The organism is Mycobacterium sp. MYCO198283 (assembly GCF_021213805.1).
In the GTDB taxonomy this organism is placed as follows: Bacteria; Actinomycetota; Actinomycetes; order Mycobacteriales; family Mycobacteriaceae; genus Mycobacterium.
Window position 1 is genome coordinate 172,112 of record NZ_JAJQJI010000003.1, and the last position, 112,353, is coordinate 284,464.

Sequence of the window (112,353 nt, forward strand, 5' to 3'; positions counted from 1 at the left end):
CGGCTGCTCAGCCAGTTGCGCTCCCGCGAGACCACGCTGAACGACGACGAGATGGCGTCGCTGCGGCGCATCATCGGCGGGTCGGGCACCGACGCGGCGAGCCGGCTCGGCCTGCAGGGGGAGCTCGCCGACGGCCCGCGCGCCGCGTTCGCCGCCGCGCAGCGCTGGCGCCGCCGGGCCGAGCATCCGCTCAACGACCCGTTCACCACTCGCGCGTGCCGGGCCGCCGCCCGCAGCGCCGAGGCGTTGGTGGCGCAGTTCTCGCGAGCGGGTTAGCCGCTGCCCGGGCCGCCGTTGCCCGCGCCGCCGGGAAGCCCGGGAACCGACGGGACGGTGACCGTCACGGTGCTGGTGCTGGTCGTCACGACGGTGCTGGTGCTCGTGGTGACCGGAGCGGTGGTCGTGGTGGTGGTCGGCTCCGTCGTCGTCGTCTCCGCGGCGGACGACGTGGTGGTGGCGGCTGCGGTGGTGGTCTCGTCGCCGCCGGTGACCTCGCTGGTGGCCGTCGGACCGGAGCTCTGCGTCGTCGACGGCGCGACGGAGGTGGTGGTGGTCGACGGCGTGGTGTCGGAGCCGTCGTCGGACGCCAGCGAGATGATGCCCCACAGCGCCAGCGCCAGCACGATCACGGCGAGCGCGCCGATCGCGATCAGCGCCGCCGGCTTGCGGTACCAGGGCGTCGGCTCCTCCGGCGGGTACTGGTCGTAACCGGTGGGCTGGTCGTAGCCCTGGCCGTATCCCGTCGGCGGGGCCTCGCCGTAGCCGGTCTGCGGGTACTCGCTGTACGCCTCGCCGCCGGTGCCGCCGCCGTAGTTGGCCGCGTACTGCGTCGGGTCCTGGTCGGAGGGATCGTCGGGGTGTCCGTTACGCGCCACGGGCACTGATAGTAACGAGACGGCTGCAGGTGGCGTCGACGGTCTGCGACGGGCCGGCTGCCCGCGCGGATCCCTTGACCGCGACACAACTGCCACATCAACGTTTCCGAATCCTGGGACACACCAGAGCGAGGAGTGCTTGGTGGAGGGTAGAGATGTTTGCGATACGGAGGGGATTGCGAAGATGCTTCACGGCTACGAGCCGATCATTCGACGCTTCATTGCAGGCTTGATGTCGGGCGACGAATTCGAGAGGCACTACACGAGCTACTTTCGATACCAGTGACGTTCCGCTGCCAATTGATGTGTCAATCGAGACTCCCCACGGCCGCAACTACAAGGTGGCCGCGAACGAGGTGTTTGACGCCGACGAGGCGAACGAACTTTTCATGAGCTACTACTTGACGGGAACTATTCCCGACGCGTATGCCCTGCGGCCGATCAGGGCCTGGAAAGCGGACGGCACCGAGGTCTATTTCGACTAGTTTGCTTATATCGGCCGGGGGTCGTGTCGATGAGCTGAGATGGGTCCCGGTGGGCAGATGATTCAGGTTCCTACACCGGGAAACGTCTGCCTACCGGGGAGCCCTGTGTCTGAGATTACGTCTTGTACCTGCTGCCGTTGTCGCCGACACGATCGTGTGGGGTACCCCAGGTTTTGTCTCCGGGGCGCCGCGAGCAAGTGGTTCCTAGGGGCTGCGCCACGATGAACCCTCGCTCACCCGCGACGTCGGAAGCGCTGCAGCGACTCACAGGGAGACGCCTCCTCCGGATTCGTCGAGTCTTCTACGTCTACAAAGGTGAAGTGGACCGGAAGGAGGGTCCGCTCGAAATGTCCTTCGCCGACGGTACGACCGCCCTCCTTGAATCTGGGCCGGACGGTGAAGTCCTCATCATCAGTGATCAGCCTTTACGCGATCCCTTCGGAAGTGAACTGTCGAAAGCCAATCGGGAGTACGTCCGGCAACACGGTAAATGGACGGCGTTCGATGTCTCCGACGAGGCTCCCTACGACGAGCTGTGCGGTCACGTCATCACCGATGTCCACGCGATTCGGCTCGTCGACCAACTGGTGGCCGAGGGACTCGTCAACGCACATGCAGCGACCGGGCCAGGCATTGTCAACCCTGACAAAGTGGTCGGCGCAGTGTTGCAGATCGGCGGTCGCGCAATGAGAGCCGAGTCGGTCATGGACGAATTGCGGGTTACGGTTGAGCTGTCCGCCTGAACATCACGGGGACGTGAGCGTCCGCGTGATGTTGGTGCGCGGGCCGCGCCGGCGCGACGTCGTCGTCTCGTCCTCGGTGGTCGTCGGCGGCGTCACCGGCGCGGTCGCGGTGGTGCGGGGCGTCGTGGTCGGCGCCGCCGGCGGCGGGACGGCCGGACCATCGGGATGACCCCACGAATCGAAAGCATCACCAAAGGCGTCAAACGAGCACACGACCTCGCCGGCGCACGCCGAAAATTGGCTCGGATCAAAATCTCGGGCGTAGGGACTCGCATGAGTCAACACGCTCTCGTGTCGAAGTAACGAGACCGGAGGACGCGCCGTCATCGATAAGCGGATATACCAATCACGCGGAAGAACAGATTGCAGGACGCGACGGTGGGGTCGGGGTTCGCCGGGACGCCCTCGAAGAAGCTTTCCGAAACCCGGTGCGAGACGTAGAGCGACTCGTCGATTCACAGGGCCGGGTGTCTTTCCGTTACACGGGAGCAAATGCAACGGTAATCGTCAATTCGAAAGGTGAAGTCATTACAGGATGGGCAACCAATAGCGGATACACAGGAGGTGGGTGTGGCTGACTTCTACATGATGCTGACTGATGAACAAATGAGACTCCTCGACGAAGTTCTCAAGCGGCGGAACACCGAACTTCGCGGAATGCTTGTGCGCCGCGACGCTCCGTCACGCGCGGATGCGGACGAGATCATTCGTTCGCTCAGTGATGAGCTCGTAGACAATCTCGACGACGAGTGGGAACCTACCGGCTACGGTGTAGAGGTCAGCAGATTATTGAATAGCGTCAATAAGGTGAGACTACGTTTTTGGCCCGACGGAGACACTGGCTACTACGGATAGCGCCAGGTGACGGTTCGCAGCCATGCGTTCGTGGCACGGCTATCCGAACGAGCGGGTTACTGAGTGAACTTAGGTGGGAGCTCGATGTGACGAGGGAACCCTCGCGGAGGTGCTCACGACCGTTCAGCGCGAGCTCCTTGACGACATCCTGGCCCGTCGGCATCCACCGCTGGATGACGACGGGGAGCCGACGAACACGGTCGCATGGTGAGCAGGTTGCTCAACGCGATTGACGACGCCCGATTGCGCGGTGCTTCCGCCTGAACATCACGGCGGCGTGAGCGTCCGCGTGATGTTGGTGCGCGGGCCGCGCCGGCGCGACGTCGTCGTCTCGTCCTCGGTGGTCGTCTCCGCCTCCGAGGTGGTCGGCTCGGTGCTCGTCTCGCTGGAGGTGGGGGACACCTCGCCCGGCGCCGGCGGGTTGATCTCGGTGGTCGACACCGACGGGGTGGTGTAGCTGGTGGTCGTCGGCGGCGTCACCGGTGCGGTCGCGGTGGTGAGGGGCGTCGTGGTCGGCGCCGCCGGCGGCGGGACGACCGGACCATCGGGACGGCCCCACGAATCGGACAGCTGCACGACCGCCAGCACGATGCCGAGCACGACCACCAGTCCGGCGACACCGGCGGCGTAGATCGCGGCTTGCGTGCGGTACCAGGGTTCGGGGTCGGACGGCACGGGCTCGGATACTAGCGGCGGGCCGTCAGGTCAGCTGTCCGACGACGTCGCTCGCGAACAGCTCGACGTGTTCGAGATCGGCCATGTCGAGCACCTGCAGATACGCCCGCTGCACCCCGATCTCGGCCCACGCGCCGATGTTGTCGACGATCTCGTCGGGCGTGCCCACCAGCGGGCTGTTCGACCGCATCTCGTCGAGCTCGCGGCCGATCGCGGCGGCGCGCCGCAGCAGCTCGGCGTCGTTGCGGCCGGCGCAGACGACGAACGCCGCGGAGTAGACCATCGAGTCGGCGTCGCGCCCGGCCGCCTCCACCGCGCCGCGAACCCGGTCGAACTGGGCGCGCACCGCGTCGCGCGGCGAGAACGGCACGTTGAACTCGTCGGCGAAGCGCGCGGCGAGCGCGGGCGTGCGCTTGGGGCCGGTGCCGCCGACGACGATCGGCGGGCGCGGCGACTGCGTCGGCTTCGGCAGCGCGGGCGAGTCGGCGATGGTGTAGTGCTTGCCCCGGAAGTCGTACGTCTGGCCCAGCGGCGTGGTCCACAGCCCGGTGACGATCTCCAGCTGCTCGGCGAGCCGGTCGAACCGCTCGCCCAGCGGCGGGAACGGGATGCCGTAGGCGGTGTGCTCCGCCTCGAACCAGCCCGAGCCCAGGCCGAACTCCACCCGGCCGCGGCTCATCTCGTCGACCTGCGCCACCGCGATCGCCAGCGGCCCCGGGTAGCGGAACGTCGCCGAGGTGACCATGGTGCCCAGCCGGATCGACGACGTCTCGCGCGCCAGCCCCGCCAGCGTCACCCACGAATCGGTGGGCCCGGGCAGCCCGGCCGAGGGATCGGAGGCGCCCATCGCCAGGAAGTGGTCGGACCGGAAGAACGCCGAATAGCCGGCCGCCTCGGCGGCCTGCGCCAGCCGCAGCTGCGTCAGGTAGTCGGCGCCCTGCTGCGGCTCGACCATGATGCGGAAGTCCATGTCCGTCGTCCTCTCCTAAAGGCTCTGCCGGGCGGCCTTGACCTCGCCGACCAACTCGGGATCGCCGCCGAACTCCACGCGCGCGGCGCCGTCGCGGCCGAACAGGAACAGCAGCAGCTCCTCTGGCGCGCCGGTCACCGTCACGTCGGGCCCGCGGCCCACGGTGGCCAGCGTTTCGCCGTCGGGCGTCTGCAACCGCACCCGCGCCGGCGACTTCGACAGGATCATGCGGGTCATGAGCGGCAGCGGCCGCCGCAGCGCGGCCGCCAGCGCCGGATCGAGGTCGCGCGGTTCCCAGGTCGGCTGCGCGCGCCGCAGGTCTTCGTGGTGGATGAACAGCTCGGTGGTGTTGACCAGCGGATCGAGCAGCTTGAACGGCGAGTACACCGGCGGTCCGGACGCCACCTTGTCGACCAGCTCGTTCCAGTCACTGCCCGCCACCCGCCGCTGCACCTTTTTGGTGTAGCCGGACAGCGGCGGCAGCAGGATGCCGGCGGCGGCGTCGAACCGGCGTTCCCGCACCACGAGATGGGCGGCGAGGTCACGCGCGGTCCAGCCCTCACACAGCGTCGGCACGTCCGGCCCCACCTGCTCGAAGGTCTCGACGATGGCGGCGCGTTCGCGTTGCGCAGCGGTCATGGGTTGCGTCCTTTCTCTGCCGTGCGGCGCTCAGCCGAGCGCCCGGTCGAGGTTGATGGCGGCGCTGATCAGCGCCAGGTGCGTGAAGGCCTGCGGGAAGTTGCCCACCTGGTCGCCGGTGGCGCTGACCTGCTCGGCGTAGAGCCCGACGTGGTTGGCATAGGTGAACATCTTCTCCAACGCGAGCTGGGCGTCGTCGAGCCGCCCGACGCGGGTGAGCGCCTCGACGTACCAGAACGAGCACAGCGAGAACGTCCCCTCGGCGTCGTCGAGGCCGTCGGTCCCGGGGTCGTACCGGAACACCAGGCTGTCGGTCACCAGGTGCTTCTCGATGGCGGCGAGCGTCGTCACGAAGCGCGGATCGGCCGGCGAGACGAACTTGACCATCGGCATCAGCAGCACCCCGGCGTCGAGCCGGGTGCCGCCCTCGGTCTGCGTGAACGTCTTCGCGTCCGGATCCCACGATGCGGCCATGATGCGCTCGTAGATCTCGTCGCGCACGGTGGTCCAGCGGGTGAGGTCGGCGGGCAGCCCGCGGGCGCGGGCGATGCGGATCGCCCGCTCGATCGCCACCCAGCACATGAGCCGCGACGTCGTGTAGGCGGCTGTGGTGCCGCGGACCTCCCACATGCCGGCGTCCTTGCGGTCCCAGTTCTCCAGCAGCCACTCGATGACGTAGACCACGTCGTGCCACCCGTCATGGCTGATGCCCGGGCCGTATTTGTTGAACAGGTACACCGAATCGATGAGGTCGCCGTAGATGTCGAGCTGCAGTTGGCTGACCGCGGCGTTGCCCACCCGCACCGGGCGCGAGTCGCGGTAGCCGCTCAGGTGGTCGAGCTCGCGCTCGTCGTCCGGCGCGTTGCCGTCGATGTCGTAGAGCACCCGCAGCGGGCCGAGGTCGGAGCCGGCGGGATCGCGCGCCGCGTCACGTTCGTGACCGAGCCGTTCCGACAGCCATCGGGTGAACTCGCGGGCCTCGTCGGTGTAGCCGAGCCGCAGCAGCGCGTACAGCGTGAACCCGGCGTCGCGCATCCACACGTAGCGGTAATCCCAGTTGCGCTCGCCGCCCACCAGCTCCGGCAGGCTGGTCGTCGGCGCGGCGATGAACGCCCCCGACGGCTCGTGGCTGAGCAGCTTCAGCGTGATCGCCGACCGCTCGACCATCTCGCGCCACCGCCCGGCGTAGGTCGACCTCCCGATCCAGTTCCGCCAGTAGCGGGTGGTCGCGGTGAGCAGCTCGTCGACGTCGTCGCTGCCGGTGGGCGGGGCGTCGTGGTCGCCGAGCACTTCGAGGACGAATACCGCGCTGCCGCCGGTGTCGAGCCGCAGGTCGGCGGTGATCACCCCGTCGTCGACGTCGAGGGGGCACGACGAGGTCAGCCCGAGCCGGATCCCGTCACCGGTGAGCAGCACCCCGTCGTCGGTCGGGGAACAGTCGCAGGCCACCCGGCCGTAGTCGGGCCTGGCCTGCAGCCGCATATTCAGCTCCGTCGTGCCGCGCACCGCGGTGACCCGCCTAACCAGCCGCTGCCGGTGCCCGGCGTCGCGTTCGCGGGTGAGCGGCATGAAGTCGTGGACCTCGGCGACGCCCGAGCCGGTGAGGAAGCGGGTGATGAGCACCGCCGACTGCGGGAAGTAGAACTGGTGCGCCTGCCGGACGTCGGCCCTCGGCGCCAGCCGCCAACTGCCCCCGCGGTCGCGGTCCAGGAGGGCGCCGAACACGCTGGGCGAGTCGAACCGCGGCGCGCAGAACCAGTCGATGGTGCCGTCGAGCCCGACCAGTGCGCAGCTGCGCAGGTCGCCGATGATCCCGTGGTCGGCGATCCCCGGCCACGGGTCAGTCATCGGCGGTCCGCCAGCCGCGCGGACCGGGCAAGCCGATCGCGGCCTGCGGGCCCCACGAACCCGGCTCGTAGGGCTCAACCGGCGGCGGCTCGTCGAGCACCGGCTGGCACACCTGCCACAGCCGGTCGACCTCGTCGGCGCGGGTGAACAGTGTCTGGTCGCCGCGCATCACGTCCAGCAGCAGCCGCTCGTAGGCCGTGAGCGGGATGTCGTCGGGATCCTGCTCGCCGACGTCGAGGTGCACCCGCACCGGGATCAGCGTCAGGTCCGGTCCCGGACGCTTGGCGTAGAGCGTGATCGACGCGGTGGGGGAGTCGCCGAGGTCGAGGGTCAGCTCGTTGGGCGCGTCGTAGTCGCCGAACCGGCGCAGCGGCGGCCGCCGGAAGACCAGCGTCACACTGTGGCGCGTCTGCGCGAGCGCCTTGCCCGTGCGCAGATAGAAGGGCACGTCCTGCCAGCGCTCGGTGTCGACGAACGCCTCGAGTGCCACGAACGTCTCGACCTGCGAGTCGTCGTCGACGTCCTCGGCGTCGCGGTAGCCGTCGTATTGGCCGAACACCACCCGCGACGGGTCGAGCGGCCGCATCGCCTTGAACACCTTCGCCTTCTCGTCGCGCACCGATTCGGTCGCCAGGTCGACGGGCGGTTCCATCGCGACGAAGCCGAGCACCTGGCACAGGTGGGTGGAGATCATGTCGCGGAAGCAGCCGGTCGACTCGTAGAAACTGCCGCGGCCCTCGATGGTGAGCTGCTCGGGCACGTCGATGTGCACGGCCTCGACATTCGTCCGGTTCCAGGCCGGTTCGAGCAGGCCGTTCGCGAAGCGCAGCGCCAGGATGTCCTGCACCGCCTCCTTGCCGAGGAAGTGGTCGATGCGAAAGATCTGGTCCTCGCCGGCGACGGCCTTGAGCGCCGCATCGAGCTCGCGCCCGGAGCGCAGGTCGGTGCCGAACGGCTTCTCGACGACGATCCGGGCGCCGTCGGTGAGCTGTTCGCGGCCGAGCATCTCGATCATCGGCCGCATGGCCGACGGCGGCACCGACAGATAGATCAGGGTGCGGGCGTCGGAGCCCAGCTCGTCGCGGGCCGCACCGACCCGGGCGGCGAGCTCCGAGCCGTCGTCGGCGTTCGAGGTCTGGAAGCTCAGCCGCGACAGCAGCTCGTCGAGCACGCCGTCGTCGATGTCGTCGACCGACGTGCGCAGCCCGTCGCCCACCGACGTGCGGAACTCGTCGTCAGAACCCGGCGACTTCCGGCCCGAGCCGATGATCCGGTAATCGTCGGGCAGCCGGTGCGCCGCGGCCAACCGGTACAGGCTCGGGAACAGCATGCGCTTGGCGAGATCGCCGGTGGCGCCGAAGAGCACCAGGACGTGCGGCGGTAGGTCGGTCACGTCAGAAGTGGGCATGGATGTGCAGGTACCCCGGCGGGCGGGTTTCGACCCCCGGGCGCTTCTAGAACGCGTCGACGCGCTCGACCGCGACGACCATCCCGTGTCCGGTGGCGTCGTTGGTGAAGCGGGTGCCGGCGGCGTCGGCCTCGATGGTCCAGCCGACGGCCGAGTAGCTGCGGTAGTCGAGCGTGACGGCCGGGATGGCGCCGAGGTTGCCGAGCGTCCAGGTCAGCGAGCCGTTAGAAGTGACTCGCACGCCGTTGGCGGGCGCGCCGCCGACCGTCGGCGGGTCGAGGAACGGTGCCTCGCAGCCGACGATGGCGCTCGAGAGCTGGCAGCGGGTCTTGCCCGACTTGGTCTGGATGAAGACGTAGCCGTTCTGCGGCGCGAGCGCTTCGGCGGTGGGCGGTGGGGCGGGCGGCGGCGACGGCGAGGGCCGCGGGGGAGTCGGCGTGCTGCGGGTGGGCCGCGGCGTGGGGACGGTGGGTTCGGTCGCAGGGGTCGGCCCCGCGGGTGGTGCCTCGGTGTGGGGTGCCGCGGTGGGCCGGCCGTCGGTGACCGTGCCGCAGCCGGCGAGCAGCAACGCCGCCGCCACCGTCATTGCCGTTCTTCGCATGCGCCTCACCCCTCGGGCCGTGGCTACCCAGGCTACGGCCAGCTGTGACGCCAGTGGCGGAAGTGAAACGGACTCGTGACCTGGCTGCCGCCGTCCCGAGGCGCCGAAACCAACGAACGGGCGCAGAAGTGCGAGAAGCAACCGGCATTTCGTCGATCTCGGCGAGCATGGACAGCGTGATCAATCGCCGCACCGCGCTGGCCGCCGCGGGAGCCATCGCGGCCGCCGCCTGCGCTGCCGAGCCGCCGGCCGCCCGCGCGGGCGTCACCCGCTACCGCTACGGCGCCGATCCCAGCCAGTACGCCGACATCTCCCTGCCCGGGCGCTCCGAGCCGGCGCCGGTGGTCGTCGTCATCCACGGCGGGTTCTGGCGCTCGGCGTACGGCGCCGACCTCGGTGAGCCGCTGGCCGCCGATCTCGCGGCGCGCGGGTACGCCGCGGTGAACCTCGAATACCGGCGGGTCGGCGCGGGCGGCGGCTGGCCGCAGACCGGTGACGACGTGCTGGCGGCGCTGGACGCACTGCCGGCGCACGCCGACCGGCTGGACCTCGATCGCGTGGTGGCGCTGGGGCACTCGGCGGGCGGCCAGCTCGCGGCGTGGCTCGCCGCCGCCCGGCCACTCACCGGCGCCGTGCTGCAGGCGGGCGTGCTGGACCTGGTGGCGGCGGCCGAGGCGGGGCTGGGCGGCGGCGCCGTCGTCGACTTCCTCGGCGGCACCCCGGCGCAGCGGCCCGACGTCTACGCCCAAGCGTCGCCCACCGCCCGCGTGCCGCTGGGCGTGGCGTCGATCGCCGTCCACGGCACGGCCGACCGCCACGTGCCGATCAGCCAGTCCGAGCGTTTCGTGGCCGCGGCGCAGCGGGCCGGCGACCGCGCGCAGCTGCGGACGTTCGACGGCGACCACTTCGCCCCGATCACCGTCGGGTCGCCCGCCTGGGAGCTCTGCGTGTCGGCGATCGCCGAGCTGCTGCGCTGACGGGACGCGTGGATCAGCGTGCTCGCCCATCACCGCCGCGCACTCAGTCAGCGGCACCCGTTCACGTGCAGCGGCAGTGGCGGCGGGCGTGCTGGATGTGGTTGCCGCCCTGGCGTTTGGCGTCGTACATGGCGCGGTCGGCCGCGTCGACGAGCCGGTCGACCAAGTCATCGGGCGGCGTGGTGAGCGCTTCGTCGCCGTCGGCGGACGCGACGCCGACGCTGGCGGTGACGCCGTCGGTGTGGGCCTTGATCGCTGCGCAGAGCGGCGATGTGTAGTCGGGGGCGCCCCGCTCGGGTGAGGTGAGGGCGATGAGGAACTCCTCGCCTCCGCAACGGCACAGTGCAGCGGTCGCCGGCATGGTGGCGCGCAACAGGTCGGCGATGGCGGTCAGGATGCGATCGCCGGTGGCGTGGCCGAGGGTGTCGTTGACGGCCTTGAAGTTGTCGAGATCAATCATGATCACGACCAGGTGGCGGGTCGGTTGCGCCCGGACCTCGTCGATGAGCAGCAGGCGGACGGTGTCGCCGAACCCGCGTCGGTTGAGCAATCCGGTGAGGGGGTCCTCGTCGCACGCGCGGGCGTAGCGCGTCATTGCCGTCGACAGGCCGCGCACGCCGATGGGGACCGCAAAGTTGAGGAGCCACATCACCCAGAACGCGGCGAGCGCGGTCGGGACGCCGTCGTGGCCGGCCAACCGCAGCGCGGTCAGCACCGCCGTCACGGTGGCGATGCCCACGTTCACCAGGACCGCGCGCAGCCCGTGGAACAACGCGATGTAACCGCCGGTGACCGCCAACACCGTGCACCCCAACGCCCCGATGGCGGGGCTGGGCTGGGAGATGCTCCACGCCGAGGCGCACACCGCCCCGATGGAGACGGAGTACAGGGACACCCCGCGGGTGGGCCAGCGCGTGACCCACCACGCCGCCATCACCGCGCACACCGCGGTGCCCCCCACGCCCACCACGACCAGGCCTGGCGTCGTGCGTGCGGCGAACAGGCCGGACAGCGGCACCAGCGCCGCCGAGCAGTTCAGCGCGGCCATCAACAGTTGCGCCGATCGCAGCACGCCGCGCCGGCGCAAGAAGGCGGTCACGCGGTCGAACTGGTCGGTCTCGGCAAACGACGCGGTGCCCATGGTCAAGCCCCCTCATCGACAGCTGCGTCAGCGAACACCGCACACGCTCCCCCGCGCGCCCGGCAACAGTAGCCGGACAGCCGATTCGTTGTCGATCTCAACTGGCCGTCGAGAGTTGCTCGCGAGACAGGGGTCGTTAGCCAACCTGCACATAGGTGGGCGACATGACGCGTCAGGGCAAAGCGACATGTCGATGCGCCGCCGTCGGCCGGGGACGCCGACCGCGTGCCGGACCGGGCTGGTCGGAACAAAAGCCGCCGGCCGCCCGTTGGCAGAAGCGACAACTTGAGTGTCTGCGGCTCAACTTCCGCTTGACTCGCTGCCATCGGCGAGAGCAGACTTGAGCCAAACTCACTCATCCAAGTGCAGACAGTAGCTATCAGGAGGAATGAACATGGCTCGTGCGGTCGGAATCGACCTCGGGACCACCAACTCCGTCGTCGCGGTCCTGGAAGGTGGCGACCCGACGGTCATCGCGAACTCCGAGGGTGCCCGCACCACGCCGTCGGTCGTTGCGTTCGCGCGTAACGGCGAGGTGCTCGTCGGTCAGCCCGCCAAGAACCAGGCGGTCACGAACGTCGACCGGACCATCCGCTCGGTCAAGCGCCACATCGGCACCGACTGGTCGGTGGAGATCGACGGCAAGAAGTACACGCCGCAGGAGATCAGCGCGCGCATCCTCATGAAGCTCAAGCGCGACGCCGAGGCGTACCTGGGCGAGGACATCACCGACGCCGTCATCACCGTGCCGGCGTACTTCAACGACGCCCAGCGCCAGGCCACGAAGGAAGCCGGCCAGATCGCCGGTCTCAACGTGCTGCGCATCGTCAACGAGCCGACGGCGGCCGCGCTGGCCTACGGCCTGGACAAGGGCGAGAAGGAACAGACCATCCTGGTCTTCGACCTCGGTGGTGGCACGTTCGACGTGTCGTTGCTGGAGATCGGCGACGGCGTCGTCGAGGTGCGGGCCACCAGCGGTGACAACCACCTGGGCGGCGACGACTGGGACCAGCGCATCGTCGACTGGCTGGTCGACAAGTTCAAGGGCACCAGCGGCATCGACCTGACCAAGGACAAGATGGCGATGCAGCGGCTGCGTGAGGCGGCCGAGAAGGCCAAGATCGAGCTGTCGAGCTCGCAGAGCACCTCGATCAACCTGCCCTACATCACCGTCGACGCCGACAAGAACCCGCTGTTCCTCGACGAGCAGCTGTCGCGCGCCGAGTTCCAGCGCATCACCCAGGACCTGCTCGACCGCACCCGCAAGCCGTTCCAGCAGGTGGTCAAGGACGCCGGCATCTCGGTGGCCGACATCGACCACGTCGTGCTGGTCGGCGGCTCGACCCGCATGCCCGCGGTGAGCGACCTGGTCAAGGAGATGACCGGCGGCAAGGAGCCGAACAAGGGCGTCAACCCCGACGAGGTCGTCGCCGTCGGCGCCGCGCTGCAGGCCGGCGTCCTCAAGGGCGAGGTCAAGGACGTCCTGCTGCTCGACGTCACCCCGCTGAGCCTCGGCATCGAGACCAAGGGCGGCGTGATGACCAAGCTGATCGAGCGCAACACCACCATCCCGACCAAGCGCAGCGAGACCTTCACCACTGCGGACGACAACCAGCCGTCGGTGCAGATCCAGGTCTTCCAGGGCGAGCGCGAGATCGCGGCGCACAACAAGCTGCTCGGCAGCTTCGAGCTGACGGGCATCCCGCCGGCGCCGCGCGGCGTGCCGCAGATCGAGGTGACGTTCGACATCGACGCCAACGGCATCGTGCACGTCACCGCGAAGGACAAGGGCACCGGCAAGGAGAACACGATCCGCATCCAGGAGGGCTCCGGCCTCTCCAAGGAAGAGATCGACCGGATGATCAAGGACGCCGAGGCGCACGCCGAGGAAGACCGCAAGCGCCGCGAGGAGGCCGACGTCCGCAACCAGGCCGAGACGCTGGTCTACCAGACGGAGAAGTTCGTCAAGGAGCAGCGGGAGGCCGAAGGCGGATCGAAGGTTCCCGAGGAGACGCTGAGCAAGGTCGACGGCGCCATCGCCGAGGCCAAGACGGCGCTCGCGGGCACCGACATCTCGGCGATCAAGTCCGCGATGGAGAAGCTGGGCGTCGAGAGCCAGGCGCTGGGCCAGGCGATCTACGAGGCCACGCAGGCCGGGCAGGCCGGCGGCGAGAGCGCCGGCGCGGGGTCCGGGCAGGATGACGTCGTGGACGCCGAGGTCGTCGACGATGACCGGGAGCACAAGTGACACCACCCACCAACCACGAGAACGATTCGCCCGAGCCGGTGACCGTCACCGACAAGCGACGCATCGATCCTGTGACCGGTGAGATCCGCGAACCGGAATCCGCCGGCCCGGCTCCCGGTGAGCCGGCGCCGGCGGCTCCGGCCGACAGTGCCGACGACAAGGTCGCCGAGCTGACCGCCGACCTGCAGCGCGTGCAGGCCGACTTCGCCAACTACCGCCGCCGGGCGCTGCGCGATCAGCAGCTCGCCGCCGAGCGCGGCAAGGCCGCGGTGGTGACCGAACTCTTGGGCGTGCTCGACGACCTCGACCGCGCCCGCAGCCACGGCGACCTCGACTCGGGTCCGTTGAAGGCCGTGGCCGACAAGCTGGCCGGCGTGGTCACCACCCTCGGCCTGGTGCCGTTCGGCGACGTCGGCGACGCGTTCGACCCGTCGCTGCACGAGGCCGTGCAGCACGAGGGTGACGGCTCGAATCCGGTGGTGAGCGCCGTCATGCGGCGCGGCTACCGACTCGGCGACCACGTGCTGCGGCACGCGCTGGTCGGCGTGGTCGACGAACCGCTCGACGAAGGAGCATCAGGTGGCGACACCGTCGACAGCACAGCGAGCGGCGAGTCGGCGCAGGCACAGGACGAATCAGCGGAGAGCAACGCAGAATCGAACGCAGAATCGTAGGAAACCGGCCGGTGGCGGTGCGATCGCCCACCGGCCGGTTTCACCACTGACGCTCTTGGTGAGGAGGTGACGCGACATGGTGCAACGTGAGTGGGTCGAAAAGGACTTCTACAAAGTGCTGGGCGTCTCTTCCGACGCCAGCGAGGACGAGATCAAGCGGGTGGCCAAGAAGCTGCTCGCCGAGAACCATCCCGACCGCAACCCGAACAACCCGGAGGCCGACGAGCGGTACAAGGCCGTCGGCGAGGCCCGCGACGTGCTGCTCGACAAGGAGAAGCGCAAGGAGTACGACGAGACCCGCCGGCTGTTCGCCGGTGGCGGCTTCGGCCGGGGTCGCGGCTTCAACGGCGGCAATTTCGGTGGCTTCGGCGGCGGCGCCGGTGGCGCGGACTCGATGGAGTTCAACCTCAACGACCTGTTCGACGCCGCCGGCCAGACCGGCGGCGCCACCATCGGGGACCTGTTCGGCGGGCTGTTCGGCCGGGGTGCGGCACCGCCGCGCGCCAGCCGGCCGCGCCGCGGCAACGACATGGAGACCGAGACGGAGCTGAGCTTCGTCGAGGCCACCAAGGGTGTCGAGATGCCGCTGCGGCTCACCAGCCCGGCGCCGTGCACCAACTGCCACGGCAGCGGCGCGCGCCCGGGCACCAGCCCCAAGGTGTGCCCGAACTGCAACGGGGCCGGCGTCGTCAGCCGCAACCAGGGTGCCTTCGGGTTCTCCGAACCGTGCACCGAGTGTCGCGGCAGCGGCTCGATCATCGAGCACCCCTGCAGCGAATGTAAGGGCACCGGCGTCATCACCCGCACCCGGACCATCAACGTCCGGATCCCGCCGGGCGTCGAGGACGGGCAGCGCATCCGGCTGCCCGGGCAGGGGGAGGCCGGGCTGCGCGGCGCGCCGTCGGGCGACCTGTACGTGACGGTGCACGTCCGCCCGGACAAGGTGTTCGGCCGCGACGGCGACGACCTCACCGTGACGGTGCCGGTCAGCTTCCACGAGCTGGCCCTCGGCACGACGCTCAGCGTCCCGACGCTCGACGGCAAGGTGGGCGTGCGGGTGCCGAAGGGCACCTCCGACGGCCGGATCCTGCGGGTCCGCGGCCGCGGCGTCCCCAAGCGGAACGGCGGGAACGGCGACCTGCTGGTGACGGTGAAGGTCGCGGTGCCGCCGAACCTCGACGGCGAGGCGCGAGAAGCGCTGGAGGCCTACGCGACGGCCGAGAAGGAGAGCGGCTTCGATCCGCGCGCCGGATGGGCTGGTTCCCGATGAGCGCTTGCGCGACGAGCGAGGTGCCCCGGTGAGCTCGCAGGACTCCAACGCGTCGAGCCGGACGTTCCTGATCTCGGTGGCCGCCGAGCTGGCCGGCATGCACGCCCAGACGCTGCGCACCTACGACCGGCTCGGCCTGGTCCGCCCGCGGCGCACCAGCGGCGGCGGACGGCGCTATTCGCAGCACGACGTCGACCTGCTCCGCGAGGTGCAGCGGTTGTCGCAGGACGAGGGCGTCAACCTCGCGGGCATCAAACGGATCATCGAGCTGACCAACCAGGTCGAGGCCCTGCAGTCGCGGATCAAGGAGCTCACCGCCGAGGTCGAGGAATTGCGGGGCAAGCAGCGCCGCGACCTCGCGGTGCTGCCGAAGAGCACCGCCGTGGTGGTGTGGCAGCCGCGGCGCGGCAGCCCTAATCCGCGATCCTGATCGAGAACCGGGTGACGTCGGGTTCGCCCGGCTCCGCCAGCCGGTAGCCGCCGCGGCGCAGCGCGTCGGTGGGCGCCGTCATCGGCTCGAAGCACACCACGTCCTCCGACGTCGGCGCGAACACCTGCGTCGCCGGGAAGCCGCGGTCGAACACCACCTCGATGCGCCGGCCGCCGCCGGTGACGGCGAACGTCGCGGCCTCGGGCACGCCGGTGAAGCCGTCGTCCCAGGCCCGCGTCCCCAGTGGCCGCACCGCCGCCGAGGACGGCACCCATTCGCCGGTCGGGATGCCCAGGCCGTCGGCGAGCTGGTGGCGCATGGCCGGCAGCTCGATGCACCACTCGGTGCGCGCCGCGCCGGGCAGCGTGAGGTACGGGTGGTAGCCGTAGCAGATCGGCACCGCGGCGTCGCCGGTCGGTGTGACGGTGGTGGTGACGGTCAGCGTCCGGTCGGCCAGCGACACCGCCACCGCCAGCAGGTGCGGGAACGGGAACGTCGCGAGCAGGTCCGGGTCGGCGCCGAAGTCGCACGACGCGGTGAGCGTGTCGGCGCCGACGTCGCCGAGCCGCCAGCCCGGATACGCCGACAGGGTGCCGTGGATCGGCAGGCCGTGCTCGTCGGCGCGCACCCGCGGGGAGTCCGTCGACACCGTGACGTCGGTGTCCCCGACCGAGTAGGTCGGCCCGCTGAGGCGGTTGGCCCACGGGTACAGGATCGGCAGACCCATGGTCTTGCCGGCGCGGCGGTAGGCGTCGAGGCCGCGGCGCTGGCCCAAGAGCTCTACCCCGTCGTCGGCCAGCGAGACGCCGACCATGCCCGCCTCGGGCACGAACGTGGCGGCCAGCGCCGACGCGGCGTCGCGCAGCGTGACGGTCTGCAAATCGCTCATCCGCAGGTGTTACCCGATCGGGTCGTGCTGAATACGTTCCGCCGGAGCGCCCCGGGCGATGAGGGCCGCCCGCGTCGCGGCGACCATCTGCGGGCCGCCGCTGATCAGGATCTGCCGGTCGCCCCAGGCGCCGTAGCGGGTCACCACCTCGGGCAGCCGGCCGATCTGGCGGACGTGCAGCCCGCGGGGCGGCTCCGGGTCGGGGTAGTCGCCGGCCCACGGCGGGTTGCCGCGGTACTCCGACACCGGCGACACCGACAGCCACGGGTTGTGCGAGGCGATCTGCCACAGCGTCGGCAGGTCGTAGAGCTCACAGGGGTAGCGCGCGCCGTAGAACAGGTGCACCCGCGGGTTCACGCCGAAGCGGGTCATGTCCATGATGATCGCCCGCAGCGGCGCGAGCCCGGTGCTGCCCGCCACCATCAGCACGTCCTCGCCGCCGCGGTCGACCTCCATGCCGCCGTGCGGGTTGGAGAGGCGCCAGCGCTGCCCCGGCGTGGTCTCCGCCACGATCGCGGTGCTCATGAGCCCGCCGGCGACGGTGCGGACGTGGAACTCGATGCCGCCGCCCGGATCGGCGGGGATTGACGGGCTCAGGTACCGCCACCGCCGGGGGCATTGCGGCACGGCGACTTTCACGTACTGGCCGGGCAGGTAGGGCATCGGCCGGTCGAGCTGCAGCCGCACCACGGCAATGTCGCGCGACACCCGGTGGTGTTCGATCACGGTGCCGTCCCACCACGGCGGCCCGCTCTCGGCGTCGGCCGCGCCGCTCATCACCCCCACGAACAGCGCCAGCAGCTGGTCGCAGGTGTCGGCGACGGCGTCGTCCCAGGCGTCGCCGAGGTGGTGGCGCAGGCTGCTGCGCAGCGCCCGTTGCATGCTGGCGTAGTGCGGCGCCGTCACGCCGTACTTGCGGTGATCGCGGCCGAGCTGCGCCAAGAAGGCGACCGGCTCCTGCGCGCGCTGCTCGATCAGCTCGTCGAGCACCCAGCTCAGCGCGGCGCCGAACGCCGCCCGCTGCTGGTGCAGGTCAGGGGGGAACAGATCGCGCACGGCGGGGTCGAGCGCGAACCAGCGGATGTAGAACTCGCGCATCAGGGTGTCGCCGCCGCACTGCGGGTCGACGGCGGCGCGCAGGCTGGTCAGCGCCTGTCGATCCTCGAGTCCCACGCCCGCCGAGTGTATGGGGCTTACCGCCCGTGACCGCGACCAGCGTCGAGCCGCTGTTCAGCTGCCGCACCACTTCCAATCGCCGTCCTCGCGGACGAACCTCCACTGGTCGCTGTTGCTGTCCGCCATGCCGGCGAAGTTCACGGCGAGGTCCACGTCGACCGAGGCCGACGAGCCGGTGACGGTGATCGAGTGGACGGTGATGTCGATGGCCGCGCCGAGCCCCGCCGGCAGGTCGCCCGCCCCGAACTTCGACTGCTCGGCGCCGCACAGGTACTGCCGGAACCGTGTCGCGTCGCCGGCGTTGAAGGCGTCCTCCATGTTGTCCACCGTCGCGCGGATCTGTTCGGCGTCGGAGCTCCGGGCGCCGACGGTGGTGATCAGCACGACCATCACCACCGCCACGACCGCCAGGATGGCGATGCCGCCGAGGATCCACGGCATGCGGTTCGGCCGCGGCGGCGCCAGCGGATAGCCGGCGTCGTCCACCCACAGCGGCCACCCCGGGGGCGGCGGACCCCACGCCGGATCCGGCTGCCACCCGGGCGGCGGAACCCAGCCCGGCGGCGGTGGCGGCCAGTGCGGCGGCGGGTTGTAACGCATGTCTCCACCTTCCTCGAAGCCCCGGTGCGACGCCAGCTCAGGGGTGCGTCCTTCTGCAGCCGGTCATGGTTTGCGGCGCAGCGTCCACGCCGGGATCCAGTGGGTGACCGGGCGCTTGGCGGCGCCGTAGCTGACGTCGTAGGTGACCAGCCCCCACCAGTCGCCCTGTTCGCACAGGCCCCAGCAGGTCAGCGAGCCCTCGACGACCTTGTGCAGCTGCAGGCCGTGCGGGTGGTAGCGGCCGGTGCGGTGCGGGCGGCGAGGGAACAGGGTCGTCAGGTCGACGAGCACGGTGACCGGCGGCCGGACCACCCGAAACGGCGGCTCCACCGGCTGCCCGTTGTATCCGATCGACGGGAGCTTGCCCACCGTTCGATCATACGTTCGACGCAGTGACGGCGTGGCCGCCCAGCGCTGATCGAATCAGCTCGAAATTGTTAGACTTGAGCGGAACAGACTCAACCTCGCGCACGTTAGACCAAACGACAAGTTCGTTCACCCACCCGAAGGATCGGAGGACCGTCGTGGACTCGTTCAACCCGACCACGAAGACCCAGGCGGCGCTCACGTCGGCGTTGCAGGCGGCGACGGCCGCCGGTAACCCCGAGATCCGGCCCGCCCATCTGTTGATGGCACTGCTGACCCAAACCGACGGCATCGCCGCGCCGCTGCTCGAAGCGGTCGGCGTCAACCCCGCGAGCATCCGCGCCGAGGCCGAGCGGCTGGTCGACCGGCTGCCCAAGGCGTCCGGCGCCAACTCGACGCCGCAGCTGAGCCGCGAATCGCTGGCCGCGATCACCGCGGCGCAGCAGCTCGCCACCGAGATGGACGACGAATACGTCTCCACCGAGCACCTGCTCGTCGGCCTCGCGACCGGCGACTCGGACGTCGCGAAGCTGCTCGCCGGCAGCGGCGCCTCGCCGCAGGCGCTGCGCGAGGCGTTCGTCAAGGTGCGTGGCAGCGCGCGGGTAACCAGCCCGGATCCCGAAGGCACCTACCAGGCGCTCGAGAAGTACTCGACCGACCTGACCGCGCGCGCCCGCGAGGGCAAGCTCGACCCGGTCATCGGCCGTGACAACGAGATCCGGCGCGTGGTGCAGGTGCTGTCCCGCCGCACCAAGAACAACCCGGTGCTGATCGGCGAGCCCGGCGTCGGCAAGACGGCCATCGTCGAGGGGCTGGCGCAGCGGATCGTCGCCGGCGACGTGCCCGAGAGCCTGCGCGACAAGACCGTCATCGCGCTCGACCTCGGCTCGATGGTGGCCGGCGCCAAGTACCGCGGCGAGTTCGAGGAGCGGCTCAAGGCCGTGCTCGACGACATCAAGAACTCGGCCGGACAGGTCATCACGTTCATCGACGAGCTGCACACCATCGTCGGCGCCGGCGCGACCGGCGAATCGGCGATGGACGCCGGCAACATGATCAAGCCGATGCTGGCCCGCGGCGAGCTGCGGTTGGTCGGCGCCACCACGCTCGACGAGTATCGCAAGTACATCGAGAAGGACGCCGCACTGGAACGTCGCTTCCAGCAGGTGTTCGTCGGCGAGCCGTCGGTCGAGGACACCGTGGGCATCCTGCGCGGCCTCAAGGACCGCTACGAGGTGCACCACGGCGTGCGCATCACCGACTCCGCGCTGGTGGCGGCGGCAACGCTGTCCGACCGCTACATCACCGCGCGCTTCCTGCCGGACAAGGCGATCGACCTGGTCGACGAGGCGGCGTCGCGGCTGCGCATGGAGATCGACTCGCGGCCCGTCGAGGTCGACGAGGTGGAGCGCGTGGTCCGCCGGCTCGAGATCGAGGAGATGGCGCTGGAGAAGGAGTCCGACGACGCCTCGAAGGAACGGCTGGAGAAGCTGCGCGCCGAGCTGGCCGATCACCGCGAGAAGTTGGCCGAGCTCACCACCCGGTGGCAGAACGAGAAGAACGCCATCGACACGGTGCGCGAGCTCAAGGAGCAGCTGGAGACGTTGCGCGGCGAGTCCGAGCGCGCCGAACGCGACGGCGATCTGGCCAAGGCCGCCGAGCTGCGCTACGGCCGCATCCCGGAGGTCGAGAAGAAGCTCGAGGCCGCGCTCCCGCAGGCGCAGGCCCGCGAGGACGTGATGCTCAAGGAGGAGGTCGGCCCCGACGACATCGCCGAAGTGGTGTCGGCGTGGACCGGTATCCCGGCGGGCCGGCTGCTCGAGGGCGAGACCGCCAAGCTGCTGCGCATGGAGGACGAGCTGGGCCGCCGCGTCGTGGGCCAGCGCAGGGCCGTGCAGGCCGTGTCTGACGCCGTGCGCCGCAGCCGGGCCGGTGTCGCCGACCCGAACCGTCCGACCGGGTCGTTCATGTTCCTGGGCCCCACCGGCGTCGGTAAGACCGAGCTGGCGAAGGCCCTGGCGGACTTCCTGTTCGACGACGAGCGCGCGATGGTCCGCATCGACATGAGCGAGTACGGCGAGAAGCACTCGGTCGCCCGCCTCGTCGGTGCGCCGCCGGGCTACGTGGGCTACGACCAGGGCGGCCAGCTCACCGAGGCGGTGCGGCGGCGGCCGTACACGGTGGTGCTGTTCGACGAGATCGAAAAGGCGCACCCGGACGTGTTCGACGTGCTGCTGCAGGTGCTCGACGAGGGCCGGCTCACCGACGGCCAGGGCCGCACGGTGGACTTCCGCAACACCATCCTGATCCTGACGTCGAACCTCGGCTCGGGCGGTGACGAGGAGTTCGTCATGAACGCGGTCCGCTCGGCGTTCAAGCCGGAGTTCATCAACCGGCTCGACGACGTCATCATCTTCGACGGGCTCAACCCCGAGGAGCTGGTGCAGATCGTCGACATCCAGCTGGCGCAGCTGGGCAAGCGGCTGGCGCAGCGGCGGCTGCACCTGGAGGTGTCGCTGCCGGCGAAGCGGTGGCTCGCGTCGCGCGGCTTCGACCCGGTGTACGGCGCCCGGCCGCTGCGGCGGCTCGTGCAGCAGGCCATCGGCGACCAGTTGGCGAAGATGCTGCTCGCCGGCGAGGTGCACGACGGCGACGTGGTGCCCGTCAACGTCAGCCCGGACGGCGAATCGCTGGTCCTGGGCTGACGTCCGCCGATGCCGACACTGCGGTCGGATCGTGGCTTCCCGACGAAACGCGATCCGGCCGCAGTCTCGCGCTGTGACGAGGTCGTGACCCGCAAGGGTTCTGGCGTCAGCGCGCTCAGCAGATAGGCTAGGACCAATGGTTCCACTCTGGTTCACGCTGTCTGCGCTCTGCTTCGTGGGCGCCGGCGTGCTGCTGTACGTCGATCTCGGGCGGCGGCGCGGCCACGGCCGGCGTCGCCGGTCCTGGGCACGCTCGCACGGCTTCGACTACGAGCCCGAATCCCGGGAGATCCTGTCCCGCTGGAAGCGGGGCGTCATGTCGACGGTCGGTGACGTGACCGCGCGAAACGTCGTGCTCGGGCAGATCCGCGGCGAGGCGGTGTACGTCTTCGACCTCGAAGACGTCGCGACCGTCATCGCGCTGCACCGCAAGGTGGGCACCAACGTCGTCATCGACATGCGGCTCAAGGGGCTCAAGGAGCCGCGCGAGAACGACATCTGGCTGCTCGGCGCCATCGGCCCGCGGATGGTCTATTCGACCAACCTCGACGCGGCGCGCCGGGCCTGCGACCGCCGGATGGTGACGTTCGCCCACACCGCCCCGGACTGCGCCGAGATCATGTGGAACGAGCAGAACTGGACGCTGGTCAGCATGCCGATCACCAGTTCGCGCGCGCAGTGGGACGAGGGCCTGCGCACGGTGCGGCAGTTCAACGACCTGCTGCGGGTGCTGCCGCCGACGCCGCGGTCCATCCCCGCCGGCGCCGCGCCGCGCCGCAACGGTGCGCCCGGGCGGCCCACCGGACCGGCGCGGGAAGGGTCGCGGCCCGACGCCCCGCGCGCCGACACCTCCCGTCCCGACACGCCGCGAGAGGGCTCGCGGCCCGACCTCCCGCGGACGGAACGGCCCCGCGGCGAGGCGGCACGCGAAGCCCGTCGTCCCGAGCAGTCGCCGCGTCCCGCGCAGCCGCGCGCCGGCCGGCAGACGCCGCGCAGCTACCAGTCGTAACCGATGCCACCTCCCGTCGCGCTGATCACCGGTCCGACGTCGGGCATCGGCGCGGGCTTTGCCCGCCGCTACGCCGCCGACGGCCACGACCTGGTGCTGGTGGCCCGCAACGAATCGGCGCTCCAGGCGCTCGCCGATGAGCTCCTGGGTTCCCACGGCGCCGACAGCGAGGTGCTGGTCGCCGACCTCGCCGCCGCGCAGGATCGGGAGCGGGTCGCCGAGCGGCTCGCCCGCGGCGTGGACGTGCTGGTGAACAACGCTGGCTTCGGCACGTCCGGCGAGTTCTGGACGGCCGACCCCGCGCTGCTGCAGCGCCAGCTCGACGTCAACGTCACCGCCGTCATGCGGCTCACCCGCGCCGCGCTGCCCGCCATGATCGACGCCGGTCGCGGCACCGTCATCAACGTGGCGAGCGTCGCCGGGCTGCTGTCGGGCCGCGGCTCCACGTACTCGGCATCTAAGGCGTACGTCGTGTCGTTCTCCGAAGGCCTGGCGGGCGGGCTCTCCGGCACCGGCGTCACCGTCCACGCGCTGTGCCCGGGCTTCGTCCACACCGAGTTCCACGACCGCGCCGGGATCGACACCGGCAACCGGCCGGCGCTGCTGTGGCTGCAGGTCGACGACGTGGTGGACGCGTGCCTGGCCGACGTGGCGAAGGGCAGGGTCGTCATCGTCCCGGGCCTGCAGTACAAGGTGCTCACCACCGCCGGGCGGCTCGTGCCGCGGGAATTGGTGCGGGCGTTGACGAATCGGTTCGGCCAGGGCCGTGGCCGGACCTGAGCCGGCGCGACGGCCGTAGTGCGCAGACTGCTTGCCGCGCTGAGCGTGCTGCTGGTGGTCGTCGCGGGCTGCGGAGACGACGACGTCCGGGCCTACGGCGCCGAGACCGCGAAGGTGGGGGAGTCGCTGGCGCTGCTCGGCTGGAACATCACGCTGGCCAACCTGCGCTTCGACGCCAACCACGTCATGGTCGACGTGGACGCCGCGCCGGCGGAGCCCGGTGCGCCGCGCGCCAAGCCGGAGGACATCCGGTTCGGGCTCTACGGCACGCTGCCGCATCCGATCGAGGCGACCGGCCTGGGCAGCTGCGACCGCGTGCAGACGCCGGTGACCGAGCTGTCGGCGACGCCGGACCGCATGACGGGCACGGTCTGCCTCGGCCCGATGAAGGACCAGGCTCCGGTGCGCGGGGTGTACGCCTACTCGCCCGCCGACCGCATGGCGGGCACGGCCGTCGCCTATCCGGCAGCGTTCCCGGTCGGCGTGCTGCCGACGAGCGCATCGGACACCGGGCTGGTGGTGCAGACCACCAGCGTCGAGGCGTTCCGGGCCGACGGCCGCCAGCTCACCGAGGCCGCGCTCGGCGACGCCACGGTGTTCACCGGCAACGGCTACATGCTGCTCGGCCTCACCATCAGCGGGCTCGCCGAGCGCTACCGCGACGACTCGCTGGCCCGCGGCGGCCCGATGATGGTGGTCGCCGCGCCGACGCTGCCCGGCGAAGGCCTCAGCTACGCCTGCGAGGCGTACGGCGCGTCGGTGCTCGTGCTGCCCGACACCACGCTCGACGCGGTGAAGACCGAGGTGTCGCTGTGCACGCAGGGCGAGATCAACGCCGCGCTGCTCTATCCCACGGTGACGGTGGTGGCCACCCACGCCGGGCTGTGGACCAGCCGTGACTGACGATCCCGGACGCGACCCGGGACCGACCGAATGGGGAGCCGCGCCCGGCGTCGGGCCCTGGAACGGTCCGCTGCCCGACGACCCGCGCTACGACCCGCAGCTGCTCCGCGACGGCGACACCCGCAACGTCGTCGACGCCTACCGCTACTGGACGCGCGAGGCGATCGTCGCCGACATCGACCGCCGCCGCCACCGGCTGCACGTCGCGATCGAGAACTTCGGCAACGACGCCAACATCGGCGCCGTGGTGCGCACCGCCAACGCGTTCGCCGTCGACACCGTTCACATCGTCGGCCGCCGCCGCTGGAACCGGCGCGGCGCCATGGTCACCGACCGCTACCAGCGGCTGCGCCACCACGACACCACCGACGAACTGCTGGGGTTCGCGGCGGCCGGGGGGCTGACGGCGGTGGCGGTGGACAACGTGCCGGGCGCGGTGCGGCTGGAGGAGACCGTGCTTCCGCGCGACTGCCTGCTGATCTTCGGGCAGGAGGGTCCCGGCATCACCACCGAGGCGCGGCTCGGCTCGGCGGTGACGGTGTCGATCGCCCAGTTCGGCTCGACGCGCAGCATCAACGCCGCGGTCGCCGCCGGGATCGCGATGCACGCGTGGATCCGGCAGCATGCCGACCTGACGCAGGCCTGGTAGGGCAGGATTCGGGCATGGATCAGCAGTGGGCCAATCGGGCCGGTACCGCCGAGACCGCCATCGTCACCCGCCACCTGCGACCGCTGTGGCACCTGCCCGGCACGCAGCTCGGCCTCATCGGCTGGCCGCCGTCGTCGCGCGACCGGTGGTTCGCCCGCTGGCACTACTGGTGGCAGGCGCACCTGTTGGACACGCTGGTCGACGCCGAGGTCCGCGACCCGCAGCCGCAGCGCCGCGCGCGGATCGCCCGGCAGGCCCGCGGTCACCGGCTCCGCAACCTCGGGCGCTGGACCAACTCCTACTACGACGACATGGCGTGGCTGGCGATTGCGCTGGAGCGGGCCCGTCGCCTCGCCGGCGTCGACCGCGACCGCGCGCTGCGCACGCTCGCCGAGCAGTTCATGTCCGCGTGGGTGCCCGAGGACGGCGGCGGCATCCCGTGGCGCAAACAGGACCAGTTCTTCAACGCCCCGTCCAACGGGCCCGCGGGTATCTTCCTCGCCCGCTACGGCAAGCTGCGCCGCGCCCAGCAGCTGGCCGACTGGATCGACGAGACCCTCGTCGACCCGGAAACCCACCTGGTCTTCGACGGCATCAAAGCCGGCTCGCTGGTCCGGGCGCAGTACACCTACTGCCAGGGTGTGGTGCTGGGGTTGGAGACCGAACTGGCGGTGCGCACCAGCGACGGGCGGCACGCCGCGCGGGTGCACCGGCTGATCGACGCGGTCGCCGACCACATGACCACCGACGGCGTCGTCAAGGGCGGTGGCGGCGGCGACGGCGGGCTGTTCCCCGGCGTGCTGGCCCGCTATCTTGCGCTGGTGGCGACCGACCTGCCCGGCGACACCGACGCCGACGAACACGCCCGCGCGACCGCCCGGCGCATCGTGCTCACGTCGGCCGACGGGGCGTGGCAGAACCGGCAGACCGTAGCCGGACTGCCGCTGTTCGGCAACGACTGGACGAAGGCTGCCCAGCTTCCGCAGGCCGGCGACGAGGGCGGGACATTCGAGGGCGGCGCGGTCAACCCGTCGACGGTGCCCGAACGCGACCTGTCGGTGCAGTTGTCAGGCTGGATGCTGATGGAGGCCGCGCACGCCGTGACCGAGCGGACCACCCCGTGACCGAACGTCTTGAGCCCTCGCCCGCCACCCGCGCTGAGTCCTCGCCCGCCACCCGCCCGGCGATCCATTTCCCCGCACGGATCGGCGTGTGGTGGGCCGCCGAGGCGTTCCCGATCAGGACCGCGCAGCAGATCGCCCGCGACATCGAGGACATGGGCTACGGCTCGCTGTTCATCCCCGAGGTCGGCTTCAAGGAGGTGATGAGCCAGGGCGCGGCGTTCCTGGCCGCCACCGAGCGGCTGATCATCGGCACCGGTATCGCCAACATCCACGTCCGGCTGCCCGGCGCCGCCGAGATCGGTGCCCGCACCCTCAACGCGCTCCATGACCGGCGGTTCGTGCTCGGGCTCGGTGTCAGCCACGGCCCGCTCGTCGAGCGCGGCCTCGGCGGCACCTACGCCAAGCCGCTGGCCACCATGCGGTCCTACCTGGAGAAGATGTCGGCGATCCCCGAGCAGATCGAGCCTGGTCCCGGCCGCCCGGTCCGGCTGCTCGCCGCGCTCGGCCCGAAGATGATCGAGCTGTCGGGCACGCATGCCGACGGCGCGCACCCGTACCTGGTGGTGCCGGAGCAGACCCGCGTCACCCGCGACATCCTCGGCCCGGACAAGTGGGTCGTCTCCGAGCAGGCCGTCGTCGTCGGCGGCGACGCCGACGAGCAGCGCCGCCGCGCGCACCTGCACCTGGAGGTCTACAGCGGGCTGCCGAACTACCGGAACTCCTGGCTGCGGCAGGGCTTCGACGAATCGGACCTGGTGCGCGGCGGGTCGGATCGGCTGGCCCGCGCGATCGTGGGGCAGGGGTCGGTCGCGGACGCCGCGGCGGCGGTCACCGCGCACCTCGATGCCGGGGCCGACCACGTCGTCGTCCAGGTGCTCGGCGACGGCGACCCGGCCTACGACCCGCGGCCGGCGCTGCGCGAGCTCGCCGAGGTGCTACGCCCCGCCTTCTAGGTACGGGGAGTCGACGGCGGGCTCGTCGCCGCTGGTGCCGAGCCGGCTGGCCGCGCGGCGCCGCTTGTAGTACTCGACGACCATCGGGGCCACCGACACCAGCACGATCGCGATGAAGATCGGTTCGAGCAGCTTCTGGATGATCTCGAACTGGCCCAGCCAGTAGCCGATCAGCGTCAGCCCGACGCCCCAGACGACGGCGCCGAGGATGTTGTAGAACGCGAACACCGGGTACTTCATGCGGGCGGCGCCCGCGGTGAGGGGCGCCAGCGTCCGCACGATCGGTACGAAGCGGGCGATGACGATGGCGAACGGGCCGCGCTCCTCGAAGAAGACGTGCGCCTGGTCCAGATACTTCTGCTTGAGCACCCGGGCGTCCGGCTTGAACATCGCGGTACCGACGTTGCGGCCGATCCAGTAGCCCACCTGCCCGCCGGCGATGGCCGCGAGCGGGATGAACACCAGCAGCTGCCAGAGCTGGAAGTTGACGGGTTCGGCGCCCCGTTCGGCGGCGGCGGCGGTGCCGGCGGCCAGCATGCCGGCGACGAACAGCAGGGAATCGCCCGGGAGCACCGGGAACAGCACGCCGGACTCGACGAAGATCACCACCAGGAGCCCCACCAGCGCCCAGGTTCCGAAGTAGCCGAGCAGCGTCATCGGGTCCAGGAAGTCCGGCATCAGCGCCAACTGATCGCCGGCGGCCGCGAGGGTGGAGGTCATGGCACCCCAAGATACCGGCGGCGCCGCGTCGGCCCGGCGCGCCGCTTCACAACGCAACGCGCACTCACCCGGTGAACTCGGCGCTGACCTGCGATACTTCGGCTCATGCCGATCGCCACCCCGGGGGCCTACGCCGAGATGCTGGATCGCGCGAAGAACGACGGCTACGCCTTCCCCGCCGTCAACTGCACCTCGTCGGAGACCATCAACGCCGCCATGAAGGGCTTCGCCGACGCCGGCAGCGACGGCATCATCCAATTCTCCACCGGCGGTGCGGAATTCGGCTCCGGGCTGGGCGTCAAGGACATGGTGACCGGGGCCGTCGCGCTCGCCGAGTTCGCCCACGTGGTGGCGGCGCGCTATCCGGTGACCGTCGCGCTGCACACCGACCACTGCCCGAAGGACAAACTCGACAGCTATGTGCGGCCGCTGCTGGCGCTGTCGGAGGAGCGGGTACGCGCGGGCCGCGACCCGCTGTTCCAGTCGCACATGTGGGACGGGTCCGCGGTGCCCGTCGACGAGAACCTGGCGATCGCGCAGGAGCTGCTCGCCCGGGCCGCCGCGGCGAAGGTCGTGCTCGAGGTGGAGATCGGCGTGGTCGGCGGCGAGGAGGACGGCGTCGAAGCCGAGATCAACGACAAGCTCTACACCACCGACGAGGACTTCGAGAAGACCGTCGACGCCCTCGGCGCGGGTGAACGCGGCCGCTACCTGCTGGCCGCGACGTTCGGCAACGTGCACGGCGTCTACAAGCCGGGCAACGTGACGCTGCGGCCCGAGGTGCTGGCCGCGGGCCAGCGCGTGGCCGCCGCCAAGCTCGGGTTGCCCGCCGACGCCACGCCGTTCGACTTCGTGTTCCACGGCGGCTCCGGCTCACTCAAGAGCGAGATCGAGGAGTCGCTGCGCTACGGCGTGGTGAAGATGAACGTCGACACCGACATGCAGTACGCGTTCACCCGGCCCGTCGCCGCGCACATGTTCACCCGCTACGACGGCGTGCTCAAGGTCGACGGCGAGGTGGGCGACAAGAAGGCCTATGACCCGCGCAGCTATCTGAAGCAGGCGGAGGCGGCGATGAGCGCCCGGGTGGTCCAAGCGTGCCAGGACCTGCACTCGGCCGGCCGGAGCATTTCCCGTTAGCTACCGGGCGCCTGGCAGATCTTCCACTCGTTGTCGGTGAACTGCAGGTCGAAGCTGCGGGTGGACTTCACCGACGGGTCCTTCGCCATGAAGGTGGTGACGTTGGCTTCGGCGTGGTCGCCGTTCACCACCACCTGGTCGATGCTGGCGATGACCGGATACTCCTTGGCCTTCATGACCCGGTCGTGGGTGGTCTTCCAGGACGCCTCGTTGATCTTGACGTAGCCGTCGCGCTTGGTGCCGCAGGTCATGCTGCGCAGCTTTGCGAGGTCGCCGCGCTTGATGGCCGCGCCGAACTCCATGATGGTGTCGCGGACCGCGTCCTCCTTGGACTTGGCGGTGTCGCCCCCGCGGGTCAGCAGCATGGTGCCGAGCACGGCGACGGCCGCCAGCGCGGCGATCACCAGCACCACGGCCACGATCCAGCCCCAGGGCCGGTGGCGCCCCGGCGGCTTGTGGCCGGGTTCGCGCGGCGGCACGGTCTGCGGCGGCGGCTTGGTCGGAGGTGGCGGGGCGGCCGCCGCGAACACCTCGGTGGCGGGTTCCTGCGGCGGCGACGACGCGATGACCTGTGTGGACCCGGCGTCGAAACCGGGTGCGGTGAACCGCCGCTCGCTGCCGTGGTGGTCCTCCCCGCCGCCGGGCTGCGGCGCGGCGGCGAACACCTCGGTGGGGGCCGCCGACGGATCCTCGCCGCGGTTGACCGGCATCTCATCGGTGGGCGCCTCGGGATCCGAGGGGCTCCCCGGGGAAGTGCCGTACTGGTCGGGCCCTGGTGGGTTCGACATGCGCTGCGGGTCCTTGCTGCTGTGCGGGCGAACTCTGCGGTGAGCTTATCCACTGCGGGTGACGGGTGGTGCGGAGCGCGCCGGGCCGTGCGGCCACAATGGGGCCATGACGCGCATGGGTGATCTCCTCGGTCCCGACCCGGTCCTGCTGCCCGGCGACGACGACGCCGAATCCGAGCTGCTCGCCGGCGCCGACCCGGCCCAGGTGGCCGCCGACCATCCGACCGCCTCGATCGCGTGGGCCGCGCTCGCCGAGGCCGCGCTCGCCGACGGCGCGGTGATCACCGCCTACGCCTACGCCCGCACCGGCTATCACCGGGGGCTGGACCAGCTGCGGCGCAACGGCTGGAAGGGCTTCGGCCCGGTGCCCTACCGCCATGAACCGAACCGCGGCTTCCTGCGTTGCGTGGCGGCGCTGGCGCGGGCGGCGCAGCACATCGGCGAGGACGACGAGTACCAGCGCTGCCTGGACCTGCTCGACGACTGCGACCCGCAGGCGCGCGGCGAGCTCGGCGTCGGCTAGTCACCAGTCGGTGTGCTTGCGGCAGTCCTCGGCGTTCTCCGGCGGCTCCACCTGCACGGTCGCGTGGTCGAGCCCGCGGGCGGCCATGACGGCGCGGGCGTCGTCGAGCACCCGGGCGGCGTCGTCGCAGCTGGTCAGGTGGGCGGTGGCCATGTCCTTGCCGGGGACCAGCGTCCACACGTGCAGGTCGTGAACGTCGGTGACGCCGTCGACGGCGGCCAGCGCGCCGCGCAGCTCGTCGACGTCGATGTGCTTCGGTGACGTCTCGGACAGGATCCGCAGCGCCGCCCGCGCCAGCGACAGCGCGCGCGGCAGCACCCACAGCGCGACGAACACCGCGACGACCACGTCGGCGTAGGGCCAGCCGGTGGTGACGGTGACGATGCCGGCGATCAGCACGCCGATGCTGCCGACGGTGTCGGCGACGACCTCGGTGTAGGCGCCGCGCACCGCGAGGCTCTGTTGCGACGACGACCGCAGCAGCAGCATCACCGCGGCGTTGGCCACCATGCCGGCCAGCGCGACGACGACCAGCGGCACGCCGGGGATCTCGGGTGCCCCGCCGAGCCGATGCACCGCCTCGTAGAGCACGAAGCCGGCGACGCCCAAGAGCAGTGCCGCATTGGCGACCGCGGCGAACACCTCCGCGCGGTGCCAGCCGTAGGTGCGCGCCGGCGACGCGCCGCCGTGGCTCGCGAGCAGCACGGCGACCACACCCATGAACATCGCGACGAGGTCGGTGAGCATGTGGCCGGCGTCGGCGAGCAGCGCGATCGAGTCGATGCGCAGCGCGGTGACGAGCTCGACGACGAAGAACACCGTGAGGATCGCGGCGCCGGCGAGCAGCCGGCTCACCCGCGCGTCGGTGTGGCCGTGCTGGTGTCCGGCGCCCATGTGACGAATCTATGCGGGTCTGCGCATGTGTCGCAAGGGTTCGGCGCGAGAGCTCTCAGAGCCAGCCCGACCAGAACCTCGTCAGCCCGCCGCCGTACCAGGCGAGCGCCCGCGGGACACCCGACAGCTCGACCAGCCCGTACACCGCCGAGAAGAACGCCTGGTTGAGCGCCGGCACGAACAGCAGCACGAAGATCACGAGGACGCCCCAGGCCTTGACGGGCTGCAGGCTGCGCTGGGTCTGCGGCGACAGGTGCGGTTCGAGGGCGCCGTAGCCGTCGAGCCCCGGCACCGGCAGCAGGTTCAGCACCACGGCCGTCACCTGCAGGAACGCCAGGAACGCGACGGCCGCCCAGAACGTCAGGTGCCCCGGCGCGGCCAGCAGCCGGGCGGTGGCGAGCAGCAGCACCGCGAGCACGACGTTGGCCAGCGGCCCGGCGAGCGACACCACCGTGCGGCGGGCGGCCGTCATCCACGACGTCTGCAGGTACACCGCACCGCCGGGCAGGCCGATGCCGCCGAGCGCGATGAACAGCGCCGGCAGCGCGATCGACAACATCGGATCGGTGTAGCGCAGCGGGTTGAGCGACAGGTAGCCGCGCACCGCCACGTCCCGGTCGCCGAACCGCCAGGCGGTGACGGCGTGGCCGAACTCGTGCAGGCACAGCGACACCAGCCAGCCCGCGATGACGAACACGAACACCCCGACGTGGGCCAGGAAGCCGTCGTCGTCGCCGGCCGTCCACGCCAGCCCGCCGCCCAGCGCGGTGATCCCGACGATCGCGACGAAGACGGGGCTCGGGCGGACCGACTCGCGCAGCGGCCTGATGCTCATCCGCCCGAACCTACCGGCGCGAGAGCCCGCCTTCCTCCCCGCGAAACCGAACTCCCGGTCGCTCGCGCGCCGAAATCACGACCGGGAATGCGAGTTCGCGGACATCAGCCGACCCGCAGCCAGCCGGTGACGTGCCGGTAGAAGGTGGAGCGGCGCACCGGCCGGCCGGCGGGCACGCCGTCGCGCACCACCTCGGCGCCGAGGGTGCCGAGCTGGGCGGCCCGGCCGGTGACCCAGCGCAGCGGCCGCCCGCGCGCCGACAGCACGGCGGCCCGCAGACCGGGCGGCGTGTCGATGGGCTCGATGCGCACGCCGGGCGCGTCGCCGTCGAACAGCACGGTGTCGTCGACGATCGCCTCGCCGACCAGCGGCGATCCGGCCGGCGAGCCGCGCCACGACGCCTCGCCGACCAGCACGGTGCCCGTTTCGTCGCGGATCAGCGGCACCCGCCGCGCCGTGCCGAACGCCGCCCGCCGGGCCGCGAACCGGCCGCGGGCGTGCCCGACCTCGACGTCGAGCCGCTCCAGGCGCAGCAGCCGGGTGAGCACGACGGCCAGCTCGGCGTCGTCGCCGAGCACGACGAGCCGCCGGTGCCGCCCCAGCAGCGGGTCGACGTCGCCCGGCTCCGCGATGTCGGCGATCGCCAACCGCCGCAGCGGGCGGGGCACGCGGTGCTCCCCGAACCGCAGCACCACGGCATCCGATGTCACGGTGTGTGAGGGTATGACCAGCTGGGCTAGGGTTGACCACCGGCTCTCCATCCCATGAGCAGGAGAAACGCAGATGCCGGCAATCGTCCTGATCGGCGCCCAGTGGGGCGACGAAGGAAAGGGCAAGGCCACCGACCTGCTCGGTGGGCGCGTCGACTGGGTGGTCCGCTACCAGGGCGGCAACAACGCCGGCCACACGGTGGTGCTGCCCAGCGGCGAGAACTTCGCGTTGCACCTGATCCCGTCCGGCATCCTCACCCCCGGCGTCACCAACGTGATCGGCAACGGCGTCGTCGTCGACCCCGGCGTGCTGCTCACCGAGTTGCAGGGGCTGCAGGACCGCGGGGTCGACACCCACCGGCTGCTGATCTCCGCCGACGCCCACCTGCTGATGCCGTACCACGTGGCGATCGACAAGGTCGTCGAGCGCTACGCGGGCAGCAAGAAGATCGGCACCACCGGCCGCGGCATCGGCCCGTGCTACCAGGACAAGATCGCGCGCATCGGCATCCGGGTCGCCGACGTGCTCGACGAGGTCGCGCTCGCCGAGAAGATCGAGGCCGCACTGGAATTCAAGAACCAGGTGCTGGTGAAGATCTACAACCGCCGGGCCCTGGACGCCGCCGAGGTGGTCGACACGCTGCTGAACCAGGCGCAGGGCTTCCGCCACCGCATCGCCGACACCCGGCTGCTGCTGGGCAACGCGCTGGAACGCGGCGAGACGGTGCTGCTCGAGGGGTCGCAGGGCACCCTGCTCGACGTCGACCACGGCACGTATCCCTTTGTGACGTCGTCCAATCCGACCGCAGGCGGCGCCGCGGTGGGGTCGGGGATCGGGCCGACCCGCATCACCACCGTGCTGGGGATCCTCAAGGCGTACACCACCCGCGTCGGGTCGGGGCCGTTCCCCACGGAGCTCTTCGACTCCCACGGCGAGTACCTCGCCAAGACGGGCGGTGAGATCGGCGTGACGACGGGCCGGCGGCGCCGCTGCGGCTGGTTCGACGCGGTGATCGCCCGGTACGCCACCCGGGTCAACGGCATCACCGACTACTTCCTCACCAAGCTCGACGTGCTGTCGAGCCTGCCGACCGTGCCGGTGTGCGTCGGCTACCGGGTGCGCGGCGAGCGGATCGACGAGATGCCGATGACGCAAAGCGACATCGCGCTCGCCGAGCCGGTGTACGAGGAGCTGCCGGGCTGGTGGGAGGACATCTCCGGCGCCCGGGAGTTCGACGACCTGCCCGCCAAGGCCCGCGACTACGTGCTGCGGCTGGAGGAGCTCGCCGGCGCCCAGGTCTCGTGCATCGGGGTGGGGCCGGGCCGCGACCAGACCATCGTGCGCCGTGACGTCCTGGCGCCGCGGTCATGAGTGCGACGAGCGAATCACGGGGCGGCTTCCCGGTTTTCGAGCCCGCCGAGCCGGGGCCGGGCTTCGGCCGGTTCCTCGCCGCGATGCGTCGGCTGCAGGACCTCGCGGTGTCCGCCGACCCCGATCCGGCGACCTGGGACGAGGCGGCCGACCAGGCGGCGAAGCTCGTGGAGTTGCTCGACCCGCACGAGGCGCCGGAAGGGCAGGGCCCGGCGAACCGGGTGCCCGACCTGCCCGGCGCGGGCAGCCTGCTGATGCCGCCCTATGTGATGCGCCGCTACGACGCCGAGCGCGTCGAGATCACCGTGCAGTTCAGCCGGTTCCACGTCGGCGGCAACTACGCGGTGCACGGCGGGGTGCTGCCGCTGATGTTCGACTCGGTGTTCGGGATGGTCATCCACGCGACCGGCCGGCCGATCAGCCGCACCGCGTTCCTGCACGTCGACTACCGCCGGGTCACGCCGATCGACACGCCGCTTCGGATCGCCGGCTGGCTCGAGAACGCCGAGGGCCGTAAGGGATTCGTGCGGGCCGAGCTGCGCGACCCGGACGGCAACCTGTGCGCCGAGGCACACGGGCTCATGGTGCAGCTGCTCGCGGGCCAGCCGTGACCCGCGAGGATCGGATTGCCGGCGGTCTGATCGGCCTGCTCGTCGGCGACGCCCTCGGCGTGCCCTACGAGTTCCACGCCGCCGCCGAGATCCCGGCGGCCGCCGACATCGACTTCGAGCCGCCGGCCGGCTTCCGCCGCGCGCACGCCGGCATCCCGCCGGGCACCTGGTCCGACGACGGCGCGCAGGCGCTGTGCCTGCTCGCATCGCTGCTGCACTGCCGCCGGCTGGACCTCGACGACTTCGGTCGCCGGCTGCTGGCCTGGCGCGACGACGGCTATCTGGCGGTCGACCAGCACGTCTACGACGTCGGCATCCAGACCGATCGCGCGATGTCCGCGCTGCGCTCCGGCGTCCCGGCCGCGACGGCAGGCCCGGCCGAGGAGCGCGCCAACGGCAACGGCTCGCTGATGCGGGTGCTGCCCCTGGCGCTGTGGCACACCGGCGACGACGCGGCACTGGCCGCCGACGCCATGGCGCAGTCCCGGGTGACGCACGGCCACCTGCGCTCGCAGCTGTGTTGCGCCGTCTACTGCCTGTGGGCGCGCCGGATGCTGGCCGGCAGCGGAGAAGACGCCGGGGACGAGCCGTACCTCGACGCGCTGGCTACGCTGCGGCGCATCGTCTCAGCGGACAGCGAGGCGTCGCGCGAACTCGACACCCATGTCGCGCCCGACGAACCGCGCGGGCGGGGCTCCGGCTACGTCGTCGACTGCCTGCGCTCGGCGCGCCAGTGTGTGGCGGCGGGCAGCGACTACGAGAGCGTCGTCAAGGCGGCGATCGCGCTGGGCGACGACACCGACACCACCGCGGCGGTCGCGGGCGGTATCGCCGGCATCGCTTACGGCCGGACCGGCATCCCGGCGCGGTGGCGCGACGGGCTGCGCGGCCGCGAACTCGTCGACCCGTTGCTGGCCGATCTGCTCGCGCCGCGCCCATGACTGGCGAATGCGGTTTGCTGGTGCCGATCGCGCCGCCGCTCTAAGGTGATCGGCGGGTAACAGGACGAGCCGCGGCGACGGTGGACGGAATCGGCGGTGACGGTGGGGTGGAGGACCGGTGATCCGGCGACGGCCGACCACTACTACTGGCTGACGTCCTATCTGGCGGCGCGCGATCTGCAGACCCGGGTGTCACGCGCGGTGGCGGTGAGCGTCTTCGCGCTGGGGTTGATCCCGCTGCTGCTGGCGGCGACGCCACTCGGGCCGCAGTCCACCGGCGCCCGGCTGCTCGCGGCGGCCATCGCGCTCGGGTGCACCGCGATGGCGGCGGTGTGGCTGCGGCCGTCCTGGCCCCGGCGCGCGGTGTCGCAGCTCTGCGTCGCGCTCGGCGCGGCCGCGACGTGCGTGGCATGCCTGATCAACGCCTATCCCGTGCTCGGGCTGGTCGGCGCCGGCACCTTCGCCATGCTGTCGGCGTTCGCGACGCTGTTCCATTCGTCGCGGATGGTGGCCGTGGTCTGGGTCGCGCTGGTGGTGACGCTGGCCGCGCTGGCGCGACCGCTGGCCGAGATCCACGTCGCGCTCGCGGCCTGCGCCATCCTGCTCGCGGCGATGATCAACTTCTTCGTGACGTTCGCGTGCCGGCTGGCGGTGCGCATGCTGACCGCGGAGGTGGAGCACGCCGACCTGGAGCCGCTCACCGGGCTGCTCACCCGCGATGCGTTCACCAATCGGGTGGCCGCGCTGATCGGCGCCCGCACCCGCGGCGACGACCGCACGCTGGTCATCGCCGTGCTGACCGTCGACGGTTTCTCGCTGCACACCGCGATGACGGGGGCGGCGGGCGCCGATCGGGCCCGGGTCGCCGTTGCCCGCTGCCTGCGCGAGGTCGTCCGCCGGGACGCGATCATCGCCCATGTCGGCGACGCCGAGTACTTCCTCGCCGAGCTGTTCGACAACCCGGATCCGACGCCGCTGGGTGAGCGGATCCGGGGCGCCGTCGCGGCGGCGCCCTTCCGCTTCACCGCGAGCATCGGGCTGGTGACCACCCCGCTGCGCCAGCTGGAGGGCCAGCCGCCGTTCGAGGTGCTGGAGGAGCTGCTGACCATCGCGACGACGGCGATGTACGACGCCCGCCGCGGCGGCGGCGACCAGTTCCACCTGCGGCTCTCGCCGCCGCTGACGAGCCTCGACGAGGATCCGTCCGACCGCTGAGTCAGCCGACGGGCGTCGCGCAGCGCGGCAGGTGGTGACCATCCCACAGGCAGCGCACAGCCGTCGCACGGGAAGCACCCACAGTCGGTTCCTACCGTCGAAGCCGCAGCGGTACGGCGACATGCCGCACCACCGAAGACGAGGAGCTAACCGATGAACATCACCCGCGCCATCTACGCATCCACACTCGCGACCGGCATCGGCGCCGCGGGACTGTTCGGCGTCGGACTGGGCGCCGCCGCCGCCGCACCGGGGGAACCGTGCGGAGCCCCGAACACCCCTGCCTGCGGCCCAGCCCACCCCGGCGGCCCCGGCCAGTCCGGGCGCAACGACGGGCGCGGACCCGACATCGGACCCGAGAATGGACCCGGCCGCGGCCCCGACGACTGGCAGGCGCGCGGCGTCGACCAAGCCCGCTCCGACCACCAGCCCTTCAACTGGAACGGCCAACGGGTCATCCCCGTGCCCGCCGGCAACGGCGCCGGGTGGGGCTTCTGGTTCCTCGGCATCTGGATCCCGCTGTGACCGGGCTCAGCCGGGTCACCGGGCACGACCATCGGGTCACCGATGACGACCAGAGAGGTGGGTTCCACGAGATGACGTCCTCGGAGCGCGTCGACTCCGCCGTACCCGTGTAGGTTTCCGGCTCTGGCCGCTGTCTCACGAACCCGTCCATTTCCTAGACCCGGGCAACGTTCGACCGGTGCTGTCTCGTTTTCTAGAGAACTCAGACTGATCACATCCTGACTCGCAGCCGGGCCTGAAATTCAGTTCATGTGCTTCTTGAGAAATCTGGTCACGTTGGCGACCGCGTTGTTGATCTGCGCCGGCGAGTCGTAGTAGTCGAAATGTGTGCCGTCGGCCCACACGAGTTCTTTCGGCCCTTGCAGAGCGGCGTAGAAAGCCTTGGCTCGGTCGGGGAAGGCGCACCCGTCTGAGTGCACGACCATCGTGGGTGTGGTTATGCGGCCGGCCTGGCTGACGGGATCGAAATCAAACCACGGGCCGAAGGAGGCAACGGCGAACTCGTTGGTCCACTCAGGCACTCCGCCGCGCTCTGGGTTGAGGTAGTAATCATAGGCACCGGGGGTGTCCCGGTAGTTCAGGGCGGTCGGATCGGTTTCGCTGTAGCACGGGATGGTCCGCTGGATGCCGTTGTCCTGGAACTCCCGTAGCGCGGCAGCACCCTCATCGCGGCGCTTCTGCAGTCCCTCCGGCCCGCCGTTCAACTGCTCCGCCAAGTCGGGGCCAGGGAACATACCGGCGACCGTCGCCACAGCCTGCACGCGTGAGTCTTGAGCGGCCAGATAGGCGGCGTTGCCGCCGGAGGTGCAGATCCCCACCATGCCCACCGCCTGGACGAAGGGAAGCCCCTGCAGGTAGGTCACCGCGGCCTGGAGGTCGGCGAGCTTCTCTGGCGGCGACTCCAATTGGCGGGGTTGCCCTTCGCTCTTGCCGTAATGGCTGTAGTCGAACGCCAGCGCCACGAAGCCCTGCTCGGCGAATCTGGCCGCATAGGTGTACGGCATCTGCTCCTTCACCGACGTCAGCGACCCCTGCACGATGAGCGCTCTGTACTTCGCGCTCTCATCGAAATCAGTCGGGGTGAACAGCGTGCCAGCCAGGACCATGCCGTCGCGATCGAAAGTCACCTCTTTGGTCATGGTCATCCTCTCTTTGTTGGGCTCCACCGGGGAATCCGTGTTCTTTACGGGCGGTGCGGGCTGCGCTGCGACGAGCGTGCCCGCTACCCCGATGAGCAGCGCCCGCCGCGACACCGCGGAAGCCATAGCCATCCTTCTTTTCGTCGTCGACGGTCACGTCGGGTACGGGGCTGCGATGGAATCGGTTGCGTGGGAGTTTCCGTGCGCAAGCCCGTTTCGGGCAGGTGAGCTGCGTGCGGGGCGCCGACAGCAATTTCCATCGAGCTTGCCGCGAGTTGGCTGGCTCTACCATGGGAGGAATTGCTACCCCGGTCCGTGAAGCCAGGCTCGGGTGACAAGTTCCACTCCCGCTAAGGTCGCGTTGCTGGGTGCTCAACGGTGCTGTCGCAGCCTGAGAGAATCGCGCGAGGATGAACCCCAAGAACGTCTACCTGAAGGAGCTGGGCCAGTTCCTCCAGGTTCAACGTGCCCGGATAAGCCCTGAGCAGGCGGGCCTCACCGCCGCCGTAGCTGCGCGTCGTCGTGTCAGTGGTCTGCGCCGCGAAGAGATTGCCGACCAGGTATCGATTAGCACGAACTACTACGCGCGGATCGAACAGGGCCGCATGGCTCCCTCGCTGCCCGTTCTCGAAGCGATCGCCGATGCGCTCCACCTCACCGGCGATCAGCGCGCCTACGTCCAGGGCCTCGCGCATCAAGCCGGGATACGCACCACCCCGTGGCGCCCACCGGCGTCGGCGGGGGTAGCATCCCAGATCCGGCGCCTGCTTGATCAGTTGAGCACCACCCCGGCGATGGTCTTAGGCCGGCACCTGTCGATGCTCGCGTGGAACGCCCCCATGGCCGCCGTTCTGCCCGCCCTGGCCACCATGGCGCCGCGGGAGGCCAATTATGCGCGGCTTGTGTTCACCGTCCCGGAAATGCGCACATTGTTCCCCGACTGGGAGGCGGTGGCCCGCACGTGTGTGGCGGTGCTGCGGATGGAAGCCACCGCTCACCCTGACGATCCCGAGCTACTGGCACTGCGCATTGAGCTATCCCAGTACGAGGATGACTTCACCACCTGGTGGGCCGACAGACATGTCTCTCAACCCAGCTTTGGCTGCAAGTCGATCTGTCATCCAGACCTCGGCGAAATAACCTTCGACTGGAGCATGTTCCGCGATATCGCCGCTCCGAGCCAACGCCTGGCCTTGTGGTCGGCCGCAGACGATGGCACCCGCGAAAAGCTTCGAACCCTAACGTCCAAACCCTGACCCGCGGCGCCTCCGCCGTCTCGAGTCTAGAGAACTGTGACGGCTCAGTTTCTGTCGCGGCTCCGCTCGTTCGCCCGCAGGGATGTCGGCGTGGTGGCGGTTCCGGCTTGCGTGCAACGCAGTCGTTGTCACATCCACTGCGTCACGGTCTTCCGCTCACTTTGGTTGCTTCCGATCAAGGTCAAAGGGATCTGCGCGGTTGAGGCGGATCATGGCGCGGTGCAGCGCTGCCGGGGTGGGTGCTTCGGGGAGTGGAGGCAGGGGGGCGTCGGGGGCGGCGTAGGAGCGCAGCATGTGCGCGACGAGGCGGCGCCAGGCGTCGGGGGCGTCGTCGCCTGCGGCGTTGATGACCCCGGCGTTGGCCATGAGCAGGACGATGAGGTCCTCGCTGGTGAAGTCGTCGCGTAGGTGCCCGGTTGCTTTGGCTCGGGTGATGACTTCGAGGAAGCTTTCGTAGGCCTCGGCGCGTCGGGTCTCCATGATGCGGGCTGCGGGGAAGGCCATGGTCAGGACGTCGGCGAAGCCTCGGTCGGCGGCTTGCATGGCGCACACCGCCCAGATGTAGCTGGTGAAGCCGTGCCAGGGGTCTGGGTCGGCGAGGGATGCGGTAACCGCGGCGGCGTAGGCGTCCATGCGGTCGGCGAAGACGGCGCTGATCAGTTCGCTGGGATCGGCGAAGCGACGGGACAGGGTGGCTTTGCCGACGCCAGCCTCGCGGGCGATGGCGGCCATGGACACGCCAAGCCCCTCGCGGGCGTAGAGGCGGCGGGCGGCAGCGAGGATGCGTTCCCGGTTGCGTTCAGCGTCCACCCGCAGTCCGGTCTCGCCTAAGCGTTCCGAGGAGGCTGCGCTACTGGTCATGACCTGATCATAGACAAGTGGAATGCACTACCCAGTTCCGCTGTTACAGTGGGCGTAGGAAACGGAAAGGCCGTTTCACTTATCAATAGCGTCGTGACACATGCGCCGGGACGTAAGTCGCTCGCTTTCACCTGCTCCGGCTCTGTCCTGTCCCATCCAGCAGAAAGAAGTCACTACTGTGCCCACCATCGCCTCGTCGGTGCCGGCCCCGGCATCGGCCTGTCCCTCGCCCGCACCTTTGGCACCCGCGGCTTCGACGTCGCCCTGATCTCGCGCACCAAGGACAAGCTCGACGCACTCGTAAGGCAGCTCGCGACCGAAGGCGTCACCGCCGCGGCGTTTCCCGCGAACGTACTGGACCGGCCGTCGCTGACCGCCGCCCTCCACGCAGCCAAGGAACACTTCGGGTCACTCGATGTCTTGGAGTACTCCCCGGCCACCCGGGATTTCGCACTCGCCACCCCCACCGAAGCGACAGTCGAGAATCTGCAGCCCCAAATCGAGTACATCTTCTACGGCGCGGTAGCCGCCGCACGCGCGGTGCTGCCGGCGATGCGGGAGGCCGGCGCGGGCACCCTGCTGTTCACCACCGGCGGAGGCTCGGTGAATCCGGTACCGATGCTGGCCAATGTCAACGCCGCCGGCGCCGCGCTGCGCAACTGGGTCATCAACCTGAACCAGGAACTGGCCGACAGCGGCGTCTACGCAGCCCACGTAGCGCTGACCGTGTGGATCGGCGAAGGCGGCCCCGAAGGCATCCCGTCAGCCAAGCCGGACGACATCGCACTTCTGTACTGGGAGCTGTACGAAACCCGCGACCGCGCCGAAGCCCACTATCCAGGCTGACCCCGCGCCCCCGCCAGAGCGAACAGACTGCGAGACCGGTGACTGTCGCTTGCGTCCGCAAGCGAGAACCGAAACGGCACAAGATGTTTCATCCGGTGTATGCCCCATTCCTTCCTCACGTGTCGAACAGACAGGAACAGAGAGAACATGAAGGTCTTCCTGATTGGCGGCACCGGCCAGATCGGCAGAGCCGTCGCGCGCGAACTCGCCGACAACGGACACACGCCGGTCGTACTGGCCAGGTCCGAAGCGTCCAAGGCGAAGATCATCGACCCGCGGATCGGCTTCGTCGACGGCTCGGTCGAGGACGTCGACCTGCTCCTTGAGCAGGCCGGCCAAGCAGATGCCACGGTGTACCTCGCGGTGAACGGGCCCCAGGGCGGAACCCCCGCTGACCGCGCCGCCATTGACGGGATCCTCGACGCGTACGCCGGCACCGACAAAGCCTTCGTGCTCACCAGCGGCCTACTGATACTCGACGCATCGAACGATCCGTTCATCACCTCGGCGACGCCCTACACCACGAACCCGGCGGTGGCGTGGCGTGCGGCGCTCGACCGGGACGTGCTGGCCGCCGCGGACCGCGGTGTGCGCACCATGGTGATCCGCCCGCCCTTGGTCTACGGAAGAGGCGGTGAGAGCGTCTTCATCCAGAGCCTGCAACGCCATGTGGCAGCGGGCAATCCCGCGTTCTACATCCGCGACGGATCGAACCGCATCGCGACCATCCACGTCGACGACCTCGCGCGCATCTACGTCGCCGCCTTGGTAGAAGCTTCTCCCGGAATGTCCTTCAACGCCGTCGGGGCAAGCGTCCTGGGCTACGACCTCGCACACGCCCTGGCGATCGCCGCCGGGTCGAGTGCGCCTGTCAGCCTCACCATGTCCGAGGCCGTCGACGCGTTCGGCCCCGGTGCCGCAACCCTGGCACTGGACCTGCGGACCTCCGACATAGACCTCGCAGCCATCCTGGGCTGGAGCCCGCGCAGCGACTCGCTGCCGCTGGCGTTGATCCAAGGAGATTCGGCTCGACTGACGGCACCCGAACGGGCCAGCGACCCAGCGCCGTATGGCGACCGACCCCACGAAGGGGCAGCGCAATGGGTACCGACGAGTTTTCCCCGAATGGAGGCATCGTCGACACCGATAGTCGAACCGTCTCACCGATATCGGGCACGATCGGTGACTGGGGACCTGCGGTCACGGCGGGTCACGGCGACGTGACGATCACCGGCGACGCGGTCGCGTTGACCGACGTGCAGCTGTTGGCGCCGATCGAATGTACGGCCACGGTCTACGGCGTCGGGATGAACTACTGGAGCCATCTGGAGAAGCTGGGCCAAACCGAGCCCCAGTAGGCGTTGCCCATTCACGGCGGCGCGAGAAACCTACAACGATTGGAGACGATTTGACCGAGCGACCAGTACATGCCTTCGAGGTGATACGCACCGAGAAGCTCACCCCCCACATGATTCGAATAGTGCTGGGGGGTGACGGTTTCGACACCTTCGTCCCCAGCGACGCCACCGATGCTTACGTCAAGATCCTCTTCTTCCCAACCGCCATCGACACGGCGGAGCTGCAGCTTCCGCTGACGATGAACAGTTTCGCCGAACTGCCGGCCGAGAACCGGCCGGTGATACGCACCTACACCGTCCGGTACGCGGATCCAGTGAACCGACAGATCGCCATCGACTTCGTCACCCATGGCGACCTCGGCGTCGCGGGTGCGTGGGCGGGCCGAGCCACCCCCGGCGAGCCCGTCTACCTGATGGGCCCCAGCGGCGGCTACACACCCGATGCCAACGCAGACTGGCATCTGCTCGCCGGCGATGAATCCGCAATCCCGGCAATCAGTGCAGCTGTGGCCGCGCTGCCCGCAGCAGCCATCGGGCAGGTATTCATCGAAGTCACCGGACCCGACGATGAACTGCCGCTGCCGACCCCCGACGGCGTGCAGGTGCAGTGGATCCACCGCGGAGGACGCGCCGACCTGGTGCCGGAAAGTCAAGCAGGAGACAACGCTCCGCTGATGGCCGCCGTCAGGAATGCACCTTGGCTCCCCGGCCGGCCTCAGGTCTTCATCCACGGCGAAGCGCAGACCGTCATGCACAACCTGCGGTCTTACATCCTCAAGGAACGCGGCGTCGATGCCAAGAGCGCCTCGATCTCGGGGTACTGGCGCCGTGGACGGACCGAAGAGGGCTTTCGGCAATGGAAACAAGACCTCGCTTCAGCCGAAAACCACTGACCGCGACAATTGACCCGACCCCGACCTCGCCTTCTTCGCCCGCATCACCCGCCACTACGGCAACGATCCCGACGCCTTCACCGGCTCAGGCGAGGACCGCGCCGTCCTTCGACTCACCCCAATTCGAGTGGTCACCCACGGCCGAAAAGCTCTGCAGGAGTGTCCTTTCCACAACACCTTCGAAGCGAGAGGACGGAGAGAAGAATGAAAGTCGTGCTGATCGGTGGCACCGGCTACATCCGCCGAGCCGTCGCCCGCCAAGTCACCGAGCACAGGCACACAGCTGTAGCGACGCTGACCGACCCGCGGGTCCACCGTGGCTGACGAACCGCGGATCGAGACGACCAGCCGCACGCTGTGCGGTTGGGGGCGTCGCATCCACTCCCGAGCAGAGGTGTTGTCGACACCGGACGTCGACGTGCTCGCAGCAGCTGTGCGGTCGGCTGGTCCGCGCGGTGTCATCGCGCGCGGTTTGGGCCGCAGCTACGGCGACCCCGCGCAAAACGGCGGCGGGCTGGTCATCGACATGACCCCGCTGAACCGGATCCATCACATCGACCCCGACACCGGAATCGTGGACCTGGACGCTGGGGTGAGCCTCGATACGTTGATGCGTGACGTCCTGCCACACGGCCTTTGGGTACCGGTCCTGCCCGGCACCCGCCAAGTCACCGTCGGCGGCGCGATCGCCGCCGACATTCACGGCAAGAATCACCACTCCCATGGCAGCTTCGGCAACCACGTGCTGTCGATGGACCTGCTTAAAGCCGACGGCTCCATCACCACACTGACCCCCGACGGCCCCGAGTCCGAGTTGTTCTGGGCGACAGTGGCAGGCATGGGCCTAACCGGCGTCGTGCTGCGCGCCCGAGTTCGCATGAAGCGCACCGAAACCGCCTACTTCATCGCCGACCACGACCGCACCCGCAATCTCGATGAGACGATGGAGCTGCTCACCGGCGGCTCCGATCAGGGCTACGACTACTCCATGTCGGTTCCCGACACCATCTCCACCGGTTCTCGAATGGGCCGGGCCGGCTTCACCCGCGGATCGCTGGCCACTCTTGATCAACTCCCGCCTAAGCTCCGTCGAGATCCTCTGCGGTTCAACGCACCTCAACTGTTCACGGTGCCTGACATCGTTCCGAACGGACTGGTCAACGGCGTCACCTCGCGAGTCATGGCGGAGGTGGCCTACCGCATGTATCCCCAGCGAGGTCGGGGGGCGATCCAGAATTTGACGCAGTTCTATCACCCGCTGGATCTGCTCGGCGAATGGAACCGGGCCTACGGCAAAGCGGGCTTCCTGCAGTATCAGTTTTCAATCCCCTTCGGCGCTGAGCAGCAACTCGGCGAGGTCATCAAGCTCATCGCCCACTCCGGGCATCAGTCATTTCTCAACGTTTTCAAACGCATGGGTCCTGGCAACCGAGCCCCGCTGTCGTGGCCACACCCGGGTTTGATGCTCAGCCTCGACTTCCCGATCAAACCGGGCATCGGGCCCTTCCTCAACGAGGTAGACGAACACGTTCTCGACATGAAGGGCCGACTGTACTTTGCCAAGGACTCCCGAACCAGAGCACACCACATCCCGCAGATGTATCCCCGGCTCAATGACTGGCGCGCCATCCGCGCCAAGGCGGACCCAGATGGGGTTTTCATGTCCGATCTGGCGCGGCGCCTCGAACTGATCCCTGGGAGCTAGTTCCAGCGGGTGTCTCATTTCTATACAAACGAGACACTGCGAGGAACTCCGCCACACGCCCGAGAGGATCGCCAACCCGGCGTCTCCCGCGGTGGGTTGGCGGCCGCGGCGGCCAAGGTGCCCGAGATCACCGCGGTATTCCGAGCATTTCGCCGCAACGCCGTCGTCACGTTTCTGGTGCGCCTACGTGTTGACCCGTCCCTGCCCGTGGCCGCCGTCCTGCTCACGACGATCGTCGTCATCCTCGGCCTCGTCGCTGTGCGCAACCGCCATCCTCACCAGGCGACCTGCAGTGACGGCAGGCCGTAGATGAAGTGGAAGCTCCGGAACGCCACGTCCTCGAACGCTTCGGCGAGCCGCAGCGTCGGGAACCGTCGCAGCAGCGCCGGGAACGCGATGCGCATCTCCATGCGGGCCAGCGGGGCGCCGAGGCAGTGGTGGACGCCGTGGCCGAACGCCAGGTGGCCAGGCAGGTCGCGGCCGATGTCGAGGACGTCCGGGTGGTCGAGGTACGCGGGGTCGCGGTTGGCCGACGGCAGCGACGCGAACACCAGCTGGCCGGCCGGGATTCGGACCCCGGCGACGTCCACCGCGGTGGTGGTCACCCGGGGGATCGCGGTGTGCACGATGGACAGCCACCGCAGCAGCTCCTCGATCGCCGGCGAGACGGCGGCCGGGTCGTCGCGCACCGCGGCGAGCTGGCCGGGGTGGCGCAGCAGCGCGAGGGTGCCGAGCCCGAGCATGTTCGACGTGGTCTCGTGGCCGGCGAGCAGCAGCAGCCCGGCGATGCCGATCAGCTCGTCGTCGGTGAGCTCGTCGCCGTGCTCGCGCACCAGCATGCCGAGCATGTCGTCGCCGGGGGCGCGCCGCGCGCCGGTGACCAGCGCCGCCATGTAGTCGCGGCCCGCCCGCTGCAGCTCCAGGCGCTCGTCGATCGGGAGCGACAGGTCGAGTTGGCGGGCGCTGCGGTGCTGGAAGTCGGCGCGGTCGGCGTAGGGCACGCCGAGCAGCTCGCAGATCACCAGCGACGGGATGGGCAACGCGAACGATTCGACGAGGTCGGCCGGCCCGCCGGTGCGCGCCATCGCGTCGAGGTGCTCGTCGACGATCTCGACGATCCGGGGCTCGAGGCGCTTCATTCGCTTGACGGTGAATTCGCCGGTGAGCATGCGGCGCACACGCTGGTGCTCCGGCGGATCGAGCGCCAACAGGTTGCCGGCCCGCGCGGCGGCCTGCTCGGCGGTGCCGACGGATGGCGCGAAGGCGGCCGGACGGCCGTTGGCGAACGTGTCGTGGTCGCTCAGCACCCGCTTGACGTCGTCGTGGCGGGTGACCAGGTACGCCGGCCAGCCCAGCGCGCTCGTCACCCGCAGCACGCCCTCGTGCTCGCGGATGGCGGCCAGTTGCGGGGTGGGGTCGAACCCGTCGCGGCGCATGTGCAGCGGCGGTGCCTGGGTCACCTCTTCGACGGTACCGACTGCCCGATGGCCCGCCGAGAACACCGTTGTTGCCGCTTTCGAGGCCGAAAAGGCGCAAGAACGGTGTTCTCGGCGAGCGGGCTCAGGGGCCGACGCGGACCGGCCACCAGATGCGCGGCCCGATCAGCGTGAACAACGCCGGGATCACCACCGTGCGGACGATGAAGGTGTCGAGCAGGATGCCGAGGCCGACGATGATGCCGACCTGGGTCAGCGCGATCAGCGGCAGCACGCCGAGGACGCAGAACACCGCCGCCAGCACGATGCCCGCGCTGGTGATGACGGCGCCGGTGGCCGACACCGCGCGCACGATGCCCTCGCGGGTGCCGTGGTCGGCCGACTCCTCGCGGGCCCGCGTCACGAGGAAGATCGTGTAGTCGACGCCGAGCGCGACCAGGAACAACAGCGCGAACAGTGGCGTCGCGTTGTCGAGCGCCGGGAAGCCGAACAGCTGGACGCTCACCCAGCCGCCGAGGCCGAGCGCGGCCAGCGCACTGAGCACGGTCGCGCCGACCAGCACCAGCGGCGCCAGCGCCGCCCGCAGCAGTATGTACAGCACCGCGAGCACCACCAGCAGGATCAGCGGGAAGAGCACCAGCCGGTCGCGCTGCGCGGCGTCGCGGGCGTCGAGCGCCTCGGCGTCCGCGCCGCCGACCAGCGCCTCCGGATCAGCTTGCCTCACCGAGGTCCGCAGCGCGGTGACGGTGTCGAACGCCCGCGCCGAGGCCGGTTCGGCGACGGTCACCACGCTCCAGCGCGTCAGCCCGCCCGGCGAGGTGCCGGTCTGGGCGGCGGAGACGACGCCGGGGGTGCCGTCGATGGCGCGCTGCACGTCGGCGGCGCGGTCGGTGGCGGCGACGACGGTGGTGGGATCGGTGAGGCCGCTGGGGAAGTGCTCGGACAGCGTCTCGAAGCCGGTGACCGATTCGGCCTTCACCCGGAACTGGTCGAGCTGGCTGAGCCCGACGGACGTCGTGAGGATGGCCCCGGCCAGCAGCGCGAGCACCAGCACCGAGACGGCGGCCACCCGGCCCGCGTGCCCGGACACCCACGCCGCGATGCGGTGCCACACCCCGGTGTTCACCGACGGGTTGTCGTGGCGGCGAGGGATGAACGGCCAGAACAGCCGGGTGCCGCACAGCGCGAGCAGCGGCGGCAGCACCACCAGCACGAACAGTGCGGCGATCAGCAGCCCGGACGCCGCCTGCACGCCGAGGCTGCGGGTGCTCGGTGAGGTCGCGAACGCCAGCGTGAGCAGCGCCAGCACCACGGTCGCGTTGCTGGCGGCGATGGCCGGACCGGCGTGACGGACCGCGGTGCGCAGGGCGTCGCGGTGGCCTCGGTCATGCTCGACGCGCGAGCGCTCATCGGCCTGCCGCTCTTCGCGCGAGCGCTCATCGGCCTGCCGCTCTTCGCGCGAGCGCTCATCGGCCTGCCGCTCTTCGCGCGAGCGCTCATCGACCCGCTCGAGCTCCTCGCGGTAGCGGGAGATCAGCAGCAGCGCGTAGTTGGTGCCGGCGCCGAACACCAGCACGCTGGTGATGCCGGAGGTGGAGCCGTCGACCGACAGCCCGAACGCCTCGGCCGCCGCCGTGCCGGCGACCGAGCCGACGCGGTCAGCGAGCCCGATGACGGCCAGCGGCACGAGCCACAGGATCGGCGACCGGTAGGTGACGATCAGCAGCAGCGCCACCACGGCGCCGGTGACCGCGAGCAGCGTCACGTTGGCGCCCTTGAACGAGTCGGCGATGTCGGCACCGAACGCCGGCCCGCCGGTGATCTCGGCCCGCAGCTGCGACGGCAGGCTCTCGCGGGCGGCCGCGCGCAGGCGTTCGACCTCGTCGGTGAGCGAGAACCCGGTGAGCGACGGGTCGAGGGGCACCGGCGCCAGCGCGGCCTCGCCGTCGGCGGACACCTGCAGCGGCGGCCCACCCGCCGCGGCAGCCGGCGCCAGCCGGTTGCGGGCCGCGTCCACGGCGGCGATGTCCGCCGGCGACAACCGGCCGTCGTCGGTGCGGGTCACCACAAGGATGACGGGCGCCTGGTCGCCGCCGGGGAAGTGCGCGGCGGCGGCGGCGGCCCGCGCCGCTTCGGTGTCCGCGGGCAGCACCACCGGTGAACGCTCGGCGCCCCCGCTGCTGCCGAGGAGAGCCATCGCGGCAGCGCCGGCGACCACCAGCAGTACCGCGAGCGCCCAGGACCGGCGGGACGTGACGACGGCGGCGAACCGCATCCAGGCGGGCATGTCCAAAGCTTATTAAGTTGCTTAACGGTTAATCAAGTTAACATTGTCGGGTGAACGACGACCGCGCCGGACTCGAGGACGGCATCGCCGCCGACGTGCGCGCGCTCGCCGCGGAGTCCGAGGAGATCGGCCGGCGGTTCTGCACCCGCAACCAGCTCAGCGCCAACGACTTCCGGGCGCTGCAGCACATCTCGGTCGCCGAGAGCGCCGGCGCCCCGCTGACGGCCGGTGAGCTCAGCCAGCGGCTCGGCGTCACCGCGGCCGCCGTCACCTATCTCGTGGAGCGGATGATCGCCTCCGGCCACATCCGGCGCGAGCCGCATCCGGTCGACCGCCGCAAGATCAGCCTGCGCTACACCGAGCGCGGCCTCGACGTGGCCAGCGCCTTCTTCCGGCCGCTCGGCGAGCACACGCGGCGCGCCATGGCGGACCTCTCCGACGACGACCTGGCCGCCGCGCACCGCGTCTTCCGCGCGGTGATCGACGGCATGCGGAACTTCCAGGAGGACCTCGGCGGCTGACTGCTGCCGTCTCAGCTCCGGAAGCGGCCCGCGAACCCGCGCAGCGGCACGTCGGCGCTGGTGAGCAGGCCGGGCGGGGCGGCCACCACCGAGGCGATCGCGTTGAGCGCCGGCAGCCCGGTGACGGTCATCCCGATGGAGGCGAACGACGCCGGATCCCGGAGGTCCACACCGGGTTTCGGGAAGATCATGTGCTTGTTGTAGACGCACGGGTCGCCGGTGATCTGGGTGATGTAGCAGCCCTTGATGTTCCAGCTCGGGTCGGTGTGCGGCGTCATCTGCCATTCGAGGTGGGTCTCGATGCGCGGCACGCCGTCGACCATGCCTTGATACTTGATGTAGTTCCCGCCGAGCGAGCCTTTCGGCAGCTGGTACCAGCCAAGGTCGACGTCCTTGGTGCAGGCGCCGAGCTCGTAGCTGAAGGCCACCTCGTCGAGCTCCACGCCGAAGCAGTCGGCCATCAGCAGCACGCTGTCGGCGAACACGCGGGTGTAGCGCTCCAGCTTGCCTGGAATCGCCGGATCGGCAACGGGCAGGCCGTATCCCACCTCGATCCACGTGTCGCGGCTGTGGTGGCAGGACACGTCGACGCTCTCGACGGTCGTCACGTTCTCGATCTCGGCGACGTCGGCCGAGCACACCACGCCGAGGATCTGGTTCAGGCCGGGGTTCATGCCGGTGCCGTAGAACGTCGACCCACCCCGCTCGCACGCGTCGGCGAGCAGCTGCGACACCGGTTTTCCGGACGGATGCGGGTGGTTGGTGTCGCGGTGCCAGCCGGTGATCCAGTCGGCGGTGGTGACGATGTTGATGCCCGCCTCGAGCACGCGCACGTAAAGGTCCTCGTCGGGGAACACGCCGTGGAAGGTCAACACGTCGGGCCGGGCGGCGATGATCTCGTCGACCGAGCCCGTCGCCGTCACGCCGATGGGGCCGATCCCGGCGATCTCGCCGGCGTCGCGGCCCACCTTTTCCGGTGTGTAGCAGTGCAATCCGACGAGCTCGAGGTCTGGCCGGTGCTGCAGCCGTTTGATCATCTCGGTGCCGACGTTGCCCGTCGCGACCTGGAACACCCGGATCGGTGCGCTCATGGTTCAGCCTTCTCGTCGGCGGGATAGAACTGCTCGGCCCACCGGCGGATCGCGGTGAACCCTTCGTACTCGGCGGTGGCGAGGGCCGGCGGATCGGAATACCGCTGATGCGACCAGATGTGGATGTCCTGGGTGAACTGCCGGATCACCTCGTCGCCGAATTGCCGCGCCTTACGTTCGGCGCGCACGTCGTCGCGTCCGGGGGTGCGCCCGATGTAGACCATGAACCGCACGTCCGACGTCGCCTCGTCGACCGGGGTGACCGCGCTGATGGTGCGGTTGTCGACCATGCCCCAGCTCTTGGTGACGGCGATGCCGAGCCCGCCGTTGATCGCCTCGACGCCACTGCGCACGTCGTCGATCGACTGCTGCTCGTCGCCCTCGAACGTGATGGTGAAGTCGACGCGAGCCACCGGGCCGGCGAAGTCGTGGCGGGTGAACACCGGCACGATCGGCGTCTGGTGCACGTACTTGAAGTGCGCGAAGTCGACGCCGTTCTCGAGCACGTACTGCGGATGCAGTTCCAGCGCTTGCCGGAACAGCCGCTGCTGCGGGTAGTAGTCGGCGGCGCGGCTGCCGTCCCCGAACGCCGAGAACACGTCGGGCACATCGAAATACGGCTCGCGGCCCGGTGCGTCGTGCCAGATCCAGATCGCCTCGTTGCGCTCGACGGTGGGATAGGTCGGCATCCGGCGGCCGCGGTTCGGGCGGTCCTGGTAGGGGATGCAGACGTTGCGGCCTTCGGCGTTCCACTGCCAGCCGTGGAACGGGCACTGGATCACCTCGCCGACGACCGTCCCGCCGAACCCCAGGTGCGCGCCGACGTGCTCGCAGTAGGCATCCATCACGGCCACCCGGCCGGACTCGGCGCGCCAGGCGACCAGCTCGCGGCCGAAGTAGCGCATCGCGTGCACGTCGCCGGCGCCGACCTCGTCGGACCACGCGACGCAGAACCAGCCGGTCGGGCGCATCGACAGCGGCGGCTTCGCCATTGCTCGACAATCACAGAGCCCTCTACGATTCGTCAAGTGGTGGCAGCGGCGCGCGTGCGGCGAACCAACCGCCGCGGGCAGGCGACCCGCGACGGCATGCTCGACGCCGCCCTGCGGGCGCTCGCCACCGGCGACACCGCCGCGGCGTCGGCCAACCGGATCGCCAGGGACGCCGGCGCCACCTGGGGTGCGGTGAAGTACCAGTTCGGCGGCATCGACGGGCTGTGGGCGGCCGTGCTGGCGCGCACCGCGCAGCGCCGCGGCGACTTCGTGGGCCGGGCCGATCCCGGCACGCCGCTGCGGGTGCGCGTCGCCACGATCATCGACCTGCTGTTCGACGGTCTCTCGGCGCCGGACTCCCGGGCCATCGAGACGCTGCGGGCGGCGCTGCCGCGCGACGGCGCCGAACTGGAGCGGCTGTATCCGCAGACCGCGGCCGAGCTGCAGTCGTGGGGGCGCAGCTGGATAGAGGCCTGCCAGACCGCGTTCGCCGACGTCGACGTCGATCCGGGCCGGGTACGGGAGGTCGCGTCGTTCATCCCGGGCGCGATGCGCGGGCTGGTCTCGGAGCGCCAGCTCGGCTCCTACTACGACCTCGACGACGCCCGCCGCGGACTCACCAACGCGATCGTCGCCTACCTGGAGGGCTCGCTCAGCGCCGGTTGAGCGTCGCCTCCTCCAGGTCGAGGCCGTGCAGCACCGACCGCAGCACCTCGTCGTCGATGCGGCCGCTGTCGCGTTCGGCGATGAACGTCGCGCGCTCGGCGGCCAGCATCTCCAGCCGAAACCGCCGGAACGCCGACGAGGGCGCCTCGCCGAGGTCGGCGTCGTCGCGCCCCAACCGCTCCCACGCCGAGTTGCGCCGCCGCGTGTTCCAGCCGCGCAGCACCTCCGCCGCGCGCTCGTGCACGTCGGCGGTCTCCTCCGCCGCCAGCAGTTCGTCGAGCCGGGCGGCGGCGGCGCGGGCGGCCTTGTCCTGAGCGGCGGCCTCGGCCAGCGCGTCGCTGCGCGCCTCGTCGCCGCGCACGCCGAGCCGCCGGATCAGCCAGGGCAGCGTCAGGCCGTGAAGCAGCAGCGTCCCGACCACCACCACGAACGTCAGGAACACCAGGTGCGGCCGCCCGGGGAACGGCGCGCCGGCCGGCGTCGTGAGCGGCACCGCGAACGCCGCCGCCAGCGACACCACGCCCCGCATCCCGGCCCACGCGACGATGAACACCTCCGCGGCCGACGGCCGCTGGTCGCGGCGGCGCCGCAGCCGCGGCAGGTACGCGAACGCGTAGAGGTAACCGATCCGCACGACGATCACCGTCACGAACACTGCCACCGACGACACCGCCAGCGTCGAGACGGCGAGCCCCCGCAGGTCTTTCACCACCTGCGGCAGCTGCAGGCCGATCAGCAGGAACGCCACCGATTCGAGCACCAGCTGCAGCGCCTTCCACACCGCCTGGTCCTGCAGCCGGGTGGCGTAGCCGGCGCGGGTGGAGTGCTGGCCGGCGATCAGCGCCGCCACCACCACGGCCAGCACGCCCGAGCCGTGGATCTCTTCGGCCGCCAGGTAGATCGCGAACGGCGCCAGCAGCCCGACGGCGCTCTCCACCAGCGGATCGTCGAGGATCCGGCGCACCCACACCAGCAGCGCGCCCAGCGCGACACCGACCGCCGCGCCACCGATCGCGGCCAGCCCGAACGTCGCCAGCGGGCGCTCCCACGAGGCCGCGGTGCCCAGCGCGGCGGCCAGCGCAACCTTGTAGGCGGTCAGCGCGGTGGCGTCGTTGAGCAGGCTCTCGCCGCCGAGCAGCGTCATCATGCGCCGGGGCAGCCCGAGGCGGCGGCCGACGGCCGTGGCGGACACCGCGTCCGGCGGTGCGACGATGGCCCCGAGCACCAGCGCCGCCGCGACGGTCAGCTCGGGCACCGTCCGGTAGGCGACGAACCCGACGGCGAAGGTGGTCACCAGCGGCAGCCCGACCGCCAGCAGCCCGATCGCGCGGATGTTGCGGCGCAGGTTCACATACGAGCTCTCCAGCCCGGCCGACCACAGCAGCGGCGGCAGGATGACGAACAGCACCAGGTCCGGGTCGAGCTCGAAGTCAGGAGCGCCGGGCACCGACCCGATCGCGAGCCCGGCGACCACCAGGGCGAGCGGAGCGTTGACGGCGTAGTGGCGGGCGAGCGCGGCGAGCAGCACCGCCAGGACCAGCACCGCCAGCAGCGAGGCATTCACCTCTTTATCCTGCAATGGTGGTGAAACGGCTGCGACGGCGATCCGGCACGGCGGACACGGCGACCGATGACCGGTGTGAGCACCTCGCGGCGCTCGACGCCGCGGCGGAACCGGAGTCGGCCGGGGAAGTCTGCCAGGACTGCGACGCCCTCGGCGACACGGCGTGGGCGCACCTGCGCAAGTGCCTGCAGTGCGGGCACGTCGCCTGCTGCGATTCCAGCCCGCACCGGCACGCGACCGAGCACTTCGAGCGCACCGGCCACCCGGTGATGCGCTCCTACGAGCCGGGGGAGAGCTGGCGCTGGTGTTACGTCGACAGCACGCTCGACGACCCCGCCGCGCTGCCGCAGTGATCTGGCAGGCTTGACCGCGTGCAGTCGACCGTGATGCTGCTCGGCGCCGGCGAGCTGGCCCGCGAGCTGGTGATCGCCTTCCAGCGGCTCGGCGCCGTCGTCATCGCGGTCGACGCCGAGCCCGACGCGCCCGCCCAGCGCGCCGCCGACCGCGCGCTCACCGCCGCGCCCACCGACAGCGCCGAGATCGCCGGGCTGATCGAGCGTGAGCGACCCGCGGTCGTCGTCGTCGGCGACGGCTGGCCCGGCCCGCACGGCCGCGAGGATGTCGAGGTGCTGCCGAGCGCGAAAGCCGCTGCGCTGACCGCTGATCGCGAGGGCTTGCGGCGGCTGGCCGCCGACGAGCTGGGGCTGCCGACGGCGCCGTTCTGGTTCGCGTCGTCGGCCGCGGAGCTGGCGGCCGTCGCCGCCCACGCCGGCTATCCGCTCGTGGTGTCGCCGCTGGGGCCGCCCGCCGGGGAGGGCCAGTCGGTGCTGCTGCGCGCCGAGGACGTCGAGCCGGCGTGGACGCGCGCGACCGCCACCGGCGCGGGCCGCGTGATGGCCGAGAGCGTGGTGGAGGTGGACTACCAGGTGACGCTGCTGACCGTCCGGGGCGTCAAGCCGGGCGGCCACGGCGTGCAGTTCTGCGAACCCATCGGGCACCGGCTGGTCGGCGACGCCGTGGAAACCTGGCAGCCGCAGGCGATGTCGCCCGCCGCGCTCGACGTCGCGAAGTCGGTGGCCGCCCGGATCGTCAACGCGCTCGGCGGTCGCGGGTTGTTCGGCGTCGAACTGCTGGTGCGCGGCGACGAGGTGTACTTCGCCGACGTCAGCGCCCACCCGTTCGCGTCCGGGCTGGTCACCGTGCGCAGCCAGCGGCTGTCGGCGTTCGAGCTGCACGCGCGGGCAGTGCTCGGCCTGCCGGTCGACACGATCCTGGTCTCCCCCGGGGCGGCCGAATTGGTGTCGGCGCCACGCGATGCGGCACCCGCGACCGCCGACCCGATCCCCGTCCTCGCCGATGCGCTGCACACCGCCGAGAGCGACGTGCTGCTGTTCGGGCCGCCGCACCGCCACGCCGCCGCCATCGCGACCGCACCCGACGTCATCCGGGCCCGCGACCGGGTGCGCCAGCTCGCCGCCGCCCTGCGGAAGCTGTGGTAGCCCATGGCCGACACCCCCGACAGCACCGCCGACCGCGCTGACGACGGCACCCCCGCGCCGTTCCTGGCGGCGCTGGTCATCATCGTGTTCGTCGTCGCGGTGATCACCGTCCTCGCGCTCACCGACGACGACGGCGTCAGCGACGAACAGCAGGTCGCCCGCGCGCTCGTCGGCCAGAACGACGCCCTGCAGCGCGATAACCCGGGCGACTACCGCTCCTACACCTGTGCGGCGCTCGCCGCCGGCGACGCGCAGGCGCTTTCGGCGCAGCGAGAAGCAAAGGCGCGGTCGGGTGCGCGCTACGTCGACGACGTCACCGACATCCGGATCGACGGCGACCGGGCCACCGCGACGGTGCAGTACAGCTTCGAGCGCAACCGCGACGACAAGCGGACCGCCGCGGTCACCGCGGTCCGCGAGGACGGCGCCTGGAAGGTGTGCTCGGGCTACCCGTAGCCGCGTGTGGAAAACTCGCCACGTGAGCTACGCAGGGGATATCACGTCCGTCGAGGCGTGGGAACTGCTGAACGAGAACCCCGACGCGGTGCTCGTCGACGTCCGCACCGAGGCCGAATGGCGGTTCGTCGGTGTGCCGGATCTGACGGAGCTGGGTCGCCGGGTGGTGTTCGTGCAGTGGAACCGCAGCGACGGGTCGCACAACGACCGCTTCCTCGACGAACTGCAGGCCGCCGGCGTCACGCCCGGTGAGCGGCCGGTGCTGTTCCTGTGTCGCTCCGGGAACCGGTCCATCGGCGCCGCGGACACCGCGACGGCCGCCGGGATCGCGCCGAGCTACAACATCTCCGACGGCTTCGAGGGCGGGCTCGACGAGCACGGCCACCGCGGGCACGAGGGCTGGCGGGCGGCCGGCCTGCCGTGGCGGCAGTCATGAGCTCCGGCGACAAGCCTTCCGTGCGCATCCCGGCGCCGCTGCCCGAGGGCGTCAGCCAGGCGACGATCGGCGTGCGCGGCGGGCTGTTGCGATCGAATTTCGAGGAGACCGCCGAGGCGCTGTACCTGACGTCGGGCTACGTGTACGCCACCGCCGGCGACGCGGAAAAGGCGTTCACCGGCGAGATCGACCGGTTCGTCTACTCGCGCTACGGCAACCCGACCATCAGCATGTTCGAGGAGCGGCTGCGGCTCATCGAGGGCGCCGAGGCGTGCTTCGCGACGGCCACCGGCATGGCCGCGGTGTTCACGTCGCTGGGCGCGCTGCTCGGGGCGGGCGACCGGCTGGTGGCCGCCCGCAGCCTGTTCGGCTCCTGCTTCGTGGTGTGCAACGAGATCCTGCCGCGCTGGGGCATCGAGACCGTCTTCGTCGACGGCGACGACCTGGCGCAGTGGGAGGAAGCGTTGTCGGTGCCCACGCAGGCCGTGTTCTTCGAGACGCCGTCGAACCCGATGCAGTCGCTCGTCGACATCGCCGCGGTGTCCGAGCTGGCGCATGCCGCCGGCGCAAAGGTGGTGCTGGACAACGTGTTCGCCACGCCGCTGCTACAGCAGGGCTTCCCGCTGGGTGTCGACGTGGTGGTGTACTCGGGCACCAAGCACATCGACGGGCAGGGCCGGGTGCTCGGCGGCGCGATCCTGGGCGCCAAGGAGTACATCGACGGCCCGGTGCAGAAGCTGATGCGCCACACCGGCCCGGCGATCAGCGCGTTCAACGCGTGGACGCTGCTCAAGGGCTTGGAGACCATGGCGGTGCGGGTGGACTACGGCAACCGCAGCGCGCTGCGTATCGCCGAGTTCCTCGAGCAGCATCCCGGCGTCAGCTGGGTGCGCTACCCGTTCCTGCCGTCGCACCCGCAGTACGAGCTCGCGACGCGGCAGATGACGGCGGGCGGCACGGTGATCACCTTCGAGCTCGCAGGCGCCAGCAAGCAGCGCGCGTTCGAGGTGCTCGACGGCCTGCAGCTCATCGACATCTCCAACAACCTCGGCGACGCCAAGTCGCTGATCACCCATCCGGCGACCACCACCCACCGGGCGATGGGCCCCGAGGGTCGCGCCGCGATCGGGCTGGGCGACGGCGTCGTGCGCATCTCGGTCGGCCTCGAGGGCACCGACGACCTGATCGCCGACCTCGACCGCGCGCTCGGTTAGGCCTTCTTCTCGGCCACGCCGATGCTGGACTGCGCGCGGTCCTCGTAGGCCTTGCGGGCCGCGGCGTCGAAGGTGAGGAAGACGTCGTCGAGGCCCATCTTCTTGTTCAGCCAGCGGCGGCCGCGCGGCGCGAGGTTGTTGGTGAACGTGGCGAACAGCCGCAGCGCATCGGGCAGCGAGACGAAGGTCTTCGGCTTGTCGAGCGCCCGGACGATGATCGCCGCGATCTCCTCGGGCTCGACGGGCTTCGACGCGCCGGTCTTGCGGGTGCCTGACGTGAGATCGGTGTTGACGAACGGCGGCAGCACGGCGGTGACGTCGACGCCGTACGGCGCGAACTCGTCGGCCATCGCGGTGGTGAGCCCGACGACGCCGAACTTGCTGGCGGCGTAGACCACCTGGCCCGGCAGCGCCATGACGCCGGCCAGCGACGCGATGTTGATGATGTGGCCGCTGCGGCGCTCGACCATCTCCGGCAGCACCAGCTGGCAGCCGGTGAGCACGCCGTAGACGTTGACCTCGATCGACGCGCGGATGGCCGCTTGGGTCTGCTGCAGGAACGGGCCGACGGGCATGACGCCGGCGTTGTTGATCAGCACGTCGATCCGGCCGCCGCCGTCGGCGCGCGCCTTGTCGAGGAACAGCTGGAACGACTCGCGGTCGGTCACGTCGAGCGGATGGCCCGACACCGGCCCGAGCGTTGCGAGCGCGTCGACGGCCGACTCCAGCGCATCGACGTCGCGGTCACCGATGATGACGCGGGCACCGCGCGCCAGCAGGGCCTTCGCGGTGGCGTTGCCGATCCCGCGGGCCGCGCCCGTGATGACGACGGTCTTGCCGTTGATGTTGTCCATGCGGCCGAACTTTACACCTGTCAAGTTTGTAGGTGAAGTGGCTCACTCCGCGCCCGGAATGCGCCCGGCCGCCGTGCGTTGCACAGTGGCGTGATGGGTGTGTCCACGGTCGCGTTCCTCGCGGTGAGCCAGGACGATCCGCTGGCCCAGCCGTTGCTCGACGAGCTCGCGCTCGAGTACGCGCAGCGCTACGACGGCGACCGCGACCGCATCCACCGCTGGCTGCGCAGCTATCCGGCCGCGGAGTTCAGCCCGCCCGCCGGCGCGCTGCTGGTCGGCGTGCTCGACGGCCGGCCGGTCACCGGCGGGGCGTTCCGCCGCTTCGACGCCACCACCGCCGAGCTGAAGCGGATCTGGACCGACAGCGCGCACCGCCGCCGCGGCTACGCCCGGCTGCTGCTCGCCGAGCTGGAGGCGCTGATCGCCGCGCGCGGCTACCGACGCGTCTACCTCACCACCGGCGACCGCCAGCCCGAGGCCGAGCGGCTCTACCAGACCACGGGCTACCGCCGGCTCGCCGAGCCGCTGCCCGCCGCCGGCGACGAGAACTACCCGGTCGCGTTCCTCAAGGAGCTGCCGTGATCGGCCTCGCGGTGGCCCTCGACGGCCACGGCTGGCACCCGCAGGCGTGGCGCGTGGCGTTGACGCACCGCCCCGACGCCGCGCCGGTCACCAGCGGTCGGCACTGGACGCCGCTGGTGCAGACGGCCGAGCGCGGGCTGCTCGACTTCGTGTCGTTCGAGGACACGCTGTCACCGCAGGCGGGCCGCAAGCCGCAGCTGAGCCCGCGGCGCCTCGCGGGCCGCGCCGACGCGGTGATGGTCGCCGCGCACGTGGCACCCGCCACCCGCCACATCGGGCTGGTGCCGATCGCGACCGTCACCCACACCGAGCCGTTCCACGTCTCCAAGGCGATTGCGACGCTGGACTTCGTGTCCCGCGGGCGCGGCGGATGGCAGCCGCGGGTCAGCGCCGCGCCGCACGAGGCCGCCCTGTTCGGCCGCCGGGACGTGACGGCCGTCGACCTGTTCGACGAAGCCGCCGACGTCGTCGAGGTGGTGCGCCGGCTGTGGGACAGCTGGGAGGACGACGCGGTGATCCGCGACGTGGCCACCGGCCGCTACGTCGACCGGACCAAACTGCACTACGTCGACTTCGAGGGCCGCTACTTCTCGGTGAAGGGCCCGTCGATCACGCCGCGGCCGCCGCAGGGCCAGCCGGTGGTGGCGGTGCTGGCACACTCGCTGCCGGTGTACCGATTCGCCGCCGCCGCAGCCGATCTGGTGTTCATCACCCCCACCGACGACGCGACCGTGGCGTCGCTGCGGCGCGAGGTGAGCGACGCCGGCGGCGACCACCTGCAGGTGTGGGCGGACATCGTCGTCTCCCTGCACGGCGAGGTACCGGCCGGCGACTTCCGTTCCGACGCACTGATCTTCACCGGCGACGCCGACGAGCTGGTCGCGCTGCTGCTGCGCTGGCAGCGCCTCGGCGTCGACGGCGTCCGGCTGCGGCCCGCCGTCAACGACCTCGACCTGCCGGCGATCGTCGACGACGTCGTCCCCCGGCTGCAGGACGCCGGGGCCTTCCGCACCGCCTACCGCGACGGCGAGACGCTGCGCCAGCGCCTCGGGCTCGCAGCGGCGATCAACCGCTACACCAGGGAGGGCCGGTGACCGTACCGCCGTCGATACCGCTGTCGATCCTCGACCTGTCGCCCATCAGCGCCGGCAGCGACGCCGCTACCGCGCTGCGCAACACCGTCGACCTGGCGCAGCACGCCGAGCGGTGGGGGTACCGCCGATACTGGCTGGCCGAGCACCACTTCGTCGCGGTCGCCTGCTCCCGGCCGGAGATCGTGGCCGGCCAGGTCGCCGCCGCCACCAGCACCATCCGCGTCGGCGCGGCCGCGGTGCAGCTGGGCCAGACGACGGCGCTCGCCGTGACCGAGCGGTTCGGGATCCTGGCGTCGTATCACCCGGGCCGCATCGACATGGGCGTCGGCCGCTCGCAGCAGCGGCGCCGGGAGGCCGGCGCGGCGCCGAAACCGAAGCAGGACAAGCCCGCTCCGCAGTGGCGGGAGGTGGCCGGCGTGGTGATCCCGCCGCCGTTCGACCAGTCGGCGTTGCTGCGCAGCGATCAGATGCGCGCCCAGCTCTCGGTGCTCACCCAACCGGGGGCGGAGGCACCCGACTTCGCCGACCAGATCGCCGACATCGAGGCCATGCTCGCCGGCGAGTTCCGGGTCGGCGAGCACCCGGTGCACGTGGTGCCCGCCGAGGACACCGATCTGGTGCCGTGGATCTTCGGCAGCAGCAAGGGGCAGAGCGCGCGCGTGGCCGCGGCCCGCGGGCTGCCGTTCGTCGCGAGCTACCACATCACCCCGGGTTCCGCGCTCGACGCCGTGGAGGTGTACCGCGCGAACTTCCAGCCGTCGCGCCACCTGCGGGAGCCCTACGTCGTGGTGTCGGCCGACGTGGTGGTCGCCGACGACAGCGCCACCGCCCACGCGCTCGCCGCGAGCTACGGGCACTGGGTGTACGCCATCCGCACCGGCGCCGGCGCACCGCCGTATCCGGATCCGGCCACCGTCGAGCCGCTGCGCGACGAGCAGCGCGCCGTGGTCGCCGACCGGCTGGCCACTCAGTTCGTCGGCGACCCCGACGAGGTGGCCCACCGGCTGGCGGCGCTGCAGCGCTACAGCGGCGCCGACGAGCTCGTCGTCACCTCGGTGACGCACTCCCATGCCGATCGGCTGCGGTCCCACGAGCTGCTCGCCCGCCGCTGGGGGATCACCAATGGCTGAGCGGCGCAAGCAGATCCACCTCGCCGCGCACTTCCCGGGCGTCAACAACACCACGGTGTGGACCGACCCGAGCGCGGGCAGCCAGATCGACTTCGCGTCGTTCGAGCACTTGGCCCGCACCGCCGAGCGCGGCCTGTTCGACTTCTTCTTCCTCGCCGAGGGCCTGCGGCTGCGTGAGCACCGCGGGCTGATCCACGACCTGGACGTGGTGGGCCGCCCCGACACGTTCACCGTGCTGGCGGCGCTGGCGGCGGTGACCGAGCGGCTCGGGCTGGTCGGCACCATCAGCACCACGTTCAACGAGCCGTTCGAGGTGGCGCGCCAATTCGCCACCCTCGACCAGCTGTCCGACGGCCGCGCCGGCTGGAACGCGGTCACGTCATCGGATGCGTTCACCGGCGCCAACTTCCGGCGCGGCGGCTTCCTCGACCACGCCGACCGCTACGTCCGCGCGGCCGAATTCGTCACCGTCGCACGACAGTTCTGGGACAGCTGGGAGCCCGGTGCGGTGATCGCCGACCCGCGACGCGGGACCTACCTCGACCCGGCCCGCATCCGTCACGTCGACTTCACCGGCGCCCAATTCGACGTGCACGGCGTCGCGACGCTGCCCGCCGGCCCGCAGGGCCACCCGGTGCTGCTGCAGGCCGGCGACTCCGACGACGGCCGCGACTTCGGCGCCCGCCACGCCGACGCGCTGTTCACGCTGCACGGCGACCTCGAGGCGGGCCGGCGCTACTACGCCGACGTCAAGGCGCGCGCGGCGGCCGCCGGCCGCGATCCCGCGGCGCTGCTGGTGTTCCCGGCGGCGACGTTCGTGCTCGGCGACAGCGCCGCCGACGCCCGCGACCGGGCTCGGCACATCCGCGAGCAGCAGGTGAGCCCCGCCACCGCCATCACTTTCGTCGAACAGGTCTGGGGCACCGATCTTTCCGGCCTCGACCCCGACGGTCCGCTGCCGGAGTTCGATCCGGTCGTCGACTCGACCATCACGCAGGGCCGCGTCCGCCACGGCGATCCGCGGGAGGTGGCGAAGGCCTGGCGGGCACGCGCCGAGGCGGAGCGCCTGTCGGTGCGCGAGCTGGTGATGGCGGTGACGACGCGGCACCAGTTCGTCGGCACCGCCGCGCACGTCGCCGAGGAGATGGACCGCTACGTGGCTGCAGATGCGTGCGACGGGTTCATCCTGGTGCCGCACCTGACGCCGCACGGCCTGGACGAATTCGTCGACGCCGTGGTGCCGCTGCTGCAGGAGCGCGGCGTCTTCCGCACCGAGTACACCGGCACGACGCTGCGCCAGCACCTCGGCCTGGCCTGAATGTCAGCGCGCAGCGGTCGCGTCGGCGACCGCATCGCGGACCGGTCCGCGCCAGATGTCGCCGTGGCCGGGCACCAGCACCTCGCTGTCGAGCAGCGCCAGCGCCGCCAGGCTGCGCAGGCAGCCGCGCTCGTCGTGGTTGAAGACCTTCGGCAGCAGCTGCGGCCCCTGCCGCCGCGACACCGGATGGCCCGTCACGAGCGCGTCACCGGTCACCAGCACGCCGTCGACCACATACGAGCAGTGACCGCCGGTGTGCCCCGGCGTCGGAACCGCCCGCGGCCGCCCGGGCAGCGCCGCCGCCACCTGCTCGGTCAGCGCGGCCGCCGTCGGGATGCCGTCGCGCACCAGCCCGCCGCGGCGCGCCACCTCGGCCGACCACCGCAGCCAGGCCGGCCGCACCAACCGGGGCGCCAGGCTCAGCGGCGAAACCTGTTCCAGGTACTCGCGTTTGGCGTGCCCGACCTCGTCGGCGTGGCAGTACACCGGGACGCGGTGCGTCGCGGCGAACCAGATGGCGGTGCCGAAGTGGTCGATGTGGGCGTGGGTGAGCAGGATCGCCCGCAGCGCGTCGACGCCGAAGCCCAGCTCCCGCAGCGAGCCGAGCACGTCGTCGCGCTGCCCCGGGAAGCCGGCGTCGATCAGGATCACCCCGTCGGGGGACGTCACCAGCGTCCAGTTCACCAGCTCGGTGCGCGCCACGTGGACGTGCTCGGATACCTGGGTGAGCGCCGCAGCCATGCCGGGAGTGTAGGGGGAGTAGAAACGAGGAATGGCTGAACTCAAACTCGGATACAAGGCGTCGGCGGAGCAGTTCGCGCCCCGCGAGCTCGTCGAGCTCGGCGTGCTCGCCGAGCAGCACGGCATGGACAGCGCCACGGTCAGCGACCATTTCCAGCCCTGGCGGCACGAGGGCGGCCATGCACCGTTCTCGCTCGCCTGGATGACGGCCGTCGGCGAGCGCACCGAGCGGATTCAGCTCGGCACGTCGGTGCTCACGCCGACGTTCCGCTACAACCCCGCCGTCATCGCGCAGGCGTTCGCGACGATGAGCTGCCTGTATCCGGGCCGCATCTTCCTCGGCGTCGGCACCGGCGAGGCGCTCAACGAGATCGCCACCGGCTTCGAGGGCGAGTGGCCCGACTTCAAGGAGCGGTTCGCCCGGCTGCGCGAGTCGGTGCGCCTGATGCGCGAGCTGTGGCTCGGCGACCGCGTCGACTTCGACGGCGAGTACTACAAGACCAAGGGCGCCTCGATCTACGACGTTCCCGACGACGGCGTGCCGGTGTACATCGCCGCCGGCGGTCCCGTCGTCGCCAAGTACGCCGGCCGCGCGGGCGAGGGCTTCATCTGCACGTCGGGCAAGGGTGAGGAGCTGTACAAGGACAAGCTGCTCCCCGCGGTGGCCGAAGGGGCAGAAAAAGCCGACCGCAACGCCGACGACATCGACAAGATGATCGAGATCAAGATCTCCTACGACACCGATCCCGAAGCGGCGCTGGAGAATTGCCGGTTCTGGGCGCCGCTGTCGCTCACCGCCGAGCAGAAGCACTCCATCGACGACCCGCTGGAGATGGAGAAAGCCGCCGACGAGTTGCCGATCGAGCAGGTCGCCAAGCGGTGGATCGTCGCCTCCGATCCCGACGAGGCCGTCGCGAAGGTGAAGGACTACGTCGACTACGGGCTGAACCACCTGGTGTTCCACGCACCGGGGCACGATCAGCGCCGGTTCCTGGAGCTGTTCGAGCGCGACCTGGCCCCCCGGCTGCGCAAGCTCGCATGATTTGACAGGGTGGGGACGTGCCCACCGGCCCCGCTTCGCCCGCCCGGGCGATCTACATCGCCGCCCCCGAGGGCGACACCGGCAAGTCGACCGTCGCGTTGGGCATCCTGCACCGGCTCACCGCGACCGTCGCGAAGGTCGGCGTGTTCCGGCCGATCGCCCGCAGCGAGCACGGCGACCACATCCTCGAGCTGCTGCTGGACCACGCGAGCGCCGACCTGTCGTTCGATGAGTGCGTCGGGATCAGCTACCAGCAGCTGCACGACGACACCGAGGCGGCGCTGGCGACGATCGTCGACCGCTACCACGCGGTCGCCGACCGGTGCGACGCCGTCCTCATCGTCGGCAGCGACTACACCGACGTCACCGCACCCACCGAGCTCAGCGTCAACGCGCGCATCGCCGTCAACCTCGGTGCGCCGGTGGTGTTGACGGTGCGGGCACGCGGTCGCACCCCGCACGAGGTGGCCCAGGTCGCCGAGGTGTGTCTCGCCGAGCTGTCGGCGCAGCACGCCCGCACCGCCGCCGTGGTCGCGAACCGCTGCCAACCCGACGAACTCGCCGCTGTCGCCGAGGCACTTGCGGCGCTGCCCGACGTGCCCGCCAGCTACGTGCTGCCCGAAGACCCGGTGCTCGTGGCGCCGTCGGTCGAGGACCTGCAGCGGGCGGTCGACGGCACGCTGGTCGCCGGGGACGCCGAGCTGCTGGGCCGCGAGGCGATGGGGGTGCTGGTCGCCGGGATGACCGCCGAACACGTACTGGAACGGCTGACCGAAGGCGCCACCGTCATCACCCCCGGCGACCGCTCCGACGTGGTGCTCGCCGTCACCAGTGCCCATGCGGCCGAGGGGTGTCCGTCACTGTCGAGCGTCATCCTCAACGGCGGACTGCCGCTGCACCCGGCGATCGCCAAGCTGGTCGACGGGCTGCACCAGCGGCTGCCGATGATCGCGACGACCCTCGGCACGTTCGAGACGGCGAGCGCGGTGGCGTCGGCCCGCGGCCGGGTGACCGCCGCGTCGACCCGCAAGATCGACACCGCGCTCGCGCTGATGGAGCGCCACGTCGACATCGGAGATCTGTTGGCGCAGTTGGCCATCGAGCTGCCCGCTGTCGTCACCCCGCAGATGTTCGAGTACCAGCTGATCGACCAGGCGCGCAGCGACCGCCGCCACATCGTGCTGCCCGAGGGCGACGACGACCGCATTTTGCGCGCGGCGGGCCGGCTGTTGCAGCGCCGCGTCGCCGACCTGACGATCCTGGGCGTCGAGTCGCAGATCCGGTCGCGCGCTGCCGAACTCGGTGTCGACCTCGATGTGGCCACCGTCATCGATCCGTGCGACAACGCCTACGCCGACGACTTCGCCGCGCAGTACACCGAACTGCGCAAGCACAAGGGCATGACGCTGGAGCGTGCGGTCGAGGTGATCCGCGACGTGTCGTACTTCGGAACCATGCTGGTGCACAACGGCATCGTCGACGGCATGGTGTCCGGCGCCGCCCACACCACCGCGCACACCGTGCGGCCGGCGTTCGAGATCATCAAGACCAAGCCCGACGTGTCCACGGTGTCGAGCGTGTTCTTCATGTGCCTGGCGGACCGCGTGCTCGCCTACGGCGACTGCGCGATCGTGCCGGATCCCTCCGCCGAGGAACTCGCCGACATCGCCATCTCGTCGGCGCACACGTCTGCCCAGTTCGGCATCGAACCGCGGGTGGCGATGCTGTCGTACTCCACCGGCACGTCCGGCAGCGGAGCGGACGTCGACAAGGTGCGCCGCGCCACCGAACTCGTGCGCGAGCGGCAGCCCGACCTGCCCGTCGAGGGGCCGATCCAGTACGACGCCGCCGTCGAGCCGTCCGTCGCCAAGAGCAAGGCCCCCGACTCCGAGGTCGCCGGCCGCGCGACGGTGCTGATCTTCCCGGACCTCAACACCGGCAACAACACCTACAAGGCGGTACAGCGCAGTGCCGGCGCGGTGGCCATCGGCCCGGTGCTGCAGGGCCTGAACAAACCCGTCAACGACCTGTCGCGGGGCGCGCTCGTCTCCGACATCGTCAACACCGTGGCGATCACCGCCATCCAGGCGCAGGAGAAGCGATGACCGATTCGCCCACCGTGCTGGTTCTCAACACCGGCTCGTCGTCGGTGAAATACAAGCTGCTGCAACCGAAGTCGGGCACCACGGTGGCCGCCGGCATCGTCGAGCGCATCGGCGAGGGCATTTCGTCGGCGCGGCTGACCATCGGCGAGCACAGCTGGGAGCGCAACTACCGCGTCGCCGACCACGAGGCCGCGCTGCGGACGGTGTTCGACCTGTTCGCCGAGGCCGGCGCCGACCTGAACTCGTTCGGGCTGGTGGCCGTGGGGCACCGGGCCGTTCACGGCGGCGAGACGTTCTACGAGCCGGCGCTGGTCACCGACGAGCTGATCGCCGAGATGGAGGAGCTGGCGCCGCTGGCGCCGCTCCATAACCCGCCGACCGTGCTCGGCATGGAGGTCGCCCGCAAGGTGCTGCCCGACCTGCCGCACGTCGCCGTCTTCGACACCGCCTTCTTCCACGACCTGCCGCCCAAGTCGAAGAGCTACGCCATCGACCGCGGCGTCGCACGGGTGTGGAAGATCCGCCGCTACGGCTTCCACGGCACGTCCCACCAGTACGTCAGCGAGCAGGCCGCGGAGTTCCTCGGCGCGTCGCCGGCCGAGCTGAACCAGATCGTGCTGCACCTGGGCAACGGCGCGTCGGCGTCGGCGATCGCCGGTGGCAAGCCCGTCGACACCTCGATGGGCATGACGCCGATGGAGGGCCTCGTGATGGGCACGCGGTCCGGCGACGTCGATCCGGGCATCATCTTCTACCTGGGCCGCACCGCCAACATGAGTTTCGACAAGGTCGAGTCGATCCTCAACAAGCGCTCCGGCACCCTCGGCCTGGCCAACGAGATCGACTTCCGTCAGCTGCACGCCATGATCGCCGACGGCTCCGACGAGGCGCGGCTCGCCTACGACGTCTACGTGCACCGGCTGCGCAAGTACATCGGCGCCTACCTCGCGGTGCTCGGCCGCACCGACGTCATCAGCTTCACCGCCGGCGTCGGCGAGAACGACGCCCAGGTCCGCCGCGACGCGCTCGTCGGACTCGAGACGCTGGGAATCGAACTCGACGAGACGCGCAACGACGACTCCGGCGACCGGCCGCGCCGCATCTCCACCGACTCCTCGCGGATCGCCGTGCTCGTCGTACCGACCAACGAGGAGCTCGCGATCGCGCGGGCGTGCCTCGACGTCATCGACTAAGTGGAGGATTTCCTCCGGCTCGTTGTAGGGTGAGCGCATGCTCCACGCCGCGGGATCGGAGGCATACGCCGCGGCGACGCGGCCGCACAATTCGTCGACCGTGCAGCAGCCACCGCCGACGACGCTCCCCTCGTCATGATGGAACTCCGCCATGTCGCGGGCGCGCCGCGGCGGCGCGACGGAGCCGTGGTCGGCCCTGTCGGAGGCTTCGTCTACCACGCGGTCGCGCCGCTGGACCGCTATCCGCGGGAACGGATCGAGGAAGGGTTCGCCCGCGCTCGAACCGTGTGGACGCCCGCCGAAACCGGTGTGACGCCCGGCTCGTGGGTCGAGGGCGCCGCAACGGTGTCATCGGCGTTGCCCGACGACGTCCGCGAGCGCGCCCGGTCGATCGCCGACGCGGTGGATCCGGCGGCCCGCATCCGACGATCGCGGCTGCTGGGATGACCGCCGCCTGGGGCAGAGCGTTCTCGTACCCGCGGCCAGTAGCCGCACTCACCGACAACAGATGGGAATGACCATGTCCGAGCAGAAGCTGATCGCCGTTGTCGGAGGCACCGGAAAGCAGGGCGGTGGCCTCGTCCAAGCCATCCTCGACGACCCCGCACCGCAGTTCCGGGTACGGGTCCTCACCCGCAGCGCCCAATCCTCGAAGGCCCGCGAATTGGCGGCCGCCGGCGCCGAAGTCGTCGAAGCCGACCTCGACGACGGGGCGAGCGTGCGGGCTGCGTTCGACGGCGCCGACGGCGCGTTCGTCGTCACCAACTATTGGGCTGAACGCTCCGCCGACGAGGACGCCGCACGAACCAGGGCCGACATGGAGCGTGCGCAGGCCGACAACGCCGCGCTGGCGGCCAAGCAGGCCGGCGTCGGCCACGTCATCTGGTCGACGCTGGAGGACACCCGCGAGGTCTTGGGCGCTGACGACCAGGTGCCGACCGTCGAGGAGCGCTACAAGGTGCCGCACTTCGACGCCAAGGCCGAGGCCGACGCCCTGTTCCGCGAGTACGACGTCCCGACGACCTTCCTGCGCACGACGTTCTTCTTCGAGAGCTTCGCCGGCGGCGTCGGCCCCACCCGGGCCGGTGACGGCACGCTGGAACTGACCCTTCCGATGGCCGACCAACCGCTGTCGGGCATCGCCGTCGCCGACATCGGTAAGACCGCGTTGGGCATCTTCAAGCGTGGCGCCGGACTGATCGGCCAGACGGTGAGCATCGCCGGTGATCACCTGACCGGCGAGCAATACGCGTCGGCGTTCAGCGACGCCTTCGGCGAACCGGTCACCTACCGGCCCATGAGCTGGGAACAGTTCCGCGCGCTGGGGTTCCCCGGAGCCGTCGAGATGGCCAACATGTTCCAGTACTACGCGCAGAATTCGGCCCGCTTCGTGGGTGCTCGGGACCTGGCTGCGGTGCGTGAACTCAACCCGGCGCTGCAGTCGTTCCGCGATTGGCTGGCGCACGCCGGTCTGCAGCGCCCCTAGTCGACGAACGCCGAACGGCTGCTGCTAGATGGCGCGCAGGTGCGGCCGCTGACCCGGCTCGGGAGCGACGACCTCCGGCTCGGGTGGGGCGACGCGCGAATTGACCCGCTCGATCGCGGAATCGACGCGGGTGGCGGCGGCGTCGCACATGCCGCGCACGCGCCCACCAACGGTCTCGACGTCGTCGCCGGCGCTGCGGACGTAGGCGGTGACACCGGCGACCCACAGCCGCAGCCGCTCGCCGGCCGCCGCAATCCGCCGGCGCACGCGGTCATCCACCTCGACGGTCACGTACCCCAGGCGAACCTTCATCCGCTGCTCCCATCTGACCCGATGACTTCACGGTAGCCGAGTTGCCGCGTCGCTGTGTCGCCGTGCCCGCCGCTACGCCATCCGGCGCAGCAGCGAGGAGTCCAGCTCGTCGAGCGAGGCGACACCCGCGAGCCCGAGGATCAGGTCGAACTCGGCGATGAGGTTCTCCAGCACCTCCTGGACCCCGCGGCGCCCGGCGATCGCGAGACCGTAGATGTGCGGCCGGCCGATGGCGACCGCGTCGGCGCCCAGCGCCAGCGCCTTGACGATGTCGGCACCGCTGCGAATGCCGGAGTCGAGGATCAGGCGGCAGCGCCCGTCGACCGCCGCCGCGACGTCGACCAGCGCGTCGGCCGCACCGATCACCGAATCGATCTGTCGGCCACCGTGATTGGACACGACGATGCCGTCCACGCCGAGGTCGACGGCCCGCCGCGCGTCGTCGGGGTGCAGGATGCCCTTGAGCACGATCGGCAGCCGGGTCCGCTCGCGCAGGCCGGCGATGTCGTCCCAGTTCAGCGAGGGCCTCGAATAGGTGGCGAGGAACGTCTCCACGCTGGCGCGCGGCACCGGTGAGGTGAGGTTGCGCAAGAACCCGCCGGGCACCTCCCGCGCCAGGGAGAACAGGGTCTTGACCGCACCCAGCGTCACCTGCACGTCGGGCCGCTGCCCCGTTGCGGTGGCAGCGGCGATCCGGTCGCGCACCGATGCGCGGAACGCGGGATCGGACGTGTACTGCGCGATCCCGATGGCCCGGGTGAACGGCAGCGACCCGAGGTTCAGATCCTGTGGCCGCCAACCCAATTGCGTGGTGTCGAGGGTGACGACGAGCGCGTCGGCGCCCACCGTCTCGGCGCGTGCGATGAAGCTGTCGACGACGTCTTCGTTGGTGGACCAGTACAGCTGGAACCAGCGCGGCGCGCCAGCTCTCCTATCCCCGGTCGCTTCGCTCGCCCCGGAAATATTCCCCGTCGCTTCGCTCGCCCCGGAAACGACGCGCTCCATCTCGGCGGCCGTCTCCTCCATGGGCGCCGAACCCTGGTTCGAGAAGATGTACGGCACGCCGACCGCGGCGGCGGCGGCGCCGATCTCCACGTCGGCGCGCTGCGCGACGAGCCCGGCCGCCCCGACGGGTGCGACGAGCACCGGCGCCGGCAGCGTGCGCCCGAACAATTCGGTCGACAGCGTGCGCCGGGAGGTGTCGCGCAGCATCCGCGGCACGATCGCCCACCGGTCGAACGCGGCGCGGTTGCGGTCCATGCCGGTGCCCTCGCCCGCGCCACCGGCGACATACGCCCACGCTTGCTTGCTCATCCGGCGGCGGGCGGCGCGTTCGAGCTCGGTGAAGTTGGTCGGCACCGCGGGGCGACGGCCGAAGACACCGGCACGGTAGATCGACTCCTGGCGTTCGCGGCCCGGGTGCGGCACGGGTTCGGGTGCGGTCATCAAGGAGTCACGGTAGCCGTCAAAAGGTGGCGACGGCGAGCCGTCAAAAGGTGGACGTCGGCCGCACCGAGTTGGCGAGGTCGACCAGCGCGTAGCGGTGCGCCTGCGTGGGCGCGATCCGCGCGAGGCCGCGCAGCGACGCCTCGACACCCAGCTGCAGCCCGTGCGGGGTGAACGGGAAGCCGAGGATGTGGCTGGAGCTGGCCTCGTTGTCGCTGATCCAGTCCATCGCGGTGCCCAGCACCAGCGCGCGGATCTGCAGCACCCGCGGCTCGGTGTCGGGCAGCGCGTCGACCCGCCGCGCCGCGTCCCGGATCTGTTCCTCGGTCAGCTCGGAGCCCGAGCGTCCGGACAGCAGGGCCACCGCGCTCGTGAGCCGCGCCGTGGTGAAGTGGCGCGACGTCGCTGGCACCTGGTCGAGGGTGCGGACGGCGCCCTCGCGGTCGCCCTCGGCCGACTGCGTGCGCGCCAGCCCGAAGGCCGCGGAGATGGTGCCGTTGTCGGTGGTCCACACGGTGCGGTAGTAGGTGAGCGCCGCCGGATTGCCGGCGAGCTCGGCGGTCGCGGCCAACGCGATCTTCGGCGCGGCCTCGCCGGGCAGCATGTCGAGCACCTCGGTGAAGTGCTTGGCCGCGGATTCGTAGTCGGCGCTGAGCAGTTCGGCCACCGCCCGGTACCACACCAGCCGCCACCGCCAGCCCGCCCGCTCGGCCAGCTCGTCGAGCTTGCGGGTGGCCTTGACCACCTCGCCGAGGTCGAGCAGTGCGCGGATCTCCATCAGCGGCAGCTCGACCGACTCGCTGAGGTCGATGCCCTCGGAGTCCAGCGCGCCGTGGCGGGCCGCGCGCAGCGAGTCCAGGGTCTGCACCGGCTGCGAGAGCACGTTCGCGCTCAGCACCGGCGCGCCGACGTCGGTGGGATCGACCAGCGGCACGGGCAGCGCGGTGACGATCTCCTGCGCGGTCAGCTTCTCGGTGTGCACCCGCCCGTCGACGTAGACGTCGGTGTGCGCGACGAGCAGGTCGATGCCGAACGTCGACCGGGACGGGCTGAAGATCGTCGACAGGCCGGGCCGGGGCACACCGGTGTCATGCGCGACGACCTCGCGCAGCACACCCGACAGCTGGCCCGACATCTCCTCGGCGCTGGTGAAGCGGCGCCGCGGATCGGGGTCGATCGCGCGCCGCAGCAGCCGCGCGTAGGAGTCGTAGGTCGCGAGCACCGGGTCGTCGTCGGGCAGCCCGTCGACGTAGCGGCCCTTGCGGGTGCGCAGGTTCAGGGTCAGCGCGGCCAGCGTGCGGCCGACGGTGTAGATGTCGGTGGCGACGGTCGGGCCGGTGCGCACGATCTCCGGCGCCTGGTAGCCCGGCGTGCCGTAGAGGTAGCCGAACGAGTTGATCCGCGACACCGCGCCCAGGTCGATCAGCTTCAGCTGCGACTCGGTGACCATGATGTTCTCGGGCTTGAGGTCGTTGTAGACCAGGCCGAGCGAGTGCAGGTACCCCAGCGCGGGCAGGATCTCGAGCATGTAGGCGATCGCCTGGGCGACGGGCAGCTTCTCGCCGCGCGCCTCCTTCAGCGACCGGCCGCCGACGTACTCCATGACGATGTAGCCGACGGGGTCGCCGTGCGCGTCGGGATGCTCGACGAAGTTGAAGATCTTGACGATCGACGGGTGCGCCACCTCGGCGAGGAACTGCCGCTCGGCCATCGCGATGGCCTGCGCCTCGGCGTCCCCGGAGTGCACCAGGCCCTTCAGCACGACGGGGCGTTCGTTGACGTTGTGGTCGACGGCCAGGTACACCCAGCCCAGCCCGCCGTGGGCGAGGCAGCCCTTGATCTCGTACTGGTCGGCCACCCGGTCGCCCGGGTTGAGCTGCGGCAGGAACGAGAAGTGGCTGCCGCAGTACGGGCAGTCGCCCTCGTTGGGGGCGGGCCTGCCATTGGTCGAGCGGCCGACCGGCCGGCCGCAGTTCCAGCAGAACCGCTTGGACTCGGCGACCACCGGGTTGCGCATCAGCGCGGCCAGCGGGTCGATCTCGGGGACGCGCGGGATCTCCACGAGCCCGCCGCCGAGCCGGCGGATCGGCGACACCGCCCGCGTCGCGCCGGTGGTGTCCTCGACGGCGGTCGGATCGGTGGTCGCGGTGGCGGCGTCGTCGAGCGGCGCCCGGAAGATCGCCTGGGTGGACATCGGCCGCATCGTCGCCACCGAATCCAGGTACAGCTCGGACAGCTCGGCGGGCTGCGTGCCGACGCTCACCTCGCCGGTGTCCGGATCGCCCATCGTCAACGCTTCCTAGTCCAGGTACCGGGCCGACGGCGGCGACGGCACCGGCCCGAGCACGGTCAACCACTTGCGGTACAACGTGTTCCACGTGCCGTCGCGGCGGATGCGTTCCAGTGTGCCGTTGACCACCCGCACCAGGCCAGGGTTGTCCTTGTTGATGCCGATGCCGTACGGCTCGGTGTTCATGTTGGGGCCGACGATGTGCAGGTACGGGTCCTGGGACACCAGCCCGGCCAGTATCGCGTCGTCGGTGCTGACGGCGTCGACCTGCCGCTGCTGCAGCGCGACGAGGCAGTCGGCCCAGGTGACCACGGCGACGACGATGGGCGCGGGGTTGATCCGCTCCAGCTGCTGGATGCTGGTGGTGCCCTTCGCCGCGCACACCCGCTTGCCCGACAGGTCTGACGGGGTGCGGATCGCCGAGTCGCGCGGCGCCAGGATGCGTTGGTAGGCCGTCAGGTACGCCGTCGAGAACGCCACCCGCTGCCGGCGCTCGCAGGTGATGCTCATGGTCTTCACAACGATGTCCACCTGGCGGCTCTCCAGCGCGGCGATGCGATCGGCCGACGCCAGGATGCGGTACTCGACCTGCGACGGCGTGCCGAAGATGTCGCGGGCCACCTCGGCGGCGATGTCGATGTCGAAACCGGTGATCTCGCCGGTGATCGGGTCGCGGAAGCTGAACAGGTTGCTGCCGATGTCGGAGCCGACGATCAGCCGGCCGCGCGCGCGGATGTCGGCGACGGCCTGGTCGGCCTCGGCCTTGGTGGGGAACGGCCGCAGGCTGGCGGTGAGGTCGCAGTCGTCGGCGCCCGGCGGCCGGACCGGCGGGCGGGACGGGGTGAGCTCGGCCATGCCGGCCGGGGTGGGCGGCGGGACCGAGAGCGTCGGCTCGGTGTCCAGGTAGGCCGGTTCGCCGCAGCCCGCCGCCACCACGGCGACCACCGTGAGCAGGGCGACGAGCAGCCGGCGCGCGGTCATCGGTACTCGTTCAGTCGGGGCGCGAGGCCGGCGGCGACCGCCAGGGCGGCGCCCAGCGACAGCACCACCGCGCCGACGGTCGCGCCGGACAGCACGCGCAGCGCGTTCTCGATGTCGCCGCGCAGCTGGCGACGGCTCTCGGTGATGGCGTTGGCCAGCGCGGCGTCGAGCTTGTCGAACGCCGGGGTGGAGTCGTCCTCCCCGGTGCCGAGCGCCACCTGGGTGGCGGCCTGGTAGTTGCCGACCGAGATGTAGGCGTTGATGCGCTCGTCGGCCTGCCGCCACCGCATCAGCAGCTCGTCGGCGTTGGCCAGCCCGCTCTTGTCGACGCTGTCGTCGCGGGCCAGGTACGTCACGAGCTGGGAGTGCATGGCGTCGATGCGCTGGTAGAAGGACTGCTTGCGGGTGTTCTCGTCGCCGCGGCGGATCAGCGACAGCGTCTCGTCCGCGCGGGCCTGCTGCGCGGTGATCGCCAGGGTGGTGATGGTCTTGAGCGACTCGGCGCCGGTGTCCTTGGCGTCGCGGCTGCCGGCGGTGGAGATGGCCAGCGCGGTGCCCACCCAGATGATCATCACCACGATCGCGAGCCCGCCCACCACCAGCCCGATGTTGACGCGCCGGCGGGTGCGGCGCGCCAGCCAGCGGTGGGCAAAGGCGCCGAAGAGCAGCGTCACGGCCACCACGAAGATCACCGGCGCGGGGATGCGCGCCGACGCATTGGTCTCGGTGTCCACCCGGGCCGACGTCTGCTCGTAGAGGCGCTGCGCGTCGGGGAGGATCGTCTGCTGCATCAGCGCCGACGCCTCGGACAGGTACGACGAGCCGACCGGGTTGCCGGCGCGGTTGTTGGTGCGCGCCGTCTCGATGAGGCCGGTGTAGACGGCCAGCTCGGCGTTGATGCGGCCCAGCAGCTGCTGCATGGACGCGTCGGTGATCCCGGCCGACGCGCGGGTCAGGGCGACGGCCGCGTCGGTGATCGCCTGTTCGTAGCGCTGCCGCACCTCACGCGGCTCGGCGCCCGCGATGAACGCGGTGGCCGCCGCGGCGTCGGCCACCGACAGCCGGGTGTAGAGCTGGCCGGCGGCGAACGACAGCGGCTCGGTGTGGTCCAGCACGGTGGTCAGCGCACCCTGCCGCTGGTCGATGGAGGTGGAGGTGGCGAACGCGCTGGCCACGCCGAGCGCCGACAGCAGCATGCCGATCAGCAGGATGCGGCCCGGCGTCGTGATCCAAAACCACCACCAGGGCTGCGCGGCGTCGGCCGTCGCCCGTGTCGCGAGCGGCTCGGTCGACGGATGCGCCAACTCCACGGTCACCTGGCTGGAACCTCGTGCTCGACGGGTGTGATTTCCGACCGTTCCCACTCTATGAGCGAATCCTAAGAATGGCGGGAGGTTGACCTATCCTGGGCTGCGTGCGCGGCGACGGCGACGGCTGGGTGATCTCGGCCGACGGTTCCCACTACTGGGGCCGGCACGGTGCCGCCGGCCTGCTGCTGCGGGCCCCCCGTCCCGACGGCAGCCCGGCCGTGCTGCTGCAGCACCGCGCGCCGTGGAGCCACCAGGGCGGCACCTGGGGACTCCCCGGCGGCGCCCGCGACAGCCACGAGACACCGCAGCAGGCCGCGGTCCGCGAAGCGTGGGAGGAGACCGGGCTCGCCGTCGAGCACATCACCGTGCGCGGCACCGTGGTCACCGCCCGCGCCGCCGGCGACGCCTGGACCTACACCACCGTGGTCGCCGACGCCCCGCAGCCGCTGCCGACCACCGCCAACCGGGAGAGCGCGGAGCTGCGCTGGGTCGACGAGGCCGACGTGGCGGACTTGCCGCTGCATCCGGGTTTCGCGGCCAGCTGGCCGGTGCTGCGCGCCGTGGCCGTGCCCCTGCGCCCGGCGACCGCCGGCCTGCCGCGGACCGTCGAGATCGAGGCCGGCGTCTTCGTGTGGTGCGTGCCGGGCGACGACGTCAGCGATCCCGACCAGGATCTGCAGGCGCGCCTGCGCTCGCTGCTGCAAGCGCCGCGCTGAGCGCCCGCGCGGCGGCGGCCGGGTCGTCGGCCGCGGTGATCGCGCGCACCACCACGACCCGGCGGGCCCCGGCGTCGAGCACCTCGGGCAGCCGGTCGGCGTCGATCCCGCCGATCGCGAACCACGGTTTGGCCGTGCCGGTGGCCGCGGCGTGGCGCACCAGGTCCAGCCCCGGTGCCGGGCGCCCCGGTTTGGTGGGCGTCGGCCAGCACGGGCCCACGCAGAAGTAGTCGCTCGGCTCGGCGATCGCCGCGGCCACCTGGGCTTCGTCGTGCGTCGAGCGGCCGGTCACCACCTCGGCGCCGACGATCTCGCGTGCCACCGCCAGCGGCAGGTCGTCCTGCCCGAGGTGCAGCACGTCGGCGCCCGCGGCGCGGGCGATGTCGGCGCGGTCGTTGACGGCCACCAGGGCGCCGTGGCGGGCGGCGGCGTCGGCGAGGACCGCCAGCGCGGCCAACTCCTGGCGGGCCTCCAGCGGCCCGAACCGCTGCTCGCCGGGTGACCCCTTGTCGCGCAGCTGCACGACGTCGACGCCGCCGGCCAGCGCGGCGTCGACGAATTCGGCGAGGTCCCCGCGCTCCCGGCGGGCGTCGGTGCACAGGTACAACCGTGCCGACGCCAGCCGCTGCCGTGGTGTGTGCACACCGCGAACGCTAGCGCCTGCGGGGAGTAGCCTGGCCGCACAGGCACGGGAGTCCCGGGAGCGGGGACTGAGAGTGGGCGCGGCCGTCCTTACCGTCGAACCTGATCCGGGTCATGCCGGCGAAGGGAGCGATGCGTGAACCCAGGTGCGCTGGCCGTCGTCGGTGGCGGCGTCATCGGGCTGGCCGTCGCCCGGCGCGCCGCGCAGGCCGGCTGGTCGGTGCGCGTGCACCGCGCGCCCCAGCGCGGGGCCTCCTGGGTGGCCGGCGGCATGCTCGCCCCGCACAGCGAGGGCTGGCCCGGTGAGGACGACCTGCTGCGGATTGGGCTGGCGTCGCTGCAGCTGTGGCGCTCCGGTTTCCTCGACGGCCTGGCGCCCGAGGTCGTCACCGCGCGTGAATCGCTCGTCGTGGCCGTCGACCGCGCCGACGCCGCCGACCTGCGCACCACCGCCGATTGGCTTGCCGCACAAGGACATCCGGTGTGTTGGCGGACCGACGTCGGCGACCTCGAGCCGGCGCTGGCGTCGACCATCCGCCACGGCTTCGTCGCGCCCACCGAACTGGCGGTGGACAACCGCGCGCTCGTCGACGGCCTGGAGCGCCACTGCGAGCGGCTCGGCGTGGCGTGGGCGCCGCCCGTGGCCACCCTGGCCGACGCCGCCGCCGACGCCGACGAGGTGGTGATCGCCAACGGCATCGACGCGCCCGCGCTGTGGCCCGGCCTGGCGGTGCGGCCCGTGAAGGGCGAGGTGCTGCGGCTGCGGTGGCGGCGCGGCTGCCTCCCGGTGCCGGCGCGCGTCGTGCGCGCCCGGGTCCGCGGCCGGCAGGTGTACGTGGTGCCGCGGGCCGACGGCGTGGTCGTCGGCGCCACGCAGTACGAGCACGGCCGCGACACCGCGCCCACGGTCAGCGGGGTGCGCGAGCTGCTCGACGACGCCTGCACCGTGCTGCCCGCACTCGGCGAGTATGAGCTCGCCGAGGTCGCGGCGGGGCTGCGGCCCATGACCCCCGACAACCTCCCGATCGTCGGCCGGCTCGACCAGCGCACGCTGGTCGCGACGGGCCACGGCCGCTCCGGCTTCCTGCTGGCGCCGTGGACCGCCGAGGCCGTCGCGCAGGAACTGGCAGGAGTGCGATGAAGGTCACCGTCAACAACGAAGAGGTGCAGGTCGACGACGGCACCACGGTCGGGCAGCTGCTGCGCCTGCGCGGCTTCCCCGACCGCGGGATCGCCGTCGCGATCGACTGGGCGGTGCTGCCGCGCTCGGAGTGGGATCAGGCGCTGGCCGACGGCGCGCGGGTGGACGTGGTGGCGGCGGTGCAGGGTGGCTAGCGGCGACACACTGACCATCGCCGGCCGCAGCTTCGGCTCACGGCTCATCATGGGCACCGGCGGCGCCGCCAACCTCGCGGTGCTCGAACAGGCGCTGGCGGCGTCGGGCACCGAACTCACCACGGTCGCGATGCGCCGCGTCGACGCCGAGGCCGGCACCGGGCTGCTCGACCTGCTGGGCCGGCTGGGCATCACGCCGCTGCCCAACACCGCCGGCTGCCGCGGCGCCGCCGAGGCCGTCCTCACCGCGCAGCTGGCGCGCGAGGCGCTGGGCACCGAGTGGGTGAAGCTGGAGGTGATCGCCGACGAGCGCACCCTGCTGCCCGACGCGATCGAATTGGTCCGGGCCGCTGAGCGGCTGGTCGACGACGGCTTCGTCGTGCTGCCCTACACCAACGACGACCCGGTGCTGGCCCGGCGGCTCGAAGACGTCGGCTGCGCGGCGGTCATGCCGCTCGGCTCGCCGATCGGCACCGGGCTCGGCATCGCCAACCCGCGCCACATCGAGCTCATCGTGGCGGGGGCCGGCGTCCCGGTGATCCTCGACGCCGGCATCGGCACCGCCAGCGACGCCGCGCTCGCCATGGAATTGGGCTGCGACGCGGTGCTGCTGGCGACCGCCGTCACGCGCGCCGCCGACCCGCCCGCGATGGCCGCCGCGATGGCCGCCGCCGTCACCGCCGGACACCTCGCCCGCCACGCCGGCCGGATCCCCAAGCGCTACTGGGCGCAGGCGTCGAGCCCGCCGGTCTGATGGCGCGCTACGTCGCCCTCGGCAGCTCCATGGCCGCCGGACCGGGCATCGCGCCCCGCGCCCCGGGATCGCCGCGGCGGGCCGGCCGGTCGGCGAGAAACTATCCGCACCTGCTCGCCGAGGCACTCGGCCACGACCTCGTCGACGTCACCTATTCCGGCGCCACCACCGCGCACGTGCTCTCCGAGCGTCGCCCCGGTGCCGCCCCCCAGGTCGACGCGCTCGACGGCACCGAGGCGCTGGTGACCGTCACGATCGGCGGCAACGACGTCGGCTACGTCCCGCTGCTGATGGCGGCCGGGCTGCCGCGGGCGCTGCGCCGGGTGCCGCTGCTGGGCGACCGGCTGCGCGAGCTGCTCAACCCGGCGGCCCGCGACGCGGCGTTGGCCGGCCTGGGCGCCGCGCTGCAGGAGGTCGGCCGGACCGTCCGGGCCCGCGCGCCGCGCGCCCGGGTGCTGTTCGTCGAGTACCTGACGCTGCTGCCGCCGCCGGGCACCGCCGCCCCGCCGCTCGCCGAGCGCGACGCCGCGCTGGGCCGCCACGTCGCGGCGGAGCTGGCCCACCACACCCGCGCGGCCGCGGCGACCACCGGCTGCGAGGTGGTGCCCGTCGCGGCCGCCAGCGCCGACCACCACGCCTGGTCGGCAGCGCCGTGGACCACCAAGCCCGGCCTGCCGGTGCCGGGCCGCCCGGCGCCGCTGCACCCCAACGCCGCCGGTATGCGGGCGGTTGCCGAACTGGTGGCCCGGCAGGTGGCGCGCACCGTGCCATAGTGGGGGCGATGATCACGCTGACGGGGCTGACCAAGCAGTTCGGTGCAACGAGAGCCGTCGACGACCTCACCGTCACCGTCGAGCCGGGCGTCGTCACCGGTTTCCTGGGACCCAACGGCGCCGGCAAGTCGACCACCATGCGGCTGATCGTCGACCTCGACCGCCCCACCTCGGGCACCGCGACCGTCAACGGGGTCCGCTACCGCGACCTCACCCATCCGCTGCGCACCGTCGGCGCCCTGCTCGACGCCCGGCAGCTGCATCCCACCCGTTCGCTGCGGGCGCAGCTGCGCTGGATCGCCGCCGCCAACCGGATCCCGGTGCGCCGGGTGGACGAGGTGCTGGGCATCGTCGGGCTCGCCGACGTCGCGGGCCGCAAGGCGGGCTCGCTGTCGCTGGGCATGGCGCAGCGGCTCGGGATTGCCACCGCGCTGCTCGGCGACCCGGGCGTGCTGCTGTTCGACGAGCCGGTCAACGGCCTCGACCCGGAGGGCATCCGGTGGGTGCGGACTTTCATGCGCAGCCTCGCCGCCGAGGGCCGCACGGTGTTCGTCTCCAGTCACCTGCTCGCCGAGATGGCCAACACCGCGGACCGGCTCGTCGTCATCGGCCGCGGCCGCCTCGTCGCCAACACGAGCATGGCCGAGTTCACCCGGCAGTCCGGCGCCGACGCGGTGACCGTCCGCAGTCCCGACGCCGGCCGCTTCGCCGCCGCCCTGTCGGACGCCGGCCTCACCGTCACCGACGGACCCGATTCCTCGCTGGTGGTGCGCGGCGCGGCGATCGACGAGGTGGGCGAGCTGGCCGCCCGCCACGGCGTCACCCTGCACGAGCTCAGCAGCCGGCAGGCGTCGCTGGAGGAGGCCTACTTGTCGCTCACCGACGCACCGTCGACTACCGGTCGCGCGTGGTGCGGCCGTGACCGCGGTCGGCGACGCGCTGGCCGCCGAGCGCATCAAGCTCGCCACCACCCGCTCACCGCTGTGGTGCGCCGTCGTCGTGGCGGTGGTCTCGCTCGGCACCGCCGCCGCCCTGGGCGCGGCGGGCAGCGAGTGGACCCCGGTGACGCCGAACGACGTCGCGATGGGCCTGGCCGCGGTCGGTGTTCCGGTGCTCATGGTGGTGGCGGCGCTGACCGTCACCGGCGAGTACCGCACCGGCCTGATCCGCACCACCCTGCTCGCCATCCCGAACCGCACGATCATGATCGGCGCCAAGGCGCTGCTCGCGGTGCTCGTGACGGTGCCCTTCACCGCGGCGCTGATGCTGCTGTCGCTGCTGGCGGCCAAGGGCCAAGCGTCCGCGGCGGGCGGGATGCTGCTCGACCTGGGGTCCGCGGCGGCGTGGCGGCCCGTCTGGGCGGTCGCCGTGTACGCCGGGCTGGCGGTGGTGCTCGCGATCGGCGTCGCGGCGCTGGTACGGCATTCGGCGGGGGCGGTTGCCGTGCTGCTGCTGTGGCCGTTCGTTCTGGAACCGGTGCTCGCGGTGCTGCCCAGCACCAGCGGCTGGGCGCGCCCGCTGCTGCCGTTCACCAACGCGTTCGCCTTCACCGACGTGCCGTGGCTCTATGTGACCGACGGGCTGTGGTGGGGGCCGACGGGGTCGCTGGTGTACTTCGCCGTCGTGGCGGTTGCGGTGTTCGTCGCCGGTGCGGTCGTCGTCAACCGCCGCGACGCGTGACTACGGTGGGGCCGGTGACGCGTCGGGCGAAAACCGGGGCCGTGCTCCTGGCGGCGGTGGCCGTGGTGGCGGCGGGCTGTTCCCGGACCACCGCGACGCAGCAGGAGTCCGAGCCCCCGACGGCCGAGGCGGCCGGCCGGTTCGCCGACGAGCTGAGCGGCCGCGTCTCGATCGACGCGATGATGGCGCACCTGCAGTCGCTGCAAGACATCGCCAACGCCCACGGCGGCACCCGCGCCGCCGGCACCCCCGGCTACGAGGCCAGCGTCGACTATGTCGCCACCACGCTGCGCGACAAGGGCTTCGACGTGCAGACGCCGGAATTCGACTACCGCGCCTTCACATCCGGGGAGGTGTTGCTGCGGATCGGCGGGCAGCCGGTGCCGGCGAAGGTGCTCGAGTTCAGCGCGGGCACGGCGGCCCAGGGCGTCGCCGGCCCGCTGGTGGCGGCCCCCGCGGACCAGGATCCCGGCTGCAGCGCATCGGATTACGACGGGCTGCCGGTGCGGGGCGCGGTGGTGCTCGTCGATCGCGGCACCTGCCCGTTCGCGGACAAGGAGGCCGCTGCCGCCGCGCGCGGCGCCGTGGGCCTCATCGTCGCCGACAACGTGCTCGAGGAACGGATGGGCGGCACGCTGGGCGAAGACAACACCAACGTCACGCTGCCGGCGGTCGGCGTCAGCAAGCCCGACGGTGAGCGGCTGCGGAGCCGCCCAGGCCCGGTGGAGCTGCGCGTCGACGCCACGACCTCGACGGTGCGGTCCCGGAACGTGGTCGCGCAGACGAAGACCGGCGCCACCGACAACGTCGTGGTGGTCGGCGCGCACCTGGACTCGGTGCCCGAGGGGCCCGGCATCAACGACAACGGCAGCGGCACCGCGGCCGTGCTGGAGACCGCGGTGCAGTTGGGATCGTCGCCGGAGATCGCCAACGGGGTGCGGTTCACGTTCTGGGGCGCCGAGGAGTCCGGGCTCGTCGGGTCCCGCCGCTACGTGGCGTCGCTGTCGCTGGATCAGCTGCGCGACATCGCGCTGTACCTCAATTTCGACATGCTCGGCTCCCCGAACGCGGGCTACCTCACCTACGACGGCGACCAGTCGATCCCGCCGGACGAGCGCGGGGTCGCCATCGTGCCCGAGGGGTCGGCCGGCATCGAGCGCACCCTGGCCGGCTACCTCGACCGGGCGGGCAAGCCGGCCGAGGACACCGCATTCGACGGCCGCTCCGACTACGACGCCTTCACCCGCGCCGGTATCCCGGCGGGCGGACTGTTCTCCGGCGCCGAGGACAAGATGACCGCCGACGAGGCCAAGGAGTGGGGCGGCAAGGCCGACGAGCCGTTCGACCCCAACTATCACCAGGCCGGCGACACGATCGACGCGGTCAACCGCGACGCGCTGCGCATCAACGGCGACGGCGCCGCCTACGCCGTCGGCTGGTACGCCCAATTCCTCGGCGGCCGCAACGGCGTCCCGGTCCCCGAGGACCGGGTGCGCCACCTGCTGCCGCCGTCATGACCCCGCGGCGCATCGCGGCGCTGCTGCTCGCCGCGACGCTGGTCGCCGGCTGCGGCGCCGACGAACCGGCGGCTGACGCGGCGCCGCTGCCCGACCGGCTCGCCGCCCGGGTCACCGTCGACGGCATGTGGCGGCACCTGCAGGCGCTGCAGGACATCGCCGACGCCCACGGCGGCAACCGCGCCGAAGGCCGCCCCGGCTACGACGCGAGCGTCGACTACGCCGCGAAAACGTTGCGCGACAACGGCTTCGACGTCAGCACCCCGGAGTTCAGTCACATCGTGGTGGCCGAGCGGGGCCGGCAGACGCTCACCGTGGCCGGCCGGGACTTCCCCGTCGAGCAGGCCGCGCTGCTGGTGACCACCCCGCCCGAGGGGCTGCGCGGCCGCGTCGTCCGACCCCGCCGGCCCGCGGGCTGCACGGCCGACGACTACCGCGGCGTCGCGGTGCGCGGCGCGCTCGCCGTCGTCGACGACCGCGACTGCCCGGCCGCCGAGAAGCACCGGGCCGCCGCGGATTCCGGCGCGACCGGCCTGCTCATCGTCGGCGGCGCACCGGCGCCCGCGGACCTCTTCGGGCCGCACTACTACGACGCGCTGACCCTGCCGGTGGCGGTGATCCGGCCCGACGCCGACGCGGCGCTGCGCCGCACGGACGGTGAGGTGGTGCTGCGCACCGAGAGCCGCACCGAGCGCACCACCAGCCGCAACGTGCTGGCGCGGACGGTCACCGGCGCGACCGACAACATGGTGGTGTTCGGCGCGCACCTCGACAGCGTGGTCCGCGGCCCGGGCATCAACGACAACGGGACCGGGGTGGCCGCCGTGCTGGAGACCGCCGCCGCACTCGGCGCGTCGCCCGGCACGGCGAACGCGGTGCAGTTCGCGCTGTGGGGCGGCGAGGAGGCGGGCCTGTACGGGTCGACGGCCTACGTCGACGGGCTGGGTGCCCAGCGGGTCGCCGACATCGCGGTGTACCTCAACGCCGACATGCTCGGCTCACCGAACCCCGGCTACTTCACCTACGACGGCGACCAGTCGGGCGAACCCAGCCCGACGGTCGCGCTGGGCGACGTGCCCGCCGGCTCGGCGGGCGTCGAGCGGACGTTGGCCGGTTACCTCAACCTCGCGGGCAAGCGGCCGGCCGACCAGCCGTTCGGGGTGTCCTCCGACTACAGCCCGTTCCTGCGCGCCGGGGTCGCGGTCGGCGGCGTCACCACCGGGAACGCGCAGCGCAAGACCACCGTGCAGCAGCGGCTCTGGGGCGGCGAGCACGGTGTCGCGTTCGACCCGAACTACCACAGCGCGCGCGACACGATCGACAACGTGGACCGTGATGCGCTGGCGGTCATGGCGTCGGCGCTGGCGTTCGCGGTCGGCACCTACGCCGAGTCCACCGACGGCGTCAACGGCGTCCCGCCGCGCGGCGAGCGGTCGCGCCCCTAGGCGTTCTTGGCGGCATTGGCGCCCAGCCAGCCGCCGTAGGCCAGCAGCCCGGCCGTCGCGAGCTTGCTGCGGCCGGTGGCGTACGCCAGCCCGATCGCCGTCTCCAGCGCGCCGTTGACGTAGATGTACTGCTGGGTGTTGGTGGGGAACGCCGAGACGGTCATCGACTCGAAGAGCTCCGGCTTGACGAAGTGCGACAGCCCGACGCCCGCGAGGGCGGCTCCGGCGAGGCGGCTCAGCGGTGCGGCCATGTCTGTCCTTCCTTATCAGGCGATCGTGTAGTCGGTGAGCGGGAACTCCGACGCCTCACGCAGTGCCGCGCGGGTCGTCATGGGGCGCAGCAGCGTGGCCTCGCCGTGCGGGTTGAAGTAGTACGACCGCGCCGACGCGCAGTTCCCGGCGTTGAACACCGTCTCGCCGAGCAGTTCGGTCATCCGGTCGAGGTAGCGGGCGTTGGCGTCCTCGGTGACGTCGAACGTCGTCGCACCGCGCCGCATCACCTCGCCCAACAGCCGATCCATCAGCCGCATCTGGTATTCCATCGTGTTGAAGAAGTTCAACCCGAGGAACGCATACGGGCTCGCCAGCGACAGCAGGTTCGGGAAGCCCGGCACCGACACGCCCTGATAGGCCTGGAACCTGTTCTCCCGCCACCACTTCCCGAGGTTGCGCCCGTCGCGGCCGATGATCTCGATCGCGGGGAAGTTCGCCTCCCACAGGTCGAAGCCGGTGGCCAGGACCAGCGTGTCGATCTCCGTGCGGGTGCCGTCGCCGTTGACGATGCCGTCGGGCTCGATGCGTGCGATGCCGTCGGTCTGCAGGTGCACGTGCGGCTTGGTGAACGTCTTGTAGTAGCTGTTGGAGAACGTCGGCCGTTTGCAGCCCAGGTCGTAGTCGGGCGTCAGCTTCTCCCGCAGCTCCGGGTCCTTGATCTGCGCGTGGCGCAACATCTTCGACAGGTCGGTGGCGCTGACGTTGAGCCGCCGGAACGGCAGCCTCGCGTGGTGCAGACCCACGTAGATGATGAACTCGTAGATGGCGTCGGTGACCGCGCGGATGATGCGCTGCGTCACCGGGAGCCGCGCGAACAACCGCTTGGCGAGCGTCCCGAAGCGGAAGTCGATCTTCGGCACCACCCAGATCGGGGTGCGCTGGTACACCGTCAGGTCCGCGGCCGTCTTGGCCAGTTCCGGGATCAGCTGCACGGCGGTGGCGCCGGTGCCGATCACCGCGATGCGCCGGCCCCGCGGATCGAAGCTGTCGTCCCACGCGGTGGTGTGGATGACCTTGCCCTCGAAGTCGGCGATGCCGGGGATCTCCGGCGTGCGGGGCTGCGACAGGAAGCCGGTGGCGGTGATCAGGTAGCGGGTGGTCAGCGTGTCACCGTCGGCGAGCGCCACCTGCCAGGTCTGCGATTCCTCGTCCCAGCGGGCGCCATCGACCACGGTGTTGAACTGGATGTGGCGCCGGACGTCGTACTTGTCGGCGACGTGATCGGCGTACTGCTTGATCTCGGTGCCGGTGGAGTACAGCCGCGACCAGTTGGGGTTCGGCTCGAAGAAGTAGGAGTAGGTGGTGGTGGGCACGTCGACCGCCAGGCCGGGGTAGTGGTTGACGTACCAGGTGCCACCCAGGTCGTCCTCGCGGTCGAGGATCACGAAGTGGTCGATGCCGAGCCGCTTGAGCTGGATCGCCGCGCCGATGCCGGCGAATCCGGCGCCCACGATCACGGCGTCCCATCGCGCGTTCGCAGGGGTCGAAGCCATGCCCGAACGGTACCGCAGCGGTTTCTGCCGTCGCGTCGCTCGCCGGGCGAGCCTCAGCCCAGCAGCCGCAACGCGGCGTCGACCGCCACCGCCGCGACGTCCACCGTTCGCGACGCGAGGTCGTGCCGCGCGCCGGTGATCTCGATGATCTCGGCCGGCCCGGCGATCAGCGCGGCGGCCGCCCGCAGTTCGTCGATCGCGCCGAACGGGTCGCGGGTCCCGTGGGTGAAGACCGTCGGCGCCGCGATGCGCGGCAGGTGTCCGGTGCGCAGCCGCTCCGGCTTGCCGGGCGGGTGCAGGGGATAGCTGAACAGCGTCAGCACGTCGACCGCGAGTCCGTCGGCGACAGCCATCGACGCCATCCGCCCGCCGTAGGAGTGGCCGCCGGCGATCACCGGCCCGTCGGTCAGCGTGCGCGCGTAGGCGACGGCGGCGACGATGCCCGCCTGGTCCGCGGCGGCCGAGCCGGACGGCGGGCCCGTGGGCCGGCGGCGCCGGTAGGGCAGGTCGTAGCGGACGGCGAGCCAGCCGCGGCGGGCCCACTCGTCGCACAGCCGGACCAGCATCGGGGCGTCGCGGTTGCCGCCGGCGCCGTGCGTGAGGACGACGACGCCGCTCGGTGGGCTCGCCGGCTCGTGCGCGACGCCGGCGATCGGCTCACCCGTCACGGGTGAGCCGCCACAGGGCCGACACCGGCCCGTGCCCGGCGCCCAGCGGATAGGCCGCCCGCAGGCACTCGGTGACCCAGCCCTTGGCGAACGCCACCGCGTCCGGCACCGCATAGCCGTGCGCGAGCGCGGCGGCGGTGGCTGCGGCCAGCGTGTCGCCGGCACCGTGGTCGTGGCCGGTGGGCAGGCGCGGCGCGTCGAACTCGTGGAAGTCGCTGCCGTCATAGAGCAGGTCGGGGCTCTGCGCCGACGACCGCAGGTGGCCGCCCTTGACCAGCACCCACCGCGGGCCCAGCGCGTGCAGCGCGCGGGCGGCGTCGCGCTGCGATCGTGCGTCGACGACCTCGATGTCGGTGAGCAGGCGGACCTCGTCGAGGTTGGGCGTCACGAGCGTGGCGAGCGGGAACAGGTCGGTGCGCAGGGTGTCCAGGGCGCTGGGGTGCAGCAGCGGATCGCCGTGCATGGACGCGCACACCGGGTCGACGACGAACGGCACGGTGCCGGCGAGCCCCTGTTCGCGCCAAATGTGGGCCACCGCGCCGATGATCGCCGAGGAGGCGAGCATGCCGGTCTTGGCGGCCTGGATCCCGATGTCGGAGCTGACGGCGGCGATCTGGCCGGCCACGATGTCGGGCGGCAGCTCGTGGAACGCCCGGACGCCCAGCGAGTTCTGCACCGTCGCGGCCGTGAGCGCCACGCAGCCGTGCACCCCGAGCATCGCAAAGGTCCGCAGGTCGGCCTGCACGCCGGCGCCGCCGCCGGAGTCCGAGCCGGCGATCGTCATCACCCGCAGCGGCGTCCGGCCCGGCGGCGGCAACGGAAGAAACGCGGCGGTCGACTGTCTCGACATGTCAGCTCCCTACGCCGGCATTACCCGGTCAGGTTCATACGGTCGACAGCCCCAGCTGTCCTCTCAGCGCGCTCGGTGCGCGCTCCCGCGTTCGGACAGTGATCAAGCTAGCAGCCACTCGGTTAGACCTGTAGTGCTTTGTATAGCTAACATATGTAATCTGCCGAACGAGACGTGAGCGAAGAGATGACGACTGACGCAGAGATGACGACTCCACCCGTGGTGGCCGACCCGGCGGTCGCGGTCGCCGAGACCGCCCGCCGCCGCGGCCGCATCGACCACGACCATCCGCATTACAAGTGGGTGGCGCTGTCCAACACCACGCTGGGGACGCTGCTCGCCACGATCAACGCGTCGATCGTGCTGATCTCGCTCCCGGCGATCTTCCGGGGCATCGGGCTCAACCCGCTGGCGCCGGGCAACGTGAGCTACCTGCTGTGGATGCTGATGGGGTACCTCGTCGTCACCGCCGTGCTCGTCGTGCCGTTCGGCCGCCTCGGCGACATGTTCGGCCGGGTGCGGATCTACAACCTCGGCTTCGCCGTGTTCACGTTCGCGGCGGTCGCGCTGTCGTTCGACCCGTTCCACCTCGGCGGCGGCGCCGTGTGGCTGATCGCGTGGCGGGTGGTGCAGGGCATCGGCGGCGCGATGCTCATGGCGTCGTCGTCGGCGATCCTCACCGACGCGTTCCCGGCCAACCAGCGCGGCATGGCGCTCGGCGTCAACATGGTCGCCGCGGTCGCCGGGTCGTTCCTCGGCCTGCTGATCGGCGGGTTCCTGTCCGAATGGCACTGGCAGGCGATCTTCTGGGTCGGCGTGCCGATCGGCATCCTCGGCACCGTCTGGAGCGTGCGGTCGCTGCGCGAGCTCGGCGTGCGCACGCCGGGACGGCTCGACTGGGCCGGCACGCTGACCTTCGGCGCCGGCCTGACGATCCTGCTGATCGGCATCACCTACGGCATCCAGCCCTACGGCGACTCGTCGACCGGCTGGGCCAGCCCGTGGGTGCTCGGCGCCATCGGCGCTGGCCTGCTGCTGCTGGTGGCGTTCTGCTTCGTCGAGCTGCGGGTGGCGCAGCCGATGGTCGACATCCGGTTGTTCCGGTCGACGTCGTTCGGCATGGGCAACCTCGCCGGGCTGCTGTCGTCGGTGGGCCGCGGTGGGCTGCAGTTCATGCTCATCATCTGGCTGCAGGGCATCTGGCTTCCGCTGCACGGCTACTCGTTCGAGTCGACGCCGCTGTGGGCGGGCATCTACATGCTGCCGATGACCATCGGCTTCCTGATCGCCGGCCCGCTCGCCGGCTCGCTGTCCGACCGCTTCGGCCCGCGGCCGTTCACCGTGGGCGGCATGGTGCTGATGGCGGTGTCGTTCGTGGCGCTGGTGCTGATCCCGGTGAACTTCGACTACCGGCTGTTCGCGGTGCTGGTGTTCCTCAACGGCCTCGGCGGCGGCATCTTCACCTCGCCGAACACCGCGTCGATCATGTCGAGCGTGCCCGCCGCGCAGCGCGGGTCGGCGTCCGGCGTGCGCGCGACCTTCTTCAACGCGGGCTCGTCGCTGTCCATCGGCGTCTTCTTCTCGCTGATGATCGTCGGCCTCGCCGGCACCCTGCCCACCGCGCTGAGTTCCGGGCTGCAGGAGCAGGGGGTGTCCGCGTCGGTCGCCCACGAGGTCGCGAACCTGCCGCCGGTCGGCAGCCTGTTCGCGGCGTTCCTCGGCTACAACCCGATGGCCGAACTGCTCGAGCCGTACCACGCGCTGCAACAGCCCGGCGTCAACGCCGACGTGCTGACCGGTCAGGCGTTCTTCCCGAACCTCATCTCCGAGCCGTTCCACAGCGGTCTCGTGGTGGTGTTCGGCGCGGCCGCGGTGATGATGGTGCTCGGCGCGATCGCCTCGCTGTTCAACAAGAGTCGTTACGCCGACAGCGAGTAGGGGTACGCGGCGGGGATGACTGCAACGCCGTCGGAGCCAGATCCCACCGGCAACAGGTCGCCGGACCGCGACGCGGTCGACGCCACCGACCTCGAGCCCGGCGGCAGCGTGACCCCGGGCGCGACGCCGCCGGACACCAATCCCGTGTCGGGCAGCCTGGCGCCCGAGGGGCCGCCGCCGACGTCACGGTTCTCGCAGGGCGCCGTCATCACGTTCGTCGTCGTGGGCGTCATGGTGGTGTTCTTGCTGGTGGCCGTCGTGCTGGCGGTGCTGCAGCTCTAAGTGCGGGCGATGTCGTCGGCCAGCTCGCTCAGCAGCGTGTCGACCTGCTCGGTGTCGATGCCCCGCCGGCCGATGCGGGCCTTGCGGAACCGCATCCCGCGCACGTCGTCGGCCGACAGGTGCCCGCGGCCGTCCAGCCGCCGTGCCACCAGCGCGAGCGCGTCGCGCACCGGCTTCTCGTCGTAGCCGCGCCGCGGCCAGGGCGGTTTCCGGAACTCGATGCCGCGCAGTTTCTCGGCTGTCCAGCGACCTGCGGCATCTCCCACGGTCGCGATGCTAGCGGTCCGTCAGAAGGGCGGGTCGCCAGCGCCGGGATGCTGCGGCGGCGGCCGCCAGTCGCCGGGCAGCTCGAGCGATTCCATCGGCTCGTTGATCCACGTCGCCAACGGGCTCGGGCTGCGCTGCACGCCTTGGAACGCGACCAGCCAGCCGCGCGATTCGTTGCGCCATCGACGGTCCGCGATCTCCTTGGCCCGCGCTTCGTTGAGGCGCTTCTCCTCGTCGTGCTGTCGGCGCAGCACATGGTTGCGGTTGCGCTGCCGGGCGATGTGGGCGCTGCGTTGCTGCTCGCGGGTGCGTGGTCGGCGCTTCGGTCCGAACAGGTCGACGCCGGCGGGCTCGGTGACGAAGCGGCGACCGGTCGGTGACTCCCAGCCGACCGTCCCGTCGGGAAGCTGCCGGTCCCGCCACCCGCCGAAGGTCTTCAGGCGGTGATGGAGCCGGCACAGCAGCTTCGTCCCGGAGGCGACGGTGCGGCCGCCGGCTGCCGGGTCCGTGTGATTGAACGGCTCCGTGTGGTCGACGTCGCAGTGCGTCGCCGGCCGGCTGCATCCCGGGAACCGGCAGGTCAGGTCGCGGCATTGCACCAACCGTTCCAGGGCGGCGGGCGGCCGGTAGGTCAGGGCCGCGTCCGACGTCGCCTCGTCCAGCAGCCGCCGACTTGCGCCCGCCGCCAACTCGCGCAGATAGTCGGCGTCGATGACGCCGTATCCGGCGAGGTAGCCGACGTCGTCGTCGTCGCCGGCCAGGGTGGCGGCGCTGCCGACCACGTTGACGACGACCTGCGGTGCGGTCTTCGACGTGGACCGGTTCGGGCAGTCGTCCCGGCCGCACTCACACGCGAGCGGCACCCCCGTGCTCCACGCGACCACCGCGTCCGCCCGCCGCTGCACCATGGTCCGCGGGTCGGCGGCGCAGACCCCCTTGGCGAGCTCGCCCAGCCTGCTGTCGAATACGGCGGCGTCGGCGGCGCGGACGGTGCCCCAGAGTTCGGCCATGCCATTCGGTAGCGGCGTAATCCCGACGGCGCGCTCGTCGAGCTCCTTGCGGCGGCGCTGCCGCACGGCGTCGCGATCCGTCGCCAGCACCAGCTTGTCGATGCCGTTGACGACGCGTTGCCGGGACCGCCCGCGCCACGAGGCGAGCTGGGCGGCCAGCGCGGAGTCGATCCGGGCGATCAGCTCGTCGTCATTGACCAGGTCGGTTCGATTGACCACCAGTTGTGCGGTGCGCCAGTCGATCTGGCCTTCGGCCAGCAGCGCGCCGACCTTGGCCAGCCGCGTCGTCAACGCGTCGGCGTAGTGCACCTGGTAGGACGCCGCATTGACCGAGATTCCGAGCTGCGCGCCCACGTCGGCGCAGGCGCGCTGAAACGGCGTGACATAGGTGAACGGCGGGGCGTCCTCCTCGACGGCGTCGATCGCCTCGTAGTGCCGGAGCAGCGCAGCCGTTGCCGCCAGCCGGCGCGCGGTGATCACCGCCTCCAGGCGTTGCGCGTCGCCGATCATGCCGAGCAATTCGGCCGGCGGCCGTTCGGTTAGTTCAGTATCGAACATGTGTTCGAGTATACCGAGGCCCACCGACTCGGGCGGCTGTCAGGGTCGCAGCTGTGGACACCCGACGCCCGAGCGCAGCGGCTATCCCGACAGCTCCACCAGCACCGGCGCGTGATCGCTCGGCGCGCCGACGCGGTCCTTGCCGGTCTTGCGTTCGTCGCGGACGATCTCGGCGGCGGTCACACGGTCGGCGAAAGCCGGTGAGCCCAGGATGAAATCGATGCGCATGCCGCGGCGCTTCTGGAACGCCAGCCGCGTGTAGTCCCAGTAGGTGTAGACACCGGGCCCCGGCGTGAACGGCCGCACGACGTCGACGAAGCCGGCGTCGATCATCGCGGCGAACGCGGCCCGTTCCCGCGGGGTGACGTGGGTGCTGTCGCGGTAGGCCTCGACGCTCCACACGTCGTCGTCGGTGGGCGCGATGTTCCAGTCGCCGACCAGCGCGATCGGCGCGGACGGATCGGCGGCCAACCAGCTCGCGGCCGTATCGCGCAGCGCCGCAAGCCATTCGAGCTTGTAGGCGTAGTGCGGCGAGTCGGGCACCCGGCCGTTGGGCACGTAGAGGCTCCACACCCGCACGCCGTTGCAGGTGGCTCCGAGTGCCCGGGCCTCGGCGGCCGCCGCGACGTCGGGCTTGTCGGCCCACGTGGGTTGTCCGGCGAAGCCCACCTCGACCTCGGAGATGCCGACCCGCGACGCGATGGCGACGCCGTTCCACTGGTTGAACCCGCAGTGCACCACCTCGTAGCCGCGCTCGAGGAACGGCATGGTGGGGAACTGGTCGTCGGCGCACTTGGTCTCCTGCATGGCCAGCACGTCGACCTCGGCGCGGTCCAGCCAGTCGACGACCCGGTCGACGCGCGCGCGGATCGAGTTGACGTTCCAGGTGGCCAACCGCATGCGGTTCACCCTACGGCCGGGCCAGCAGCCGCCCGTCGACGTAGCGCACCCGGTGGTGCGGCCGGTAGCCCATGGCGTCGTAGAGCGCCAGCGCCGCAGCGTTGTCGCTGAGCACCTGCACGTAGCCGCGGTCGGCGCCGCGGGCAGCGCCCCAGCTCAGCAGCGCTTCGCACACGCGGCGGGCGTGGCCGGCGCGCCGCTGCGCGGGGACCACGTGCACCGCGGCGATGCCCACCCAGCGGCTACCGTCCGGGGACGTGGTGACCGCGGCCCGGCCCACCGCCGCGCCGGGCACCGACGCGAACACCACCTCGCCGTCGAGCACCGCGGCCAGCACCTCGGGCCGGACCTCGCGGTCGTAGAGCGCCAACCAGTCATCGTCGGGACGTGGCTGCAGCGTCACGCCCGGCGACGACGGCGCAGATTCGACGGCCCGCGTCAGCACCTGGTTCTCGCGGTGGACGGGCAGCTCGGGCGGCAGTCGCAGCAGGCGGTCGGGCGCGGCGAGCCACGGCGTCACCCCGCGCTCGCGGTACCACGCGACGATCTCCGACACCGCCTCGGGGGACGCCGAAGGTTCAAGCGGCACCGCGGAATTGGCGCGTGTCGTCTCGCCGTGGCCGTACCGCAGCAGCCAGCCGTCGAGCCAGCGCTGCTCGACACCCGGCCAGGCGAACGCGGCGGCGTGCTCCAGCCGGCGGATGTCCGACGCCCGCACCGGTGCCTCGGGCAGCTCGCGCACCGACAGCACGTCGGCCGGGTCGACCTCCACCTCCTCGCCGCTGCGGGTGCGTACCCGCCAGCGCGGCGCGTCGGACACCACCACGCCAATTACGTCGGTCAGCGGCGGCACCGACCCCGGCGCCAGCCGGTAGCGGATGGCGACGCGGCGGGACGACATCGAAAAGCTCAGTGGCCGAACGGGTCCGGGACAGATCCCGGCAGCCAGGAGAGGCCGGGCTCGCCCCAACCGTTCGCCTTGACGGCGCGTTTGGCGGCGCGGGCATGCCGGCCGACCAGCCGGTCGAGGTACAGGAAGCCGTCGAGGTGCCCGGTCTCGTGCTGCAGCATCCGCGCGAACAGGCCGGTGCCCTCCAGCGTGATCGGGTTGCCGTCGGCGTCCAGCCCGGTGGCGCGGGCCCACGACGCGCGGCCGGTGGGGAAGGACTCGCCGGGCACCGACAGGCAGCCTTCGTCGTCGTCGTCCGGATCGGGCATGGTCTCGGGGATGTCGGAGGTTTCCAGCACCGGGTTGACGATCACCCCGCGGCGGCGCGGACCGCGGCCGCGGGCGTCGGCGCAGTCGTAGACGAACACGCGCAGCGGCACGCCGATCTGGTTGGCGGCCAACCCGACTCCGTGCGCGGCGTCCATGGTTTCGAACAGGTCGGCGATCAGCTCGGCCAGTTCGGGCGGCAGCGAACCGTCGTCGCCGACGGGCACCGGCTCGGTCGCCGTGTGCAGGACGGGATCTCCCACGATGCGAATGGGGCGGATGGCCATGGGGGACAAGCCTAAGGGCGAGTCCACGCTGGCGAACACGCGCGCGGTCGGCTGACGTTCCCGCACCGTCCGGCGTGCTTAGATACCTACGAATCACACCGATGGCATTTCGACGAGGCGGGAAGGGGTCCCACAGCGATATGGACGGCGCGATCGCCCGGTCCGGGGAAACCGACGACCGATCCGAACCTGCTGACGGGCTGACCCGCCGCGAACACGACATCCTGGCGTTCGAGCGGCAATGGTGGAAGTACGCCGGCTCGAAAGAAGAAGCCATCAAGGAGCTGTTCTCGATGTCGGCGACCCGCTACTACCAGGTGCTCAACGCACTCGTCGACCGGCCCGAGGCGCTCGCGGCCGATCCGATGCTGGTCAAGCGGCTGCGACGGCTGCGCGCCAGCCGGCAAAAGGCCCGCGCGGCCCGCCGGCTCGGCTTCGAGGTGACGTAACCGGTCGACCACCGGCCGATAGAGTGAGCCCGATGAACGACCGCGTGCCCGATTCATCGGGATTGCCGTTGCGCGCCATCATCATGGTGCTGCTCTTCCTCGGCGTCGTCTTCCTGCTGGTCGGCTTCCAGGCGATGGGCGGCGACGACGACGCGTCATCGACCACCACCGCCGGCACCACCACGACGGCGACGTCGGCGGCCCCGACCTCCGCGGCCGTCGCAGCACCCCGCCCGCCGGTGATCGTGCTGAACCGCGGGGAGACGCCCGGGCTGGCCGAGTCGACCGCCGCCCAGTTGCGGGCGGACAACTGGAACGTCGTCAAGACCGGCAACACCAGTGACGTCGAGGTGACCGGCACGACCGTGTTCTACGCCGACCCGGACCGGGCGGCGGCGGAGCAGATCGGCGACCTGCTGAAAACGGGTCCACCCGAGTTGCGACCGCTGACGCTGGGCGACGAACCGGCAGGCGTCGTCGTCGTAGTCACGGGCTAGGCTCTCAGACCATGGTCATGCCCGTCAGCCCCAAGCAGGTCGTCGCCGTCGCCGTGGCCGCTCCCGTGCTCGTCCTGAGCGGCTGTACCCCCAATGAACCGCCCGCCACCGCGCCCGGCACCACGCCGCCGGTGTGGACCGGATCGCCCGAGCCGGCGCCGTCGGGCGAAGCCGCGGCCGGCGGCGAGGGCGCGGAGAAGCTGACCGCGGAACTGAAGCTGGCCAACGGCACGCCGGTCGCCGAGGCGACGTTCGCGGTCACCGGCGACTACGTGACGGTGACGGTGCAGACCACCACCTCGGGACTGCTGACGCCAGGCTTCCACGCGCTGCACGTGCACCAGGTGGGCAAGTGCGAGCCCAACTCGGTGGCACCCAGCGGCGGCGCTCCCGGCGACTTCAACTCCGCCGGCGGACATCTGCATTCGCCGGGCATGGCGCATCCGGCCAAGGGCGACCTGTCGCCGCTGCAGGTGCGCCGGGACGGCTCGGCGATGCTGGTGACCACCACCGACGCCTTCACCGCGCAGGACCTGACAGGCGGGCAGGGCGCGGCGCTGATGATCCACGAGAAGGCCGACAACTTCGCCAACATCCCGCCGGAGAAATACCAGCAGATCAACGGTGATCCGCCGCCGGACCAGAACACCCTCGACACCGGCGACGCCGGCAAGCGGATCGCCTGCGGTGTCATCAGCGCCGGGTAGCGCGCGACCCCGAACCAGGATCGACTTCGCCGGCTCCTACCGGCCGACCCTCGGCGTCGAATGGGAGTTCGCGCTCGTCGACCGGCAGACGCGCGATCTGTCCAACGAGGCCACCGCCGTCATGGCCGAGCTGGCGCACAATCCGCACGTGCACCGCGAGCTGCTGCGGAACACGGTCGAAATCGTCACGGGCATCTGCGATTCGGTGCCCCAGGCGATGGACGATCTGCGGGCCACCCTGGCCGAGGTCCGTCCGGCGGTCGAGGACCGGGGGCTGGCGTTGTTCGGCGCCGGAACGCATCCGTTCGCGCGGTGGTCGGCGGCGAAGCTCACCGACGCACCCCGCTACGCCGAGCTGATCAAGCGCACGCAGTGGTGGGGCCGGCAGATGCTCATCTGGGGTGTGCACGTGCACGTCGGCGTCTCGTCGGCGCAGAAGGTCATGCCGATCATCTCGTCGCTGCTCAACCAGTATCCGCACCTGCTCGCGCTGTCGGCGTCGTCGCCGTTCTGGGACGGCGAGGACACCGGCTACGCCAGCAACCGCGCCATGATGTTCCAGCAGCTTCCCACCGCCGGGTTGCCGTTCCAATTCCGTCGCTGGTCGGAGTTCGAGGGCTTCGTCTACGACCAGAAGAAGACCGGGATCATCGACCAGATCAACGAGATCCGCTGGGACATCCGGCCTTCGCCGCAGCTTGGCACCATCGAGGTGCGGGTCTGCGACGGCGTGTCCAACCTGCGGGAGCTGAGTGCGCTCGTGGCGCTGACCCACTGCCTGGTGGTCGATCTCGACCGTCGGCTCGACGCCGGCGACGAGCTGCCGATCATGCCGCCGTGGCACGTGCAGGAGAACAAGTGGCGCGCCGCCCGCTACGGCCTCGACGCCATCATCATCCTCGACGCGCAGAGCAATGAGCGGCTGGTCACCGAGGATCTGGACGACCTGCTGACCCGGCTGCAACCGGTCGCGAAGAGCCTCGACTGCGAGGCCGAGCTGGCCGCGGTCGCCGACATCCCGCGGCGGGGGGCGTCGTACCAGCGTCAGCAGCGGGTGGCCGCCGAGCACGGCGGTGACCTGCGCGCGGTGGTCGACGCGCTGGTGGCCGAGATGGACGCCTGACATGGCGGGGGACGTGACCGGGGCGATTGCCGACGTGCTGCCGATGTTCCCGCTCGAGATGGTGCTGCTGCCCGACGACGAGCTGCCGCTGCGGATCTTCGAGCCCCGCTACGCGCGGCTGGTGGAGGACTGCCTGACGTTTTCGGACCCGGCGTTCGGGGTGGTGTTGATCGCCGCCGGCCGCGAGGTCGGCGGCGGCGACGTGCGCTACGACGTCGGTGTGCTGGCCCGCATCGCCGACCACCAGAGCCAGGGCGACGGCCGCTACCGGCTGCAGTGCCGCATCGCGCACCGCATCCGGGTGCTCGAGTGGCTGCCCGACGACCCCCTATCCGCGCGCCCGGGTGCAGAACTGGCCCGACGAGGCCGGGCCGGGCGTCGGGGTCGACGACATCGGCGAGGTCGAGGACGCCATCATGGCGCTGTTCGAGCGCATCGCCGCCGCCCGCAACGCGCAGCTCCCGTCGCGCCTGGAGCTGCTCGGCGAGATCGAGCCCGGCGACGACGCGGGAAAGCGGTTGTTCGCGTTGGCATCCCGCGTGCCGATGGGGCAGGCCGACCGATACGCGGTGCTGGCCGCCCCCGGCGCGGTGCAGCGGCTGGCGGCGCTGCGCGAGGCCGTCGAAACCGTGAGCGCGATGGTCGCGTTCCAGCTGGGCGCGGAGTAGGGGTCCCGTCCGCGGCGATGCTTTTACAGCGTCTCGCCCGCGTCCGCGAGCAGTGTGCTGCCGGTCATGATGGTGGACAGATCGCTGGCCGCGAAGAGGACGACACGGGCGATGTCGTCCGGAACCCCGATACGCCCGATCCGGCTCTCGAACATGACCTCCGGCTTGATGCTGTCGACGTCGTCGACCCCGGCTTGCTGCATGGCCTCCTTCAACGCCGCCATGTTGCCCTCCGTCGGAACGAAACTCGGCGCTACGCCGAGCACCCGCACGCCGAGGGGCGCAAGATCCACAGCGAGCGACTTCGTGAGGCCACGGGCCGCGTGTTTCGAGCTGACGTATGCCGACATCCCCGGGAACGCCACCTGGAAGCCCGCGGTCGAGATGACGTTCACGATCACGCCGCCAGATCTGTCGAAGGTCATCCGGCGTGCCGCCTCGCGGGAGCACAGGAAGACCGCGCGGGCGTTGACGGCGAAGACCCGATCCCACGTCTCGTCGGTCATCTCAAGGACCGGGGCGTTGGGGAACAGGCCGGCGTTGTTGACCCAGATGTCGAGACCGCCCAGTTCGGCAACCGCGAGGTCGGCGGCGGCGACGACGTCTGCCGTGTCCGAGACGTCCGCGCGGGTGCCGATGGCGGTCACGCCGTAGCACGCGGCGATGTCGGCGGCAGCGTCGCGCGCGGGCTGCTCGTTGATGTCGACGATGAGCACGTCCGCACCCGCCTCGGCCAATCGGGCAGCGATCGCCTTGCCCAGACCCTGGGCGCCGCCGGTGACCACCGCGCGCCGGCCTGTCAGCGACATCAGTTCGGCGATGGAAGCGCCCGAGACATCAGCGAATGGAAAAGGCATATCCGAACTCCGTTCCGTCAGGACAGCTCGCCGCCATGCTGACTCAAGCGCCGGTCTTCGTGGCCTCCACCTTCGCCGGGTCCGGGATCGTCTGTGTGTCCCCGTCGAGCGTCGAGGTGATGTAGCCCGACACCGACTGGGTGGGCAGCAGTGTGTAGACCGCGTTGGCGTCCAGAGACCCTCGAGTGGAACCGGTCGCGTCGGTGACATCGATGTCGGCGACATAGGTGACGCGGGTCTGCGACGGTGCATATGTCGACGATTCGGTGCCGTTGAGAATCAGGCCGTCCTCATTGACGTAGTTGGTGTACAGCACCGTGCGAGTCGTCTGCCGCGTCGTCGGGTCGACGACGTCGCTGACCACCGCGGTCCCACCGCCGACGCCGCTGTAGGAGCCGGCAGGCGGGAGCGGTGTCGTCGCAGCGACATAGGACCCGATCTTCGGGAACCGGGGATCGTTGTCCGCCGGGTTGAAGACGGTGGTCTTGTCCCCGACCGATCCGACGCTGGTCGTGTACTTGAGGTTAGCGATGACGATGCGCGATTCCGTCGGCGCGACCCCGTGCTCGTCGCCGTTGCCCGACTCCCAGAAGGTGATCGCGGTACCGTCCGCATTCCAGCTGGGCATGCTCCGAGAGATCCACCCGTCACCCTCGTCGACTCCGGGGGTACTCGGGTCGTCCTGGACGAAGAGCGGGATGCCGTTCTCACGGTCGAGGTCGTCCTCGATACGGACCAACCAGTTCTGGTTCGAGACGTTGCGCACCTGGCCGTCCGCGTACTGGTCGTAGACGGCCGCGCCGACGTAGAACGGCAGGAAGTTCTGCCGCTGGATGCGGGTGATCGGCGTGAGCGCCTCGAATCCGCGGGTGCTCCCGACGGCGATCCACTGCTTGTTCGGGGACATGTCGATGTCCTCGTCGTAGTCGAGGTTGCCGGTCACCCGGGTGCCGCGGAAGGGGCTGCCCGGGTACAGCTCGTCCCCGGTCTGGCCCGAAAGGTCGACGAGGATGTCGTCGACGTTGCCGCCGTCGATCACTCCGCCCTGGATGATCACGCCCTTGCCGTCGGGGGTCCACTGCTTGGACTCGCCGGTGGGCCACACCACCCGCGCATTGGTGACGTCGTAGTGGTCACCGTTGGCCGTCAGCGCACCGACGATCGGCAGTGCCTGGAAGTTGCCGGTCTGCCCAAAGACGATGCGCGTGAACAGCACGTGGGTGCCGTCCGGCGACGGCCGCATCTCACGCTGCCGGTTCAGGATTCCGCCCGGGGGCAGGCCCGGGAAGCTGGCTCCGCCGCCATCGGGCGTGTTGACCGGGACGATCCGCGCCAGGGACCCGACGCCGCCGTACCCGGCCGGCTCGAAGACCGCATAGCGGGGACCTCGCGGATCGTCGTTCAAGAGGATGATGATGCGTCCGGTGCCGTCGTAGAACGGCACGGGCTTCAACAGATTGGTGGTCACCGTCGTGCTGGCGCCGCAGGTGAGGCACTTAACGCTCGAGCCGTCGACGTCGTTCGCGTCGATCGAGTAGATCTCCGAACGGCCGCCGGCCGTGGGCGTGCCCGAGAAGACGATGGACTTTCCGTCCTGCGAGTATCGCGAGTTCACGGGCTTGGTCACTCCCGCGGGCATGGTGAGGATGACGCGCTCGACCCTCGGATTGAGGACGTCGACCTCGATCTGGTTCTGCACGCTTCGGGAGCTGAACAGGCCCAGCAGGTTGAACCCTCGGTCGGCGACCGACACGGTGAACGAATCCTCTTGCACCGCATCGTAGTCGATGTCGTCGGGCGTATACGTGAAGACGCCGGTCGCCTCGTTGATGGTCACGGTGCCGTGCTGCGGTTGCTGGGTGATCGTGTAGGTCAGCGCATCACCCTCGGGGTCGGTGACGCCGATGTTGCCGGTGACCGTCTGACCGGTCTGCGAGAGGCTGATCGGTTGCGTGACTGCCGGCGCCTGATTGAACAGGTTCCTCCGCACGAATCCCAGGACGGCCCACAGGACTGGGGTGAACGGTTCGCCGGTGGCGGGCGCCGGGCTGAGGAACGGATTCAAAATCGTGGTGACGATGCTGTTGAGCAGCGTCGTGAAACCCGCTATCGGATTGGAAGCCTGAACCACCGGCGCGACAGCGGCCGAGGCCGCGGCCGCCGCCGCCGCGGTGCGCGCCTGCGAATCGGTGGGCGACGGCCGGCTGAGCAGCACGAGCGGCGACGGGTTGTCGGTGACGGCGCCACTGCTGACGTCGAGGGAGGTGACGGATGTGCGTGCGGTGGGCAGCGACAGGATGGCGCCCTCGTCGGTGGTGCGCGCGCTGACCGCTCGCGATGCGCCCGAGTCGGACGTGGCCGAGGGGGTTGCGGCGGCCGCAGGCTGCGGCGCAGCACCGGCGGTGTCGGAGCTGGAGACGGGCACAGCGGGCGTCGCGGGCGATTCCGGAACGACCACACCGGTCCCCTCGGGAACGCTGGATTCGCTCGCCGGCGCAGCGGACGCGGCATGCTGCGGCTCCTTGGCCTCCGCTGCGGCGTCGCTGAGGTCCGAGTGCGCATCCTCTCGCGACGACGCGTCGGATGCGGCCTTATCGGTCCCCGATGACTCGGTGGACGACGAGGCGCCGCGGGTCGACGCATCGCTCGACGACGAGGCCGGAGCGTTCGACTCGGTCGAGGACGTGTTGTCTGACGTCGACTCGTTCTTGGAAGACGACGTTGACGACGTTGACGACGTTGACGACGTTGACGCCGAGGACGACGAGGAGCCGGAATCCGTCGAGTCTGCGCTCGCCAGGCCCGGCGAGGCGACGACGAGGACGCCGATGCCCAGGGCGGCGGCCAAGGCGCCGACACGGCCGATGTAACGGCCGTAATAGGTGAGATTCGATTGCTGAAAGTCCATGTGATCCCCCAGGACCGTCGGATTGGAGCGCACGGCGGGCGAAGCACTTACCGAGCGTCAAGTTCTGACTTGACGAAAGTAAAGCTGGCACTTACCGGATGTCAAGTAGTTTCTAACGTTTCGTCAAGCAGCGGCTTGACGAGCGTCCAGTACGCTGGACTGAATCCGAGGAGGTGCAGCATGACGTCGCTCAGAGACGACGCCGACGCTCCCATCGACACCCGCCAGCGACTGTTGGACGTGGCAATCCGGCTGATCAGTCGGCACGGATGTGCCGGCACCTCACTGCAGATGATTGCCGACGAGCTCGGCTTCACGAAGGCGGCGATCTACTACCACTTCCGTACGCGGGATGAGCTGCTGGTAGCGCTGATGCAACCCATCCTCGGCCAGATCCGGCACGCCGTCGAGGCCGCCGAGGGTGAACCGACACCGCGTGCGCAGATGGAGTGCATGGTGCGCGGCTACGCCGAAGTCGTCGCGGCCAACAGGTCGCTAGCAGCGGTGATGGTGTTCGATTCGAGCGTTCGCCGCATCCTGCAGATGCAGGAGGAGTGGGGCGACCTCATCGAGCGCCAACTCGCCATCCTGATGCAACTGGAACCGGACGCCACGGGTTTCCTCAAGGCCACGACGCTGTTCAGCGGGCTGGCCGGGGCGGCAACCGGCGCCCCGCCCGAGGTCGATCTGCCGGAACTGATCGAGGACCTCGCCATGATCGGCCGACGGATCGTCGGGCTTCGTGCGCCGCGGCGATCCCCGCAGGCGACACGGCGGGTTGAGGAGCAGCGCAAGCCCGAGCCCTTGCCGCGGCGATGGAAAGAGGTGCTCGCCGAGCGCAGCGGGCTCCCGCAGTAGTCACGATGACGGCGTGAATTCGATGTGCAGTTCGGTGAGTCCCCGGAGCAGGAACGTCGGTTCGTAGCGATAGGTGCGCTGTCCGTGGGGGCCGTGTTTGGCGTCACTGATACGGATCTCGCGCATCCGGTCGAGGAGACGGTTGACGGTGACGCGGCCCTCCACCCGCGCGAGCGGGGCGCCGGCGCACGTGTGGATGCCTCGACCGAACGCGATGTGTTCCCGCACGTTCTTGCGATCGACGCGGAACTCATCCGGGGACTCGAACTTCCGGGGATCGCGGTTGGCTGCTCCGAGGCAGAGCATCAGCACCGTGCCCGCCTTGATCGGCACGCCCCCGAGCGTGGTGGACCTGCGCGCCAGTCGAAAGTCCACCTTGGTCGGACTCTCCAGCCGCAGGCACTCTTCGATGAACGGACCGATCAGCTTCCGGTCCCTCCGCAGCGTCTCCTGCAGCTCCGGATCGTCGCCCAGCACCTGAACCGCTGAGCTCAGGAGCTTCGTCACGGTCTCCTGGCCGGCCGCGAAGAGGAAGGTTGCGGGCCGGACGACTTCCAGCACGGGCGGGACGGACCCGTCCGGGTAGGTGGCGGTGGCCAGGCCGGTGAGGACGTCCTCCCGTGGGTGTTCACGGCGATCACTGATGTACCCGCTGAATAAGGCGTCGAGGTACTGGAGCGGATTGCTGCCGACCGGCTCGTGGTCGAGGGACCCCACCCTGGCGCCGGGTGCATTGCCGGCGCCCAGGTTGCGGCGGATCTCGGGTCGGTCCTCCTCGGGCACACCGAGCAGGTCGGCGATCGCCAGGGTGGCGAAAGGCTTCCCGTACTCGCCGAGGAACTCGCACCGGCCGTTGGCGATGAATTCGTCAAGCTGCCGGTCGGCAAGCGACCAGATGTAATCCTCGTTCTCCTGCAGGCGTCGCGGTGTGAGCAGGCGGCTCAACAACGAGCGCGCCTTCTCGTGCTCCGGAGGGTCCATGACGACCATGTGCTCGAAGATCGGGAACTGATGACGGTGGGCTTCGATGAGGTCGCCGATGTCGTCACCAACGGGTGTGAACGGCAACGGCGGGAAGGGTCCGCCGATCGCATTGACCGCGGAGAAGCACTCGATGTCCTTGAACGCCGCCTGCACTTCCTGGTAGCCGGTGACCGCCACGACGCCCCAATGCGGTTCGCGCACAACGGGACCCGCATCGCGCAGCGATCTCCAATAGTCGTACGGGTCCTGCGCCACGTCGGCGTTGGTGAAGTAGTCGATGTCGGCGAGTTCGGCCATCTCGGCTGAGCCTTTCGGGATTTCGGCGGTGTCTCGGGAGTGGTTCACTCGCCGATCCAGCTGATCGCCTGGCGGGGACAGGCGGAGACCGCAGCGTCGACGTCGTTGACGTCGTCTCCGTCGGGCTGCTTTTCGACGGTGGCGACGTCACCGGTGAGGTCGAAGACGTCGGGCGCCAGTTCGACGCACAGCGCGTGGGCTTCACACAGCCGCCGATCGACCTGTATCGAGCGGTGTAGCGCCATTGTCATGCTCCTGATCGATCGACCAGCTGTTAGGGTGCCGTATGAGTACCACGCACATTGCCGAGTGGTCAAGCCGGGCGATACGGTGACCGCGCGATCGCAGCGGGCCACGTCCCGGTCCGAGGACGGCGGCACCCGCCGCCGACTCATTGAGGCGACCATCGAGATCATGCACGACGAGGGCTACGCCGCTGCGACGTCTCGTCGTGTCGCCGCCAGGGCGAACGTCAAGCAGGCGCTCGTCTACTACTACTTCCCCACGATGGACGACCTGTTTCTCGAGGTGCTGCGCGCCGGTTCGGAGGCTGCGTTGGCCCGCCTGCGCGACGCTCTCACCGCCGACGATCCCGTGCGGACCCTGTGGCTGATCAACAGCGACGCCCGGCAGACCGTACTGAACACCGAGGTCATGGCACTGGCCAACCATCGCAAGATCATCGGCGCCGAGCTGAAGGCATACGCCGAACGCGTCCGCGACATCGAGTCCGCCGCGGTGGCGATGATGTTGCGGACTCGCGGCGTCGACATGACCGAGCACTCGCCGGTGGCGATATCGATGCTGATCGCCCAGCTGGCGCGCAGCATGGCCAACGAACGAGCCGTCGGCGTGTCCTACGGCCACCGCGAGCTCGAGGCGTTCGTCGAGCAGCTGCTGACGGCAATGGCTCTTCGGGCCTCCGTCGGGGACGCCTGAGCCACCCGCGGTCACCCGCCAAGGGTTGACAGTGCGGGCGATCCGTGTCAGTCTCCTGATCGATCGACAAACAATTCGGACGGCGAGGTGTCATATGACGGGACGGCTGGCAGGCAAGGTCGCCTTCATCACCGGAGCCGCACGCGGACAGGGCCGTAGTCACGCCGTCCGCCTCGCCGAAGAGGGCGCGGACATCATCGCCGTCGACATCTGCGGCCCGGTGAGCACCAACACGCAGATCGACCCCGCCACGCCGGACGATCTCGCCGAGACGGCGGACCTGGTCAAGCAACTCAACCGCCGGATCGTGACGGCCGAGGTCGACGTTCGCGACTACGACGCCCTCAGGGCCGCCGTCGACAGTGGTGTCGAGCAGCTCGGACGCCTCGACATCGTCTGCGCCAACGCCGGCATCGGCAACGGTGGTCAGACGCTCGACCAGACGAGCGAAGTCGACTGGACGGACATGATCGACGTCAATCTGTCCGGCGTGTGGAAGACGGTCAAAGCCGCCGTACCGCACCTCATCTCGCAGGGGCAGGGCGGGTCGATCATTCTCACCAGCTCAGTCGGTGGGCTCAAGGCCTATCCCCACACCGGCCACTACATCGCCGCGAAGCACGGCGTCGTCGGTCTCATGCGGACCTTCGCGGTGGAGTTGGGGCAGCATTCGATCCGGGTGAACTCGGTCCATCCGACCAACGTCAACACACCCTTGTTCATGAACGAGGGCACCATGAAGTTGTTCCGCCCGGACCTCGAGGCTCCCGGCCCTGACGATCTGGCGGTCGCCGCGCAATTCATGCACGTCCTGCCGATCGGTTGGGTCGAACCGCGCGACATCAGCAACGCGGTCCTGTTCCTGGCGTCCGACGAAGCGCGCTATGTGACGGGATTGCCGATGACCGTCGACGCCGGGAGCATGCTGAAGTAGCTCCGCCTACTCCGCGTCGGTGTCCCGCAGCTCGTCGCGGGTGAGCAGGTCGTCGCGCACCCGCTGCTCGCGGTAGGCCAGGGCGCCGACGCGCTGCGCCACCACCGGCGCGGTGATCAACGTGAACAGCCCGGTCAGCACCACCATGCCGAAGTCGGTGTTGCCGCGAAGTCGGATGGCGGCGCCGAAGAGCACCAGCAGCAGGCCCAGCACCTGCGGTTTGGTGGCGGCGTGCATGCGGCACAACGTGTCGGGGAAGCGCACCACGCCGATCGCCGCCGTCAGCGCCAGCGCCGAGCCCGCCAGCACCAGCACCCCCGCGAGGACGTCGCCGGCGTTCACTGCGCATCCTCGGCGTCGGCGGGCCGGTCCGGGACGCGGAAGCGGGCGACGCTCACCGAGCCGACGAAGCTGATCAGCGCCAGCGCGGCGAGGCTGTAGGTGACCGTGGTGTCGAGCGTGTAGGCGGCCCAGGTGCCGATGCCGCACATGGTGACCGCAATGAGGGTGTCGACGGCGACCAGCCGGTCGAGCGTGTTGGGGCCGGCGAGCATCCGGAACATCGTGGTCGCGGCGGCGGCGATCAGCATCACCCCGGCGGCGATCCACACGGCGGTCATCGGGCGGCCTCCGACTGCGGCCGCGCGGCGGGCCGCCAGTCGGCGTCGCGCTCGAACGACCGGATCAGCAACCGCTCGATGGTGCCGACCTGCCGGTAGAACCGGGCGACGGCGCGTTCGGTGCCGACGTCGAGGACGTGAACGTAGATGATGCGGCGGGCCTGGTCGACCTCGACGACGATGGCGCCGGGGATCAGGTTGTTGATGCTCACCGCCAGCGACAGCACCAGGTCGGATTTCAGCCGCAGCCGGGCGCGCAGCACGGCCGACAGCGGCGGCGGGCCCGGCCGGATCGCCAGCCAGGCGACCTGCACCGATGACACCACCAGGTACCACGCCACCACCGCGACCAACCGCAGCAGCGACAGCGGGTGCAGTCGGCCTTCCACCGGAACCGGTGGGAGCGGCAGCAGCAGCGTGATCACCAGCGCGATCGCCAGCCCGCTGAGCAGGTTGGCGACCGAGACGTTCCCCCACAGCAGCACCCACACCAGCACCAGCCACACCACCGCGGCGACGCGCAGCACGACCCGCCTCACGGCGCCCTGCCCAGCACGGCGGCGATGTAGTCGTCGCGGTGGATCACCTGGTCGGCGGCGCGCTCGCTGTAGCTCATGATCGGGCCCGCGAAGACCGTCAGCGCCAGACCCACCGCGATCATCGCGGCCGTCGGGAGCACCATGCCGACCGGCATCCGGCCCACGTCGGCGCGGTCCTCGAACTCGACGTCCTCGGAGTCGTCGAGCAGCGCCGCCGGGCTCGCCGACACCAGGTTGCCCTCCGGGGCGTCGACACGGGACCGCCAGAACGCCAGCGTCCAGACCCGCGCCATGACGTACAGCGTCAGCAGGCTCGTGACGACCCCGCCCGCCACCAGCACCCAGGCCAGGACGGAGCCCCGGGCTGCGCCCGCTTCGAGCAGCGCCACCTTGCCGATGAACCCGGAGAACGGCGGGATGCCCCCGAGGTTCAGCGCGGGCACGAAGAACACGAACGCCAACAGCGGGCTCGCGGCGGCCAGTCCGCCGAGGCGCCGCAACGTCGACGCGCCGGCCTGCCGCTCGATGAGGCCGACCACGAGGAACAGCGTGGTCTGCACGACGATGTGGTGGGCGACGTAGAAGATGGCGCCGGTCATCCCCAGCCGCGTCGACAACGCGATACCGAACAGCATGTAGCCGATGTGGCTGACTAGCGTGAACGACAGCAGCCGTTTGATGTCGCTCTGGGCGATCGCGCCGAAGACGCCGACGATCATCGTCAGCAGCGCCGCGACGAGCAGGACGCGGTCGAGCGCGCCGCCGGGGAACAGCAGCGCGTGCGACCGGATGATCGCGTATACGCCGACCTTGGTCAGCAGGCCGGCGAACACCGCGGTGACGGGTGCCGGCGCGGTGGGATAGGAGTCGGGCAGCCACGTCGACAGCGGGAAGACCGCCGCCTTGATGCCGAACGCGACGACCAGCACCGCGAACAGCGCGTTGCGGGTGCCGGGGCTGACGTAGTCGAGGCGCACGGCCAGCTCGGCCATGTTCAGCGTGCCGGCCGCGGCGTACACCAGCGCGATGCCGATCAAGAAGATCATCGACGACACCATCGACACCATGACGTAGGCGATGCCGGCCCGCACCCGCTCGATGCTCGCGCCGATGGTCAGCAGCACGAAGCTCGCCGTGAGCAGCACCTCGAAGCCGACGTAGAGGTTGAACAGGTCGCCGGCCAGGAACGCGGTGCACACACCGGCGGAGAGCACCAGGTAGGTGGGCAGGAAGATCGACACCGGCTGGCGGTGGTCGCCGTCGCGGATGCCCTGGCCGATCGCGTAGCAGACCACCGCGAGCAGCACGATCGACGACACCAGCAGCATCAGCGCCGACAGCCGGTCGACCACCAGCGTGATGCCCAGCGGTCCGAGCCCGCCGCCCAGATCGTCCCAGCCGCCGACGTCGAGGACCTGCGCGCCGTCGCGGTCGGCGATGTGCACCAGCAGCGCACAGACGGCGACGACGGCGGCGAGCGCGGCGAGGGTGATCGCCCGCTGCAGCCGCGGCGTCCGCCCGGCGAACATCGTGACCGCCGCCGCCAGCGTCGGGATGAGCACGGGCAGCGGGATGAGGACCGCCGGGTTCACCGCGACCCCTCGTGTCCCGGCAGCGCGTCCAGCTCGTCGGGCTCGTCGGTGTCGGGGTACCGCGGCTCGCCCGGCTGGTCGGCGTCGGCGTCGACGGCCTCCTCGTCGGACATCGATTGGACACGGGCGTCCTCGGGGTCGTTCTCGACGTCCTCGGCGGTGGTCAGCCGGTAGCTGCGGTAGGTCAGCGCCAGCACGAACGCCGCCACCCCCATCGAGATGACGATCGCGGTGAGGATCATGCCCTGGGCCAGCGGATCGGCGTCGGTCGCCGCGTGGCGGCCGCGGTCGCGCACCGGTGGATTGCCGGACGGGCCGCCGGCCGCCAGGATCAGCAGGTTGACGGCGTTGCCGATGAGCAGCAGGCCGAGCAGCATGCGCGTCAGGTTCCGCTCGAGCAGCAGGTAGACCCCGCAGCTCGTGAGGGTGCCGATGGCCACCAGCGGCACCAGGTAGGTGGTCACCGGCGCACCGCCGGGCCGCGCTCGGGGAGCTCGGTGTCGATGCGGGCGCCGAGGCTGCGGAGCACGTCGAGCACCAGGCCCACCACGATCAGGTAGACGCCGAGGTCGAAGACCAGCGCGGTGACGAACTTGAACTCGCCGAGCACCGGGAGGTCGACCTCGACCACCGCCGACGACAGCGCCGGGGCGCCGAGCAGCAGCGACGCGACGGCCGTGCCCGCGGACAGGCCGAGACCGACACCGAGGATCCGGCCCGCGTCGAGCGGCAGCGCCTCGCCGAGCTCGTAGCGGCCGCCGGCGAGGTAGCGCAGCACCAGTGCCAGGCCGGCGGTGAGCCCGCCCGCGAACCCGCCGCCCGGGGTGTTGTGTCCGGTGAAGAAGAAGTACGCCGACAGCACCATGATCAGCGGGAAGATGATCCGCGTCGCCACCTCCAGGATCAGCGAGCGGTGTTCCGGATCGCGCAGCTCGCTGCCGCGCAGCCAGGTGGTGTCGCCGAATGCCGGGCTGGTGCGGTAGTTCGCCGCCCGCAGCGCCAGCTCCGACGCGCGGCCGATGTCGGGCTGCGTGACGTCGGCGACCCGCGGCGGGGTGCCGAACCGGCGGTTGCGGAACACCATCGACGCGACGCCGGTCGCGGCGACCAGCAGCACCGAGATCTCCCCCATGGTGTCCCAGGCCCGGATGTCGACGAGCAGCACGTTGACGGCGTTGGCGCCGTGGCCGCGGACGTAGGCGGCGTCGGGGAGCAGGGTGGCGATCGGGGTGCCGGTGCGGGCCGCCATCGCGAAGCTCGCCAGCGTGGTGACGGTGGCGCCGACGGCCACCGCGAGCAGGGCGCGCGGCAGCCGCAGCCGGTTGATGTTGCCGACGTCGGACTCGGCGGGCAGGGCGCGCAGCACCAGCACGAAGAAGACCAGCATCAGCGTCTCGACGAGGAACTGCGTGAGCGCGAGGTCCGGCGCGCCGTGGAAGGCGAAGATCGCGCCGCAGCCGTAGCCGGTGATCCCGACGAGGAGCACGGCGGCCAACCGGTTCCGCATCGCGGTGGCGGCGACCGCGGCGGCCACCATGAGCAACACGACGACCGCCTGCAGCGCCGAATCCCAGGCGGCGAGGGCGGGGCGGTCCCGCGAGCCGAGCGTCAGCACCGCGAGCGGCAGTGTCACCAGCGTCGCCAGGATCACCGCCTGGGTGGCGGGGATCGAGCCGCGCTGCGTCACGGCGGTCAGGCGCACCGACGCGACGTCCAGCGAGCGCATCACCGCGTCGTAGGCGCGGTCGGCGTTGCCCAGCGACCGCCGGGGAACCCGGATCCGCCGCAGCCGCTCGCGATAGAGGAACGCCGCGGTTCCCCCGCCGAGCACCAGCGCCGATGCCAGCAGCGGCAGCCCGACGCCGTGCCAGCGCGCCAGGGGGTAGCCGTGGCCGCCGGTGTCGGCATAGTCGTGCAGGACGTGGTCGATGCCGCTGGGCGCCAGGCCGAGCGCCAGGCCGGCGACCGCCAGCACGGCCGGCGCGACCAAGAAGGGCGCGGGCGGGCGGTGCAGCCTGGCCACCAGCGGGCTGGGCACGTCGCGACCTTTGCGGGCGAACGCGCCCCACAGCACCCGCAGGCTGTACATGGTGGTGAACACCGATCCCAGCACCACCGCGGCCAGCACCGCGGGCGCCCACGGGCCGAGCGACGGGCTGTGGCCGAGCGTCGCGAAGGCGGCCTCCTTGGCGACGAACCCGAAGAACAGCGGCACCCCGGCCATGCTCGCGGCGGCCAGCGCGGCGATGCCGTACAGCCAGGGCAGCCGGTGCCCGAGCCAGGCCAGGCGGCGGATGTCGCGGGTGCCGGTGGCGTGGTCGACGATGCCGACCACCATGAACAGCGCCGCCTTGAACATGGCGTGCGCGCACAGCAGCGCCAGGCCGGCGAGCATCAGGTCGCCGCCGCCGGTGCCGACCATGACGGTGATGAAGCCGAGCTGGCTGACGGTGCCGAACGCCAGGATCAGCTTCAGGTCGTATTCGCGGACGGCCCGCCAGCCGGCGAGCAGCATGGTGCCGACCCCGAGCACGACGACGATCGGCCGCCAGCCCGGGGTGTCGGCGAAGCCGGGTGCCAGGCGGGCGATGAGGTAGACGCCCGCCTTGACCATGGCGGCGGCGTGCAGGTAGGCGCTGACGGGCGTCGGGGCGGCCATGGCGCCCGGCAGCCAGAAGTGCAGCGGGACGATCGCCGACTTCGACAGCGCGCCCACCAGCACCAGCAGCACACCGACCGTCACCGCCGGGCCCGACGGCGGCGTCGCGACGAGCTCCGACAGCAGGTAGGTGCCCGATGCGGCGCCCAGGACGACGACGCCGACCAGCATGGCGAGCCCGCCGGCGGTGGTGACGAGCAGCGCCTGCATGGCCGCGCGCCGGCTGACCTTGCGCTCGGCGTAGTGGCCGACAAGCAGGAACGACAACACCGTCGTCGCTTCCCAGAACACGTAGAGCAGCAGCGTGTTGTCGCTGACGACGAGCCCGAACATGGCCCCGGAGAACGCGACCAGCTCGGCGGCGAAGCTGGGCAGCCGGGCCTCGCGGCGCATGTCGCGGTGGTGGAAGTACTCGGCGCAGTAGCAGAGCACCAGCGCGCCGATCCCCAGCACGAGCACGCTGAGCACCGCGGCGAGCGTGTCGAACCGCAGGGCGATGTCGAGCGACAGCTCGGGCACCCAGGTGAGGTCGACCCGCGGCGCCGGCCGGCCGGGCTGCGGCCAGTGCGCGACGACCCAGGCCAGCGAGCCCAGCGGCACCAGTGCGAGCGGATAGCACGCGAGGCGGTCCCACCTCGCCACCAGCAGCGGCGCCAGCGCGGCGGCGACCGCGTGCGCGAGCAGGATGGCGAGCATGTCCCGCCGATCTTACGGTCGGCCCGTCATGCGCTCAGTCCGCGGCGACCCCGCGGATCCGGCCGTTGCGGAACGCGTCGACGAAGCGGCGATGGTCCTCGCGGGTCAGCACGGCGTAGTCGGCGCCGAACCGGGCCAGGTCGGCGGCGAACTCCGACACCCGGCCGTCGAGGATCGCGGTGACGGCTTCCTCGACCTGTCCCTCGACGAGCTGGTGGCCGCTGCCGGCGTCGGACACGCAGTGGATCTTCGCCGTCGCCTGGCCCAGTTGGCGCACCAGCGGCACCATGTCGTCGGGTTCGGTGACGTTGCCCCAGTCGAGGTCCGCCTCATAGGGCGACAGCTCCTTGATGACCTGCCCGACACCGTCGAGGGTGCACCAGCCCACCCACGGATCGGCGTGCGCCTGCAGCGCCTGCTGGCTGACGGCCGTGCGGTGGCCTTCGTGCTCGAAGTAGCCGCGCAGCCGGGAGTCGTCGACGACGCGGGACGCCGCGGCGACCTGACCCTGCTTCATCGACAGGATGACGTCGTTCTCCAGCGCCTGGCTGCGGCCCTCGACGAGCAGGTTGTACGCCTTGAGCCCGGCGCTGCCGATGCCGAAGCCCGAGGCGCCCACCGCGTCCTTCACCTGGTACGAGATCGATTGCTGCCGTTTGGGTTCGGGGATGGTCTCCAGGTAGTCCCGATAGGCGGCTTCGACGCTCGCCCGCTCCTGGTCGTCGAGCCGGCGGACGCCGGGGCGCTCGGTGAAGTGGCGCTCGGTGCCGGTGAGGTAGGTGAGCCGGTGCAGCAGGTCCACGCGCGTGCGCAGCCGGGCCTCTTGCAGCACCGCGTGCACCGCACCCGCGGTGGTCTCGAGGGTGAGCCGGAAGTCGCTGTCGCCCTGGCGGGTTGCAAAGGCGTGCACCTGCTCGGCGTAGGCGGTGGCGTAGGTCTCGATCAGCGTGCGCACGGTGTCGTCGGACAGCGCCTTGGAAAAGCCCAGCAGCGCCAGCGATGCGGCCATGCGACGCAGGTCCCAGGTGTAGTGACCGAGGTAGGCCTCGTC

At 70.9% G+C, this 112,353-nt stretch carries 118 protein-coding genes, 2 pseudogenes and 2 riboswitches (2 of these 122 only partly in view); of the genes and pseudogenes, 67 read left to right on the forward strand and 53 right to left on the reverse strand.

From position 1 onward, the window contains the following. A protein-coding gene (locus LV457_RS07385) for a dynamin-like GTPase family protein (protein ID WP_232170137.1) crosses the window boundary here: on the forward strand, positions 1-276 show its 3' portion. Its footprint begins 1,212 nt before the window's first position; only the last 276 of its 1,488 coding nucleotides appear in the window; the start codon falls outside the window, past its left edge; its stop codon occupies positions 274-276. Here LV457_RS07385 and LV457_RS07390 read toward each other — a convergent pair. After that, entirely contained in the window at positions 273-875 is a 603-nt protein-coding gene (locus tag LV457_RS07390; protein WP_232170138.1) for a hypothetical protein, read from the reverse strand. The genes LV457_RS07385 and LV457_RS07390 overlap by 4 nt on opposite strands. A 305-nt stretch (positions 876-1,180) precedes the next feature. On the opposite strand from LV457_RS07390, the gene LV457_RS07395 reads away from it, so the two are divergent. The 4 genes from LV457_RS07395 to LV457_RS07410 all read left to right on the forward strand — a co-directional run bounded on the left by LV457_RS07395 (position 1,181) and on the right by LV457_RS07410 (position 2,958). Beyond that, a complete protein-coding gene (locus tag LV457_RS07395) occupies positions 1,181-1,360 on the forward strand; it encodes a hypothetical protein (protein WP_232170140.1) in 180 nt (59 codons plus the stop codon). Between the two features lie 320 nt (positions 1,361-1,680). Next, a complete protein-coding gene (locus LV457_RS07400; RefSeq protein WP_232170141.1) occupies positions 1,681-2,103 on the forward strand; it encodes a hypothetical protein in 423 nt (140 codons plus the stop codon). Between the two features lie 13 nt (positions 2,104-2,116). After that, the gene (locus tag LV457_RS07405; protein ID WP_232170142.1) at positions 2,117-2,272 is read left to right on the forward strand and encodes a hypothetical protein; all 156 of its coding nucleotides are present in this window, start codon (positions 2,117-2,119) and stop codon (positions 2,270-2,272) included. A gap of 401 nt (positions 2,273-2,673) precedes the next feature. Beyond that, complete coding sequence (locus tag LV457_RS07410) at positions 2,674-2,958, forward strand: hypothetical protein (RefSeq protein ID WP_232170143.1); 285 nt, start codon at positions 2,674-2,676, stop codon at positions 2,956-2,958. A gap of 267 nt (positions 2,959-3,225) precedes the next feature. Here the strand turns inward: LV457_RS07410 and LV457_RS07415 are convergent, their stop codons facing one another. From LV457_RS07415 to LV457_RS07440, 6 genes are read right to left on the reverse strand one after another with little or no spacing between them, the layout of a single operon-like run. Further along, positions 3,226-3,633, reverse strand: a complete 408-nt coding sequence (locus LV457_RS07415) for a hypothetical protein (RefSeq protein ID WP_232170144.1) — start codon at positions 3,631-3,633, stop codon at positions 3,226-3,228. Positions 3,634-3,658: 25 nt separating this feature from the next. Next, on the reverse strand, positions 3,659-4,603 hold the full coding sequence (locus LV457_RS07420; protein WP_232170145.1) for an LLM class F420-dependent oxidoreductase: 945 nt from the start codon (positions 4,601-4,603) through the stop codon (positions 3,659-3,661). Between the two features lie 15 nt (positions 4,604-4,618). Then, positions 4,619-5,242 carry a TIGR03085 family metal-binding protein gene (locus tag LV457_RS07425; RefSeq protein WP_232170146.1) on the reverse strand — a complete coding sequence of 208 codons (624 nt, stop codon included), beginning with the start codon at positions 5,240-5,242 and terminating at the stop codon, positions 4,619-4,621. A 30-nt stretch (positions 5,243-5,272) separates the two neighbouring features. Further along, on the reverse strand, positions 5,273-7,090 hold the full coding sequence (locus LV457_RS07430) for a glycoside hydrolase family 15 protein (protein ID WP_232170147.1): 1,818 nt from the start codon (positions 7,088-7,090) through the stop codon (positions 5,273-5,275). Beyond that, positions 7,083-8,498 carry a glucose-6-phosphate dehydrogenase gene (zwf, locus tag LV457_RS07435; protein WP_232170148.1) on the reverse strand — a complete coding sequence of 472 codons (1,416 nt, stop codon included), beginning with the start codon at positions 8,496-8,498 and terminating at the stop codon, positions 7,083-7,085. The genes LV457_RS07430 and zwf overlap by 8 nt, the downstream gene beginning before the upstream one ends. Before the next feature lie 46 nt (positions 8,499-8,544). Beyond that, positions 8,545-9,099, reverse strand: coding sequence for a hypothetical protein (locus LV457_RS07440; RefSeq protein ID WP_232170149.1), 555 nt, complete (start codon positions 9,097-9,099; stop codon positions 8,545-8,547). Positions 9,100-9,275: 176 nt separating this feature from the next. On the opposite strand from LV457_RS07440, the gene LV457_RS07445 reads away from it, so the two are divergent. Further along, a complete protein-coding gene (locus LV457_RS07445; RefSeq protein ID WP_232170150.1) occupies positions 9,276-10,076 on the forward strand; it encodes a S9 family peptidase in 801 nt (266 codons plus the stop codon). A gap of 61 nt (positions 10,077-10,137) precedes the next feature. Here LV457_RS07445 and LV457_RS07450 read toward each other — a convergent pair whose 3' ends face one another. Next, positions 10,138-11,217: a diguanylate cyclase gene (locus LV457_RS07450; RefSeq protein ID WP_232170430.1), complete on the reverse strand. Its 1,080-nt coding sequence runs from the start codon at positions 11,215-11,217 to the stop codon at positions 10,138-10,140. A 394-nt stretch (positions 11,218-11,611) separates the two neighbouring features. Here LV457_RS07450 and dnaK point away from each other — a divergent pair, with 394 nt between their 5' ends. The 4 genes from dnaK (at position 11,612) to LV457_RS07470 (ending at position 15,839) form a co-directional block, all read left to right on the forward strand. Further along, complete coding sequence (gene dnaK, locus LV457_RS07455) at positions 11,612-13,465, forward strand: molecular chaperone DnaK (RefSeq protein ID WP_232170153.1); 1,854 nt, start codon at positions 11,612-11,614, stop codon at positions 13,463-13,465. After that, a complete protein-coding gene (grpE, locus tag LV457_RS07460) occupies positions 13,462-14,139 on the forward strand; it encodes a nucleotide exchange factor GrpE (RefSeq protein WP_232170154.1) in 678 nt (225 codons plus the stop codon). Before dnaK ends, grpE begins: the two co-directional genes overlap by 4 nt. A 76-nt stretch (positions 14,140-14,215) precedes the next feature. After that, complete coding sequence (gene dnaJ, locus LV457_RS07465) at positions 14,216-15,409, forward strand: molecular chaperone DnaJ (RefSeq protein ID WP_232170155.1); 1,194 nt, start codon at positions 14,216-14,218, stop codon at positions 15,407-15,409. Positions 15,410-15,437: 28 nt separating this feature from the next. Continuing rightward, positions 15,438-15,839 carry a heat shock protein transcriptional repressor HspR gene (locus LV457_RS07470; RefSeq protein ID WP_308192174.1) on the forward strand — a complete coding sequence of 134 codons (402 nt, stop codon included), beginning with the start codon at positions 15,438-15,440 and terminating at the stop codon, positions 15,837-15,839. On the opposite strand, the gene LV457_RS07475 is transcribed toward LV457_RS07470, so the two are convergent. The 4 genes from LV457_RS07475 to LV457_RS07490 form a co-directional block, all read right to left on the reverse strand. Further along, positions 15,823-16,719: an aldose 1-epimerase gene (locus tag LV457_RS07475; protein WP_232170432.1), complete on the reverse strand. Its 897-nt coding sequence runs from the start codon at positions 16,717-16,719 to the stop codon at positions 15,823-15,825. The genes LV457_RS07470 and LV457_RS07475 overlap by 17 nt on opposite strands. A gap of 18 nt (positions 16,720-16,737) precedes the next feature. Next, a complete protein-coding gene (locus tag LV457_RS07480) occupies positions 16,738-17,901 on the reverse strand; it encodes an FAD-binding oxidoreductase (RefSeq protein ID WP_232170156.1) in 1,164 nt (387 codons plus the stop codon). Between the two features lie 57 nt (positions 17,902-17,958). Next, positions 17,959-18,504 (reverse strand): hypothetical protein, encoded by a 546-nt coding sequence (locus LV457_RS07485; RefSeq protein ID WP_232170157.1) that lies wholly within the window; start codon positions 18,502-18,504, stop codon positions 17,959-17,961. Positions 18,505-18,567: 63 nt separating this feature from the next. After that, positions 18,568-18,873: a hypothetical protein gene (locus tag LV457_RS07490; protein WP_232170158.1), complete on the reverse strand. Its 306-nt coding sequence runs from the start codon at positions 18,871-18,873 to the stop codon at positions 18,568-18,570. 155 nt (positions 18,874-19,028) lie between these two features. Here LV457_RS07490 and clpB point away from each other — a divergent pair, with 155 nt between their 5' ends. The 7 genes from clpB to LV457_RS07525 all read left to right on the forward strand — a co-directional run bounded on the left by clpB (position 19,029) and on the right by LV457_RS07525 (position 26,993). Then, positions 19,029-21,575 carry an ATP-dependent chaperone ClpB gene (clpB, locus tag LV457_RS07495; RefSeq protein WP_232170159.1) on the forward strand — a complete coding sequence of 849 codons (2,547 nt, stop codon included), beginning with the start codon at positions 19,029-19,031 and terminating at the stop codon, positions 21,573-21,575. Between the two features lie 136 nt (positions 21,576-21,711). After that, the gene (gene ttfA, locus LV457_RS07500; protein ID WP_232170160.1) at positions 21,712-22,584 is read left to right on the forward strand and encodes a trehalose monomycolate transport factor TtfA; all 873 of its coding nucleotides are present in this window, start codon (positions 21,712-21,714) and stop codon (positions 22,582-22,584) included. A 3-nt stretch (positions 22,585-22,587) separates the two neighbouring features. Further along, on the forward strand, positions 22,588-23,364 hold the full coding sequence (locus tag LV457_RS07505; protein ID WP_232170161.1) for an SDR family oxidoreductase: 777 nt from the start codon (positions 22,588-22,590) through the stop codon (positions 23,362-23,364). Between the two features lie 18 nt (positions 23,365-23,382). Then, positions 23,383-24,267: a hypothetical protein gene (locus LV457_RS07510; RefSeq protein WP_374198758.1), complete on the forward strand. Its 885-nt coding sequence runs from the start codon at positions 23,383-23,385 to the stop codon at positions 24,265-24,267. Beyond that, on the forward strand, positions 24,260-24,916 hold the full coding sequence (locus LV457_RS07515; RefSeq protein WP_232170162.1) for an RNA methyltransferase: 657 nt from the start codon (positions 24,260-24,262) through the stop codon (positions 24,914-24,916). Before LV457_RS07510 ends, LV457_RS07515 begins: the two co-directional genes overlap by 8 nt. 14 nt (positions 24,917-24,930) lie before the next feature. Continuing rightward, a complete protein-coding gene (locus tag LV457_RS07520) occupies positions 24,931-26,040 on the forward strand; it encodes a glycoside hydrolase family 76 protein (RefSeq protein ID WP_232170163.1) in 1,110 nt (369 codons plus the stop codon). A gap of 62 nt (positions 26,041-26,102) precedes the next feature. Then, positions 26,103-26,993: an LLM class F420-dependent oxidoreductase gene (locus tag LV457_RS07525; RefSeq protein ID WP_374198771.1), complete on the forward strand. Its 891-nt coding sequence runs from the start codon at positions 26,103-26,105 to the stop codon at positions 26,991-26,993. Here LV457_RS07525 and LV457_RS07530 read toward each other — a convergent pair. Then, positions 26,976-27,713 carry a DedA family protein gene (locus tag LV457_RS07530; RefSeq protein WP_232170165.1) on the reverse strand — a complete coding sequence of 246 codons (738 nt, stop codon included), beginning with the start codon at positions 27,711-27,713 and terminating at the stop codon, positions 26,976-26,978. The genes LV457_RS07525 and LV457_RS07530 overlap by 18 nt on opposite strands. Before the next feature lie 105 nt (positions 27,714-27,818). Between LV457_RS07530 and fbaA the strand changes: the two genes are divergently transcribed. Next, the gene (gene fbaA / locus LV457_RS07535; RefSeq protein WP_232170166.1) at positions 27,819-28,853 is read left to right on the forward strand and encodes a class II fructose-bisphosphate aldolase; all 1,035 of its coding nucleotides are present in this window, start codon (positions 27,819-27,821) and stop codon (positions 28,851-28,853) included. Here fbaA and LV457_RS07540 read toward each other — a convergent pair. Next, positions 28,850-29,641: a DUF4878 domain-containing protein gene (locus LV457_RS07540; RefSeq protein WP_232170167.1), complete on the reverse strand. Its 792-nt coding sequence runs from the start codon at positions 29,639-29,641 to the stop codon at positions 28,850-28,852. The genes fbaA and LV457_RS07540 overlap by 4 nt on opposite strands. A gap of 106 nt (positions 29,642-29,747) precedes the next feature. Between LV457_RS07540 and LV457_RS07545 the strand changes: the two genes are divergently transcribed. Further along, positions 29,748-30,164: a DUF3151 domain-containing protein gene (locus LV457_RS07545; protein ID WP_232170168.1), complete on the forward strand. Its 417-nt coding sequence runs from the start codon at positions 29,748-29,750 to the stop codon at positions 30,162-30,164. Here LV457_RS07545 and LV457_RS07550 read toward each other — a convergent pair whose 3' ends face one another. The 3 genes from LV457_RS07550 to LV457_RS07560 all read right to left on the reverse strand — a co-directional run bounded on the left by LV457_RS07550 (position 30,165) and on the right by LV457_RS07560 (position 32,603). Next, positions 30,165-31,058, reverse strand: coding sequence for a cation diffusion facilitator family transporter (locus tag LV457_RS07550; RefSeq protein WP_232170169.1), 894 nt, complete (start codon positions 31,056-31,058; stop codon positions 30,165-30,167). Positions 31,059-31,113: 55 nt separating this feature from the next. Further along, a complete protein-coding gene (locus LV457_RS07555; protein ID WP_232170170.1) occupies positions 31,114-31,893 on the reverse strand; it encodes a site-2 protease family protein in 780 nt (259 codons plus the stop codon). A gap of 104 nt (positions 31,894-31,997) precedes the next feature. Then, on the reverse strand, positions 31,998-32,603 hold the full coding sequence (locus LV457_RS07560; protein ID WP_232170171.1) for a hypothetical protein: 606 nt from the start codon (positions 32,601-32,603) through the stop codon (positions 31,998-32,000). Positions 32,604-32,676: 73 nt separating this feature from the next. Here LV457_RS07560 and LV457_RS07565 point away from each other — a divergent pair, with 73 nt between their 5' ends. The 5 genes from LV457_RS07565 (at position 32,677) to LV457_RS07585 (ending at position 37,267) form a co-directional block, all read left to right on the forward strand. Further along, entirely contained in the window at positions 32,677-33,975 is a 1,299-nt protein-coding gene (locus LV457_RS07565; protein WP_232170172.1) for an adenylosuccinate synthase, read from the forward strand. Then, a complete protein-coding gene (locus tag LV457_RS07570) occupies positions 33,972-34,586 on the forward strand; it encodes a PaaI family thioesterase (protein WP_232170173.1) in 615 nt (204 codons plus the stop codon). Before LV457_RS07565 ends, LV457_RS07570 begins: the two co-directional genes overlap by 4 nt. Further along, positions 34,583-35,527, forward strand: a complete 945-nt coding sequence (locus LV457_RS07575) for an ADP-ribosylglycohydrolase family protein (RefSeq protein WP_232170174.1) — start codon at positions 34,583-34,585, stop codon at positions 35,525-35,527. The genes LV457_RS07570 and LV457_RS07575 overlap by 4 nt, the downstream gene beginning before the upstream one ends. Positions 35,528-35,623: 96 nt before the next feature. Continuing rightward, positions 35,624-36,742 carry a GGDEF domain-containing protein gene (locus LV457_RS20175; protein WP_232170175.1) on the forward strand — a complete coding sequence of 373 codons (1,119 nt, stop codon included), beginning with the start codon at positions 35,624-35,626 and terminating at the stop codon, positions 36,740-36,742. A gap of 153 nt (positions 36,743-36,895) precedes the next feature. Continuing rightward, complete coding sequence (locus LV457_RS07585) at positions 36,896-37,267, forward strand: hypothetical protein (protein WP_232170176.1); 372 nt, start codon at positions 36,896-36,898, stop codon at positions 37,265-37,267. Positions 37,268-37,509: 242 nt separating this feature from the next. On the opposite strand, the gene LV457_RS07590 is transcribed toward LV457_RS07585, so the two are convergent. Beyond that, entirely contained in the window at positions 37,510-38,532 is a 1,023-nt protein-coding gene (locus LV457_RS07590) for an alpha/beta hydrolase (protein WP_232170177.1), read from the reverse strand. 284 nt (positions 38,533-38,816) lie between these two features. Here LV457_RS07590 and LV457_RS07595 point away from each other — a divergent pair, with 284 nt between their 5' ends. Beyond that, complete coding sequence (locus LV457_RS07595; protein WP_232170178.1) at positions 38,817-39,662, forward strand: helix-turn-helix domain-containing protein; 846 nt, start codon at positions 38,817-38,819, stop codon at positions 39,660-39,662. A gap of 156 nt (positions 39,663-39,818) precedes the next feature. Here LV457_RS07595 and LV457_RS07600 read toward each other — a convergent pair whose 3' ends face one another. Then, the gene (locus LV457_RS07600; RefSeq protein ID WP_232170179.1) at positions 39,819-40,523 is read right to left on the reverse strand and encodes a TetR/AcrR family transcriptional regulator; all 705 of its coding nucleotides are present in this window, start codon (positions 40,521-40,523) and stop codon (positions 39,819-39,821) included. A gap of 93 nt (positions 40,524-40,616) precedes the next feature. On the opposite strand from LV457_RS07600, the gene LV457_RS07605 reads away from it, so the two are divergent. The 6 genes from LV457_RS07605 (at position 40,617) to LV457_RS07630 (ending at position 45,634) form a co-directional block, all read left to right on the forward strand. After that, the gene (locus tag LV457_RS07605) at positions 40,617-41,369 is read left to right on the forward strand and encodes an SDR family oxidoreductase (protein ID WP_232170180.1); all 753 of its coding nucleotides are present in this window, start codon (positions 40,617-40,619) and stop codon (positions 41,367-41,369) included. 147 nt (positions 41,370-41,516) lie between these two features. After that, complete coding sequence (locus tag LV457_RS20180) at positions 41,517-42,593, forward strand: NAD-dependent epimerase/dehydratase family protein (RefSeq protein ID WP_232170181.1); 1,077 nt, start codon at positions 41,517-41,519, stop codon at positions 42,591-42,593. Next, positions 42,590-42,727, forward strand: a complete 138-nt coding sequence (locus LV457_RS07615) for a hypothetical protein (protein WP_374198759.1) — start codon at positions 42,590-42,592, stop codon at positions 42,725-42,727. The genes LV457_RS20180 and LV457_RS07615 overlap by 4 nt, the downstream gene beginning before the upstream one ends. Before the next feature lie 50 nt (positions 42,728-42,777). Further along, positions 42,778-43,620 carry a siderophore-interacting protein gene (locus LV457_RS07620; RefSeq protein ID WP_232170182.1) on the forward strand — a complete coding sequence of 281 codons (843 nt, stop codon included), beginning with the start codon at positions 42,778-42,780 and terminating at the stop codon, positions 43,618-43,620. A gap of 316 nt (positions 43,621-43,936) precedes the next feature. Next, positions 43,937-45,325, forward strand: a complete 1,389-nt coding sequence (locus LV457_RS07625; protein ID WP_232170183.1) for an FAD-binding oxidoreductase — start codon at positions 43,937-43,939, stop codon at positions 45,323-45,325. Positions 45,326-45,442: 117 nt separating this feature from the next. Continuing rightward, a complete protein-coding gene (locus LV457_RS07630; RefSeq protein ID WP_232170184.1) occupies positions 45,443-45,634 on the forward strand; it encodes a hypothetical protein in 192 nt (63 codons plus the stop codon). Here the strand turns inward: LV457_RS07630 and LV457_RS07635 are convergent. Together LV457_RS07635 and LV457_RS07640 are read right to left on the reverse strand one after the other, a co-directional pair. Further along, a complete protein-coding gene (locus LV457_RS07635; protein ID WP_232170435.1) occupies positions 45,601-46,761 on the reverse strand; it encodes a cytochrome P450 in 1,161 nt (386 codons plus the stop codon). The two genes, LV457_RS07630 and LV457_RS07635, sit on opposite strands and share 34 nt — an antisense overlap. Positions 46,762-46,885: 124 nt before the next feature. Then, the gene (locus tag LV457_RS07640; protein ID WP_232170185.1) at positions 46,886-49,048 is read right to left on the reverse strand and encodes an MMPL family transporter; all 2,163 of its coding nucleotides are present in this window, start codon (positions 49,046-49,048) and stop codon (positions 46,886-46,888) included. Positions 49,049-49,098: 50 nt separating this feature from the next. On the opposite strand from LV457_RS07640, the gene LV457_RS07645 reads away from it, so the two are divergent. Beyond that, positions 49,099-49,569, forward strand: a complete 471-nt coding sequence (locus tag LV457_RS07645; RefSeq protein WP_232170186.1) for a MarR family winged helix-turn-helix transcriptional regulator — start codon at positions 49,099-49,101, stop codon at positions 49,567-49,569. Positions 49,570-49,580: 11 nt separating this feature from the next. On the opposite strand, the gene LV457_RS07650 is transcribed toward LV457_RS07645, so the two are convergent. Then, entirely contained in the window at positions 49,581-50,660 is a 1,080-nt protein-coding gene (locus LV457_RS07650; protein WP_232170187.1) for a dihydrodipicolinate reductase, read from the reverse strand. Further along, positions 50,657-51,652 (reverse strand): Rieske 2Fe-2S domain-containing protein, encoded by a 996-nt coding sequence (locus LV457_RS07655; protein WP_232170188.1) that lies wholly within the window; start codon positions 51,650-51,652, stop codon positions 50,657-50,659. The genes LV457_RS07650 and LV457_RS07655 overlap by 4 nt, the downstream gene beginning before the upstream one ends. Before the next feature lie 96 nt (positions 51,653-51,748). Here LV457_RS07655 and LV457_RS07660 point away from each other — a divergent pair, with 96 nt between their 5' ends. Continuing rightward, complete coding sequence (locus tag LV457_RS07660) at positions 51,749-52,318, forward strand: TetR/AcrR family transcriptional regulator (RefSeq protein ID WP_232170436.1); 570 nt, start codon at positions 51,749-51,751, stop codon at positions 52,316-52,318. On the opposite strand, the gene LV457_RS07665 is transcribed toward LV457_RS07660, so the two are convergent. Further along, entirely contained in the window at positions 52,305-53,882 is a 1,578-nt protein-coding gene (locus LV457_RS07665; protein ID WP_232170189.1) for a Na+/H+ antiporter, read from the reverse strand. The two genes, LV457_RS07660 and LV457_RS07665, sit on opposite strands and share 14 nt — an antisense overlap. Positions 53,883-53,896: 14 nt before the next feature. Between LV457_RS07665 and LV457_RS07670 the strand changes: the two genes are divergently transcribed. The 5 genes from LV457_RS07670 to LV457_RS07690 are packed head-to-tail and all read left to right on the forward strand — an operon-like array spanning position 53,897 to position 57,487. After that, the gene (locus LV457_RS07670) at positions 53,897-54,235 is read left to right on the forward strand and encodes a UBP-type zinc finger domain-containing protein (protein WP_232170190.1); all 339 of its coding nucleotides are present in this window, start codon (positions 53,897-53,899) and stop codon (positions 54,233-54,235) included. An 18-nt stretch (positions 54,236-54,253) separates the two neighbouring features. Next, positions 54,254-55,381 (forward strand): formate-dependent phosphoribosylglycinamide formyltransferase, encoded by a 1,128-nt coding sequence (purT, locus tag LV457_RS07675; RefSeq protein ID WP_308192175.1) that lies wholly within the window; start codon positions 54,254-54,256, stop codon positions 55,379-55,381. Between the two features lie 3 nt (positions 55,382-55,384). Then, positions 55,385-55,837, forward strand: a complete 453-nt coding sequence (locus LV457_RS07680; protein WP_232170191.1) for a lumazine-binding protein — start codon at positions 55,385-55,387, stop codon at positions 55,835-55,837. 22 nt (positions 55,838-55,859) lie between these two features. Beyond that, positions 55,860-56,273 carry a rhodanese-like domain-containing protein gene (locus LV457_RS07685; protein ID WP_232170192.1) on the forward strand — a complete coding sequence of 138 codons (414 nt, stop codon included), beginning with the start codon at positions 55,860-55,862 and terminating at the stop codon, positions 56,271-56,273. Further along, positions 56,270-57,487, forward strand: a complete 1,218-nt coding sequence (locus LV457_RS07690; RefSeq protein WP_232170193.1) for an O-succinylhomoserine sulfhydrylase — start codon at positions 56,270-56,272, stop codon at positions 57,485-57,487. The genes LV457_RS07685 and LV457_RS07690 overlap by 4 nt, the downstream gene beginning before the upstream one ends. On the opposite strand, the gene LV457_RS07695 is transcribed toward LV457_RS07690, so the two are convergent. Next, on the reverse strand, positions 57,484-58,341 hold the full coding sequence (locus LV457_RS07695) for an SDR family oxidoreductase (protein ID WP_232170194.1): 858 nt from the start codon (positions 58,339-58,341) through the stop codon (positions 57,484-57,486). The two genes, LV457_RS07690 and LV457_RS07695, sit on opposite strands and share 4 nt — an antisense overlap. Before the next feature lie 93 nt (positions 58,342-58,434). On the opposite strand from LV457_RS07695, the gene LV457_RS07700 reads away from it, so the two are divergent. From LV457_RS07700 to LV457_RS07715, 4 genes are read left to right on the forward strand one after another with little or no spacing between them, the layout of a single operon-like run. Then, positions 58,435-58,923: a GNAT family N-acetyltransferase gene (locus tag LV457_RS07700; protein ID WP_232170195.1), complete on the forward strand. Its 489-nt coding sequence runs from the start codon at positions 58,435-58,437 to the stop codon at positions 58,921-58,923. Next, complete coding sequence (locus LV457_RS07705; protein WP_232170196.1) at positions 58,920-60,017, forward strand: LLM class flavin-dependent oxidoreductase; 1,098 nt, start codon at positions 58,920-58,922, stop codon at positions 60,015-60,017. The genes LV457_RS07700 and LV457_RS07705 overlap by 4 nt, the downstream gene beginning before the upstream one ends. Beyond that, positions 60,014-61,147 (forward strand): LLM class flavin-dependent oxidoreductase, encoded by a 1,134-nt coding sequence (locus tag LV457_RS07710; protein WP_232170197.1) that lies wholly within the window; start codon positions 60,014-60,016, stop codon positions 61,145-61,147. Before LV457_RS07705 ends, LV457_RS07710 begins: the two co-directional genes overlap by 4 nt. Then, complete coding sequence (locus tag LV457_RS07715; RefSeq protein WP_232170198.1) at positions 61,140-62,465, forward strand: NtaA/DmoA family FMN-dependent monooxygenase; 1,326 nt, start codon at positions 61,140-61,142, stop codon at positions 62,463-62,465. The genes LV457_RS07710 and LV457_RS07715 overlap by 8 nt, the downstream gene beginning before the upstream one ends. A 3-nt stretch (positions 62,466-62,468) precedes the next feature. Here LV457_RS07715 and LV457_RS07720 read toward each other — a convergent pair whose 3' ends face one another. Then, the gene (locus tag LV457_RS07720) at positions 62,469-63,206 is read right to left on the reverse strand and encodes an MBL fold metallo-hydrolase (RefSeq protein ID WP_232170199.1); all 738 of its coding nucleotides are present in this window, start codon (positions 63,204-63,206) and stop codon (positions 62,469-62,471) included. A gap of 31 nt (positions 63,207-63,237) precedes the next feature. Here LV457_RS07720 and fgd point away from each other — a divergent pair, with 31 nt between their 5' ends. The 5 genes from fgd to LV457_RS07745 all read left to right on the forward strand — a co-directional run bounded on the left by fgd (position 63,238) and on the right by LV457_RS07745 (position 69,032). Then, positions 63,238-64,248, forward strand: coding sequence for a glucose-6-phosphate dehydrogenase (coenzyme-F420) (gene fgd, locus LV457_RS07725; protein ID WP_232170200.1), 1,011 nt, complete (start codon positions 63,238-63,240; stop codon positions 64,246-64,248). 17 nt (positions 64,249-64,265) lie between these two features. Beyond that, entirely contained in the window at positions 64,266-66,353 is a 2,088-nt protein-coding gene (gene pta / locus LV457_RS07730) for a phosphate acetyltransferase (RefSeq protein ID WP_232170201.1), read from the forward strand. Then, complete coding sequence (locus LV457_RS07735; RefSeq protein WP_232170202.1) at positions 66,350-67,546, forward strand: acetate kinase; 1,197 nt, start codon at positions 66,350-66,352, stop codon at positions 67,544-67,546. Before pta ends, LV457_RS07735 begins: the two co-directional genes overlap by 4 nt. 138 nt (positions 67,547-67,684) lie before the next feature. Then, complete coding sequence (locus tag LV457_RS07740; protein ID WP_232170203.1) at positions 67,685-67,993, forward strand: hypothetical protein; 309 nt, start codon at positions 67,685-67,687, stop codon at positions 67,991-67,993. Between the two features lie 73 nt (positions 67,994-68,066). Then, positions 68,067-69,032 carry an NmrA family NAD(P)-binding protein gene (locus tag LV457_RS07745; protein WP_232170204.1) on the forward strand — a complete coding sequence of 322 codons (966 nt, stop codon included), beginning with the start codon at positions 68,067-68,069 and terminating at the stop codon, positions 69,030-69,032. A 24-nt stretch (positions 69,033-69,056) separates the two neighbouring features. Here the strand turns inward: LV457_RS07745 and LV457_RS07750 are convergent, their stop codons facing one another. The 5 genes from LV457_RS07750 to glnX all read right to left on the reverse strand — a co-directional run bounded on the left by LV457_RS07750 (position 69,057) and on the right by glnX (position 75,377). Continuing rightward, entirely contained in the window at positions 69,057-69,344 is a 288-nt protein-coding gene (locus tag LV457_RS07750) for a hypothetical protein (RefSeq protein WP_232170205.1), read from the reverse strand. 72 nt (positions 69,345-69,416) lie between these two features. Continuing rightward, the gene (locus LV457_RS07755; protein WP_232170206.1) at positions 69,417-70,790 is read right to left on the reverse strand and encodes an alpha-hydroxy-acid oxidizing protein; all 1,374 of its coding nucleotides are present in this window, start codon (positions 70,788-70,790) and stop codon (positions 69,417-69,419) included. Positions 70,791-70,833: 43 nt separating this feature from the next. Beyond that, positions 70,834-73,077 (reverse strand): serine/threonine-protein kinase PknG, encoded by a 2,244-nt coding sequence (locus tag LV457_RS07760; protein ID WP_232170207.1) that lies wholly within the window; start codon positions 73,075-73,077, stop codon positions 70,834-70,836. A 12-nt stretch (positions 73,078-73,089) separates the two neighbouring features. Next, positions 73,090-74,061 carry a glutamate ABC transporter substrate-binding protein gene (locus LV457_RS07765; protein WP_232170208.1) on the reverse strand — a complete coding sequence of 324 codons (972 nt, stop codon included), beginning with the start codon at positions 74,059-74,061 and terminating at the stop codon, positions 73,090-73,092. Beyond that, on the reverse strand, positions 74,058-75,377 hold the full coding sequence (gene glnX, locus LV457_RS07770) for a protein kinase G-activating protein GlnX (protein ID WP_232170209.1): 1,320 nt from the start codon (positions 75,375-75,377) through the stop codon (positions 74,058-74,060). The genes LV457_RS07765 and glnX overlap by 4 nt, the downstream gene beginning before the upstream one ends. A gap of 98 nt (positions 75,378-75,475) precedes the next feature. On the opposite strand from glnX, the gene LV457_RS07775 reads away from it, so the two are divergent. Beyond that, positions 75,476-76,087: an NUDIX hydrolase gene (locus LV457_RS07775; protein ID WP_232170210.1), complete on the forward strand. Its 612-nt coding sequence runs from the start codon at positions 75,476-75,478 to the stop codon at positions 76,085-76,087. On the opposite strand, the gene thiE is transcribed toward LV457_RS07775, so the two are convergent. Then, positions 76,026-76,730, reverse strand: coding sequence for a thiamine phosphate synthase (gene thiE, locus LV457_RS07780; protein WP_232170211.1), 705 nt, complete (start codon positions 76,728-76,730; stop codon positions 76,026-76,028). The genes LV457_RS07775 and thiE overlap by 62 nt on opposite strands. A gap of 35 nt (positions 76,731-76,765) precedes the next feature. Continuing rightward, a riboswitch (TPP riboswitch) is annotated at positions 76,766-76,875 on the forward strand. Between thiE and thiO the strand changes: the two genes are divergently transcribed. From thiO to LV457_RS07805, 5 genes and pseudogenes are all read left to right on the forward strand, one after another. After that, a complete protein-coding gene (gene thiO, locus LV457_RS07785; protein WP_232170212.1) occupies positions 76,866-77,870 on the forward strand; it encodes a glycine oxidase ThiO in 1,005 nt (334 codons plus the stop codon). Its footprint overlaps the riboswitch before it by 10 nt. Further along, positions 77,867-78,064 (forward strand): sulfur carrier protein ThiS, encoded by a 198-nt coding sequence (gene thiS / locus LV457_RS07790; protein ID WP_232170213.1) that lies wholly within the window; start codon positions 77,867-77,869, stop codon positions 78,062-78,064. The genes thiO and thiS overlap by 4 nt, the downstream gene beginning before the upstream one ends. Then, on the forward strand, positions 78,057-78,818 hold the full coding sequence (locus tag LV457_RS07795) for a thiazole synthase (protein ID WP_374198760.1): 762 nt from the start codon (positions 78,057-78,059) through the stop codon (positions 78,816-78,818). The genes thiS and LV457_RS07795 overlap by 8 nt, the downstream gene beginning before the upstream one ends. Further along, on the forward strand, positions 78,818-79,591 hold the full coding sequence (locus LV457_RS07800) for an SGNH/GDSL hydrolase family protein (RefSeq protein WP_232170214.1): 774 nt from the start codon (positions 78,818-78,820) through the stop codon (positions 79,589-79,591). Before LV457_RS07795 ends, LV457_RS07800 begins: the two co-directional genes overlap by 1 nt. Positions 79,592-79,599: 8 nt before the next feature. Continuing rightward, a pseudogene (locus LV457_RS07805) lies at positions 79,600-80,103 on the forward strand (ATP-binding cassette domain-containing protein); the annotation flags it as partial. Between the two features lie 47 nt (positions 80,104-80,150). On the opposite strand, the gene LV457_RS07810 reads toward LV457_RS07805, so the two are convergent. Beyond that, positions 80,151-80,414, reverse strand: a complete 264-nt coding sequence (locus tag LV457_RS07810) for a hypothetical protein (RefSeq protein ID WP_232170467.1) — start codon at positions 80,412-80,414, stop codon at positions 80,151-80,153. Positions 80,415-80,509: 95 nt separating this feature from the next. Between LV457_RS07810 and LV457_RS07815 the strand changes: the two genes are divergently transcribed. From LV457_RS07815 to LV457_RS07825, 3 genes are read left to right on the forward strand one after another with little or no spacing between them, the layout of a single operon-like run. Beyond that, positions 80,510-81,271 (forward strand): ABC transporter permease, encoded by a 762-nt coding sequence (locus tag LV457_RS07815; RefSeq protein ID WP_232170439.1) that lies wholly within the window; start codon positions 80,510-80,512, stop codon positions 81,269-81,271. Between the two features lie 14 nt (positions 81,272-81,285). Further along, positions 81,286-82,788 (forward strand): M28 family metallopeptidase, encoded by a 1,503-nt coding sequence (locus LV457_RS07820; RefSeq protein WP_232170440.1) that lies wholly within the window; start codon positions 81,286-81,288, stop codon positions 82,786-82,788. Then, complete coding sequence (locus LV457_RS07825; protein ID WP_232170215.1) at positions 82,785-84,233, forward strand: M28 family peptidase; 1,449 nt, start codon at positions 82,785-82,787, stop codon at positions 84,231-84,233. The genes LV457_RS07820 and LV457_RS07825 overlap by 4 nt, the downstream gene beginning before the upstream one ends. Here LV457_RS07825 and LV457_RS07830 read toward each other — a convergent pair. From LV457_RS07830 to thiD, 4 genes are all read right to left on the reverse strand, one after another. Continuing rightward, on the reverse strand, positions 84,230-84,484 hold the full coding sequence (locus tag LV457_RS07830) for a hypothetical protein (RefSeq protein WP_232170216.1): 255 nt from the start codon (positions 84,482-84,484) through the stop codon (positions 84,230-84,232). The two genes, LV457_RS07825 and LV457_RS07830, sit on opposite strands and share 4 nt — an antisense overlap. 15 nt (positions 84,485-84,499) lie before the next feature. Beyond that, a complete protein-coding gene (locus tag LV457_RS07835; protein WP_232170217.1) occupies positions 84,500-85,999 on the reverse strand; it encodes an NAD(P)/FAD-dependent oxidoreductase in 1,500 nt (499 codons plus the stop codon). Between the two features lie 53 nt (positions 86,000-86,052). Beyond that, entirely contained in the window at positions 86,053-86,667 is a 615-nt protein-coding gene (locus tag LV457_RS07840) for an alpha/beta family hydrolase (RefSeq protein WP_232170218.1), read from the reverse strand. Beyond that, positions 86,657-87,517, reverse strand: a complete 861-nt coding sequence (gene thiD, locus LV457_RS07845) for a bifunctional hydroxymethylpyrimidine kinase/phosphomethylpyrimidine kinase (protein ID WP_232170219.1) — start codon at positions 87,515-87,517, stop codon at positions 86,657-86,659. The genes LV457_RS07840 and thiD overlap by 11 nt, the downstream gene beginning before the upstream one ends. Continuing rightward, positions 87,507-87,616: riboswitch (TPP riboswitch) on the reverse strand. Its footprint overlaps the gene before it by 11 nt. Before the next feature lie 105 nt (positions 87,617-87,721). On the opposite strand from thiD, the gene LV457_RS07850 reads away from it, so the two are divergent. Continuing rightward, positions 87,722-89,455 (forward strand): MFS transporter, encoded by a 1,734-nt coding sequence (locus tag LV457_RS07850; protein ID WP_232170220.1) that lies wholly within the window; start codon positions 87,722-87,724, stop codon positions 89,453-89,455. Positions 89,456-89,470: 15 nt separating this feature from the next. Beyond that, entirely contained in the window at positions 89,471-89,737 is a 267-nt protein-coding gene (locus LV457_RS07855) for a DUF6480 family protein (RefSeq protein WP_232170221.1), read from the forward strand. Here the strand turns inward: LV457_RS07855 and LV457_RS07860 are convergent. The 5 genes from LV457_RS07860 to LV457_RS07880 all read right to left on the reverse strand — a co-directional run bounded on the left by LV457_RS07860 (position 89,734) and on the right by LV457_RS07880 (position 93,975). Then, on the reverse strand, positions 89,734-90,003 hold the full coding sequence (locus tag LV457_RS07860) for a DivIVA domain-containing protein (protein WP_232170222.1): 270 nt from the start codon (positions 90,001-90,003) through the stop codon (positions 89,734-89,736). The genes LV457_RS07855 and LV457_RS07860 overlap by 4 nt on opposite strands. Before the next feature lie 21 nt (positions 90,004-90,024). After that, entirely contained in the window at positions 90,025-91,572 is a 1,548-nt protein-coding gene (locus LV457_RS07865; protein ID WP_232170223.1) for an HNH endonuclease signature motif containing protein, read from the reverse strand. Between the two features lie 81 nt (positions 91,573-91,653). Continuing rightward, positions 91,654-92,472, reverse strand: coding sequence for an exodeoxyribonuclease III (locus tag LV457_RS07870; protein ID WP_232170224.1), 819 nt, complete (start codon positions 92,470-92,472; stop codon positions 91,654-91,656). Between the two features lie 10 nt (positions 92,473-92,482). Next, positions 92,483-93,373, reverse strand: a complete 891-nt coding sequence (locus LV457_RS07875) for a GNAT family N-acetyltransferase (RefSeq protein WP_232170225.1) — start codon at positions 93,371-93,373, stop codon at positions 92,483-92,485. Between the two features lie 8 nt (positions 93,374-93,381). Then, positions 93,382-93,975 (reverse strand): peptide deformylase, encoded by a 594-nt coding sequence (locus tag LV457_RS07880; RefSeq protein ID WP_232170226.1) that lies wholly within the window; start codon positions 93,973-93,975, stop codon positions 93,382-93,384. Positions 93,976-94,115: 140 nt separating this feature from the next. On the opposite strand from LV457_RS07880, the gene LV457_RS07885 reads away from it, so the two are divergent. The 5 genes and pseudogenes from LV457_RS07885 to LV457_RS07905 all read left to right on the forward strand — a co-directional run bounded on the left by LV457_RS07885 (position 94,116) and on the right by LV457_RS07905 (position 97,419). Next, positions 94,116-94,424: a DUF3263 domain-containing protein gene (locus tag LV457_RS07885; protein ID WP_232170441.1), complete on the forward strand. Its 309-nt coding sequence runs from the start codon at positions 94,116-94,118 to the stop codon at positions 94,422-94,424. A 32-nt stretch (positions 94,425-94,456) separates the two neighbouring features. Then, the gene (locus LV457_RS07890) at positions 94,457-94,921 is read left to right on the forward strand and encodes a LytR C-terminal domain-containing protein (protein ID WP_232170227.1); all 465 of its coding nucleotides are present in this window, start codon (positions 94,457-94,459) and stop codon (positions 94,919-94,921) included. A gap of 11 nt (positions 94,922-94,932) precedes the next feature. Beyond that, complete coding sequence (locus tag LV457_RS07895) at positions 94,933-95,628, forward strand: superoxide dismutase family protein (RefSeq protein WP_232170228.1); 696 nt, start codon at positions 94,933-94,935, stop codon at positions 95,626-95,628. Next, complete coding sequence (locus LV457_RS07900) at positions 95,609-96,751, forward strand: glutamate--cysteine ligase (protein WP_232170229.1); 1,143 nt, start codon at positions 95,609-95,611, stop codon at positions 96,749-96,751. Before LV457_RS07895 ends, LV457_RS07900 begins: the two co-directional genes overlap by 20 nt. A 1-nt stretch (position 96,752) precedes the next feature. Further along, a pseudogene (locus tag LV457_RS07905) lies at positions 96,753-97,419 on the forward strand (LON peptidase substrate-binding domain-containing protein). A gap of 23 nt (positions 97,420-97,442) precedes the next feature. Here the strand turns inward: LV457_RS07905 and LV457_RS07910 are convergent. Beyond that, positions 97,443-98,204: an SDR family NAD(P)-dependent oxidoreductase gene (locus tag LV457_RS07910; RefSeq protein ID WP_232170230.1), complete on the reverse strand. Its 762-nt coding sequence runs from the start codon at positions 98,202-98,204 to the stop codon at positions 97,443-97,445. 115 nt (positions 98,205-98,319) lie between these two features. Continuing rightward, the gene (locus LV457_RS07915; RefSeq protein WP_232170231.1) at positions 98,320-100,701 is read right to left on the reverse strand and encodes an Ig-like domain-containing protein; all 2,382 of its coding nucleotides are present in this window, start codon (positions 100,699-100,701) and stop codon (positions 98,320-98,322) included. Here LV457_RS07915 and LV457_RS07920 point away from each other — a divergent pair. Both LV457_RS07920 and LV457_RS07925 read left to right on the forward strand, forming a co-directional pair. Then, complete coding sequence (locus LV457_RS07920) at positions 100,679-101,146, forward strand: hypothetical protein (RefSeq protein WP_232170232.1); 468 nt, start codon at positions 100,679-100,681, stop codon at positions 101,144-101,146. The two genes, LV457_RS07915 and LV457_RS07920, sit on opposite strands and share 23 nt — an antisense overlap. Before the next feature lie 218 nt (positions 101,147-101,364). Then, complete coding sequence (locus tag LV457_RS07925; RefSeq protein ID WP_232170233.1) at positions 101,365-102,042, forward strand: TetR/AcrR family transcriptional regulator; 678 nt, start codon at positions 101,365-101,367, stop codon at positions 102,040-102,042. On the opposite strand, the gene LV457_RS07930 is transcribed toward LV457_RS07925, so the two are convergent. Continuing rightward, a complete protein-coding gene (locus tag LV457_RS07930; protein ID WP_232170234.1) occupies positions 102,043-103,323 on the reverse strand; it encodes a cytochrome P450 in 1,281 nt (426 codons plus the stop codon). A 44-nt stretch (positions 103,324-103,367) separates the two neighbouring features. Beyond that, entirely contained in the window at positions 103,368-103,574 is a 207-nt protein-coding gene (locus LV457_RS07935; RefSeq protein ID WP_232170235.1) for a ferredoxin, read from the reverse strand. A 79-nt stretch (positions 103,575-103,653) separates the two neighbouring features. Between LV457_RS07935 and LV457_RS07940 the strand changes: the two genes are divergently transcribed. Both LV457_RS07940 and LV457_RS07945 read left to right on the forward strand, forming a co-directional pair. After that, on the forward strand, positions 103,654-104,262 hold the full coding sequence (locus LV457_RS07940; protein WP_232170236.1) for a TetR/AcrR family transcriptional regulator: 609 nt from the start codon (positions 103,654-103,656) through the stop codon (positions 104,260-104,262). A 94-nt stretch (positions 104,263-104,356) separates the two neighbouring features. Then, positions 104,357-105,196 carry a mycofactocin-coupled SDR family oxidoreductase gene (locus LV457_RS07945; protein WP_232170237.1) on the forward strand — a complete coding sequence of 280 codons (840 nt, stop codon included), beginning with the start codon at positions 104,357-104,359 and terminating at the stop codon, positions 105,194-105,196. 6 nt (positions 105,197-105,202) lie between these two features. On the opposite strand, the gene mnhG is transcribed toward LV457_RS07945, so the two are convergent. The 7 genes in view from mnhG to LV457_RS07980 are tightly spaced (at most 59 nt apart) and all read right to left on the reverse strand, a layout consistent with a single transcriptional unit that may run on beyond the window. After that, positions 105,203-105,538, reverse strand: coding sequence for a monovalent cation/H(+) antiporter subunit G (gene mnhG, locus LV457_RS07950; protein ID WP_232170238.1), 336 nt, complete (start codon positions 105,536-105,538; stop codon positions 105,203-105,205). Then, positions 105,535-105,816 carry a monovalent cation/H+ antiporter complex subunit F gene (locus LV457_RS07955; RefSeq protein WP_232170239.1) on the reverse strand — a complete coding sequence of 94 codons (282 nt, stop codon included), beginning with the start codon at positions 105,814-105,816 and terminating at the stop codon, positions 105,535-105,537. The genes mnhG and LV457_RS07955 overlap by 4 nt, the downstream gene beginning before the upstream one ends. Beyond that, complete coding sequence (locus LV457_RS07960) at positions 105,813-106,355, reverse strand: Na+/H+ antiporter subunit E (protein ID WP_232170240.1); 543 nt, start codon at positions 106,353-106,355, stop codon at positions 105,813-105,815. The genes LV457_RS07955 and LV457_RS07960 overlap by 4 nt, the downstream gene beginning before the upstream one ends. Then, positions 106,352-107,884, reverse strand: a complete 1,533-nt coding sequence (locus LV457_RS07965) for a Na+/H+ antiporter subunit D (protein WP_232170442.1) — start codon at positions 107,882-107,884, stop codon at positions 106,352-106,354. The genes LV457_RS07960 and LV457_RS07965 overlap by 4 nt, the downstream gene beginning before the upstream one ends. A 59-nt stretch (positions 107,885-107,943) precedes the next feature. Further along, the gene (locus tag LV457_RS07970; RefSeq protein WP_232170241.1) at positions 107,944-108,411 is read right to left on the reverse strand and encodes a Na(+)/H(+) antiporter subunit C; all 468 of its coding nucleotides are present in this window, start codon (positions 108,409-108,411) and stop codon (positions 107,944-107,946) included. Next, positions 108,408-111,302 carry a Na+/H+ antiporter subunit A gene (locus tag LV457_RS07975; protein WP_232170242.1) on the reverse strand — a complete coding sequence of 965 codons (2,895 nt, stop codon included), beginning with the start codon at positions 111,300-111,302 and terminating at the stop codon, positions 108,408-108,410. Before LV457_RS07975 ends, LV457_RS07970 begins: the two co-directional genes overlap by 4 nt. A 34-nt stretch (positions 111,303-111,336) precedes the next feature. Then, on the reverse strand, positions 111,337-112,353 hold the 3' portion of the coding sequence (locus LV457_RS07980; protein ID WP_232170243.1) for a DUF2252 domain-containing protein. Its footprint extends 315 nt past the window's final position; the window shows 1,017 of its 1,332 coding nt (coding positions 316-1,332); its start codon lies off the right edge, out of view — the gene reads right to left on this strand; its stop codon occupies positions 111,337-111,339.

Coding starts and splice junctions, on each gene's coding strand:
- LV457_RS07420 (WP_232170145.1), bottom strand. CDS start 4,603: ATGGACTTCCGCATCATGGTCGAGCCGCAGCAGGGCGCCGACTACCTG.
- LV457_RS07425 (WP_232170146.1), bottom strand. CDS start 5,242: ATGACCGCTGCGCAACGCGAACGCGCCGCCATCGTCGAGACCTTCGAG.
- LV457_RS07430 (WP_232170147.1), bottom strand. CDS start 7,090: ATGACTGACCCGTGGCCGGGGATCGCCGACCACGGGATCATCGGCGAC.
- zwf (WP_232170148.1), bottom strand. CDS start 8,498: ATGCCCACTTCTGACGTGACCGACCTACCGCCGCACGTCCTGGTGCTC.
- LV457_RS07440 (WP_232170149.1), bottom strand. CDS start 9,099: ATGCGAAGAACGGCAATGACGGTGGCGGCGGCGTTGCTGCTCGCCGGC.
- LV457_RS07450 (WP_232170430.1), bottom strand. CDS start 11,217: ATGGGCACCGCGTCGTTTGCCGAGACCGACCAGTTCGACCGCGTGACC.
- dnaK (WP_232170153.1), top strand. CDS start 11,612: ATGGCTCGTGCGGTCGGAATCGACCTCGGGACCACCAACTCCGTCGTC.
- dnaJ (WP_232170155.1), top strand. CDS start 14,216: ATGGTGCAACGTGAGTGGGTCGAAAAGGACTTCTACAAAGTGCTGGGC.
- LV457_RS07485 (WP_232170157.1), bottom strand. CDS start 18,504: ATGCGTTACAACCCGCCGCCGCACTGGCCGCCACCGCCGCCGGGCTGG.
- ttfA (WP_232170160.1), top strand. CDS start 21,712: ATGGTTCCACTCTGGTTCACGCTGTCTGCGCTCTGCTTCGTGGGCGCC.
- LV457_RS07505 (WP_232170161.1), top strand. CDS start 22,588: ATGCCACCTCCCGTCGCGCTGATCACCGGTCCGACGTCGGGCATCGGC.
- LV457_RS07520 (WP_232170163.1), top strand. CDS start 24,931: ATGGATCAGCAGTGGGCCAATCGGGCCGGTACCGCCGAGACCGCCATC.
- LV457_RS07530 (WP_232170165.1), bottom strand. CDS start 27,713: ATGACCTCCACCCTCGCGGCCGCCGGCGATCAGTTGGCGCTGATGCCG.
- fbaA (WP_232170166.1), top strand. CDS start 27,819: ATGCCGATCGCCACCCCGGGGGCCTACGCCGAGATGCTGGATCGCGCG.
- LV457_RS07540 (WP_232170167.1), bottom strand. CDS start 29,641: ATGTCGAACCCACCAGGGCCCGACCAGTACGGCACTTCCCCGGGGAGC.
- LV457_RS07545 (WP_232170168.1), top strand. CDS start 29,748: ATGACGCGCATGGGTGATCTCCTCGGTCCCGACCCGGTCCTGCTGCCC.
- LV457_RS07550 (WP_232170169.1), bottom strand. CDS start 31,058: ATGGGCGCCGGACACCAGCACGGCCACACCGACGCGCGGGTGAGCCGG.
- LV457_RS07555 (WP_232170170.1), bottom strand. CDS start 31,893: ATGAGCATCAGGCCGCTGCGCGAGTCGGTCCGCCCGAGCCCCGTCTTC.
- LV457_RS07565 (WP_232170172.1), top strand. CDS start 32,677: ATGCCGGCAATCGTCCTGATCGGCGCCCAGTGGGGCGACGAAGGAAAG.
- LV457_RS07570 (WP_232170173.1), top strand. CDS start 33,972: ATGAGTGCGACGAGCGAATCACGGGGCGGCTTCCCGGTTTTCGAGCCC.
- LV457_RS07585 (WP_232170176.1), top strand. CDS start 36,896: ATGAACATCACCCGCGCCATCTACGCATCCACACTCGCGACCGGCATC.
- LV457_RS07590 (WP_232170177.1), bottom strand. CDS start 38,532: ATGGCTTCCGCGGTGTCGCGGCGGGCGCTGCTCATCGGGGTAGCGGGC.
- LV457_RS07595 (WP_232170178.1), top strand. CDS start 38,817: ATGAACCCCAAGAACGTCTACCTGAAGGAGCTGGGCCAGTTCCTCCAG.
- LV457_RS07600 (WP_232170179.1), bottom strand. CDS start 40,523: ATGACCAGTAGCGCAGCCTCCTCGGAACGCTTAGGCGAGACCGGACTG.
- LV457_RS20180 (WP_232170181.1), top strand. CDS start 41,517: ATGAAGGTCTTCCTGATTGGCGGCACCGGCCAGATCGGCAGAGCCGTC.
- LV457_RS07635 (WP_232170435.1), bottom strand. CDS start 46,761: ATGCGCCGCGACGGGTTCGACCCCACCCCGCAACTGGCCGCCATCCGC.
- LV457_RS07640 (WP_232170185.1), bottom strand. CDS start 49,048: ATGCCCGCCTGGATGCGGTTCGCCGCCGTCGTCACGTCCCGCCGGTCC.
- LV457_RS07650 (WP_232170187.1), bottom strand. CDS start 50,660: ATGAGCGCACCGATCCGGGTGTTCCAGGTCGCGACGGGCAACGTCGGC.
- LV457_RS07655 (WP_232170188.1), bottom strand. CDS start 51,652: ATGGCGAAGCCGCCGCTGTCGATGCGCCCGACCGGCTGGTTCTGCGTC.
- LV457_RS07660 (WP_232170436.1), top strand. CDS start 51,749: ATGCTCGACGCCGCCCTGCGGGCGCTCGCCACCGGCGACACCGCCGCG.
- LV457_RS07670 (WP_232170190.1), top strand. CDS start 53,897: ATGGTGGTGAAACGGCTGCGACGGCGATCCGGCACGGCGGACACGGCG.
- LV457_RS07680 (WP_232170191.1), top strand. CDS start 55,385: ATGGCCGACACCCCCGACAGCACCGCCGACCGCGCTGACGACGGCACC.
- LV457_RS07690 (WP_232170193.1), top strand. CDS start 56,270: ATGAGCTCCGGCGACAAGCCTTCCGTGCGCATCCCGGCGCCGCTGCCC.
- LV457_RS07695 (WP_232170194.1), bottom strand. CDS start 58,341: ATGGACAACATCAACGGCAAGACCGTCGTCATCACGGGCGCGGCCCGC.
- LV457_RS07700 (WP_232170195.1), top strand. CDS start 58,435: ATGGGTGTGTCCACGGTCGCGTTCCTCGCGGTGAGCCAGGACGATCCG.
- LV457_RS07715 (WP_232170198.1), top strand. CDS start 61,140: ATGGCTGAGCGGCGCAAGCAGATCCACCTCGCCGCGCACTTCCCGGGC.
- LV457_RS07720 (WP_232170199.1), bottom strand. CDS start 63,206: ATGGCTGCGGCGCTCACCCAGGTATCCGAGCACGTCCACGTGGCGCGC.
- fgd (WP_232170200.1), top strand. CDS start 63,238: ATGGCTGAACTCAAACTCGGATACAAGGCGTCGGCGGAGCAGTTCGCG.
- LV457_RS07735 (WP_232170202.1), top strand. CDS start 66,350: ATGACCGATTCGCCCACCGTGCTGGTTCTCAACACCGGCTCGTCGTCG.
- LV457_RS07740 (WP_232170203.1), top strand. CDS start 67,685: ATGGAACTCCGCCATGTCGCGGGCGCGCCGCGGCGGCGCGACGGAGCC.
- LV457_RS07745 (WP_232170204.1), top strand. CDS start 68,067: ATGTCCGAGCAGAAGCTGATCGCCGTTGTCGGAGGCACCGGAAAGCAG.
- LV457_RS07750 (WP_232170205.1), bottom strand. CDS start 69,344: ATGAAGGTTCGCCTGGGGTACGTGACCGTCGAGGTGGATGACCGCGTG.
- LV457_RS07755 (WP_232170206.1), bottom strand. CDS start 70,790: ATGACCGCACCCGAACCCGTGCCGCACCCGGGCCGCGAACGCCAGGAG.
- LV457_RS07760 (WP_232170207.1), bottom strand. CDS start 73,077: ATGGGCGATCCGGACACCGGCGAGGTGAGCGTCGGCACGCAGCCCGCC.
- LV457_RS07765 (WP_232170208.1), bottom strand. CDS start 74,061: ATGACCGCGCGCCGGCTGCTCGTCGCCCTGCTCACGGTGGTCGCCGTG.
- thiS (WP_232170213.1), top strand. CDS start 77,867: ATGAAGGTCACCGTCAACAACGAAGAGGTGCAGGTCGACGACGGCACC.
- LV457_RS07800 (WP_232170214.1), top strand. CDS start 78,818: ATGGCGCGCTACGTCGCCCTCGGCAGCTCCATGGCCGCCGGACCGGGC.
- LV457_RS07825 (WP_232170215.1), top strand. CDS start 82,785: ATGACCCCGCGGCGCATCGCGGCGCTGCTGCTCGCCGCGACGCTGGTC.
- LV457_RS07830 (WP_232170216.1), bottom strand. CDS start 84,484: ATGGCCGCACCGCTGAGCCGCCTCGCCGGAGCCGCCCTCGCGGGCGTC.
- LV457_RS07835 (WP_232170217.1), bottom strand. CDS start 85,999: ATGGCTTCGACCCCTGCGAACGCGCGATGGGACGCCGTGATCGTGGGC.
- thiD (WP_232170219.1), bottom strand. CDS start 87,517: ATGTCGAGACAGTCGACCGCCGCGTTTCTTCCGTTGCCGCCGCCGGGC.
- LV457_RS07850 (WP_232170220.1), top strand. CDS start 87,722: ATGACGACTCCACCCGTGGTGGCCGACCCGGCGGTCGCGGTCGCCGAG.
- LV457_RS07855 (WP_232170221.1), top strand. CDS start 89,471: ATGACTGCAACGCCGTCGGAGCCAGATCCCACCGGCAACAGGTCGCCG.
- LV457_RS07865 (WP_232170223.1), bottom strand. CDS start 91,572: ATGTTCGATACTGAACTAACCGAACGGCCGCCGGCCGAATTGCTCGGC.
- LV457_RS07870 (WP_232170224.1), bottom strand. CDS start 92,472: ATGCGGTTGGCCACCTGGAACGTCAACTCGATCCGCGCGCGCGTCGAC.
- LV457_RS07875 (WP_232170225.1), bottom strand. CDS start 93,373: ATGTCGTCCCGCCGCGTCGCCATCCGCTACCGGCTGGCGCCGGGGTCG.
- LV457_RS07880 (WP_232170226.1), bottom strand. CDS start 93,975: ATGGCCATCCGCCCCATTCGCATCGTGGGAGATCCCGTCCTGCACACG.
- LV457_RS07885 (WP_232170441.1), top strand. CDS start 94,116: ATGGACGGCGCGATCGCCCGGTCCGGGGAAACCGACGACCGATCCGAA.
- LV457_RS07890 (WP_232170227.1), top strand. CDS start 94,457: ATGAACGACCGCGTGCCCGATTCATCGGGATTGCCGTTGCGCGCCATC.
- LV457_RS07895 (WP_232170228.1), top strand. CDS start 94,933: ATGGTCATGCCCGTCAGCCCCAAGCAGGTCGTCGCCGTCGCCGTGGCC.
- LV457_RS07925 (WP_232170233.1), top strand. CDS start 101,365: ATGACGTCGCTCAGAGACGACGCCGACGCTCCCATCGACACCCGCCAG.
- LV457_RS07930 (WP_232170234.1), bottom strand. CDS start 103,323: ATGGCCGAACTCGCCGACATCGACTACTTCACCAACGCCGACGTGGCG.
- LV457_RS07935 (WP_232170235.1), bottom strand. CDS start 103,574: ATGACAATGGCGCTACACCGCTCGATACAGGTCGATCGGCGGCTGTGT.
- LV457_RS07945 (WP_232170237.1), top strand. CDS start 104,357: ATGACGGGACGGCTGGCAGGCAAGGTCGCCTTCATCACCGGAGCCGCA.
- LV457_RS07955 (WP_232170239.1), bottom strand. CDS start 105,816: ATGACCGCCGTGTGGATCGCCGCCGGGGTGATGCTGATCGCCGCCGCC.
- LV457_RS07965 (WP_232170442.1), bottom strand. CDS start 107,884: ATGTTCGCCGGGCGGACGCCGCGGCTGCAGCGGGCGATCACCCTCGCC.
- LV457_RS07975 (WP_232170242.1), bottom strand. CDS start 111,302: ATGCTCGCCATCCTGCTCGCGCACGCGGTCGCCGCCGCGCTGGCGCCG.